A 115343-nucleotide genomic window follows, 5' to 3' on the forward strand; every position below is an offset into this window, starting at 1 on the left:
CCTGAGCCTGCGCCAGAAAATGGAAGCGCAGACGGCCTGATTGAGCGTTATACACAAGTTCTGTAGGAGCGGGCTTGCTCGCGAAGAGGCCGGTACAGCCTTGACTATCGTGCGACGCTCCGCGTCGTCATGCCGTTCTGGACGCTCTGCGTCCTCTCGCGACCCAGAGCATCGAGACCTGCATCCCCACGCTGGAGCGTGCGCAACGATAACTGACTATCGTGCGACGCTCCGCGTCGTCATGCCGGTCTGCGCAACGATAACTGACTATCGTGCGACGCTCCGCGTCGTCATGCCGTTCTGGACGCTCCGCGTCCTCTTTGCGACGCAGAGCGTCGAGACCTGCCGGAGCGTGAGCAACAATAACCTCACCCCTTGCCAGCCAGCACCCCGATAACTCCCTGAATATCCCCCTGCAACTCCGTCAGCGGATCAGCGCCATCAATCCCCAATACCAGCAACTTGCTGTCTGCCGCTTCAATTGCAGCCTTTACCGGCTCTGGCGGCTGACGATGATCAAGCACCAGCGCCACGTCGTTATCCTTGAGGGTCGCGCTCAGTTTGCTCAATGCCTCGGGCGTCCACTGTTCGTCGGTCAACACCTGAGTGTCGATCAGCTCCAGATTCAGCCCGCTGATCAGGTAGCCGAAGCGGTCTGACAAACTCACCACACTCAAATTGTCTGCACCGGCCAGTGCCGCTTCGCTGCTGGCACTCAGCTTGAGCAACTGCTGCTTGAACGCCGCCAGATTGGCCTCGATCTTCGGCTTCGCACTCGGTGCCAGGCGCACCAGGTCCGCCGCCAGCACATCGGCCATGCGCCCCATATTATTGCTCGCCAGCCACGGCTGACTGTTCAGCCCGTCAGTGCCTTGGCCCGGCTGTACGGCGATGCCTGGCAAGCTGCCGTCCACCGGACGTGCGGCGTCGATCTCGACGATACGAATATTGCTGCGCCGTGCATTGGGGTAGAGCGGGTCATCGGCCCAGATTGAGCGCAAGCCGATCACCGCGTCGGCGTTGGTGGCCAGCCCGCGCAACGCATCGGCACCACGCCCGGTGAAATACGCCGTCTGACGCGAGCCCGGCAGATTGGCCGCAGCAGCGCGTTCCAGCATCACACCACTGTCCTTGAGCAGTATTTCGCCCAGGCCATAGGTGATCGGCAGGCTGGCCAGCACCCGTACCGGTTTTGCGTTGTCGGTTTTGGCGTCGGCGGCATACAGGCTGTTGCTGAACAGGCCGGTCATGGCCAGCGCCAGGGTCAAGGTACGTAATGTAAGCATTTATCCAATATTCCCTTTCAGGCTCGGCAGCGTGCCGCGCGCGATGGCGGCGAGGGCGAAAGCCATGCCCGCCACCAGAATGATTGCCGCGCCGGACGGCACGGGCAGGTCGAAGACGATGGGCAGCAGGATGCCGCACAGGGTGCTGAATGTTGCAATGGCGACCGAAATCCAGAAAAAACCCTTGAGCGACTGACTCAACAGGCGTGCCGCCGCCGCTGGAATCACCAGCAACGCACCGACCAGAATTGCACCAATGACTTTCACCGCAGCGACCGTGATCAGCGTCACCAGAATCACGAACAGGTAATCCAGCGTCTTCACTGCCACACCGCGCACCGCAGCCAGTTGTGGATTAAAACTGGCCAGCATGATGCGGTTGTACAGCGGCAGGCTCAGGCCCATCACCAGCGAACCGACGATGAGCAGCACCAGCAGGTCATTGCCGTTGACGGTCAGCACCGAGCCGAACAGCACGTTTTCCAGGATGTGCACGTTGATCTTGCCGGCCAGCACCAGCAGCAGGCTTGCGCCGAGCGCCAGCGACACCGAGAGGAACACACCGATCAGCGTGTCCGGTGCCAGCCCGGTGCGGTTGCGCAGGTAGTTGAGGACGATACCGAACAGCAGGCAATAGCCGAACAGCGCGCCATAAGGCCCGGTGTACGGTTCGCCGAGCAGAATGCCGATCGCTACTCCGGTCAGTGCCGCATGGCCCACGGCTTCGGAGAAAAACGCGAAGCGCTTGACCACCACCAGTGTTCCCAGCCCGCCCAGCACCGGGCCGATCAACAGGCCGGCGAGCAGGGCGTTGACCACGAAACCGTAGGCCAGCGCCTCGGGCAGATAACCGGAAGAGGCGAGGCCCTGAATGAACAGGCGAAAGGTTTCGTAATCCATCACACGGCGCTCCCGTTAACAGCATCAGCAGTGCGCGGATGAGCAGAAAACAACGTCAGCAGGCGTTCCGGCGTCAGTGCCGTGGCGGCAGACTCGTCGAACAATACGCGGCGATTGAGCCCGGTCACCTGATCCGCCAGACGCCGCACCGCATCCAGATCGTGCTCGATCCATAGCACCGTTATACCGCTTCGGCGCCAGTCACCAAGCAGGCGCTCGAAGACTTGAATCCCTGCTTCATCCAGCGCCGACATCGGCTCATCCAGCACCAGCAATTGCGGGGCAGGAATCAGCCCCTGCGCCAGCAATACGCGCTGCCGTTCGCCACCGGAAAGCGCGCCCATGCGCCGTTTGCGCTTGTCCTGCATCCCGACCCGTTCCAGTGCCTCGCCAATCGCTGCCGCGTAGTGCTTCGACAAGCCCAAAAACGCCGGGCGTCGCTGACACATCGCAGCCATGAAATCGTCGACGGTCATCGGCAGGCCACGGTCGAACTCCAGCGCCTGCGGTACATAGCCAATCAGTCCTGGAGCAGCAGGCCACAGCAGGCTCAATTGGCCCTGATGCGGTGTCTGCCCAAGCAGGGTCTTGATCAGCGAGCTTTTGCCACCGCCGTTCGGGCCGACCAGTGCGTGTACGCTGCCGGCGCGCACATTGAAGTGAACCTGATCGAGAATCGTGGTGCGCCCGAGGGTCAGGCTGACCTGATTGAATTCGATGCCCGGCCCCTGGCTGGCGATGTCGAGGTGCTGTGCAGCCGTCATGCGCCCGACTCCTGAATGGCCCGTACCACTGTGTCCAGGTTGCCGGCCATCTCCTTTTCGTATTTGTCGGCGGTGTATTCGCCATAGGAAATATGCGACAGCGGGTACAGCTTGACCCCGGATTCACGCTGAATGGTCTCGACGTAGGTGGACGGGAAATCCATCTCCGAGAAGATCACCTTCACGTCCAGTTCGCGCAGTTGGTCGATGGTTTTTTTCAACTGGCTCGGGCTGGGCTCGATGCCATGCGCCGGTTCAACCACGGCGGTGACTTCCAGGCCGAATTCGCGCAGCAGGTAGTCGTAGGCGGCATGTACCGTGGCCACGCGCAGGTCGGCGTTGGGTGCCTTGGTCAGTTTGGCGAGCGCATCGGCGCGCATCTGACGCAGGCGCTTGCCGTAGGCGCGGGCGTGGGCGGTGTAGGTTTTGGCATTGTCCGGGTCCAGCTTGCCCAACTCGCGGGCGATAGTGTTGACCTGCGCAATGGACGCACTGATCGACAGGAAGGTGTGCGGGTTGACCACTTTGCCGGCACCTCGCGCCGCCACCCCGGTGGCCGCCAGCAACGGCACATCGGCATTGGCCTCGATGGTCTTGATGTTCGGCGTTTCACTGGCGGCGATCATGCGGTCGGCAAAGTCGTCGTGGCCGACACCGTTGAGCACGATCACGTCCAGTGAGCCGATGCGCTTGATGTCCTCGGCGCGCGGCTCATAGGCATGCGGATTGAAGCCCGCCGGGATCAGCGGCACAACGTCGGCCTTGTCGCCGACAATATTGCTCACGTAGCTGTAGTAAGGGTGCAGGGTAATGCCGATGCGCAGGCGTTTGGCCGGTTCGGCGGCAAAGCTGGACGGCGCCAGCAGGGCGACCATCAGCCCCGTCAGCAGGACGCGCAGCAAGGGACGGCGTTTGAATGAAATAGGCATGGGCAAGCGGTCTTCTTTCAAAGGAATGCGGAGTTTCAGTGCGGGTGCTGACGGGTCACGCCAGCATCGAATTGCGCGACGACCTGTTTCCAGCCTGAATCGATCAAGGCCCGGTCACTGAGGTCGCTGACCGCCGCCGGCGAGGCGTTGCGGTTGATCCAGATGTCCGGCTGCTCGCCGGAATCGACACGCATCAGAAACGAACCGGCCACGCTCGGCGTCCGGCTCAGTCCCAGGTAGGACTGCTCGATCATCTGCCAGGCATGGTCGCCACGGCTCACCGAACTGGCATCCGTGGCGAACGGCGCAAAGCCTTCGTCGCCCAGTTGCTGCGGGGTGATCGGTGTCTGCTGCTCGCTGGCCAGCAGGCGGATTTCGTCGAGGGTCACGCGCAGGTCGGCGTAAATGCCTTGTTCCGCAGCGCTCAGGTCGCGTCGTGCGTCCAGTTGGTAGATGGCAATGCTGTGCGTTTCCCGGGTATCACGATGCAGGCTGATCACGCCTGCAGCGCAGCCAAGGATCAACAGGCACAGCACCAGCACATACAGGGTTTCATGCCCGGCGCCTGCCGGACGGACGATGTGTCGGGTTGGTGTGCTCATGGGGCCTGGATATCCGCCTGATCGATTTCCACCACGTGACCGGGACCGGCGTCGAACAGCACGTAGAACTCGGAGGCGGGGCGTTTGAAGGTCACCGTCGAGTCTTCGCCGAGCTTGCCGGGCACCAGGATGGTTTCGTCGTAGCCGATCACGTCCAGGGTCACACCCGGCGCACCACTGCCGTCGGAAAAACCGCCAGTGCAGCGGATCTGCTCGGTGTCGATCTGTTTGCATTCGCACATCGGGTTATGCGCCAGGGCGTTGCCGCTCAGGCCAAGCAGGCACAGGGCACTGGCCGTCAGCCAGCGCAGGGAAGGGCGGGCACTCATGGTTGGGCTCCTTGTTTTTTCAGCCACGCCACGGTGCTGGGCGAAGCCTGTTGCAGGGGAATGGAAGTCTGATGCACGGCGCCGTCCCAGCCTTCCATGGTGATCCACAGCTCGGCGTCGGGATCGGTGTTTTGCGCGATCTGCATGAAGGCGCTCATGCGGTAGCCGCCACCGAAGAAAATCACCCCGGCGGTGCGCAGGCTGCGCGGTTTGCCGATGCGCAGATAAGTGGCCTTGACCCGGTCGATGCAGGCGTTGCACAGCGCTGCGTTGAAACTTTTCATGTAGCCCGAAGGGCCGGACAGTCGCGGCGCTTCGTGGCGGTCCTCTGCCAGACGCAGGCTCCACGGGCCGACCTGAATTTCGCCGACCTCGCGCTGGCCGAGGCCCTGATCACCGCGGTCCAGCGCGTTGTCGGAGAAGTACTTGGGCATGAAACCCAGCGGGATCAGCACCAGCAGCACGTTGATGTGGAAGCGCCACTTATGCCAGAAACGGCTCAGTGACGATGCAGGTTGTGCAACAGCGGCGGCCTTGCTCACAGACTGTTCTCCGGGGTGCGGGTCGCCAGCGGCGAGGGCGTGGTGTTTCGTGGGGGTGCAGCGGCCGTTGCCGGGCGGGTTCGGGCTTCACGCTTGAGGGCGTTGAGCGTCGCCAGGGCAGTACGTTTGCTCCAGATCAACAGGCCGCTGAGCACCATCATGCTCAGCAGCAGGCCGAAGAATGCCCAGATCAGCTTGATCCAGATGCCGCCGAAATCGCCGGTGTGCAGGGGGCGCATGGACTCGGTGACGAACTCCAGCTTGTTGCGGTCCGACAGCAGGTGTGACGCGGCAATCTCGCCGCTGTACGGGTTGATTTCGGCGGTCTGGAACATCAATGGATACCAGCTGCGTCCACCCACCTGCATGTTGCTGTAGGCATTGAACGGCGGCGTGATGAAGCTGGCTTCCAGGCCCGGAATCCGCTCCTTGGCGATTTCCACGGCGCGCTCCAGGCTGATGGTTGGCGCAGGACTGCCGTCTGCAGTCAGCGGCACGGCGCTGTGCGGAATGATCGACGCGACCTGGGATTTGCTGGAAATACTGATCTGGTTGTCGCCCAGAATCGCCTGGATCAGAAACCATGTGCCGGTAATGGAAATCACCGCAATGAACCAGATCGACCAGACGCCGCTGAGGCGATGCAGGTCGCCCCAGAAAATCCGTGGACCCTGGCTGAAACGTACGGGTTTGAAAAAGCCGCGCCAGAATTTCTTGTAGACCACCAGACCGGTCACCAGCGACGCCAGCAATGGCAGGCCGAGAATCGACACCAGATACCAGCCCCACGAATAACCGTTGGTAAACGGCACCAGCCACCAGCCGTGCAGCGCGCGGGTGAAGCGGCGGAAGTCGAACGACGGGGTAATGCCCTGAATCACCCCGGTGTAAGGGTTGACGTAAGCCGGGACCGAACGCCCGTCGGGGTAGGTGATGAACACGCTCAAGGCGAAGTAGTCGCCGTCCGGCTGCATGATGGTGCCGACGATCAGGTCCGGTTCGTTGCGTTCGATGGTGGCGCGAATCTGTTCGAAGTTCAGGCGCGGGGCATCGTCGGAAGGGCGGTTGTCACGCATCTCCGGGTTGGCCAGCCACATGATTTCCTTGCTGACCACGGCCAGCGTGCCGGTTACACAGACGATCAGCACGAAGAACCAGATCGGCAGGGCCAGCCAGCTGTGGACGAGAAACCAGATTTTTGAACGGGACTTCTTCGACATGGATAAACAATCTCGATTCGCGATGTGGCGCGGACGTCAGGTGAGCGCTCTTTTTAGTACGCGCGGGCGTATAAGGCCTCGCATTCAGTTAAAGACGAATGAGGGCCAGATTCCTGTAAGAGCTTTTTGCGTTTTAAATGCAAAAAAATGTTTCAGCGCGGGCGAACGCCTTCGCATGCCCCGTGAATGGGGTGGTACGGCTAATTTTTCAGCGGCGCAGTACGTTCAATCTGGACATTGGTGTTGCGCCAGGCCACAGGGGCTCGGGCGCTTTTGCCATCAAGGGAGAGACATCATGAGTCATGCGTTGAGTTTGGATATCCGGCCGCTGCTGGCAGGGGCGGGCAGCTTGCCGATGCTGGTACAGGCACCCGAGCCCGGTCTGGACTTGATGGAAGCGCTGGGCGAACTCAAGCCTCTGGTCGCCGGGCACTTGTACAGCGCTGGCGGGATTCTGTTTCGCGGCTTCGAGGTGGGCGGCGCAGAGGCATTTCGCGAGTTCGCCGCCGGTTTCGGCGATCCGCTGCTCAATTACGAGTTCGGCTCTACGCCGCGCAGCAACGTCACCAAAGGCGTGTACACCTCGACCGAGTACCCGGCGCACCAGAGCATACCGCTGCACAACGAGCAGGCCTACACGCTGGAATGGCCGATGAAGATCTGGTTCTACAGCATGATCGCGGCGCAGACAGGTGGCGAAACACCGATCGCCGACAGCCGCGAAATCTACCGACGCATTCCGGCGCGCATTCGCGAGCGCTTTGTCGAAAAGAAACTGATGTACGTGCGTAACTACGGCAACGGGCTCGATGTGGAATGGAGTCAGGTATTCAATACCGAAGATGAGTCCGTGGTCGAAGCCTACTGCCGGGCGCACAACATCGAGTGCGAATGGAAAGACGACGGCGAACTGCGCACCCGCCAGATCTGCCAGGCAATATCGCGCCACCCGGTGACCCACGACACCGTCTGGTTCAACCAGGCGCACCTGTTCCACATCTCCAACCTGCAGCCGGAAGTGCGCGAAACCCTGCTCGACGTAGTGGACGAAGAAGACCTGCCGCGCAACGTCTACTACGGCGACGGCTCGCCCCTCGAAGAAACCCTGCTGGACGAAATTCGCGGCGTACTTGATGAATGCACCGTCAGCTTCCCATGGCTGGAAAACGACGTACTGATGCTCGACAACATGCTCACCGCCCATTCCCGCGCACCCTTCACCGGCAAACGCAAAGTGGTGGTGGCCATGGCACAGGGGCATTCGGATAAGTAAACGCCTTTGCCTGCTTTGGCCCCATCAAAGTAGGTCGCCGAGGGGCGAAAAGGTGACCTGAGTCGAACCTCAGTCTACCTGAGGTCACAGAGCCGCTGTGTGATGCAGAGCGTGGGGACGATAGTCACAGAGTGCGCAATGGCCTCTTCGCGAGCCAGCTCGCTCCCACAACATGGCATGTGGCATTACCACGCGTGAGCGTGCATAACGATGGTTGTCCGGCTTGTGATTATCATGCCTGCGCTCCGCGTAGGCATGCAGTTCTGGACGCTCTGCGTCCTCTCTTCAGTGCGCGGTGCAATGCAGAGCCTCACCCCCGAGAAACCTTTCTAAATATTTCCTCGCCAATTCGTTCTTGTTGATACGACCCCGCCCGACGGTCAGCCCCACTCAGCAAGGATCGACCCATGAACCCCGAACACGCCCAGAAACTCGCTCGCCGCTTTGTCGAGTTACCCCTTGAAAAACGCCGCCTGTTCCTCGATGGCATGCGCAAGGAGAACATGGATTTCTCGCTGTTCCCGATCCCTTCCTGTGCCGGGCTGGCCGAGCGTGACGGTCTGTCCTATGCCCAGCAACGTATGTGGTTTCTCTGGCAACTGGACCCGCACAGCGCGGCCTACAACCTGCCGATGTCGGTATGCCTGAACGGTCCTTTGGAGCTGCCTTTGCTGGAGCGGGCCTTCAGTGCGCTGGTCGAGCGACATGAAAGCCTGCGCACCACCTTCGGCCAGGAGGGCGACCGGGCGTTTCAGCGTGTCGCGCCGCCAGCGCCAGTGAGCATTCGCCTGACCGACCTGAGCGCTTTGCCGCCCGGGCAGGGCTGGGCCAGTGCGCGTCAGGCCAGCGCCGAACAGGCCGCGCAAACCTTCGATCTGCAGCGCGGGCCGCTGTTCACCGTGCAGGTGCTGCGTCTGGCCGAACAGGAGCACCTGCTGCTGCTCAACCTGCACCACATGATCACCGATGGCTGGTCGATGAACGTGCTGATCGACGAATGGCTGCGCGGCTACGACGCGCTGCTGGCCGGTAAACCGCTGCCTTTTCAGCCGCTGCTTGTGCAGTACCGCGATTACGCGGTCTGGCAACGCAGCTGGCTGGAAGCCGGTGAGCAGGAGCGTCAGCTGGACTACTGGCGCAGCCACCTGGGCGACGAGCATCCGCTGCTGGAGCTGCCCACCGACCGTCCCTATCCGGCCTTGCCCAGCCACGACGGCGCTCGCCTGGAGCTGGCACTGGAGCCCGAGCTGCTGCGCAACCTGAAAAGCCTCGCGCAACGCCAGGGCGTGACCCTGTTCGTGGTGCTGCTGGCGACCTTCAAAAGCCTGCTGCATCGCTACAGCGGGCAGACCGATATCCGTGTCGGCGGCCTGATCGCCAACCGCACCCGTAGCGAAACCGAAGGGCTGGTCGGCTGCTTCATCAATACTCAGGTACTGCGCAGTGCAGTGACGGCGCAGACCCGCTTCGTCGACCTGTTGAATATCGTCCGCGATGCCTCGACCGGTGCCCAGGCGCATCAGGAGTTGCCATTCGACGCCATCATCGACGCCCTGCAGCCGGAGCGCAGTCAGAGCCATAACCCTTTATTTCAGGTGATGTTCAATCACCAGCCGGTGGTGGCTGACCTGCTCGACAAGCAGTTGAGCGGCGGCCTGCGCGTGGCCAATCTGCCTGCCGAACAACAGGCACTGGCGCAACGCTCGCACGCCGCCGCCAGCGACCTGATGCTGGCCACCAGCGGTGAAGGCGAGCAACTGCATGCCGCCTTCACCTACGCCACCGACATTTTTGACGAGTCGACCATCGCTCGTCTGGCCGGGCACTGGCGCAACCTGTTGGCCTCGGTGTGTGCTGACCCGCTGCAGACCATCGCCGAACTGTCGATGCTCTCGGCCGACGAGTGCACGCAACTGCTGGATGTCGACAGCGCCACCAAAGCCGACACCACAACCCCCGCGCATCGCCAGTTCGAAGCGCAAGTGCAGCGCACACCGGACGCCCCGGCATTGATCCTCGCCGGTGAAGGCCAAGCGCCCAGCCTGAGTTACACCGAACTGAATGAGCGCAGCAACCGTCTGGCCTGGCAACTGCGTGAGCAAGGTGTCGGCGCAGACGTGCTGGTCGGCGTGGCGCTGGGTCGTTCGCTGGACATGCCCGTGGCGCTGCTCGCCGTGCTCAAGGCTGGCGGCGCTTATGTACCGCTGGACCTGAATGCGCCGAGCGAACGCTTGCGTCATGTGTTGGCGGACAGTGGCGTGAAACTGCTGCTGACCCACAGCGATCAGCTGACCAGGCTGCCTGAGCCGGCTGACATTCAATGCCTGTGCATCGATCGGATGAGCAGCGAAGCCGCCAGCGTGCAAAACCTCGACGGCCCGATCGATCCGGCCAGTCTGGCCTACGTGATTTACACCTCGGGGTCGACCGGGCGGCCCAAAGGCGTGGCGATCAGTCATGCGGCGCTGGCCGAGTTCGTCACCCTGGGGGCGGACTACAGTGACCTGCGCGAAAGCGACCGGGTCCTGCAATTCGCCACCCACAGCTTCGATGGCTTCGTCGAGCAGTTCTACCCACCGTTGTGTCGCGGTGCGGCCGTTGTCCTGCGTGACGAACGCCTGTGGGACAGTGCCACCTTCCATCAGACCATCGTCGAGCACGGCGTGACCCTCGCCGACTTGCCAGCGGCCTACTGGCTGACGCTGGTTCAGGACTTCGCCGCCAGCCCGCCCGCACATTACGGCGCGCTACGCCAGGTGCATGTCGGCGGCGAAGCCATGGCCGTGGAAGGTCTGCACCTGTGGCGCAAGGCAGGGCTGGGGCATGTACGCCTGCTCAATACCTACGGCCCGACCGAAGCCACCGTGGTGTCGAGCATTCATGATTGCAGCACGCTGACCCCGCCGCAGGTGTCCTGGCGCGGCGTGCCGATCGGTCAGGCGCTGGCAGGACGACGCCTGTACGTTCTCGACGATCAAATGAACCTGCTGCCGCAAGGTGCGGTGGGCGAGCTGTACATCGGCGGTCCTGGCCTGGCGCGGGGTTATCACGCCCAGCCCGGCCTGAGCGCCGAACGTTTCGTCGCCGATCCGTTTGTCAGCGGTGAGCGCCTGTACCGTACCGGCGACCGCGCCCGACTGCGCGCCGATGGCGCTGTCGAGTACATTGGCCGGGTCGATCATCAAGTGAAAGTTCGCGGTTTCCGTATCGAGCTGGGCGAGGTCGAATCGCGCCTGCAGCAATGCACGGGCGTGCGCGAGGCTGTGGTGCTGGCCGTCGAACTGGCGGGCGGCACGCAGCTGGTCGCCTACGCCGTGCCGGACGTTGCCGCCACCACAGAGGCCAAACAGTCGGCCCTGCGCCAAAGCATCCGCATCCAGCTGCAAGCCTGCCTGCCGGATTACATGGTGCCGACGCACATGCTGCTGTTGCCCGAATTGCCCCTGACGCCCAGCGGCAAGCTGGACCGCAAGGCATTGCCAGCCCCCGACGCAAGCCAGTTGCAGGCGCGTTATCGGGCGCCGCGCAGCGAGGTGGAAATCTGCCTGGCGGCCATCTGGCAGGACGTCCTGCATGCGCCTCAGGTGGGTCTGGACGATCACTTTTTCGAACTGGGCGGGCATTCGCTGCTCGCCGCGCAAGTCATCGCCCGGATCAAGACGCAGTTGGGCATCAGCCTGCCGCTGCGCACTCTGTTTGAAAAACCGCTGCTCAGTGAGCTCGCCGGCGAAGTGGCAGCGCTGACCGACAACAGCACGGACAACGACTGGAGCGACATGGACCAGTTCATGGATTCACTGGAGGAATTCGGCGCATGACCGGGACCACTGCTGCACGCATCGCGAAACGTTTTGTCGGCCTGTCGCTGGAGCAACGCCAGCAGTTCCTTGCCCGGTTGCGCCAGGAAGGCAAGGATTTCAGCCTGTTGCCGGTTCCGGTCAGTCGGCATGATGTCAGCGCCATTCCGCTGTCCTTCGCTCAGCAACGCCTGCTGTTCCTCTGGCAGCTCGATCCCTCGAGCGACGCCTACAAGATGACCACCGGCCTGCGTCTGCACGGCACGTTGAATGAGTCGGCGTTGCGTCGTGCGTTCGATCACCTGATCGAGCGCCACGAGGTGCTGCGCACGGTGTTTCACACTGATAGCGATCAGGCGCAGCAAGTACTGTTGCACGACCAGACAATCGCGTTGGAGTGTATCGATCTGGCCGGTTTGACCGATGTCGAACTGCGCGATGCCGAGCTGGCGCTGCGAGTGGCCACCGTCACGGGCCAACCGTTTGATCTGCGCACGGGGCCGCTGTTGCGCGCGCACCTGTTTCGCCTCGCGGACGATGAACATGTGCTGGTCGTGAGCATGCACCACATCGTCTCCGACGGCTGGTCGATGGACGTGATGATTCAGGAGTTCGTGCACTGCTATCAGGCGTACTGCGAAGGCCGTGAGCCCGCGCTGCCCGAACTACCGCTGCAATACGCCGATTATGCGATCTGGCAGCGCAGCTGGCTGGAGGCGGGCGAGGGTGCACGTCAGCTGGACTACTGGCGTAACCAATTGGGCGAAGAGCAACCGCTGCTGGACGCCGCACCGGATTTCCCGCGTCCGGCCACGCAGAGCTACCAGGGTGAGCACCTGCGCTTCGATTTCGGTGCTGACCTGTCGCAGCGGCTCAACGCCTTTGCGCGCACGCAGGGCATGACCCTGTTCATGCTGGTGCTGGCCGGCTTTTCGCTGTTTCTGTCGCGCAAGGCCGGGCAGCGCGATATCCGCATCGGCGTGCCGAATGCCAACCGCGGTCGCGCGGAAACCGAAGGGTTGATCGGCTTCTTCATCAATACTCAGGTTTTGCGCTGCCAAGTGGACGAACGCCTGAGCTACCTTGACCTGCTGGCGCAGATTCGCGACACCTCGTTCGGTGCGCAGGCGCATCAGGACGTGCCCTTTGAGCAACTGGTCGATCAACTGGCGCCCGAGCGCAGCCTGGGTCACAACCCGCTGTTCCAGGCCAAGTTCAACCAGAACGTGGTCCTCAAGCAGAAAACTGCGCTGAGGCTGGCCGGGCTTGAGGTCAGCGAGTATGCCTTCGACAAACAGGGCGCGCATTTCGATTTGGCGCTGGACATCACTGACGACGGCACACTGATCCACGGCGACATGGCCTACGCCAGCGACCTGTATAGACGCTCGACCGTCGAAGGCTTTATTCCTGAACTGCTCGCGCTGTTCGAAACCCTGCTCGACGCGCCGCAGGCACCGCTGTTCAGCCTGGGAGCACTCGCGGTCGAGCCAAGGCGCGACGCTCGCGAACCCGCACCGCACATGCTGCAACTCTGGGACCGACAGGTCGAACGGCAACCTCATGCCCAGGCAGCCCGCTGCCTGGAGCGCACGCTGACCACGCTGCAACTGGAGCAGGCCGCCAATCAGCTGGCTCATCATCTGATCCGCATGGGCATCAGCGAGGGCAAGCCGGTCGCAGTATTGATGGAGCGTTCGCTGGACTGGCTGACGGCCGTGCTGGCGATTTTCAAGGCCGGCGGCGTGTACATGCCGCTGGACGTCAAAGCCCCCGATGCGCGACTGCAACAGATGCTGGTCAATGCGCAGGCCGGGGTGCTGCTGTGTGCCGAGGGTGATGTGCGGCAGACGTCGCTGGGTGTTGCCGGTTGTCAGGGCCTGACCTGGACGCCTGCGCTGTGGCAGGACCTGCCTGTCAGTCGCCCTGACACCCGGCCTTCAGCCGATTCGGCGGCCTACGTGATTCATACCTCCGGCTCGACCGGCCAGCCAAAAGGGGTGCTGGTCAGCCAGGGTGCGCTGGCCAGTTACCTGCGCGGCTTGCTGGAACAGCTGCAACTGGCACCCGAGGCAAGCATGGCGCTGGTCTCGACCATCGCCGCCGACCTCGGCCATACCGTGCTGTTCGGCGCGCTGTGTTCGGGACGCACGCTGCACGTGCTGACCGAGGCGCTGGGTTTCGATCCGGATGCCTTCGCGGCCTACATGGCCGAGCATCAGGTGGGCGTGCTGAAAATCGTCCCCGGTCATTTGGCCGCGCTGTTGCAGGCCGGCCAGCCAGCCGACGTACTGCCGCAGCATGCGCTGATTGTCGGCGGCGAAGCCTGCTCGCCCGTGCTGATCGAGCAGGTGCGTCAGCTCAAGCCGGGTTGCCGGGTGATCAACCACTACGGGCCGAGCGAAACCACCGTTGGTGTGCTGACTTATGAGGTGCTGATGTCGCTCCCACAGGATGCATGTGTATCCACTGGGGTGAACGTTGGCGACCCTCTGCGCAGCGTGCCAGTCGGCACATCGTTGCCAGGGGCCAGTGCTTATGTGCTGGACGACGTGTTGAACCCTGTGGGCACTCAGGTTGCCGGCGAGCTGTACATCGGCGGCGACAGCGTGGCGCTGGGCTATATCGGCCAGCCCGCGCTGACCGCCGAGCGCTTCGTGCCGGACCCGTTCGCGAAGGATGGCACGCGCGTCTACCGCAGCGGCGACCGCATGCGCCGCACTCATCAGGGCCTGCTGGAATTCATCGGCCGGGCTGACGATCAGGTCAAAGTGCGCGGCTATCGCGTCGAGCCGGCAGAGGTCGCGCGGGTATTGCTGGGCCTGGCTTCGGTGGCGCAGGTCAGCGTACTGGCGTTGCCCATCGATGACGATGATACCCGGCTGCAATTGGTGGCCTACTGCGTGGCGGCAGGCGGGGCTGACCTGAGTGTCGACAGCTTGCGCGAGCAACTGGCTGCGCGCTTGCCGGACTACATGGTGCCCGCGCAGATCATGCTGCTGGACAGTCTGCCACTGACCGCCAACGGCAAGCTCGACAAGCGCGCCTTGCCCAAGCCTGGCATGGTCAAACAGCGCTACACCGCGCCAGTCGGCGAGATCGAGGAAAAGCTCGCCGCCGTGTGGGCGGATGTCCTCAAGCTGGAACAGGTCGGCAGCACCGACAACTTCTTCGAGCTGGGCGGCGATTCGATCCTCAGTTTGCAGATCATCGCCCGCGCCAAGCGTCAGGGCATCAAGCTCAGCCCCAAGCAGCTGTTCGAAAAGCAGACCATCGGCCAACTGGCCTCGGTGGCGAAACTGATTCAAAAGAAGCCCGCCTCCGTGGCGGAGCAGATCAGCGGTTCGTTGCCGTTGCTGCCGATTCAGGCGCGTTTCTTCGAGCTGGACATCCCCGAGCGTCAGCACTGGAATCAGGCGCTGATGCTCAAGCCGTTGCAAGCGCTGGAGGCCACTTATCTTCAGACTGCATTGACTGCGCTGGTCGAACAGCACGACGCACTGCGCTTGGGTTTCACCCAGCAGAGCGGCCAATGGCAGGCCACCTTCGGCGCGCTGAACACTCGTGAGCTGGTCTGGACCCATGAGCTGGACAGCATCGAGCGCTTGTCCGAACTGGCCGACGAAGCGCAGCGCAGCCTGGACCTGAAAAACGGCCCGCTGCTGCGTGCCGTGCTGATCAACCTGCCACAAGGCGAACAGCGCCTGTTGCTGGTGATTCACCATCTTGTGGTGGACGGCGTGTCATGGCGGGTGTTGCTGGAAGATCTGCAACAGGCGTATCGCGCCCTGGCGCAAGGCCAGCCGGTAGCACTCGCGGCAAAGACCACGTCGCTCCAGCGTTGGGCCGAGCAATTGCAACAGTATGCGACCGGCCAGAAGCTGAACACCGAGCGCGATTACTGGCTGCAGGCCTTGCAGGGCGCAGACCAGCCGCTGCCTCGCGACAAGCCCGAAGGCACGATGCGCAATCGCGACGCGGCGCATGCCTCTTCCTGGCTGAGCCGGGACCTGACCCACAAGCTGCTGAAAGTCGCGCCCGCCGCGTACCGCACGCAAGTCAACGATCTGCTGCTGACGGCGCTGGCCCAGGTCCTCTGCGAATGGAGCCAGCAGCCCTCGGTGCTGATCCAGCTGGAAGGGCATGGCCGTGAAGACCTGTTCGACGATACCGATCTGAGCCGCACCGCAGGCTGGTTCAGCAGCCTGTTTCCGGTGCGCCTCACGCCGCAGATCGCGCCGGGTGCAAGCCTGTGCGGCATCAAGGAGCAATTGCGTGCGGTGCCCGACAAGGGCATTGGTTACGGCGTGTTGCGCTATATGGGCGAGGCGTCTTTCGCGCAGCAGTTGGCTGCCTTGCCGCAGGCGCGGGTCACGTTCAATTACCTGGGCCAGTTCGACGGCAGCTTCAACGAACACCAAGGCGCGCTGTTCGTACCGAGTGCCGACAGTTCAGGCACTGCGCTGTGCGAGGACGGGCCGCTGGGCAACTGGCTGAGCCTCAACGGTCAGGTGTTCGACGGCCAGTTGCAACTGGACTGGAGCTTCAGCTGCGAGGTGTATCACGCCTCGACCATCGACACCCTGGCGCGTCGCTACGAGCAGGCGCTGACCACCCTGATCGAACATTGCACGGCCGGGCATCAAGGCGTCACGCCTTCGGACTTCCCGCTGGCGCGCCTCACCCAGACGCAGCTTGACGAGCTGCCGATTGCTGTGGGCCAGATCGAGGATATCTACCCGCTGTCGCCGATGCAGCAGGGCATGCTGTTTCATTCGCTGTTCGATGAAGGCGCGGGCAACTACATCAACCAGTTGCGGGTGGACATTCGCGGGCTGGATGTGCCGCGTTTCCGCGATGCATGGCAGGCCGCGGTGGACAAGCACGACGTGCTGCGCAGCGGTTTTGTCAGCCAGCGCGAGCAGTCGCTGCAAGTGGTGCAGCGTCAGGTCGAGGTGCCTTTTGTCGAGCTGGATGCGCGCGGTCAGCCGGAAAGCTGGCTCGACGACTGGGCGCAGGCCGACCGTCAGCAAGGCTTCGATCTGGCGCAAGGGCCATTGTTACGCCTGGCCGTGTTGCGCACCGCCAAAGACGCGTGGCATCTGGTGTATACCAGCCACCATATCCTCATGGATGGCTGGAGCAGCTCGCGCCTGCTCGGTGAAGTGCTGCAACGCTACAGCGGGCAGATGCCAGCGAAACAGGCAGGCCGCTATCGTGATTACATTCAGTGGCTACAGCATCAGGATGCCGCCCTCAGCGAGCATTTCTGGACTGCGGAGCTGGCGGAACTGGACGAGCCGACCCGTTTGCTGCAAGCGTTCAAGTCTTCGGCCGAGGGGCAGGGCTACGGCGACTACATCCAGCTGATCGACAACGACGGCACCCGACGCCTGAACGCGTTTGCCCGCGAGCAGCGCGTCACCCTCAATACGCTGCTGCAATCGGCCTGGCTGTTGCTGCTGCAACGCTATACCGGCCAGTCCAGCGTGACCTTTGGCGCGACCGTGGCCGGGCGTCCGGCCGAGTTGCCGGGTGTCGAAGAACAGCTGGGGCTGTTCATCAACACCCTGCCGGTCATCGCCAGCCCGCGTGCCGAGCAGACGGTGGCCGACTGGGTGCAGCAGGTACAGACGAAGAACCTTGCCCTGCGCGAGCATGAGCACACGCCGCTGTATGACATCCAGCGCTGGGCGCGCAACAGTGGCGAGGCGTTGTTCGACACCATTCTGGTGTTCGAAAACTACCCGGTGTCCGAAGCCCTGCAACGTGCGCCGGACGGTCTGGCCTTCAACGACCTGCGCAATCAGGAGCAGGCGCATTACCCGCTGACCCTGGTGGTCGAGGCCAATGAGGTGCTGTCGGTGCGTTTCAGCTACGACCGCCAGCACTTCAGCGCCGAAGGCATTCTGCAACTGGCGGCGCATTTCGATCACCTGCTGCAGAGTCTCTGCGCATCGGCAACCACGCGACTTGGCGAACTGGCATTGCCAACCGCCTGGACGCAAAGCGTGCAGCGCTACCCGAGCGAGCACTGCGCCCATCAACGCATTGAAACCCAGGCCGAGCGCACACCGTTGGCCATCGCTCTGAGCTTCGGTGACGAGCAACTGAGCTATCAACAGCTCAACTGCCGCGCCAACCAGTTGGCCCATAAACTGCGTGAGCAGGGCGTCGGTCCGGATGTTCGCGTCGGGCTGGTCGTTGAACGTAGTCTGGAAATGATCGTGGGAATGCTGGCGATCCTCAAGGCCGGTGGCGCTTACGTGCCGCTGGACCCGGATTATCCGCAGGATCGCCTGAGCTTTCTGATGCAGGACAGCGGTATCGAACTGCTACTGACCCAGGCGCCGCTGCTTGGCAAACTGCCAATCCCCGAACAGGTACAGACGCTCGACCTGGCTGATGCGCTGAACGGTTACAGCACGGAAAATCCGCTCAACCAGACCGCGCCGGACAACCTGGCCTACGTGATCTACACCTCGGGCTCGACCGGTAAGCCAAAAGGCACCTTGCTCGCCCATCACAACCTGATGCGCTTGTTCGCGGCCACAGATGACTGGTTCACATTCAGCGAAAAGGACGTGTGGACGCTGTTCCATTCCTTTGCCTTCGACTTCTCGGTCTGGGAGATCTTTGGCGCACTGCTGCATGGCGGCCGACTGGTCATCGTGCCCCGCGAAGTGACCCGCTCGCCGGAAGATTTCCATGCACTTCTGGTCGAACAGCAGGTCACGGTGCTCAACCAGACACCGTCGGCGTTCAAGCAGTTGATGCGTGTGGCGTGTGATTCGCCTGTACCGATGTCACTGGAAAAAGTCATCTTCGGCGGCGAAGCGCTGGACGTCGCCAGCCTGAAGCCGTGGTTCGACCGTTTTGGTGATCAGGCAGCGCAGTTGATCAACATGTACGGCATCACCGAAACCACGGTTCACGTGACCTACAGGCCAATAACCGAGGCCGACACGCAAAACCCGGCCAGCCCGATTGGCGAGGCGATTCCCGACCTGTCGTGGTATGTGCTGGACGCGGATTTCAATCCGGTCGCCCAGGGTTGCAGCGGCGAACTGCACATCGGTCATGCCGGTCTGGCGCGGGGTTATCACAACCGCGCGGCGCTGACCGCCGAACGCTTTGTGCCGGACCCGTTTTCCAACGACGGCGGCCGCCTTTACCGCACCGGCGACCTGGCGCGTTATCGGGCTGGTGGGATGATCGACTACGCCGGGCGCATCGACCATCAAGTGAAAATTCGCGGCTTCCGTATCGAGCTGGGCGAAATCGAAGCGCGGCTGCATGCGCACCCGGCCGTGCGCGAAGTGAGCGTGCTGGCGCTGGAAGGGCAATTGGCGGCGTACCTGGTGCCTACCGAGCCTGATCAGGATCAGCCAACGCTGCGTGAAACGCTGAAAAGCCAACTCAGGGCGCACTTGCCCGATTACATGGTGCCTACCCATTTCATCGTTCTCGACAGCATGCCGTTGACCGCCAACGGCAAGCTTGACCGCAAGGCGCTGCCTGCGCCGGACGCCAGTCAGTTGCAGGCCACCTACAGCGCCCCGCAAGGCGAGCTGGAGCAGCAACTGGCAGCGATCTGGGCCGATGTATTGAAGATCGAGCGGGTCGGTCGCAGTGACAACTTCTTCGAGTCGGGCGGGCATTCGCTGCTGGCGGTGCAAATGCTCGTGCGGGTGCGCGAACAGTTGCAGCACGAGGTCAGCCTCAAGGATGTCTTCGAGCAACCGGTGCTGGCGGACTTCAGCGCCACGCTGCAGGAAAAAAATGGCGAAAGTGGCCACGCGCAGGACGAATTGACTAAATCACTGGAGGCACTCAAACGTTTATCAGCGGAGGAAATTGATAATTTGATTGCTTAGCAGGAGAGACCCCAGTGCAACAGTTGCTTGACTCCGTTAAATCGCTGTCCGCCCGTGAACGCAAGGCGCTGGCGGTGCTGCTCAAGCGTCAAGGGGTGAATCTCTACGGGGTCACGCCGATCGCAGTGCGGGAGACGCAGGTGCCGTCCGCGCTCTCCTACGCGCAGCAGCGGCAATGGATCATCTGGCAACTGGAACCGCACAGCGCGGCTTATAACATTCCGCTGGCGTTGCGCCTGCACGGCGCGCTGAATGTCGAGGCATTGCGGCGCAGTGTGGAGCAACTGATCGAGCGTCACGAAACGCTGCGCACCACGTTTGAACAGCAGGGCGATGAAGCGCTGCAGGTGGTGCATCCGGTATCGCCTTTTGCGCTCGGTGTCGAGCAACTGGCGGCTGGCGAGTCCGTTGAAGCCTGGGTGGATCGCCACGTGCAGCAGCCTTTCGATCTGCTGCAAGGGCCGCTGCTGCGGGTCAACGTGCTCAGGCTGAGCGGGCAGGAGCATGTACTGGTGTTGACCCAGCACCACATCGTCTCCGATGGCTGGTCGATGCCGATCATGGTCGAGGAGTTGATGCAGTTCTACCAGGCCGCCAGCCTCGGTCGCGAGGTCAAGCTGGCGCCTTTGCCGATCCAGTACGCCGACTACGCCCTCTGGCAGCGCAACTGGCTGGAAATGGGTGAACAGGAACGCCAGCTGGCGTACTGGAAGCAGCAACTGGGCGAGCAACAGCCGATTCTGGAATTGCCCACTGATCGGCCGCGTCCTGCGCTGCGCAGTTACCAAGGTGCGCGGCTTAACGTCGAGCTGGACGCTGCGCTGCTTGACGGCCTCAAGGTGCTGGCGCGGCAACAGGGCATCACCCTGTTCATGCTGTTGCTGGCCTCGTTGCAGACCCTGCTGCATCGCTACAGCGGTCAGGCTGATATACGCGTCGGCGTGCCGGTCGCCAACCGTACCCGCAGCGAAACCCAGGGGCTGATCGGCTTCTTCGTCAACACCCAGGTGCTCAAGGCTGAATTCACCACGCAGACATCCGTGGCCGAGCTATTGCAGCAGGTCAAACACACCGCCGTACAGGCGCAGGCGCATCAGGACCTGCCGTTCGAGCAACTGGTCGAAGCCTTGCAGCCGCAGCGCGACCTGAGCCGCAGCCCGCTGTTCCAGGTGGCCTACAACCACCAGAGCGAAGGCCACAACCAGACCCGTGAGCTGGCAGGGCTGCGTCTGGAATATCAGGTGTCCGACAAGCACACCGCGCAGTTCGACCTGACCCTCGACACTTGCGAACGCCCGGACGGCCTGACAGCCGCATTGACCTACGCCACCGACCTGTTCGACGCATCGACCATCGAGCGCATGGCCGGGCACTGGCGCAACCTGCTGAGCGGCATGTGCCGCGACGTCAACCAACGCATCGCCGACCTGCCGCTGTTGAGCGTCGATGAACGGCAAGACACCCTGCGCGACTGGAACCGCGACATTGCGGTTTACCCAAGCGATTATTGTGCCCATCAACGTATTGAAATCCAGGCCGAGCGCACGCCGCTGGCCATCGCTCTGAGCTTTGGTGCCGAGCAGATGAGCTATCAACAGCTCAACCGCCGCGCCAACCAGCTCGCCCATAAACTGCGTGAACAGGGCGTTGGCCCGGACATGCGCGTCGGGCTGGCCGCCGAGCGCAGTCTGGAGATGATTGTGGGGATGCTGGCTATCCTCAAGGCCGGTGGCGCTTACGTGCCGCTGGACCCGGATTACCCGCAGGATCGCCTGAGCTTTCTGATGCAGGACAGCGGTATCGAATTGTTGCTGACTCAAGCGCATTTGCTGGGTCAGTTGCCGATTCCTGCACACGTTCAAACCCTGGATCTGGCTGATGCGCTGAACGACTACAGCACCGATAACCCGATCAGCCAGACCGCGCCGGACAACCTGGCCTACGTGATCTACACCTCGGGCTCGACCGGTAAGCCAAAAGGCACCTTGCTCGCCCATCACAACCTGATGCGCCTGTTCGCGGCGACGGATGACTGGTTCACATTCAGCGAAAAGGACGTGTGGACGCTGTTCCATTCCTTTGCCTTCGACTTCTCGGTCTGGGAGATTTTCGGCGCGCTGCTGCATGGCGGCCGACTGGTCATCGTGCCGCGCGAAGTAACCCGCTCGCCGGAAGATTTCCACGCGCTGCTGGTCGAACAGCAGGTCACGGTGCTCAACCAGACACCGTCGGCGTTCAAGCAACTGATGCGTGTGGCCTGCGATTCGTCGCTACCGCTGTCGTTGCAGAAAGTCATCTTTGGCGGCGAGGCACTGGACGTCGCCAGCCTGAAGCCGTGGTTCGAGCGCTTTGGCGATCAAGCGCCACAACTGATCAACATGTACGGCATCACTGAAACCACGGTGCACGTGAGCTATCGACCAATCACGCTGGCCGACACGCAGAACCCGGCCAGCCCGATTGGCGAGGCGATTCCCGACCTGTCGTGGTATGTGCTGGATGCTGATTTCAACCCGGTTGCCCTGGGTTGCAGCGGCGAACTGCACATCGGCCATGCCGGTCTGGCGCGGGGCTACCATCACCGCGCCGCGCTGACCGCCGAACGCTTTGTGCCGGACCCGTTCTCCAATGATGGTGGCCGCCTCTACCGCACCGGCGACCTGGCGCGTTATCGCGCTGCCGGAACCATCGAATACGCCGGGCGTATCGACCACCAGGTGAAGATTCGCGGCTTTCGTATCGAACTGGGCGAAATCGAAGCGCGGCTGCATGCGCTCCCGGCGGTGCGTGAAGTGAGCGTGCTGGCGCTGGAAGGGCAGTTGGCGGCGTACCTGGTGCCTACCGAGCCTGATCAGGATCAGCCAACCCTGCGTGAAACGCTGAAAAGCCAACTCAGAGCGCACTTGCCCGATTACATGGTGCCTACCCATTTCATCGTTCTCGACAGCATGCCGTTGACCGCCAATGGCAAGCTGGACCGCAAGGCGTTGCCTGCGCCGGACGCCAGTCAGTTGCAGGCCACCTACAGCGCCCCGCAAGGCGAGCTGGAGCAGCAACTGGCAGCGATCTGGGCCGACGTGTTGAAACTCGAGCGGGTCGGACGCAGTGACAACTTTTTCGAGCTGGGTGGGCATTCGTTGCTGGCCACTCAGGTGATTTCGCGTATTCGTCAGCAACTGGACGTCGAGTTGTCGTTACGCGACTTGTTCGAAGCGCGTGATCTGGCGGCCTTCGCGCTGGCAGCCGGCGCAGGGCAGGGCAACGACGCGCCGCGCTTCATCAAGGCCGACCGCACGCAGCCGCTGGGGCTGTCTTACGCGCAGCAGCGTCAGTGGTTCCTCTGGCAGCTTGATCCGCAGAACACCGCGTACATTATTCCCGCAGCCCTGCGCCTGCGCGGTTCGCTGGACATCGCTGCGCTGGAGCACAGTTTCAGCGCGCTGATTGCCCGTCACGAAACCCTGCGTACGACCTTCCGCCAGCAGGGCGAGCAGGCGCTGCAGATCATCCACCCGCCACGTGCCTTGATCCTGTCTGTCGAGTCGCTGCCCAGCGGCCAGACTCTTGAAGCTTGCGTGCAGCAGGAAATGCAGCGCCCGTTCGATCTGGAGCAGGGACCGCTGTTGCGGGTCCGCTTGCTGAACCTCAACACCGATGAGCATGTGCTGATTCTGACTCAGCATCACATCGTCTCCGATGGCTGGTCGATGCCGATCATGGTCGATGAACTGGTGCGCCTTTACGAGGGCTACAGTCAGGGCCGTGAGGTGAGCCTGACCGCGCTGGACCTGCAATACGCCGACTACGCACTGTGGCAGCGGACCTGGATGGAGGCTGGCGAGCAGGCCCGGCAGCTGGATTACTGGAAGCAGCAATTGGGCGATCAGCAGCCGATTCTGGAGCTGCCCGCCGATTATCCGAGGCCAGTGGTGCAAAGCCATGCCGGTGCGCGTCTGGCAGTCGAGCTTGAGCCTGCGCTGATCGATGGCTTGAAGCAGGTTGCGCGGCAACAGGGCGTGACTCTGTTTATGCTGTTGCTGGCCTCATTCCAGAGCCTGCTGCACCGTCACAGTGGCCAGTCGGATATTCGCGTCGGCGTGCCGATTGCCAACCGCAACCGCGCTGAAACCGAAGGCCTGATCGGCTTCTTCGTCAACACACAGGTGCTGCGCGCCGAGTTTGACGTGCATACGACGTTCAATGAGTTGCTGCAGCAGGTCAAATACACCGCCCTGCAAGCCCAGGCGCATCAGGAGCTGCCATTCGAGCAACTGGTCGAAGCCCTGCAGCCACAGCGCAGCCTTAGCCACAGCCCGCTGTTTCAGGTGATGTTCAATCACCAGAGCCAGGCCAGCGCCGACGTCCGCGCGCTGCCCGGTCTGCAGGTCGAAGCGCTGCTGCCGGACAGTTACCCGGCGCAGTTCGACCTGACCCTCAACACTGCCGAACATGACGGTGGCCTGAGCGCTGGCCTGACCTATGCGACAGCGTTGTTCGACCCGCGCACCATCGAGCGCATGGCCGGGCACTGGCTGGCCTTGTTGCAGGCCATCTGCGCCAATGCCGCACAGCGCATTGCCGAAGTGCCGATGCTCGACGTGGCTGAACGGCAGCAGATTCTTCACGACTGGAACGCTACCGCTGCAGACTTCCCCAACGAAGCCTGCCTGCACAGCCTGATCGAAGCCCAGGTGCGCGCCACGCCGGACGCATCGGCGCTGGTTTTCGCCACTGAACAACTGAGCTACGTACAGCTCAACGCCCGCGCCAATCAGCTTGCGCATCGCCTGCGTGAGTCGGGCGTTGGCCCGGACGTATTGGTGGGCATCTGCGTCGAGCGCAGCCTGGAACTGGTGATCGGTCTGCTGGCGATCATCAAGGCCGGTGGCGCCTACGTGCCGCTGGACCCGGACTACCCCGAGGATCGTCTGGCCTACATGATGCAGGACAGCGGCATCGGTTTGCTGTTGACCCAGACGGCGCTATTGGCGCGTTTGCCGGTTCAGGTACAGAGCCTGTGCCTGGATCAGGACGGCGACTGGCTGGAGGGCTACAGCACCGCCAACCCGGTCAACCTCAGCCATCCATTGAACCTGGCTTATGTGATTTACACCTCCGGCTCAACCGGCAAACCCAAGGGCGCGGGCAACAGTCATCGTGCGCTGGTCAACCGTCTGCACTGGATGCAGAAAGCTTACAAAATTGATGGCAGCGATACCGTTCTACAGAAGACGCCGTTCAGTTTCGACGTGTCGGTCTGGGAATTCTTCTGGCCGCTGATGACCGGCGCGCGTCTGGCCGTGGCGCTGCCGGGTGATCACCGCGACCCCGAGCGGCTGGTGCAGACCATCCGCGAGCATCAGGTCACGACGCTGCACTTTGTGCCGTCGATGCTGCAGGCGTTCATGACTCATCCCCAGGTGGAAAGCTGTGACACGCTGCGCCGAGTGGTATGCAGCGGTGAAGCACTGCCTGCCGAGCTGGCCGCTCAGGTGATTAAGCGTTTGCCGCAGGCCGGTTTGTACAACCTGTACGGTCCGACCGAAGCAGCCATCGACGTGACCCACTGGACTTGTAGCGCCGACGATATCCTCAGCGTGCCGATCGGGCAGCCGATCGACAACCTGAAAACCCATATCCTCGACGACGGTCTGCTGCCAGCTGCACAGGGCGTGGCGGCGGAGTTGTACCTGGGGGGCGTCGGTCTGGCGCGTGGTTATCACAACCGTGCAGCACTGACGGCCGAGCGTTTCGTGCCGGACCCGTTCGACGAGCAGGGCGGCGGCAGGCTGTACCGCACCGGCGATCTGGCGCGTTATCGCGACGCAGGTGTTATCGACTACGCCGGGCGTATCGACCATCAGGTGAAGATTCGCGGCTTGCGCATCGAACTGGGCGAAATCGAAGCCAGCCTGCTGGAGCACGACAGCGTTCATGAGGCGGTGGTGATCGACGTTGAAGGCCCGTCCGGCAAACAGCTGGCGGCGTATCTGGTGGTCGGGCACCACGACGATCAGTTGCGTGATGCGCTCAAGGTCTGTCTCAAGGAATCGCTGCCGGATTACATGGTGCCCACGCATTTCATCGTGCTGGACAGAATGCCGCTGAGCGCCAACGGCAAGCTCGATCGCAAGGCACTGCCTAAGCCGGACGCCAGCCAGTTGCAGCGCCAGTACGTCGCACCCTGTACCGAGCAGGAACAGCAGATGGCGGCGATCTGGGCCGATGTGCTGAAAGTCGAGCGTGTCGGGCTGAGCGATGATTTCTTCGAGCTGGGTGGTCACTCGCTGTTGGCGACGCAGCTGATTTCCAGAATCCACACCGGCCTGGGAATCGACACTCCGCTGCGCCTGATCTTCGAGAAACCGCAACTGAACGAATTTATTCAGGCCTTCGCCGGCAGTGGCCTGTCGCTGACCGAGGACGGCTTGTCCGATATTGAAAAAATGATGAATGAAATGGCGGGTATCTGACATGGACAAGTCTGCAGCAGAGCGTATTGCCCAGCGTTTCGTCGGCCTGCCCGTCGAACAGCGGCGCCAGATCCTCGCCAAAATGCATGAGACCGGACAGAGCTTCAAACTGCTGCCCATCGCCGTGACCCGGCATGCCGCAGCGCGTATTCCGCTGTCTTACGCGCAGCAGCGCATGCTGTTCCTCTGGCAGATGGAGCCGGGCAACGCAGCCTACAACGTGCCTTTGGCGGTGCGTTTGAAAGGCGCACTGGACCGGCAGGCGCTGAGCGCAGCGCTGGAGCGGCTGGTGCAACGCCATGAAACCCTGCGCACCCGCTTCGTTTCAGAGGATGGCGTGTTCTATCAGGAGATTCTCGAACAGGCTACAGTCGCTCTCGAGTTCGCGTCGGTGGCGCCCGCAGACATCGAGCAGCAGGTGCGCGCCGAGTTGCAAAAGCCCTTCGACCTGCTGAGCGGCACGCTGCTGCGGGTCAAGCTGTTCCAACTGAGTGAAAGCGAACACGTACTGACCGTGTGCATGCATCACGTGGTGTCCGATGGCTGGTCCGGCGAAGTGCTGATTCGCGAGTTCGTGCAGTTGTATCAGGCTCAGGTATCCGGACAGCCGATTTCGTTACCCGAGCTGGCGATTCAGTACGCAGATTACGCGATCTGGCAACGCGCCTGGCTGGAGGCCGGGGAGGGCGAGCGGCAGCTGGACTACTGGAAACAGCAACTGGGCAGCGAACATCCGTTACTGAGCCTGCCACTGGATCATCCGCGTCCGCTGCAACCGAGCCATCGCGGTGCGATGGTGCGCGTCGACCTGCCGCAGCAATTGTCCACGCAACTGAAAAGCCTGGCGCGCAACAATGGCCAGACCCTGTTCATGGTGACGCTGGCGGCGCTGTCGGTGGTGCTGTCGCGCTTCAGCGGGCAGTCCGACATCCGCATCGGCGCACCCAATGCCGGGCGCACACGCAGCGAGCTGGAAGGGCTGATCGGCTTTTTCATCAACACTCAGGTGCTGCGCGTGCAGGTGGATGAGCGGCAGAGCTTTGCCGAGCTGCTGGATCAGGTCAAGCAGGTGGTGACGGGCGCGCAGTCGCATCAGGAACTGCCGTTCGAGCATCTGGTGGATGCCTTGGCACCGGAGCGCAATCCGGACCACAACCCGCTGTTCCAGTTCAAGATCAATCAGCACGTGCTGGCGGCCGATGGCAGCGGGCAGCGCGTGTCGGGCCTGACGGTCGATGAGTTCCCGATGGGCAGCAGCGATGCGCGTTTCGATCTGGCCTTCGACTTCACCGACACGCCCGAAGGGATACGCGGTTATTTCACCTACGCCACCGACCTGTTCGAAGCGCAGAGCATCGAGCGTATCGCCGAAGCGTTGCGCAGCGTGCTGCAAGCACTGGTCTCGGACACCGACCGGCGTCTGGCCGATCATCCACACGCCTTATCGTCGCCGGTCGCCGAGCAAACCCAGGACGTTGCCTGCCCCGATTTCCTCAGCCTCTGGCAACAGGGCCTGCGTGCCGGGCGTGGCAACACCGCGTTGCGTGTGGGTCAGCAGGTGTTGAGCTTTGACGAGCTTGAGACACGCAGTAACCAATTCGCCCGCTACCTGCACGCCCAGGACATCAAGCCGGGCATGACCGTCGCGCTGTGTCTGGACCGCTCCGTGGAATGGGTGGTCAGCCTGCTGGCGGTGCTGAAACTGGGCGCGGTGTACTTGCCGCTGGACAGCGCGCAACCGTTCGAGCGCTTGCAGCAACTGGCCCGTGACAGCGGCGCGGTGCTGCTGGTGCATGCCCCCGATGATGACAAGGCCGCGCGGTTGGGCGTGTGCCCGGTGCTGGCGTTCGATGCTGCGCTGTGGGCCGCTGTCGATAGCGGGGCGCTGGATGTTCGGGTGCTGTCTGGGCAAGCGGCGTACATCATCTACACCTCCGGCTCCACCGGGCAGCCCAAGGGGGTGGTGGTCAGCCACGGCGCGCTGGCCAACTATGTGCAGGGCGTGCTTGAGCGTCTGGCGTTGAATGAAGGGGCGAGCATGGCGATGGTGTCGACGGTCGCTGCCGACCTGGGGCATACGCTGTTGTTCGGTGCGCTGGCGTCCGGCCGACCGCTGCACCTGCTGTCGCACGAGCAGGCGTTCGACCCTGACGGTTTTGCGCGTTACATGGCCGAGCATCAGGTTGAAGTGCTGAAAATCGTGCCCAGCCATTTGCAGGGCCTGCTGCAGGCCGCCAACCCGGCGGACGTGCTGCCTGGGCAAGTGCTCATTCTGGGTGGCGAGGCCAGCGCCTGGGCGTTGATCGAGCAGGTGCGTGCGCTCAAGCCGGGCTGCCGGATCATCAACCACTACGGCCCGACCGAAACCACGGTCGGTATCCTGACCCACGAAGTGGCCGGGCACCTCAGTGCCTGCCGTAGTGTGCCGGTCGGTCAGCCGCTGGCCAACGGCAAGGCGCGGGTGCTGGACGCTTACCTCAATCCGGTGGCCGAACGGGTGGCCGGTGAACTGTATCTGGGCGGTCGCGGGCTGGCGCAGGGCTATCTGGGCCGTGCGGCAATGACCGCCGAACGCTTTGTGCCGGACCCGGACGCCAACGGTCAGCGTTTGTACCGTGCAGGCGACCGCGCGCGGTGGGTGGATGGCGTGCTGGAATACCTCGGCCGTGCTGACGATCAGGTGAAAATCCGCGGTTACCGGGTCGAACCGGGCGAGGTCGGCCGGCTTCTGCAAACCCTGGAAAACGTGGCCGACGCCGTGGTGCTGGCGCAGCCGCTGGAAAGCGATGAAACACGTCTGCAACTGGTGGCCTATTGCGTCGCGGCAGCCGGCACGAGCCTCAACGTCGACAAACTGCGTGAGCAACTGGCGGCGCGCTTGCCCGAGTATCTGATGCCCGCGCAGATCATGCTGCTGGACAGTCTGCCACTGACCGCCAACGGCAAGCTCGACAAGCGCGCCTTGCCCAAGCCTGGCGTGGTCAAACAGCGCTACACCGCGCCAGTCGGCGAGATCGAGGAAAAGCTCGCCGCCGTGTGGGCGGATGTCCTCAAGCTGGAACAGGTGGGCAGCACCGACAACTTCTTCGAGCTGGGCGGCGATTCGATCCTCAGTCTGCAGATCATCGCCCGCGCCAAGCGTCAGGGCATCAAGCTCAGCCCCAAGCAATTGTTCGAAAGACAGACCATCGGCCAACTGGCTTCGGTGGCGAAACTGATTCAGAAAAAGCCCGCCTCCGTGGCGGAGCAGATCAGCGGTTCGTTGCCGTTGCTGCCGATTCAGGCGCGTTTCTTCGAGCTGGACATCCCCGAGCGTCAGCACTGGAATCAGGCGCTGATGCTCAAGCCTCTGCAAACGCTGGAGGCCTCTTGTCTTCAGTCGGCATTGACGGCGTTGGTCGAACAGCACGACGCGTTGCGTTTGGGTTTCTCCCAACAGGACGGCCAATGGCTGGCCACCTTCGGCACGCAGAACACTCGTGAGCTGCTCTGGACCCATGAGCTGGACAGCATCGAGCGTTTGTCTGAGCTGGCCGATGAAGCGCAACGTAGCCTGGACCTGAAAAACGGGCCGCTGCTGCGTGCCGTGCTGATCGACCTGCCACAAGGCGAACAGCGCCTGCTGCTGGTGATTCATCATCTGCTGGTGGACGGTGTGTCATGGCGGGTGTTGCTGGAAGACCTGCAACAGGCGTACATCGCCCTGGCAGCAGGTCAGCCAGCGCTGCTGCCGGCGAAAACCAGTTCGCTGAAAAGCTGGGCCGAGCACTTGCAGGCCTACGCGCAAAGCCCGGCGCTGGAGCAGGAGTTGGGCTACTGGCAGGCGCAATTGCAGGACGTCAGCGACGCCTTGCCGTTTGATCATCCGCATGGCGGCCAGCAACAGCAGCACGCGCTGTCGGTGGTCACGCAACTCAATGGCGAGCTGACCCGGCAACTGCTGCAGGACGCCCCGGCGGCCTACCGCACGCAGATCAATGACCTGCTGCTGACCGCGCTGGCGCGGGTGGTCAGTCGCTGGACCGCGCAGCCCCATGCACTGATTCGTCTCGAAGGCCATGGTCGCGAAGACCTGTTCGACGCACTGGACCTGAGCCGCACGGTGGGTTGGTTCAGCAATGTGTACCCGGTCAGGCTCACCCCACAGGCCTCGCTGGCCGATTCGATCATGACCATCAAAGAGCAACTGCGCGCAGTGCCCGACAAGGGCATCGGTTACGGCGCGTTGCGTTACCTGGGCCGCGAATCGGCGCGGCAGACCCTGCAAGCCTTGCCGCTGGGCAGCATCGTGTTCAATTACCTGGGGCAGTTCGACGGCAGCTTCGACGCACCGCAGGCACTGTTCACACCCTCCGCCGACAGCAGCGGTGCCTCACAGAGTGCCGCTGCGCCGCTGGCTGCGCCGATCAGCATCAACGGTCAGGTCTATGCCGGTGAGCTGCGGCTGAGCTGGACCTTCAGTGGCGCGGTGTTCGAGCGCGACACCATGCAGCGCCTGGCCGATGAGTACACCGCCGAATTGCAACAGCTGATTGCCCATTGCACCACCGAAGGCGTGGCGGGGGTGACCCCGTCGGACTTCCCGCTGGCGTGCCTCAGTCAGTCGCAGTTAAGCCGTTTGCCGATACCTGCCGGGCAGATCGAAGACCTCTACCCGCTGGCACCGATGCAGCAGGGCATGCTGTTCCACACCTTGTTCGAGCAGGAGGCGGGCAATTACATCAATCAGATGCGCATTGAGGTCAGTGGCCTGGACGTGCCGCGTTTCCGCGCCGCCTGGCAGGCCACGCTGGATGCCCATGAGGTGCTGCGCAGTGCTTTCATCAGCCATCTGCAGCCAGCGCTGCAAGTGGTCTTGCGTGATGTGCGCATGCCTTTTGTCGAGCTGGATGCCCGGACGCAGTCGTCCGGCTGGATCGACCAATGGGCCGATGCCGACCGCCGGCAGGGTTTCGAGCTGGCCCACGGGCCGTTGCTGCGCCTGGCCGTATTGCGCACCGGCGAGCAGAGCCATCAGCTGATTTACACCAGCCATCACATCCTCATGGATGGCTGGAGCAGCTCGCGCCTGCTCGGTGAAGTGCTGCAACGCTATAGCGGCCAGACACAGCCGAGGCAGGTCAGCCGCTATCGCGATTACATCGAATGGTTGCAGCGCCAGGATGCCGGGCTCAGCGAGCGTTTCTGGACCGATCAACTCGCCAGACTCGATGAGCCCACGCGGCTGGTTCAGGCCTTCAAGGCGCCTGAGAACGGCCAGGGGCACGGTGATTACCTGCACTTGATCGACGCCGAGAACACCCATCAACTGAGCGAGTTTGCCCGTGAGCAGCGCGTGACCCTCAATACGCTGGTGCAATCGGCCTGGCTGCTGGTGCTGCAACGCTATACGGGGCAGTCCAGCGTCACCTTCGGCGCAACCGTGGCCGGGCGTCCGGCTGATCTGCCGGGTGTCGAGGAGCAGCTCGGGCTGTTCATCAATACCCTGCCGGTGATCGCCAGCCCGCGTGCCGAGCAACGGGTAGCGGAGTGGGTGCAACAGGTCCAGGCGCAGAACATCGCCTTGCGCGAGCATGAACACACGCCGCTGTACGAGATTCAGCGTTTGGCCCGCAGCGCTGGCGAGGCACTGTTCGACACCATTCTGGTGTTCGAAAACTACCCGGTGTCCGAAGCCCTGCAACAGGCTGCGCCGCCCGGGCTGGTGTTCGGCGGCCTGCGTACGCAGGAGCAAACGCATTATCCGCTGACCCTGGTGGTCAATCTCGGCGAAACCCTGTCGCTGCGCTTCAGCTACGCCCGCGAGGCGTTCAGCGAGCAACACATGGCGCAGTTGTCGGCGCATTTCCAGCAGGTCCTGCAGGCGCTGACGCATGACGCACAGACGGCGCTTGGCGAACTGGCGCTGTTGAGCGACCGTGAGCAGCAGCATGTTCTGCGCGAGTGGAACGCCACAGCTGCAGACTTCCCCAGTGAAGCCTGCCTGCACAGCCTGATCGAAGCCCAGGTATGCGCCACGCCGGACGCTCCGGCGCTGATTTTCGCTACTGAACAACTGAGCTACGCGCAACTCAACGCCCGCGCCAATCAGCTTGCGCATCGCCTGCGTGAGTCGGGCGTTGGCCCGGACGTATTGGTGGGCATTTGCGTCGAGCGCAGCCTGGAACTGGTGATCGGTCTGCTGGCGATCATCAAGGCCGGTGGTGCCTACGTGCCGCTGGACCCGGACTACCCCGAGGATCGTCTGGCCTACATGATGCAGGACAGCGGTATCGGTTTGCTGTTGACCCAAGCGGCGCTATTGGAGCGTTTGCCTGTTCCGCCTCAGGTGCAGAGCCTGTGCCTGGATCAGGACGGCGACTGGCTTGCCGGTTACAGCACCGCCAACCCGGTCAACCTCAGCCATCCATTGAACCTGGCTTATGTGATTTACACCTCCGGCTCGACCGGCAAGCCCAAGGGCGCGGGCAACAGTCATCGTGCGCTGGTCAACCGTCTGCACTGGATGCAGAAAGCTTACAAAATTGATGGCAGCGATACCGTTCTGCAGAAGACACCGTTCAGTTTCGACGTATCGGTCTGGGAATTCTTCTGGCCGCTGATGACCGGCGCACGTCTGGCCATGGCGCTGCCGGGTGATCACCGCGACCCCGAGCGGCTGGTGCAGACCATCCGTGAGCATCAGGTCACGACGCTGCATTTCGTGCCGTCAATGCTGCAGGCGTTCATGACTCATCCCCAGGTGGAAAGCTGTAACACGCTGCGCCGAGTGGTATGCAGCGGCGAAGCACTGCCTGCCGAGCTGGCCGCTCAGGTGCTCAAGCGCTTGCCGCAGGCCGGTTTGTACAACCTGTATGGCCCGACCGAAGCGGCCATCGACGTGACCCATTGGACTTGTAGCACCGACGATATCCTCAGCGTGCCGATCGGGCAGCCGATCGACAACCTGAAAACCCATATTCTCGACGACGGCCTCCTGCCTGCTGCACAGGGCGTGGCGGCGGAGTTGTACCTGGGTGGCGTCGGTCTGGCGCGTGGTTATCACAACCGTGCAGCACTGACGGCCGAGCGCTTTGTGCCGGACCCGTTCGACGAACAGGGCGGCGGCAGGCTGTACCGCACCGGCGATCTGGCGCGTTATCGCGACGCAGGTGTCATCGACTACGCCGGGCGTATCGACCATCAGGTGAAGATTCGCGGCTTGCGCATCGAACTGGGCGAAATCGAAGCGCGTCTGCATGAGCATGCCGCCGTGCGCGAAGCCACGGTGATCGACATCGACGGGACGTCCGGCAAGCAATTGGTCGCTTATGTGGTGCCGACCGATGCCGCTGATGCGCCGGACGTTCTGCGCGAGCGTCTGCAGGTTCATCTCAAGGCTCATGTGCCGGATTACATGGTGCCGGGCTACTTCGTATTTATCGATTCGATGCCACTGACCGCCAATGGCAAGCTGGATCGCAGAGCACTGCCGAAGCCGGACGTGGCCCGCTCACAGCAGGGTTACGTGGCGCCGCGCACTGCATTCGAGCAGCGTCTTGCTGAGTTGTGGGAGCAGGTGTTGCACGTCGAACGGGTCGGGCTCAACGACAACTTTTTTGCCTTGGGCGGGCACTCGCTGCTGGCGGTTTCACTGGCGGGCAGGATTCGCGAGACGTTCGATATCTCCATCAAGCTGCATGACTTGCTGTTGCTGCAGACCCTGGGCGAGCTGGCTGATTTCATGCGTGCCGATGAAGCCAGGGTCAAATCGGCGGTCATCGCCATGAACGCCAATGGCTCGACGCATGCGCCACTGTTCTGCCTGCCGCCGGGCGGTGGTGGCACGTATTCGTATTACCCGCTGGCGGGCAAATTGGGCGACAGCCGACGGGTTTACGGGTTGGTCAACAAGGCCTATGTGGTGCCGGGCTGGTTCGATACGTCGTGGCCGGACATGGTCGATTACTACGTCGAGCTGATCCGCACGACCCAGCCACACGGGCCTTACAACCTGCTGGGTTGGTCGATGGGTGGCGCGCTGGCCATTGAGGTCGCGCATGTGCTGGAGCGCGCTGGCGAAGTGGTGAGCTTTCTCGGGCTGGTCGACACCCAGCTACCGACATCGGCTGGCATGGAATGGGTCGAAGAGGACCCGCACGTCACCACGCAGCAGCAGGGCGAAAACTACTACCGCGGCCTGATCAAGAGCCTGCAGGCCTTTGTGCCGGGCTTGCAGGAGCAAACCATTGTCGACCTGATCGAAACGGCCCGGCAGTCGGTGACCGGGGAGAGTGAAGTGATTGATCGAGTGATCGAGCAGATCGCGCTGCAACACGCAATGAACGTCGACAACCTGCGCAGCATGTTCCAGGACATTGCGGTGCAGGACGAAATCGAAACCGGTTACACATTGCTGGAAGCCAACGCGAAACTCAGCCAGGCGTTTACCTTGAAGACTCTCAATGTAAAGGCCGATTGCTGGTGGGCAGGGCAAAGCCGCAAACCGGGGCAGATTGCCAAGGCTGAAGCAGTGCTGCTGGAACAGTGCTCGGTCAACGGACTGCGCAGCTCGACGACGATTGATCAACGACACGACAACCTGGTGATCGCTGAAGCATTTCTGCAGGGGCTCGCCGAGCGGTTGGTGTGACGCAGAGCGTCACGAACGGCATTCCCACGCGGAGCGTGAGGAACGATAGGTGTCCGGGATGGAGTGCGAGGAGCGATGGGTGTCTTGGCTGGCGCGTACGGGACGATAGGGTCAGGGCTTGAGTGTGAGGGATGAGACGCGTTTTGAAGAGCACCATCGTGCCCATGCTCCAGCGTGGGCATGCCTTTCTGGACGCTCTGCGTCCTCTCTTGAGTGCGTGGCGAGGTATCGATTGTGACGCAGAGCTTCACGCACGGCATTCCCACGCGGAGCGTGAGGAACGATAGGTGTCCGGGCTGGAGTGCGAGGAGCGATGGGTGTCTTGGCTGGCGCGTACGGGACGATAGGGTCAGGGCTTGAGTGTGAGGGATGAGACGCGTCCTGAAGAGCACCATCGTGCCCATGCTCCAGCGTGGGCATGCCTTTCTGGACGCTCTGCGTCCTCTCTTGAGTGCGTGGCGCGGTATCGATTGTGACGCAGAGCTTCACGCGCGGCATTTCCACGCGGAGCGTGAGGAACGATAGGTGTCCGGGCTGGAGTAAGAGGAACGACAGGTGTCCGCTGTTGATCGCGAGGGGCAAGCGTCGCTTAAAAATCACCGCGCAGGGTCAGGACGTAGTTGCGCGGGTCGCCGTAATAGTTACCGCGGTCGATGTCGCCGGTGGCCTTGTAGTATTTGCGATCCAGCAGGTTGTTGCCGTTGAGCGCCACCGACCAGTGTTCGTCGATTTTCCACGCGACCCGGGCATCCCAGATGGCCCGGCCAGCGTTATCGATGGGTTGGGTCGACTCGTGTTCCGAGTAGCCGCTCTGCGCCGAAACCCCGCCGCCGACGCTCAACCGACGCCAGGCGCCGGGCAGGGTGTAGCTGCTGGTCAGGCGCAGCATATGCCGGGGTGTTTCTGCTGAAATGGACTGTCCGTCACTGCCGCGGGTGATGTTGAACGTGTACCCGGCAAGGGTCTGCAATCCCGGTAACGGCTCGCCACTGATTTCCATGTCGACGCCCTTGCTGCGCCGGATATCACCGTTCAGGTAGCAGGTCCCATAGGCATCATTACTCAGGCACTGGCCGGCGTTGGCGTCATCCTCGACGGCTACGTCCTTCTGCTTCACATAAAACAGCGCCAGTGACACGTTCAGACGTTTGTCGAACAGTTCGCCCTTGATTCCGGTTTCGTGGCTGGCACCGATGGCCGGATCAAGCAGCGTGCCTGATGCCGTTCGATAGGCGCTTTGCGGCAGGAAAATATCCGTGTAACTGGCATACCACGACCAGTCCCGGTTGAGGTCGTAGATGACCCCCGCAAACGGCGTGACCTGGTTGTCCTCCTGCGCGCGACGGGTTACGCCTGCGGATGTGGTCTGATAGTCATAGCTGCTGACCCGGCCGCCCATCACCAGGCTCAACGATTCCGTCAGGCTCAGACGCAGGTTGCTGTAGAGGCCATAACGTTTGTCGCTGTAGTCGGTACGGCGCCAGGCCGGGCGCACAGGTTCGGCAATCGCGTCGTGGTCGGGGTTGAAGATAGCCAGCGGCTGATTGGCGTTGACCGTGGCATAGCGCGACTCGCGTTTCTGTTCGGACCCATTACCGCCGACGGTCAACTGGTGACTCAGGCCAAAGGCGTCGAACCGGCCATCCAGGTGCGCGTCGACGCCATCGCTATGGATATCGTCCGAGCGAAACAGGGTTCTGACCAGTCGGGAACCGCTCTGCGTCGCCGGGTCGATGGCGCCCTGTGCGTAAGCCACCTTCTGATCGAAAGCACCCTCGGAGCGGGTTGCCGACAGTGTGCCGCTCCAGTTTTCGTCAAAGCGGGTTTCCAGCTCGCTGAACACTTCGTCAGTGCGGGTCTGGTGGCGGTTCCAGTCCTGGGCCAGCGACGTCGAGCGCGGCAGGTCGATGGCCTTGCCGTTGCTGTAGCGGGGCAGACCGAAGATCGAAAAGCCTTGGGTGTCGGCGCTCTGATGGCGCACGCCCAGGGTCAGGGTGGTGTCTTCGCTCAGGTCGGTTTCCAGGATGCCGTAGAACAACGGCGCGGTTTTCTGCAGACCATCGGTGAAATAGCCGCGGTCTTCATAGGACGTTACAAAACGCCCGCGGATGCTGCCGGAATCGTTGAGTTTGCTGCTGCCATCCAGGTCGACCCGGTAGTTGTCCCAGCTGCCTGCACGGGTGGTAATCGAGAACTGCGGCAGGGCGGTCGGGCGCTTGCGGACCAGATTGACCGCGCCACCGGGGTTGCCTGCGCCAATCAGCAGACCGGCCGCGCCGCGCAGCACTTCGACGCGGTCGTAGATTTCCATGTCCGGGGTCATCCAGCCGGTCACGCTGTAACCCTGACCAGCCACGCCATCTATGATGTAACTCTCGTCCTCCAGCGCAAAGCCTCGCGAACTGAAGACATGAGAGCCGAAATTGCGTTGGGAAAAGGTGATGCCGGGCGTTTGTGCCATCACCTCGTCGAGGCCGGTGAGGTTTTTGTCGTCCATCACCTGGCGGGTCATGACGGTGACCGACTGCGGCGTTTCGCGCAGCGACTGAGCGGTCTTGTTGATGCTCACGCCGGTGGCCGAATACGCGCCGCTGCCCTCGGTGGTGATGCCGAACGAATCGCCCTTGATCGCCACCGGCCCGAGGCTCATGGTTTGTGCGGAGGCAGCAGCGCCAAGGGTCAGGGTGTTGTCTTCAAGACTGTGCGCTACGTTGGCTTTTTTCAGCAGGTCGGCGACGGCCTGTTCGGGCGTCAGCCTGCCGTGCACCGGGCTGCTGAGCTTGCCGTTCAGGTCGTCGGGGTTGTAGAGGATTTGCAGATCGCACTGGCGGCCCAATTCCTTCAGGGCACTGCTCAGCGTCTGGGCCGGGATATCGAACTCGAACTCCTCCGCCAGCGCCTGTCCCTGGACACTCAACGCCAGCACCAGCCCCACACTGCCCAGACGCAGGCCGAGCGTTTTCACGCGGCCTGTGCGCAGACGGCTGGAGGATGTTTGCATGGGAGGGATGGCTCGTTGAGATCAATGGCGAAGGATAATGCATTTGCGGTGGAGTTGGTGGTATGCAGATGTTTGCGGAGTGTCCCGGCCCCCAGCGTTCCGCTCGCTCGAACGCTCATGGGCCAGTATGTTGTCCAAAAATGCATCGTCTGAACTACAGTCTTCGCGAACAAGTTCGCTCCCACGGCCTTCGGCCAGAATCAAAAGCGGGCTTGTATATAACGCTGAATGCAGAGCGTAGGCGCTAGAATCACGCCTATCGTTTACTTAGATCAGAAATCCCCCCGCAGTGTCAGGACGTAGCTGCGCGGTTCGCCGTAGACGTTGGAGCGATCGGTGGCGATCGAGGTGGTGTAGTACTTGCGGTCGAACAGGTTTTCGGCGTTGAGTGACACCTTCCAGTTTTCGTCCAGTTTCCACGACGCCCTGGCATCCCAGATGGCCCGACCGGCCACGCCAAGCTCTTTGTTGGACGGCACTTCGTAACCAGAATCCGCCGACACACCGGCGCCCAGGGTCAGGCGGTTCCAGGCACCCGGCAGGTTGTAGCTGGTGTTGAGGCGCAGCATGTGTTTCGGTGTTTCGTAAGCCACATCCGAATCACCGTTGTTGCGCAGCATGTTGTAGGTGTAACCGCCGAACACTTGCAGCCCCGGTAACACCTCACCGCTGGCCTCGACATCGACGCCCTTGCTGCGGCTGATGCCGTCCTGCAGGTAGCAGGAGCCGTCGGAGCTGGTAGGGCACAGTTCAGTGGTGTTCACATCAACGGCGGCTACATCTTTCTGCTTGATGTAGAACAGCGCCATCGACAGGTTCATGCGCTTGTCGAATAGCTCACCCTTGAAGCCGGTTTCGTAGTTGGAGCCGATGGCCGGGTCCAGTGGCGAGCCGCCAGCGGAGACGTAGTTGGCCTGTGGCGTGAAGATGTCGGCATAACTGGCGTACCACGACCAACTGTCGTTGATGTCATAGATGACGCCCGCGAACGGCGTGAATTCCTGAGTCTGCTTGGATTCGTAACTGTTTGCCGCACCGGTTTTGACGTCGTACTTGTAGTCATACCAGCTGAGGCGCGTGCCAAGCACCACGCTCAACGGTTCGCTCAGGTGAATGCGCGTGTTGGCGTACAGGCCCGCGCGTTCTTCGGTGGTGTCGATGTCGGTTTGCCAGGCTGGACGGGCTGGTTTGGCGAAAGCGCTCTGATCGACATCGAAGACGTTGACGGCGGTGCGCCTGGTCACGGTCGCCTGATGCGTGTTGGCGTTCTGCTTCGACCAGTCGGCACCCAGGGTCACCTGATGTTCGAGGCCGAACGCGTTGAAGTTGCCTTCCAGCTGGCTGTTCAGACCGACGCTGTCGACCTCGTCCTTGCGAAACAGCGTGCCCTGAAAGTTGGAGCCCGCCAGCGTCACGGGATTCACTGCGCCCCGTGCGTAGGCAATGTTCTGGTCGAAGCCACCCTGGGAATAGGTCAGCGAGGTCCGGCTGGTCCAGTCCTCATTGAAGCGATGCGCGACTTCGGTGAACACCTCGGTCATGTCGCTTTCATGGCGATTCCACTTCTGCGCCAGGTTGGTCGAGCGCGACAGGCCCAGCGACTGGCCGTTGCTGTAGCGTGGCAGGCCATAGATCGAGTAGCCGTTGATGACCTGTTCCTGACGTCGCAGGCTCATGGTGAGGGTGGTGTCATCGCTCAGGTCGGCTTCGACGATGCCGTACAGCAGCGGCGTGCGGCTGTCGCGACCATCCAGATAGGAGCCGCTGTCATCGTAGGCCGCGACCATGCGCCCGCGCAGGGTGCCTGAATCGTTGAGCTTGCCGCTGCCATCCAGGTCGACCCGGTACTGGTCCCAGGAACCGGCGCGGGTGGTGATCGAGAATTTGTTATCGGCAGTCGGGCGTTTGCGCACCAGATTGACCGCGCCGCCGGGCTGCCCGGCACCGACCAACAGCCCTGACGCGCCGCGCAGCACTTCCACACGGTCGTAGATGGCCATGTCCGGCTGCATCCAGCCGGTGATCTGATAGCCCTGACCGCCAATGCCGTCGACCAGGAAGCTTTCCGCCAGCAGCGAGAAGCCGCGCGAGGTGTACACGTGACCGCCGAAGTTGCGGTACTGGAAAGTGATACCCGGGGTGTCTTCCAGCACGTCGCTGAGGCTGGTGAGGTTGTTGTCATCCATGACTTGCCGAGTCACCACGCTCACCGATTGCGGTGTTTCGCGCAGCGATTGCGGTGCACCCTTGCCGATACTCACTGCGCCGGTGGTGTAGGAACCGGTGCCGTCGGTGGTGGTGCCCAGGTAATGCGAGTCGATTGCAGTCGGGGCCAGATTGACGGTGCTTGTGGTGTTCGAATCGTCTGCGACGGTTTCCTGTGCCTGACCGGCGACCGGCATGCACAGCGCAAGACCCATGGCCGCCATGGATGGCCGGGAGCGGAACATCTGACTGAGCATCAACGCTTTGCTGAGCGGGGTGAGTCGTGACGGGTTGTGCATGAATTGGCTCTTTCCAGTGAGTATCGGCAAGGAGATTGGGAGCGTCGTTCAGGCCTGCGCAGTCGGGTCCAGCCGTCGACCGGGCAGGCGTGAGCCACTTTTTTATGGGGCGTTGCGCGAGAGATGGCTGGGCGCGCAATTCGCTGTTAATGAGAACGAAAGCGAATAACGTTTATTTAATGTTTTTTTCACAATCCACGAAAAAAGATGGCGCTTGGCTAGCAATTGAGGGTGGCGCGGAGCGGCCAGGCAAAAAAAGCCCCGCTCGCGGACGGGCCGGGCGGGGCGTTTCAGGTGCGAGTGAATCACGCCGTAATGGTTTTATCGCGGGTTTCGTTGCGAACCTGTTCGACCTGAATCTGCCCGGCCTGCATCCGCACCAACTGGTCGGCGACGTAGAAATAGCGGTCGTCATGGGAGATCACGATGATGGTCTTGCCCTGCTGCTTCAGTTCCGGCAGCAGTTCGGTGTAGAACACGCGACGGAACGCCGGGTCCTGATCGGCGGCCCACTCGTCGAACACCAGCACCTGCCGCTCGTCCAGCCACGCATTGATCAGGGCCAGGCGCTTGCGCTGACCGGTCGACAGATCGGTGGTGGTGAAGGCACCGTTCTCGATCCTGACCTTGTGCGCGATGTCCAGGCGCTCCAGGTATTTGCCCGCGTCCTGCGGCAGCGCGGCCTGCCCCTGCAACGGCTCGTCGAACAGGTAGTAGTCGGCGAAAATCGTGGTGAACAGCTGGCGGTAGTCATCCAGGTTTTCCGCGCTGACGGGCTGGCCATTGAGGCGGATCTCACCCTGTTGCGGGGTGTACAGGCCCAGCAGCAGCTTGATCAGCGTGGTCTTGCCACAACCGTTCTCGCCGACGATGAACACAATGTCGCCCTGTTTGATGCTCAGGTCGACCGGGCCGAGGTGGAAGGCATCGCTGCCCTCGACGGGCGGGTAGTCATAGCGCAGGTTGTGCAGCTCCAGCGTGTGCATGCTGGGCAGCGACGTCGGGCGGTCACTGACCAGCAGGTGCGGTTCGGGGCTGGAGAATTTCCATGACAGCTCGGCAATGCGGCGCATGGCGATCTGCGCACGGCTGATGCCGGGCAGGGCAGTGATCAGGCGCTCCAGCGGGCCTTTCATGTACAGCATCACCAGCACGAAGCCGCCCAGTACGGTCTTTTCGGTCGTCGGCCAGAGCGCCTGAAAGGCGATGGCCATGCCGATCACCGCGAAGAACAGCATCGAGCCGAAGGTTTCCGCGCTGACGAAGATATTGGCAGCGCGAATGTTCGAGCGGCAGATGTGTTCGGTGGCCCCATGAATCTTCTCGTCGAGCATGTGCTGACGACGCTTGCGCTGGATGCGCAGTTCCTTGGCGCCTGCGGACAGCGCCTGGTAGTGCTTCTGCAATTCGTCTTCGCTGTTGCGCGCGGCTAGAATGCTGCGCATGCCAAACGCATGCGCCAGGTATTGCGCGCCGGTGCCGAGCACCACGGTGAGCGCCGTCAGCGCCAGAATCTGCCAGGACAGCACGGCCAGATAGGTCAGGCAGCCGAGGGTGACGGTAAACGAAATCACCATCGGCGCGACCGACAGGGCAAAGGTGCTGATGGTGTTGACGTCGTTGAGCAGCACCGGGATCAGGCGGTGCGCGCGATAGCGTTCCAGCTGCTCGATGGGCGCGACCAGCACCTTGGCTGCCAGCTCGCGGCGCAGGTTGGCGACGACCCGCTGGCCGACGTAATTGGTCGACAGGTTGGACAGGGTCGAGCACGCCAGGGTCAGCACACACAATCCGGCGAACAGCAGCGCGGTCTGCGTGTCCGGCCCGCCGGGCATGTTCATCGCGTTGTTGATGGTGGCCAGCAGCCCGGTGACGCTCAGGCCGCTGACAATCCCCAGCACGGTCGATAGCGCCACCAGCCACCAGAATGGCTTGAGGATTCTCAGGGTTTCCCGGGCGAGGCTTTCAGTTGTGCGGGTCATGGTGTGTCTCGTCATTGTCCGTGAGTGCGGCGTGGGCTATCGCCGGCCGAGGGTGCGCATGAAATCGGTCAAAGGTCGCGGGCGACCCGGAAACCCAGCCAGTCACCCCGTACATCCGGCTGGCGGCTGTTGCGGTTGCCGGAGCGCGAGAAGATCGGCGCTTCGGTCCAGTCATTGCCGCGAATCATCTTCCAGGTGCAATCACCGGCCAGCCATGCGCTGCCATCGGTGGGCGCGCCGTTGTAGTTGCTGGTCTCGCAATCGGCAGTCCATTCGTAGACATTGCCGTGGGCGTCGTAGATGCCGAAATCATTGGGGCTGTAACTGCCAGCGGGTGCCGTGTAGCTGAAGCCGTCTTCCGGGCCGTAAGTGTTGGCATGTTTGGCGATGCTGTAGGGCTTGCCTTCGTCCATCGGAAACGGGAACGAACCCTTGCTGCCGCCGCGTGCCGCGTATTCTCGCTGGGCTTCGCTGACCATGTGGTAGGACTTGCCGGTCTTTTTCGACAGCCATTCGACATACGCCTTGGCTTCGTTCCAGTCCATGCACACTGCAGGCTGACGCGGGCTCAGCGGGTAGCGCGGCTTGCCGGCCTTGCACTCGCGGCCTGGCCGGGTATCGCCATCCGGCATCGTGTAGCCGGAGCTCTTGATATAGGCATTCCACTCGCCGCTCAGCACCTGAAAACGGCTGATGGCGAAGGGTTTGGCGAAGGTCACGTCGTGCAGCGGGCCTTCGTCCGGCTGACGACCCAGTTCCTCTTCGGGCGCACCCATGGTGAAGGTGCCCGCAGGCAGCACGACCATTTCCGGGCAGTCCTTGCAGTCCTTGAACACTTTTCCGGGCGCGGGCGCTGCCGCTGGCGTGGCGGCGAGGGTGGTACCGCATAGCAACAGGCCGAACAGGGCGGACAGGGGCAGCAATGTTTTTTTCATGACGGGTCTCGATGGAAAACGGAAAACAGGTGAACGGTGCAGGCGTGTCAGGCGCGTCGGGCGAGCAGCGTCATGAAACGATCGATTTCGGCTTCGCTGTTCAGCAGCCCCGGCGCGGTGCGCACCACCGGGCCGACGTCGCGACTCACCGCGTCAACGACCATGCGCTGCTTCATCAGCCAGGCCGCCACGTCGTCGCACGATTGGCCCTTGAGCCGGAAGAAGCTGAAGCCCGCCGACAGCGCAGGATCCATGGGCGTCACCAGCTCGACATTGGGCTGGGCCTTGAGGCGCTGCTTGAGGTCACTGTTGAGCTGGTGAATACGTGCCTGCACATCGGCCTTGCCCAGTTGCAGGTGCAGTTTGAAGGCCTCGTTCAACGCCCAGCGGTGTTCGAACGAGTGGTAGCCGCCGGGCGTCATGATCGTGCTGAAACCGGTGGCTTCCGAGAACGTCGGGATCAGCGGCGTGAGGTCCTTGACCTGTTCCGAGCGGGCGCAGACGATGCCGGTACCGCGTGGACCGAACAGCCACTTGTGGGTGCCGGCGACATAGAAGTCGCACTTCATCTCCGGGAAGTCGAGGTTCTCGACGCCAAAGCCATGCACGCCGTCGACCACATAGAGGATGCGGTCCTGGTCGTCACGGTTGCGGTTGTGTTCCTCGACCAGATCGCCGATGGCCCCGATGGGCAGTTTCACGCCGCTGCCGGACTGCACCCAGGTCATGCCCAGCACGCGCGTCTTCGGCTGGATACTGCGCGCGATGGAGCCGATGATTTCGTCGACCGAGACGGTAGCCGGGTCCTTGAACAGGCGAATCTTGCGAACCTGCGTGCCGTCGCGCTGCTGGCGGAATTTCAGGATGTCGCGGACGCAGGAATGCTCGTGTTCGGTGGTCAGAATCTCCTGATCCGGGCGCACATGAATACCGCCGTAGATGATCGCCAGGCCTTCAGTGGTGCTGCCGGTCAGGGCGATCTGGCCGGGTTGGGCCTTCAGGTACTTGCCCGCCCAGACGCGAACCTCGTGTTCGCGGCGCTCGGTCTCTCCCAGATCCCAGTCCATGGCCAGACCGGGATTGCGGTCGATATGCGCGCGATGCTGTTCGATGGCCTGGCGAACCGGTGCGGGGTGCGAAGTGACCAGAAAATTCGAGAGGTGAACGTAGTCCGGGTCCTGATTGAACAATTGTTTCAGGCGCGTCCATTTATCCGTGGAGGCCGGCTGAGTGGCTGGCGTCATGGCCGCTGTTGCCAGGCCGGAGCCCAGTGGCAGGGCTGCGGCCAGCACTCCGGCCTGTTTGAGAAAGGTTCTGCGATCAGTCATGAGCGTCTGCGCCTGAGGGTCGGGTAGCGGCGTTTGAGAGATTCATGTGTTTCACATCCGGACGGGCAGCCGCCTGAACCTGCTCCCAGACGCGCAGAAAGTTGCCGCCCCAGAGCTTGGTGATATCCGCTTCGGCGTAGCCGCGCTCGATCAATTCGGCCGTCACGTTGCGGATTTCGCTGACATCGTTGAAGCCTTTCACACCACCGCCATCGTTGAAGTCGGAGCTGATGCCGACATGGTCGATGCCGATTTTGCGGACCGTGTAATCGATGGCGTCGACGAAATCCTTGACCGTGGCTTTGGGCTCCTCCTCGAGAATCGCGTACAGCTTGCTGGCATAGGCGCCGAAGCGTTGCTCCGGCCAGACGGTGATGATCGGGTCGCCGGGCATCAGCGCCATGGCCAGGTTCGGCAGCGGTGGCAGGTCGAAGTCCTTGCGTAGCGCATTGAGCTTGTTCTGGGTTTTCTGGGTCAGCGGCTTCAAATAGGCTGGGAACGCCACGATTTGCACCACACCGCCGCTGCGCTTGATGAGCTGCAGCTCCTCGTCGCTGAGGTTGCGCGGGATGTCCACCAGCGCACGCGGCGCCGAGTGCGAGGCGACCATCGGCGTGCGGCTCAGCTCGCTGACCTGTTGCAGCGCCTTGCTCGACATCTGCGACACGTCGATGATCACACCCAGGTCATTGAGGCGTTGCACGGCCTGCCTGCCGATCTCCGACAGGCCGCCCAGAGCGTCGGGCGTGTCATTGAGAAAGGGCAGGGGGCGTGAAGAATCGGCCCAGCTGTTATTGCCGACATAACTGAAACCGAACATGCGCATGCCGCGTGCGGCCCAGTGGTCCAGCAGGCTCAGGCCATTGCCCAGCGGGTAGGCGTTGAGCATGCTGATGAAGATCGCAAACTTGCCTTCGCCGTGCAGGCGGCGCATGTCGTCCGGGGTGTAGGCGATGCCGACCTGATTGGGGAAATCGCGCACCAGCCCGCTGATGATTCGGTAGCGCACTTCCTGCTGATGGCGTGCTTCGTCGACGAAACCGGGTGTCGGACGATGCGGGGCGTTGTCGCCGTTCCAGATCTCCGGCCAGCCGAATACCGTCAGCGCTGCACCGGACAGGCGTCCGCGCGCGGCTTTCACCAGGTCGAACTGCCCCGAGCCGTCCTTGTCGGCTTCGTTGCCCTCGCTGCCGAATTTCATCGGCACGGTGATGTGGCTGTCGAAGGAAATGATCCGCTCCTGCAGGTCGTCGGCCTGCTGCATGACCTTGACCGGGTAGCCTGCTGGAGACCAGTAATTCCAGGCCAGAAAGCCCGTACCTGCACTGATCGCCAGGGCCAGTGGCAGGCCGATGAAGAGAGCTTTTTTCCAACGCGGTCTTGTCATTTCCGTCTCGTGTGGTTAACCGTTGCGCAGCCTGCGACGGCTGTTGCTATCTGGTGGAGAACGAGCGGATCACCGAGAAATTTAGCGCGGGCTCATGGATGTGTGTGCAGCGCTAAATTTGTCTGCCGGGTTTACGTTCTAGCTTGGATAACGGCTGTCTCGGGGCTGGAACAGGTAGGGTAATGACGATTTCTCGACGAGGGTTCATAGCGGGTCTGGCGCTGACCGGTGCGGCAGTTCCGGCAGCGTATTACGCGCATCGGGAACTCACCCGGGTCGACCTGCCGGAAACGCCGGGCGAAGCGACGGCGGGGCCTGCCGATACCGCCACCCAGCGCCTGGCCGACAAGCTGCGCGGTGTGTGGACTCTGCGCTTCGAAGGGCGCGATGCCGGACTGAGCGGTGCGCCGCTCGAAGGCCTGGAAATGTTTCTCGACATCGCCCCGCGTGGTCGCGGCCTGCGCGGCTATATCGACACGGCCGGGCAATTGCGCGGCGATGCGCTGCCGCGTTTTCGGGTGATTGGCGATCTGCAACCGGCCAATGCCGCAAGACTCTACCTGCGGGTCATGGACGGCCATGCCGGCAATGATCCGCACAGCGACAACCCGGATTACGAATTCAGCCTGACCCTCGATGAAGTCTGGGGCGCGTTCGGTAACGGCGGCAGCGGCACCCTGAGCGGACGTATCGAACGTCTTGACCGACCGCTGGCCCTGCCGGAACTGGAAAACCGTCTGATCGCGATCAAACAGGTGTTTCCAGAAGCGCGGGAAAGGGTGGGCCTGAGTCCGCCGTTTCTGGCCTGGCTGGTTTCCAGGGAGCATCGTCTGTTCCATCAGCTCTGGCATGCCTCGCGAGACAAGTGGCACAAATTGCCCGAAGACAAGCGTAACGCCCTGCGCGGCATCGGCTGGCAGCCGGGGCCGCGTGACCATGAGCGCGATGCGCGTGGCCCGCACAAGGACCGCAACGGCTCGGGTGAAGACTTCTTTTATATGCACCGGCACATGCTGATCCAGGCACGCAGGATTCAGGACTTGCCGTCCTGGCCGCGTTTTCCGCTGCCGCAGCCTGAGCTGGAACGCGACCGCCTGGGCTTTGCCCGCTATTTCGACAATCACGACGGTTGTTCGCTGCCGCCCAACTGGCTGGCGCATGGTGACGAGGAATACACACAGCTGGTCAGCGATATCAAAAGCCACGAGACGTTTCATACGCATTTTCAGGTCTGGGAATCGCAGTATCGCGATCCGCGCTTTTTGTCGAAGCTGACCCTGGGCCAGTTTGGTTCGCAGGTCGAACTGGAACTGCACGACTGGCTGCACATGCGCTGGGCCTCGGTGGCCCGCGACCCGGCCAACGGGCAGCCGGTGCCGATGGCACGTCGTTCGGATGATTTTGCCGAGCGCTGGTTCGAGCCGGAAAACGACTTTCTTGCCGACCCGTTTTCATCGCACGTGAACCCGGTGTTCTGGATGTTCCATGGCTGGATTGACGACCGCATTGAGGACTGGTTCCGCGCCCATGAGCGCTTTCATCCGGGCGAAGTGAAGCGCCTGGAAGTCAACGGCGTGCCGTGGTTTGCGCCAGGCCGCTGGGTGAATGTCAGCGACCCGTGGCTGGGGCCTGAAACGCACGGTTGCAGCACAGTGCCCGGCCAGACTGCAGGCACGACCATGGAAATGGACCCGGAAGTCATGAAGCTGGCGCTGCGCATCACGTTCGCGGCCGATGACAAACTGAGCAACCTGCTACGTCGCGTGCCGCGCCGGCCCTGGTATGCACGGAATCTGCTGCCGGAGAGGTGGTTTTGAGCAGCGCTGGCTCCTAGGCTCTGTACGAAAAGTGGCTGCGCTCGGTGATGCTGCGTTAAAAACAGGCTCGGATGCGAGTCCAATCGGAATGCTCATTTACAACACGTAGAGTCGAACGCGACCCCGGCCGTTCCTCGCCTGTTTTTGCCTTGCCTGACCTTCGCTCGCCGACTTTTCGTACAGAGCCTGACGCACTCCGCTCTGTCGGATATTTCATGAATGCCCCCCTGATTCTCGAACAAAAGGCGTAGGGTGGCGCCAGGTCGCAAGCTGTCTGGATGTTCGGCCGTTTCTCATCCCTTCCTTGCTTGCGCCCTCGAGAACACCTTTCATGACACCCGGAATTTTTGACGCGAACAACATTCACTTTGATCTGGGCCCCGATGCCGGTGGCAACTGGTCTGAGGTCATGCTGAAGCATCACGGGCTTTACTGTGAGTTCGATAAAACCCTGTCAGGCAACTCCACAGCGCAAAGCTGGAGCCTGGGGGCTATTGGTGTCACGCAGGCTGATCTGAAATCTCTGGTATTGATCCCGGTTGGAGAAGAACAGGATTGCTGGCAGGGGGAATGGCTTTATCTGAAGCTTATGACCGGTGGGTATGTCGATATCGACGAAGCCGGAAAGCAACATCGCTTCATGGCTGGCAGCATGTTCTTCATCGATCCCGGGCAATCCTTTCAGGAGTCGTTTACCCAGCATGGGCAAATGACCGTATTGCGCATTCCCAAGTCCAGTTTGCGCGATCGGGGCCTGAGGCATTCGTTGCCGGGGCTGATGGTTGCCGACATGGAGTCGGCAGACATACGCGCAGCCCGTGACCTGATCCACTGCATCGCGCAGCAACAGGCGGCCCCTGGCTTGGTCATACGCGAGTTGATGGGCAGACAATTGCTGGAGCTGATTGACGCCATGCTGGGCGGCCCCGGCGACAAGGCAGTTTCGCGCAGCACTGATGTCGTGCTGTTGCGCGCCAGACGTTACATTTACACGCGTTTGAATGACACCGAACTCGACTGCGCGGCCATTGCCGGTGCCGTGCATGTTTCAGTCAAGCACTTGCAACGCTTGTTCCGGAGTCAGGAGACGACGGTGATGCGTGATGTCTGGAATATCCGCCTGCAACACGCACAGCAATTGCTCAGTTCGACCCGCACGCTTCGGCCAAGTGTTCAGGACGTTGCCTGGCAGTGCGGTTTCACCACGGCAGCGCATTTCAGTCGCGCCTACCGGGCACAGTTCGGTATTTGCCCCTCGCATGTTCGGGCTACTTTCAACTGAGCAACTTCTGCTCTCGCCTTATCAGTTGAAAGCGCCTTGTGGACATCCCTCACGCGCCTTGCAGGTAACGGTGATACGCCGTCTGCGCCCTAGAATCGATCCTGTCATTCAGTGACTGATTCATCTCAATGGCTGCTGCGCTGACGCATCGGTCACAGCCCACCGTTATTCATCTTTCGCGATTGGCCCCGGCAGTTTTGCGCCGTCAATTCATGGAAGTTTTACAAAGGCACTCTTATGGAAAGTTATACCGGCGCAACCGACACTGCAGACTTTGCACGTCGTGTTGAAGACAATCAGCGGCGACTGAAAGCCAGTCTGAAGGGCGCTTACGATTACATCGTGTGTGGCTCCGGCACCTCCGGGTCGGTCGTTGCGCGGCGTCTGGCAGAGAATCCCGACGTCAGTGTTCTGCTCCTGGAGGCAGGCGGCACCGATGATGTGCCCAGTGTTACCGATGCCAGTATCTGGTTCACCAACCTGGGCAGCGAGCGCGACTGGCAGTTTCAGGCACAACCCAACCCGCACCTCAATAACCGGGCCATTCCCTTGTCGATGGGCAAGGTGCTGGGCGGTGGATCCTCGATCAACGTGATGGTCTGGGCGCGCGGGCACAGCAGTGACTGGGACCACTTTGCCAGCGAATCAGGTGATCCGGCCTGGAATTATCAATCGACACTCGCCACCTATCGACGTATCGAGAACTGGCAGGGTACGCCAGACGCACTGCGCAGAGGCACGGGCGGTCTGGTCTTCGTGCAGCCTGCGCCTGATCCCAACCCGATTGCACCAGCCATGCTGGGAGCGGTGGCGGAGCTCGGAATGCCTGTTTTCGATGACCAGAACGGCGCGATGATGGAGGGCGCGGGTGGCGCGGCACTGGTTAATATGTGTCTGGAAAACGGTCGTCGCCGTTCGATTTTTCGCAGTTATGTGTACCCGCTGATGGCGCAGCCCAACCTGACGGTCCTGGCCCACACCCATGTATTGCGCGTGTTGCTGGAAGGCAAGCGAGCGGTCGGGGTCGAGGTCATTCATGAAGGCAGGATCATGAGTTTCAGAGCACGAGAGGAAGTCGTGCTGTCACTGGGTGCCATCAACACACCCAAGGTGTTGATGCTGTCCGGAATCGGCGATGCGCAGCAACTGGTTCGGCATGGTATCGCTCCGCTAGAGAATCTGCCGGGTGTCGGCCAGAATTATCAGGACCACATCATGGTCTCGGGGTGCATCTGGGAATACGAACAGGCTCATGCGGCGCGCAACAACGCCGGGGAATCGACGTTCTTCTGGAAGAGTGATCCGGCGCTCGATGTACCCGACATCCAGACCTTTCTCGCTGAAATGCCCATTGCCTCGTTTGAAGCGCAGGCGACGTTCAACCCTCCGGCCAGCGCATGGTCTTTGTTGCCGGGGCTGGTGCGGCCCAAAAGCCGTGGCTCGATCACGTTGTCTGGCGGCGGGCACCGGGACGCACTGAGAATCGACAGCGGTGCGCTTGCCGAACCCGAAGATCTGCAGGCGCTGGTGCGTGCAGTCGAATTTTGCCGAGAGATCGGCAACAGCTCGACCCTGCGCCCGTTTGTACGCCGTGAGGTGATGCCCGGAAAGATGAACCGCAAGGATCTGGAGTCGTTCGTGCGCAACACCGCATCGACCGTCTGGCACCAGTCCGGTACGGCCAGAATGGGTATTGATGAGTTATCGGTGGTGGACGCGCAATTGCGCGTCTATGGCATCGACAATTTGAGGGTCGCGGACGCCTCGATCATGCCGCGAGTAACCACCGGCAACACCATGGCCCCGTGCGTGATCATCGGGGAGCGCTTGGGCAGTCTGCTCACTGGCAAGTCCTGAATAATTTGATCCATGCCGTAGATCATGCAGCGAGTGCCCGGTGGGTACTCGCTGACTTTCACCTTTTCGAGAGCATCATCATGAGCAGGCTTCAAGGCAAAATTGCGATGATTACCGGCGGCAGCAGCGGCATCGGTCTTGCGACCGCCCAGCGTTTTGTGGAAGAGGGCGCCTATGTGTTTATCACGGTAGACGTCAGCCCGAGCTGGACGAGGCCGTTGCACGTATAGGTCGTAACGTGACAGCCGTACAAGGCTATGTGTCCAGTCTTGACGATCTGGACCGACTCTACGCAGTGGTCAGGCGCGAGAAAGGCTGCATTGACGTGCTCTTTGCCAACGCCGGCATTATGGAAATGCAATCCATCGATGGCGTCGATGCGGCGCACTACGACAAGGTTTTTGATACCAACGTCAAAGGCCTGTTGTTCAGCGTGCAAAAGGCACTGGTGTTGATGCACGACGGCGGCTCGATCATCTTGAATTCGTCCATTGCCGCCAACAGGGGCGTTTCGGGCTGCAGCACTTACAGCGCTACAAAGGCAGCCATACGCTCGTTTGCCCGAACCTGGACAGCTGAGCTGCAAAGTCGAGGTATTCGCGTCAATACACTGAGCCCGGGCCCGATCGACACGCCGATCATGGGCCTGGAAGGGCTTGCGCAAGAGCACGTCGCTCAAATGAAAGCAGCGCTGATCAGAGGTATTCCACTGGGCCGTCTTGGCCGCCCTGAAGAAGTGGCCGCGGCCGCGCTGTTTCTTGCCTGCGACGACAGCAGTTTCATTGCGGGTATCGAGATGTGTGTAGACGGGGGCAAAGCGCAAGTTTGAGGAATAGCGGGCCTGAAGCCCGCTCAGCGCACCTGCCAGCCACCGCCCAGCGCTTTGTACAGCGCGATGCTCGCCTGCACCCGTGCCAGCCGCAACTGCACGCTTACGTCCTGTGCCTGGTAAAGGGTGCGCTGGGTTTCCAGTACGGTGAGCAGGTCCTCGGCGCCTTCCTGGTAGCGGCTCTGGGCGATGCGGAAGGCGGTTTGCGCCTGTTTGAGTTCTTCTTCGTGCCAGTAGCGCTGTTGATCCAGGCCGCGAATGCTGTTCAGGGCTTTTTCCACGTCGGCGAAGCTGTCGATGATCGCGCCGCGATAGGTTTCCAGCAGTTCTTCCTGACGCGCTGTGGCCTTGTCGCGCTCGGCGGCCAGACGGCCATTGTTGAAGATCGGTCCGATCAGCCCGGCAGCGAGGCTGCTGAACGGTGCGCGCAGCCAGTCTTCGGCGCGGGTGTTTTCGGTGCCGAGCCGGGCGCTCAGGGTCAGTTTTGGCAGCATGGCGGCGCGGGCGACGGTGACATTGGCCTGTGCCGCCGCCAGGTCAGCCTCGGCCTTGGCCAGATCAGGGCGGCGGGTCAGCAGTTCGCTGGGCAGGCCGGGGCCGATGTCCGGCCAGTTCAGGGTGTCGAAGGGCTGATCCGCGAGGTGCAGATTCTGCACCGGCTGACCGAGCAAGGCTGCCAGGGTGATCAACTGCTCGTTGGCCAGTTGCTGAACGCGGGGCAGTTCACGCTGCTGGGCCGCAACCAGATTTTTTTGCTGCGCCAGCTCGAGGGCGGTAGCTGAGCCCGATTCATAGCGGGTTTGCACCAGGCGCAGTACGTCTTGGGCGTTGGCCAGATTCAGTTCGGCAATCCGCCCTTGCTCGCGCGCCGCCAGGGTTTGCGCATAGCGATCGGCGACGTTGGCCAGCAGGGTCAGCTCCACGGTCGCCTGATCGAACTGGCTGGCGCGCAGCCCTTGGAGTGCGCTGTCGCGTCCCGCTGCGATACCGCCCCAGAAATCCACCTCATAGCTGGCGGTCAGGTCGCTGGTGAAGTTGTTGGTGTTGTTGTCGTCGGAAGGGTTGGCCTTGCGGTCGCTGTTGCGCAGGAACCGGTTACGTTCGCCGCGCAGGTCAAAGGCCAGTTCCGGGAGCAAGGGCGCGCCGCCGATAATGGCGCTTGCCTGTGCCTGACGAACCCGTGCCATCGCTGCAGCGACTTCATGGCTGTCAAGGCTGGCCTGTTCGATCAGACGATTCAGCTGTGGGCTGCCGAACTGCTGCCACCAACGGATATCACTGCGCTGTGCGGCGGCGTTTGCGGCAAACGCCCAGCTTGCCGGTGGCTGGATGCCGCTGTCCGGCGGCGGAGCAGGCGTCTGGCAGGCGCTCAGCAACAGGCAGGCAGTCAAAACGCAAAGGCTAGGCTTCATTGATCGATCATTCACTGGTGAGGGCCGCGACCGGGTCGAGGCGGGCAGCTTTGCGGGCCGGCATGAAGCCGAAGATCACGCCGGTAATCAGGGCGCAGGCAAACGCCCCGGTCACAGCCGGCAGGGTAAACGCAACGGCCACCTTACTCAGCAACAGCGCTGCGCCCATGCCCAGCGCCAGCACGATACCGGCCAGCCCGCCGACCACGGAAAGCATCACAGCCTCGGTAAGAAACTGCCGCAGGATGTCGCTCTGTCGCGCACCGGTGGCCATGCGGATGCCGATTTCACGGGTGCGTTCGCGCACTGTCATCAGCATGATGTTCATCACGCCGATACCACCGACCAGCAACGAAATGGCGGCAATCGAGCCGAGCATCAGCGACAGGGTGTTCTGGGTGCGTGCTTCGGCCTGGATCATCGCGGCGTTGTTGGTCAGTTCGTAATCCTGTTTGCCGTGATGCAGTTGTTGCAGCAGCTCGCGGATCGCTGTTTCGGCCTGTTTGACGTTGTTGGCGTCATGGGTGGCGATGGTGATGTACTCGGGGTCCTGCGTGCCGAACAGGCGGATACTGGCCGACGAGTAGGGGATGGCGATGCGATTGTCGCTGTCCAGATCGCCGGACGTGGCGCCTTTTTCCTGCAGCACGCCGACCACCTGAAAAGGCACGTTTTCGATCAGGATGTACTGGCCGACAGGGTCGTTATGCTCGCCGAACAGTTTCTGGCGAACCTTGTAGCCAATCACTGCGACGGCGGCTGCGCTCTGCTCATCCGCTTCGCTGAAATAACTGCCTTCCACCACCGGCCAGTTGAAGATCGCCGGAAAATGCGTGTCATTGCCGCCGACGTAACTGGAGTGATCGACGTTGCCGTAGCGCACCCCGGCCTGGCCGCCGTTGACCGGCATGATCATTTTCACCTCGGGCAACTGGCCCAGCGCGGCGACTTCCTCCAGGGTGATGACGCCTTTCGGCGCGCGCGGATTGGGCGCCTTGCCGTTGAGGTAAATGATATTGGAACCGAACGAGGACATCTGCGCCATGACCTGACGCTTGCTGCCTTCGCCGACGGCCAGCATCACCACCACCGACGCCACGCCGATGACGATGCCCAGCAGGGTCAGCGCGGTTCGGAAGCGATTGATCCACATGACGCGCCACGCCGCCTGAACCGCCTCGAGCAGCTCGCCTTGCCAGGCGCCGTGGCTGCCGCTGCCCTCGCTCAGGCGCTTGCGCAGGTCGACCGCCTGCAGCGTGCCCGGATTGACTGAGCGCTGCACGTCAGAAGCATCTCGAGCCGTATCACTGATCACCAGCCCATCGCTGATCTCGATGACCCGTTTGGCGCGCGCCGCCACTTCCCGGTCATGGGTGATGAGGATCACCACATGGCCCTGGCTGGCCAGTTCGTCCAGCAGGGTCATCACCTCCGCGCCACTGTGGCTGTCCAGCGCACCGGTGGGCTCGTCGGCGAGGATGATGTGCCCGCCATTCATCAAGGCGCGGGCGATGGAAACCCGTTGCTGCTGGCCGCCGGACAACTGATGCGGTCGATTGCCGGTGCGCGACGCCAGGCCCAGTCGGTCAAGCAGGGCGGCGGCCCGCGCATGACGCTCTGCGGCGGGCGTCCCGGCGTAGATTGCCGGCATCTCGACGTTTTCCTGTGCCGAGCCGGACGGAATCAGGTGATAGCCCTGAAACACGAACCCGAACGCTTCACGGCGCAGCCAGGCGAGCTCGTCGCTGCCCAGTTCGGCGACGTTTTCCCCGGCGAACAGGTATTCGCCCGAGGTCGGGCGGTCCAGGCAGCCGAGGATGTTCATCAGCGTCGACTTGCCGGACCCGGAAGCGCCGACAATCGCCACGAACTCACCGGCATGAATCGACAGATCGATGCCGCGCAGCACGTTGACCCGTGGGCTGTCGCCTCCGCCGTAGGATTTACGGATGCCTCGCAGGTCGATCAGCGGCGTGCGCATTCAGCCTCCGCTGCCGACAGAGGCGGGCACCAGCAGGCGCTCACCTTCATTCAGCCCGTCGAGTACCTGCACGCGCAGGCGGTCGCTGATGCCGGTGCGCACCTCACGGTTCTGCACCTCACCATTGGCAGATAGCACCTGGGCGGTCTGCCGATCGGCCTGCGCCCCGTTTCGCAACGCCGCGAGTGGCGCGGTGAGGGTGTTCTCGGCTTTTTCGGCGACGAAGAATATCTGTGCGGTCATTTCTGCCATCAGCGCCTGATCGCTGTTATCCACGTCCAGCAGCACGGTGTACAGCACCACACGGCCACCGCCGTTCTTGCGCGAACTGCTCGGGCTGCCGCCGCCCTGATTGGCTTGATCCAGCGGCCTGGGCGGCACCGGCAGGATCTGCCGCACGGTGCTGCTCCAGCGCCGGTTGCCGCCGCTCAAGGTGGTGAAATAGGCAGTCATGCCGGGTTTGACATGGCCGATATCGGCTTCCGAGACCTCGGCCCAGACCGTCATCGGTGACAAGCGGGCGATGCGCAGAATCAGCGGGGTCTGTTGTTGCGCGTTCAGCGTCTGGCCTTCACGTGCATCGAGGGCGACCACTGTGCCGCTCATGGGCGCGAAAATACGGGTGTAGCCCAGCGCTGCTTCGTCGCTGCGCAGCGCGGCCTGAGCTTCGAGAATCTGCGCCTTGAACATGTCGACCCGTGCCTGGGTGGCGCGAAATTCCGATTCCGCAGCCTGAACGTCCTCGGCCCGTGTGGCGCCGCCTGCGGCGAGGCGCTTCTGGCGCTGCTGCTTCTGTTCTGCAAGTTCGTGCAGCGCACGCTGCTCCTGCAATTGCGCCTTGAGGTTATCGATGGCGTAGCGTGCGGCGTCGAGTCTGGCCTTTTGCGTCGAAGGGTCGATTTCGACCAGCAAGTCGCCTTCCTTGACCTGATCGCCGACCTGGGCATGGATTTTCATGATCTGCCCGCTGGCCTGCGAGCCCACATCCACGTAACTGCGCGGCTGCAGGGTACCGAGCGCCGTGACGCTGTTTTCGATCGTGCCGCGGGTCACCGTCACGGTCGCGGCGCTGCTTTTGCCGTCGGGCAGGATCTGCCAGGCGCATACGGCAATGACCGGGAACAGGCACAGCGCCACCAGGAGGGCGCTGCGAGGATGTAGAGAGCGTTTCATGCAGATTCCTGCGCTGGGAGATCAGTCGGTCGGTGAACGACGGCCACGAGAGCTGCCCTTTAAACGAGGCATGCCAGCAGGAATTTAGCGTTGATCACGGGTTACCCGCTTCGGCTAAACATCAGCGTCCGTGCTTCGTTTAACGGGAGCGGCTAATTCGGGTCGTCTTGTCGAGTTGGAGTCAGCGTGATTATGTCCAGACCCCTGTGCGGTTTTGTGTTTGCAGGTCTTTCGTTCGCTGTGATTTTCCCTGCGCAAGCCTTGGTTGAGCCTGGAAAACAGGCGGCCAGTGCCGAGATCCGGCGGACCGGTTTTGGCGTGCCGCATATCGTTGCCGCCAATGAGCGCGGTCTGGGTTACGGCATCGGTTATGCCTATGCGCAGGACAACCTGTGCCTGCTGGCCAATGAGATCGTCACCGTCAACGGCCAGCGCTCGCGCTATTTTGGCCCCGATAAGGCGACCCTTGAGCAGCGCAACAATATGGCCAGCGACCTGTTGTTCCAGTGGCTCAATACGCCGCAGGCACTGGCGGATTTCTGGAATGCGCAGCCGCTGGAGATTCGCCAGTTGATGCAGGGCTATGTCGCCGGTTACAACCGCTCGCTCGATGAGCAGAAGGCCAAGGGCCTGCCGCAGCCCTGTGCGGCCGAGTGGGTTCGGCCGATCAGTACCGATGATCTGGTGCGCTTGACCCGTCGCCTGCTGGTAGAGGGGGGCGTGGGGCAGTTCGCCGAAGCGCTGGCCGGTGCTACGCCGCCTGCGCTGCAAAAGCCACTGCAGGTAAATGCTCAGCAGGTTCAGGCGCTGCAACTGGCTGCTGCGCGCAACCAGCGGTTTGCTCTGGAGCGCGGCAGCAATGCCGTGGCAATAGGGCGCGAGCTATCGGCCAACGGGCGCGGCATGCTGCTGGCCAATCCGCATTTTCCATGGGCTGGCGGCCTGCGCTTCTATCAAATGCACCTGACCATTCCCGGCAAGCTCGACGTGATGGGCGCAGCCTTGCCGGGCCTGCCACTGATCAATATCGGCTTCAATCAGCATCTGGCCTGGAGCCATACCGTCGACACGTCGAAACACTTCACGCTGCATCGCCTGCAGCTCGACCCGAAGGATTCCACCCGTTACCTGCTGGATGGCAAATCGGTTGCCATGGACAAGCAGCAGGTGAGTGTCGACGTGAAGCAAGCCGATGGCAGCTTGAAGTCGGTGCCACGCATTGTCTATTCGTCCAGGTTCGGTCCGGTGGTGCAGTGGCCGGGCAAGCTGGACTGGGACGAAAAGTTTGCCTTCAGCCTGCGTGATGCCAATCTGCAAAACGACCGAGTGTTGCAGCAGTGGTATGCAATGGACAAGGCTGACAGCCTCAAGACGTTTCAGGATTCGGTGCGCAAGATCCAGGGCATCCCGTGGGTCAACACCCTGGCAGTCGATGCCCGGGGTCAGGCGCTGTACATGAACCTCTCGGTGGTGCCAAACGTCGACGCCGTCAGGCTTGCCCGATGCAGTGATCCGCGCATCGGCACGGAACTGATCGTGCTCGACGGCTCGCGCAGTGAATGCAACTGGGAGGTTTCCGCAGAGGCGGTACAGGCCGGTATTTATCCCTCTTCCCGTCAGCCGCAGTTATTGCGGACCGACTTCGTGCAGCACTCCAACGACTCGGCCTGGATGGTCAATCCCGCTGCGCCGTTGAAGGACTTTTCGCCGCTGATCAGCCAGGACAGCCAGCCGCTGGGGCAGCGAGCACGTTTTGCGCTGGATCGGCTGGGCAGCCTGAAGAAGGCGGGCAAGATCAGCGTTGAGAACCTGCAAGCGATGGTCATGGACAACGAGGTCTATCAGGCCGGGCAAGTGCTGCCGGATCTGCTCAGGTTCTGTGCCTCGGAGCTGGGTGATGATGCTGCGCGGCTGACGCCGCTGTGTACCGCACTGAAAGCCTGGGATGGACGCGCTGACCTGAACAGTGGCATCGGGTTCGTGTACTTCCAGAGAATCGTGACGTCCATGCAGGCTGTTGCCTCGCGCTGGCGTGTTGCGTTCGACCCGCGCGACCCGGTTCACACGCCGAGCGGGCTGGCGATTGAGAACCCGCAGGTCGCCACTGCATTGCGCGCCGCCATGCGGGCCGCAGTGGATGAAGTGGCCAAGGCAGGCCTCTCGGCAAGCAGTCAATGGGGCGACATTCAGGTTTCCAGCATCAGCGGCAAGCAGATCCCGGTTCACGGTGGTCCGGCCGGGCTTGGCATCTACAACGCCATGCAGACCGTGGCAGGCAAGGACGGCAAGCGCGAGGTAGTCAGTGGCACCAGTTATTTGCAGGTGGTGACGTTCGACGAGCACGGCCCAAGGGCGCAGGGTTTACTGGCGTTCTCTGAGTCGAGCAATCCACAGTCAGCCCATTCAAGCGACCAGACTGAAGCATTTTCAAAAAAACAATGGCAGGCGTTGCCGTTCACTGAACAGCAGATCAAGGCTGATCCTGCGTATGAGGTGCAGGTGATAAGCGAGGAGCCTGATCGCTGAAAGAGGCAAGAAAAGCGTTTGGGCCATGCGGCCCAAATGCGCTTATCGGTAATCAGCCGCCCGGTGTATCGATATCGGCGTCAACGCCAGTGGTGGGCTGATGATTGCGTAAATCCTCGGTTTTTTCTTCCGGCTCATGGTCAGGCACGTAGGCGCTGTCGCTGGTTGACTGGCCCTGCGACTGAGTCTGTGACTGACTTGGGGAAGGCGTCTGGCCCTGGCTCTGGCCATTGCCCTTTTCAGTCTCGGGTTTTACGTCCCCGACTTGCGGCTCGATTGCCGGATCGTTGCGGTCCGGGCCCGGACTGGCAGGTGCGTCCTGATTTGGCGTCGGTTCTTTCTGACGTTGCGGTTCGATAGACATGAGTACCTCGATATCGGTTTCAGAAAATGTTCTGACACAGTTTCGAGGGGTAGCAATGGGGATCGTTCGATTCAGTTGCCGAATGGTGATGCAGTGGGAAGTGCTGCGTGCAAGGCTGTTGGATAAGCGCTGTTCGCGAAAGGCCCGTACGTTGCATGAGATGCATCGACCGGAGAACAGCCTTCGCGAACAGGTTCGCTTCTACCAGTGCGCTTCAGCGCAGTCAGAGCACTTTTTTGATCGCGTCACACACCACGTCGATGTTCTTCTGATTCAGCGCGGCCACGCAGATACGCCCGGTGTCCAGCGCGTAGATACCGAACTCGCTGCGCAGGCGCTGGGCCTGTTCGGCGGTCAGACCGGAGTAGGAGAACATGCCGCACTGGCGCGCGACGAAGCTGAAGTCCTGACCGGCCGGGTTGTCAGCCAGGCGCTCGACCATCGCCTTGCGCATGCCCTGGATGCGCAGACGCATTTCGCCCAGTTCCTCTTCCCACATTGCACGCAACGCAGGGTCGTTAAGCACCGCAGCGGAGATGATCGCACCGTGGGTCGGCGGGTTGGAATAGTTGGTGCGGATCACGCGCTTGACCTGGGACAGGACGCGAGTGGTTTCTTCCTTCGATTCGGTAATGATCGACAGCGCGCCGACGCGTTCGCCATACAGCGACAGTGATTTGGAGAACGAGCTCGAGGCGAAGAAGGTCAGGCCCGACTCGGCGAACAGGCGCACTGCCAGGGCATCTTCCTGAATGCCCTGACCGAAGCCTTGATAGGCCATGTCCAGAAACGGTACGTGGCCCTTGGCCTTGACCACTTCCAGCACTTTTTTCCAGTCATCCAGGCTCAGGTCGACACCGGTCGGGTTGTGGCAGCAGGCGTGCAGCACGACTACCGAGTTGTTCGGCAGGTTGTGCAGGTCTTCGAGCATGCCGGCACGGTTCACGTCGTGGGTGGCAGCGTCGTAGTAGCGGTAGTTCTGCACCGCAAAGCCAGCGGTTTCGAACAGCGCGCGGTGGTTTTCCCAGCTCGGGTCGCTGATGGCGACGACGGCATCGGGCAGCAACTGCTTGAGGAAGTCGGCACCGATCTTCAGTGCGCCGGTGCCGCCGACCGATTGGGTGGTCAGCACACGGCCCGAGGCGATCAGCGGCGAATCAGCGCCCAGCAACAGTTTTTGCACGGCCTGGTCGTAAGCGGCAATACCGTCGATCGGCAGGTAGCCACGCGGCGCATGCTGGGCCACGCGGATCTTTTCGGCTTCGGCCACGGCGCGCAGCAGGGGAATGCGCCCGTCTTCATCACAGTAGACGCCTACGCCAAGGTTGACCTTGGTGCTGCGGGTGTCGGCGTTGAAGGCTTCGTTGATACCCAGGATCGGATCGCGGGGTGCCATTTCGACAGCGGAAAACAGGCTCATGGTGCGGCGGCTCTTGGTGAAGAGTGGGAAGGGGACACGCTGAGGCTCGATGCGCCAAAGCGGTGCGCAAACTGAGCGTAGTATAGAGAGCATCCCCTCGGTGATCGACAGTGCAGGGCGGGTTTTTTACAGGTTTTTGCGCATATTTGTAGAACGTTCGTTCGGTTAAAACCTCAATGCTTTAAGTGCGTGCCTTGAAAGGCTGATATATGACTCCATCTATTAGCCATCACTTCAAAACATCGCACGCCTGCTTCCCGGCGGGAACGGCTGTTTGCGATGATTTCGTCGTTGCGCGCCGTCATGCGCCGACGAATATTTCCAGTTGTGCCGTCGAGGCGGTCAGGTCGCGGAAGGTTTCACGCGAACCCCGTCACACGCGCACCATTCAAGAGGTCAGTTATGTCCGAGTTCCAGCTCGTTACCCGCTTTGAGCCAGCCGGCGATCAGCCCGAGGCCATTCGCCAACTGGTCGAAGGGATCGACGCCGGGCTCGCGCACCAGACCCTGCTCGGGGTGACCGGGTCGGGCAAGACGTTCAGCATCGCCAACGTGATTTCCCAGATCAAGCGTCCAACGCTGGTGCTGGCACCGAACAAGACCCTGGCGGCGCAGTTGTATGGCGAATTCAAGGCGTTTTTCCCGAACAACGCCGTGGAGTACTTCGTTTCCTACTACGACTACTACCAGCCGGAAGCCTACGTGCCGTCGTCCGACACCTTCATCGAGAAGGATGCCTCGATCAACGACCACATTGAACAGATGCGTCTGTCCGCGACCAAGGCGCTGCTGGAGCGCAAGGATGCGATCATCGTCACCACGGTGTCGTGCATCTACGGCCTGGGCAGTCCGGAAACCTATCTGCGCATGGTCATGCACATCGATCGTGGCGACAAACTCGATCAGCGTGCCTTGCTGCGCCGCCTCGCCGACTTGCAGTACACCCGTAACGACATGGACTTTGCCCGTGCGACGTTCAGGGTGCGCGGTGATGTGATCGATATCTACCCGGCCGAATCCGATCTGGAAGCGATCCGGGTCGAGCTGTTCGATGACGAGGTCGAGAGCCTGTCGGCGTTCGATCCGCTGACCGGGGAGGTGATTCGCAAGCTGCCGCGCTTCACCTTCTACCCGAAAAGCCACTACGTCACCCCGCGCGAGACGCTGATTGAGGCGATGGAGGGGATCAAGGTCGAGCTGCAGGAGCGTCTCGAATACCTGCGCAGCCAGAACAAACTGGTGGAAGCTCAGCGTCTGGAGCAGCGCACCCGTTTCGATCTGGAAATGATGCTGGAGCTGGGCTACTGCAACGGTATCGAAAACTACTCGCGCTACCTGTCGGGCCGTCCTTCCGGTGCGCCGCCGCCAACCCTTTTCGATTACCTGCCACCGGATGCCTTGCTGGTGATCGACGAGTCCCACGTCAGCGTGCCGCAGGTCGGCGCGATGTACAAAGGTGACCGTTCGCGCAAGGAAACCCTGGTCGAGTACGGCTTCCGTCTGCCATCGGCACTGGATAACCGCCCGATGCGTTTCGACGAGTGGGAGGCGATCAGCCCGCAGACCATTTTCGTCTCGGCGACCCCGGGTAACTACGAGGCCGAGCACGCCGGGCGTATCGTCGAGCAGGTGGTGCGTCCGACCGGCCTGGTGGACCCGCAGATCGAGATTCGTCCGGCGCTGACCCAGGTCGATGATCTGCTGTCGGAAATCCACAAGCGCACCGCGCTGGAAGAGCGGGTGCTGGTCACCACGCTGACCAAGCGCATGTCCGAGGATTTGACCGACTACCTGAGCGACCACGGGGTGCGCGTGCGTTACCTGCACTCGGACATCGATACGGTGGAACGTGTCGAAATCATCCGCGACCTGCGCCTGGGTACGTTCGATGTGCTGGTGGGCATCAACCTGCTGCGCGAAGGCCTGGACATGCCGGAAGTGTCGCTGGTGGCAATTCTCGATGCCGACAAGGAAGGCTTCCTGCGCTCCGACCGTTCGCTGATCCAGACCATTGGCCGGGCGGCACGTAACCTCAATGGTCGGGCGATTCTGTATGCCGACCGGATTACCGGCTCGATGGAGCGCGCCATCGGCGAGACCGAGCGGCGACGCGAGAAGCAATTGGCGTTCAACCTGGAACATGGCATCACCCCCAAAGGTGTGTTCAAGGACGTCGCCGATATCATGGAAGGCGCCACCGTCCCCGGCTCGCGCAGCAAAAAACGCAAAGGCATGGCCAAAGCCGCCGAAGAAAACGCCCGCTACGAAAACGAACTGCGCTCGCCGAGCGAGATCAACAAACGCATTCGCCAACTGGAAGAAAAAATGTACCAACTGGCCCGCGACCTGGAATTCGAAGCCGCCGCACAAATGCGCGACGAAATCGGCAAACTGCGCGAGCGGTTGCTGGCGGTTTGAAGCATTGGACACGCCACCTCTCATGCCGGTGCGGCGACCCCCGGATCAGTGTCAGGGCGAAGGAATCCGACGAAGTCGGGCCGAAAACGGAGGCGGGGGCTTTGGTCACTTTTGCCCCTTCGAAGTGACTCGCCGAGGGGCGAAAAGGTGACCTGAGTCGAACCCCCATTTACCTGACAAAGAAAAACCGCCGTGTGGCGCAGAGCGTCACGAACTGTATGCCCACGCGGAGCACTGGCACGATAATCAGCTGAATTTGTTTACAACTCCGGGCGCGGAGCTTGCGGAACGAGAGGCGTCCGGGCAATTGCCTTTGTTGCTGGAGCCTCATGCCCCCGGCCTGTTAACATTCCGAGCTTGATCGACCTAATTCGGGATTTTCCATGACCACCGTTCGTACCCGCATCGCGCCATCGCCCACTGGCGACCCCCACGTCGGCACGGCCTACATCGCGCTGTTCAACTACTGCTTTGCCAAACAGCACGGCGGCGAGTTCATCCTGCGCATTGAAGACACCGATCAACTGCGCTCTACCCGCGAGTCCGAACAGCAGATCTTCGACGCACTGCGCTGGCTGGGCATCGACTGGAGCGAAGGCCCCGACGTCGGTGGTCCGCATGGCCCATACCGCCAAAGCGAGCGCGGCGACATCTATAAGAAATACGTGCAGCAACTGGTCGACATGGGCCATGCCTTCCCGTGCTTCTGCACCGCCGAAGAGCTGGACCAGATGCGCGCCGAACAGCAGGCCAAGGGCGAAACCCCGCGCTATGACGGTCGCGCCTTGCTGCTCTCCAAGGAAGAAGTCCAGCGCCGCCTGGACGCCGGCGAGCCACACGTGATCCGCATGAAAGTGCCGACCGAAGGCGTCTGCGTCGTCCCTGACATGCTGCGTGGCGAAGTCGAAATCCCGTGGGACCGCATGGACATGCAGGTCCTGATGAAGACCGACGGCCTGCCGACCTACTTCCTCGCCAACGTCGTCGATGACCACCTGATGGGCATCACCCACGTACTGCGTGGCGAAGAATGGCTGCCATCGGCACCCAAACTGATCCTGCTGTACGAATACTTCGGCTGGGACAAGCCGCAGCTGTGCTATATGCCGCTGCTGCGTAACCCCGACAAGAGCAAGCTGTCCAAGCGCAAGAACCCCACGTCGGTGACCTTCTACGAGCGCATGGGCTTCATGCCCGAGGCGATGCTCAACTACCTGGGGCGTATGGGCTGGTCGATGCCTGACGAGCGCGAGAAGTTCTCCTTGCAGGAGATGGTCGACAACTTCGACCTGTCGCGTGTTTCGCTGGGCGGGCCGATCTTCGATATAGAAAAGCTGTCCTGGCTCAATGGCCAATGGCTGCGTGATCTGCCGGTCGAGGAGTTTGCCTCGCGTCTGAAGACCTGGGCGCTGAACCCTGACTACATGATGAAGATCGCACCGCACGTGCAGGGCAGGGTAGAGACCTTCAGTCAGGTTGCACCGCTGGCCGGCTTCTTCTTTGCAGGTGGCGTCACGCCTGATGTGAAGCTCTTCGAACACAAGAAGCTGTCTCCGGAGCAGGTGCGCCAGGTGATTCAGTTGATCCTGTGGAAGCTGGAATCGCTGCGTCAGTGGGAGAAGGACCGGATCATGGGCTGCATTCAGGCCGTGGTCGAGCATCTCGAGCTCAAGCTGCGAGACGCCATGCCATTGATGTTCGCTGCGATCACCGGTCAGGCCAACTCGGTCTCGGTGACCGATGCGATGGAAATCCTCGGCCCGGACCTGACTCGCTTCCGCCTGCGTCAGGCCCTCGATTTGCTGGGCGGCGTTTCCAAGAAAGAAAACAAGGAATGGGAAAAGCTGCTGGGCTCGATTGCCTGAGGCATTACCTGTTCCTGTGAATCGCCCCCGGTTTTCCGGGGGTTGAAAGGTAAGTGGTTGTATTACCGACAAAAAACTTTGCAAATTGTAGAAAATAAATTTGACAGCCCTGTCACTCACGCTTAATATGCGCCCCGTCCACTGATGTGGGGCTTTAGCTCAGCTGGGAGAGCGCCTGCATGGCATGCAGGAGGTCAGCGGTTCGATCCCGCTAAGCTCCACCAAATTTAGCATTTCAGAGTGCTGCTACACTGCTCTGAAATGATGTGAAACAAGCGGATCCAGCGACCGTTTGTTTTGCAAGAAGGTTTTGTCCCCTTCGTCTAGTGGCCTAGGACACCGCCCTTTCACGGCGGTAACAGGGGTTCGAGTCCCCTAGGGGACGCCAGTTTCACCGAGGGATGCCGGAAGGTTGATCTCCGCCGAGAGGCGTAAATCCGGGGCTTTAGCTCAGCTGGGTTCGATCCCGCTAAGCTCCACCAATTTTGCCAGGGTTCATCGTTCGATGAACCTGACTGAAGGTTTTGCGTCCCCTTCGTCTAGTGGCCTAGGACACCGCCCTTTCACGGCGGTAACAGGGGTTCGAGTCCCCTAGGGGACGCCACGATTTCCCGCTCTGCGGGACCAAGGGTCATTCGATTATTGAATGGCCCTTTTGTTTTTTCAGGGTTTGAAAAATCCTTCCTTTCTGTTTTTATCTATTGCCACACTCAACTGTAACCGACTCTCGTGCCGATACTGCGTTGGCATGCCGTTCAGGACACTCCGCGTCCTCTATGTGTTCGCAACGCAGTGCGCCGCGAACTACATCCTCGCGCTGTAGCCCTCTTGGTTATACACAAATCTTGTGGGAGCGAGCTTGCTCGCGAAGAGGCCGGTATAGCCCCCAGGAAATAGGGGTTGGATGCATCGTCTTCGTGAGCAAGCTCACTCCCACAGGTCTGTGTCCAGTCTGCACGTACGGTTTCAGGCCTTTTATCCGGGCTTATCCAGACTTGTGTATGACTCTGAGCGCTGTAGCGTGAAGAGCAAAAGGCGTTCGGAGGGGCGCTTTTCATGCCAACGCGTGTGAACGCGCGCCATGACCCGCTACACTCCCGCCAATTACATCCACTCAAGCAGGAGCACGCATGGTCTGGGACCGGGCAACGCCGTTTGTCATCGATCTGAACGTCGCCGCCGAAGACATCGACGGGCTGGGGCATGCCAATAACGCTGTTTATGTGTCCTGGCTGGAGCGCTGTGCCTGGCGTCATTCGCAGTTCCTCGGGCTGGACCTTACCGAATACCGGCGTCTGGATCGGGCGATGGCGGTGGTCAGGCATGAGATCGACTACCTTGCCAGCGCCTACGAGAACGACGAGCTGCAATTGGCGACCTGGATCGTCGACTGGGATCGCCGCCTGAAAATGACCCGCTGCTTTCAGCTCAAGCGTCCTGCCGACAACCTGACCTTGCTGCGCGCGCAAACCACCTTTGTCTGCATCGAACTGTCCACTGGTAAGCCCAAGCGTATGCCTGCCGAGTTCATCGAGGGCTACGGCGCAGCCATCTCTGACAGCGCCGTTCCCAATCCGCACGCCGGGCAGTAAACTGCCGGACTTTTTTTCGAGTGTGACCCATGCAAATTGCTCTGGCGCCCATGGAGGGGTTGGTCGACGACATCCTGCGTAATGTGCTGACGAAAGTCGGCGGCATCGACTGGTGCGTGACCGAATTCATCCGGGTGTCCGAGCGTTTGATGCCAGCGCATTACTTCTACAAGTACGCATCGGAATTTCACCAGGGCGCGAAAACTGACGCAGGCACGCCGTTGCGCCTTCAGTTGCTGGGCTCTGACCCGGTGTGCCTGGCCGAAAACGCCGCGTTCGCCTGCGAGTTGGGTGCACCCGTGCTGGACCTCAACTTCGGCTGCCCGGCCAAGACCGTCAACCGCTCGCGGGGCGGCGCAATCCTGCTCAAGGAGCCGGAACTGCTGCACTCGATCGTCAGCCAGGTGCGCCGTGCCGTGCCCAGACCTATCCCCGTTACCGCCAAGATGCGCCTGGGGTACGAAAACACCGATGGCGCGCTGGACTGCGCCAGAGCGCTGGCTGACGGCGGGGCAGAGCAAATCGTCGTTCATGCGCGCACCAAGGTCGACGGCTACAAGCCTCCCGCGCACTGGGAGTGGATTGCGCGCATCCAGGAAGTGGTCAATGTCCCGGTGGTCGCCAACGGGGAAATCTGGACCGTTGAGGATTGGCGCCGTTGCCGTGAAATCTGCGGTGCGCGGGACATCATGATCGGTCGCGGTCTGGTGGCGCGTCCTGATCTGGCCCGGCAGATCGCTGCAGCGCAGAAGGGCGAAGAGGTCGTGCCCATGACCTGGGACGAGTTGCAGCCGATGCTGCGGGTCTTCTGGCAGGACTGTCTGGCGAAGATGACACTGATTCAGGCGCCGGGCCGGCTCAAGCAGTGGCTGGTGCTGCTGACCAAAAGCTACCCCGAGGCGACTCTCATGTTCAATACATTGCGCCGCGAAACCGACTGCAATCGCATCAGCGTATTGCTGGGTTGCGCGCCCGGTTGCTTACCCAGAAGCTGATCCCGACGAACGGCCAAAAAAATCCTGAAAAAAGTCTCTTGAAAAGCGAATGGCTGTCCCTACTTTGGTGATCAAGCGATGCCGAACACGGGTCGCGTAAACCACTCGCTGATAAACAGGAGAATTGTTATGGCTACTGCATTTTCTCTGGCTCCACTGTTTCGCAACTCAGTGGGATTCGACCGCTTCAACGACCTCTTCGAGTCGGCGGCGCGAAATGAGACAACCAGCGGCTATCCGCCCTACAACGTCGAGCGGCACACCGATGACCATTATCGAATCGTGATTGCTGCAGCAGGCATGCAAGAGCAGGATCTCGAGTTGCAGGTTGAAAAAGGTGTGCTGACCGTGATCGGCAACAAGCGCGAGCAAGAAGCCGAAAACGTGACGTATCTGCATCAGGGTATTGCCCGGCGTGAATTCAAGCTGTCATTCAGGCTGGCGGACAATATCGAAGTCAAAGGGGCCGATCTGTCTCACGGTCTGCTGAATATTGACCTGGTGCGCAACGTGCCGGAAGAAGCGAAACCAAAACGCATTCCGCTCAATAGCCAGAAAGCGCTGGAAAACTGATCCGACAGGTGATGTTGAGTCAGCGGCATGTAACGGGGAAGGCGCCTGCGGGGCGCCTTCCTTTTTTCAGTCCTGATGTGCGGTTTGCTGCGCAGGCCCCCTGAGCTCCAGCAGGGACTCGAACTGCGGGCCTGGCAGCGGTTCGCTGAACAGATAGCCTTGATAGGTGTAGCAGCCGACTTTTTCCAGAAACGCCAACTGCTCTGAGGTTTCAACGCCTTCAGCGATCACGTTCAGGTTGAGACTCTGCGCCATGGCGACGATGGCACGGATGATTTCTGCGTCGTTGGGATCACTGGTAGCGTCCTGGACGAAGGACTGGTCGATCTTCAGCGTATCCACCGGTAAGCGCTTGAGATAGGTCAGGGACGAGTAGCCGGTGCCGAAGTCGTCCATCGCAAAGCTGACGCCCAGTGCCTTGAGGCTGAGCATCTTGAGGATGGTGTCGTCCAGGTTCTGGATGACGATACCTTCGGTGATTTCCAGCTTGAGCATGGATGCAGGCAACTGATGCAGGGTCAGGCTGCGTTCCACGCGCTCGATGAAATCGTGCTGCAGAAACTGTCGCGGGCTGATATTGACGCCCATCAGGAATCTGTTTTCCGGGATCAGCCCTTGCTTTAACAGCAGGCCACCGGTTTTACAGGCCTCGTTCAGAATATGGCTGCCGACCTCCAGAATCATCCCGCTTTCTTCAAGTATCTGCACGAACTGATCGGGCGCCAGCAGGCCGTATTCGGGGTGTTGCCAGCGCAGCAGGGCCTCGGCCCCGGTGATGTATTCGTTACGACAGTCGACCTGGGCCTGGAAGTGCAGGTGAAATTCGTTGCGGGTCAGCGCCAGGCGCAAGTCATTTTCCAGGCGCAGGCGCTGGCTGACGGCCTGTTGCATGGATACATGGAAAAACTGTGAAGCGTTACGCCCGCAATCCTTGGCCCGATACAGGGCAATATCGGCGCGCTTGAGCAGATCGGCCGGGGTCAGGCCATCATCCGGAATCAGCACCACGCCGATGCTCGGCGTGACCTGCAGACGATGGCCGTCGAGAAACATCGGCTCGGCCAGCAGGTTGCGCAGGTTGTCGGCCAGCTCCCGGACTTGCCGGGTGACCTCGTCCTGCGAGCCTTCCAGGCCGCAGATCAATACCACGAATTCGTCGCCGCCGAGGCGTGCCACGGTGTCTTCCTGGCGCACGCTGGCTTCCAGGCGCGCGGCGATGATGCTTAAAACGCTGTCGCCTACCGGATGGCCGAGCGAGTCATTGATGTGCTTGAAATGGTCCAGATCGAGAAACAACAGGGCGCCGCGCAGATTCTGGTGCTGGAGCAGCGACACTTGCTGGCTGAGGCGGTCGAGCAGCAGCGCGCGATTGGGCAGCCCGGTCAGTGGATCGTGATAAGCCAGGTGCTGGATCTGCGCCTGGGCATTTTTGAGTTCGCCGATGTCGCGGGCATTCATCAGCAGGCAGGCGGTGTTGTTCAGGGTGATGAACTCGACCGATATATCCAGCACCAGAGGCGCACCGTGCTTGTCTCGCCCGTTCATTTCACGATGATGCACGCGGCCTTTCTGGCGCAGTTCTTCAAGCATGTGTTCGCGCTGCAAGGTGTCGGTCCAGATGCCGACTTCATGCGCTGTACGGCCGAGCACTTCCTGGGCGCTGAAACCGGTCAGGCGGCTGAAGCCATCGTTGACCTCGACATAGCGGCCCGAGTCGATTTCAGTGATGGTGATCGAGTCGGGACTTGAATGAAACGCCTTGGCAAATTTCTCCTCGCTGGCCTCCAGTGCGACCTGAGCACACTGCTGGGTAATGTCCAGCAGTGTGCCGGACAGCCTGACGGGCTGGCCCTGTTCATCCCGGTAAATCCGCGCGCGGCTCTCAAGCAGGCGTGACGTGCCGTTTTTCAGCCGGAACCGGTAAGTGACTTGCAGGCAGTCCTGCCCGGTTTCGAGCGCCGCGGCATAGAGCGCGCGCATTCGGCGGCGTTCTTCGCCGGGCAGGCTGCCGAAGAACTGCCCGCCAGACTCATTGAAGGGCAGTGCCGGCATGCCGTGCAGCAGCGCCGCGCGTGCCGAGGCTTGCAGCCGGTTGCGGACGATATCCAGATCCCAGGTACCCATTTGCGCCAGTTCCAGTGCCAGCTCCAGGCGATCACGGGTTTCCTGCAGGATCCGCTCTGCGTCTGTCAGCGGCAGCCTGGCAGAGACCGACTGTGCGGCAACATTCGGCACGGCGTTATCCGGTGGGTTGGGCATGTTATCCGAGCCTTTGATCGATAGGGCGGCCAGAGCGATCTGCCTGCGGCCTGCTGCAGCCTCTGTTCACTGTGTCTGCGCATCGAGCAGTTTCATGAATGCCCGTGCCGCATTTGAGAGCGTGCGTTCGGTGTGCAGGATGTAGCCTAGCTGGCGATTGAGCTGTACGCCCGGCAGCGGGATGCGCGCCACCTGCTCGTCGAGCATGGTGCGCGGCAGAACGCTCCAGGCCAGGCCGATGGAAACCATCATTTTGATGGTCTCCATATAGTTGGTGCTCATCGCGATGTTGGGCTTGAGGCCCTGAGCCTCGCACAATCCGCTGACAATATGATGGGTAAACGTGTTACCGCCGGGAAATACCGCCGGATAGCGCACAATATCCTCCAGCTTCATCGGGCCGCTGTTGGCCAGCGGGTGCTCGGGGGCCGCGACGAAATCCAGCGGATCGTCCCAGACGGGCACGGCGCGGATCAGCGTATGCGGCTCGGGCGCCAGTGTAATGACTGCCAACTCGGCGCGCCCGTGAAGAATTTCTTCATAAGCAATTTCCGAATCCAGGAACTGGATGTCCAGTGCAACCTTCGGATAAGTGCGGGTAAAGGCGCGCAATATCGGCGGCAAACGGTGCAGGCCGATGTGGTGGCTGGTCGCCAGAGTCAGCCGCCCGGTGACTTCCCCGGTCAGGTTGGTCAGGGCCCGGCGTGTGTCATCCAGCACGTTGAGAATCTGGTAGGCGCGCGGCAGCAGGGCGCGTCCGGCCTCGGTCAGACTGACTTCGCGGCCCAGGCGATCGAACAGGCGTACGTTGAGTTGCTGCTCCAGACCGGCAATGCGTTTGCTGATGGCCGGCTGGGTCAGGTAAAGGCGTTCGCCTGCCCCGGAGAAACTGCCCGTTTCAGCGATGGCGATAAAGGCATTGAGGTTGGCCAGGTCCATGGTCGGATTCCAGTTGGTTATCCAAAGTATGAAAATTATGAATTTGAGTTATTTAAGCATATTCCATAGGATGACCGCACAAGCCAAGGGGTCATCGCAACGATTGCCCAAGGCATAGAAACAAGCTGATGAGGAAGTACGTCCGATGGCCGGGAAAACGCTCTACGACAAGCTCTGGGATTCGCATTTGGTCAAACAGCGCGACGACGGTTCGGCGCTGATCTACATTGACCGCCATATCATCCATGAAGTGACCTCGCCGCAGGCGTTCGAAGGTCTGCGGCTGGCGAAGCGCAAGCCGTGGCGGATCGACTCGATCATCGCCACGCCTGACCACAACGTGCCGACCACGGCCGAACGCAAGGGTGGCATCGGTGCCATCGAGGATCAGGTGTCGCGCTTGCAGGTGCAGACCCTCGACGATAATTGCGACGAGTACGGCATCACCGAATTCAAGATGAATGATCCGCGCCAGGGCATCGTCCACGTGATCGGCCCGGAGCAGGGTGCAACCCTGCCAGGCATGAGCGTGGTCTGCGGCGACTCGCACACCTCTACCCACGGCGCCTTCGGTGCGCTGGCCCACGGCATAGGCACTTCCGAGGTCGAGCACGTGCTCGCCACCCAGTGCCTGGTCGCCAAGAAAATGAAGAACATGCTGGTGTCGGTCGAAGGGCAATTGCCCTTCGGCGTGACGGCCAAGGACATCGTTCTGGCGGTGATCGGCAAGATCGGCACGGCAGGCGGTAACGGTTACGCCATCGAGTTCGCCGGCAGCGCGATTCGCGACCTGTCGATCGAAGGCCGTATGACCATCTGCAACATGTCCATCGAAGCGGGTGCCCGGGTCGGCATGGTGGCCACCGACGAGAAGACCGTCGAGTACGTCAAAGGCCGTCCGTTCGCACCCAAGGGCGCGGAGTGGGACCTTGCTGTCGAAGCCTGGAAGGACCTGGTGTCCGACCCGGACGCTGTGTTCGATACCGTGGTCAGGCTGGATGCCGCACAGATCAAGCCGCAGGTCAGCTGGGGCACTTCGCCGGAAATGGTCCTGGCGGTCGATCAGAACGTGCCGGACCCTGCGCAGGAGCCGGATCTGGTCAAGCGTGGCTCCATCGAGCGTGCGCTCAAGTACATGGGCCTGAAAGCCAATCAGCCGATTACCGATATCCAGCTGGACCGGGTATTCATCGGTTCCTGCACCAACTCGCGTATCGAAGACCTGCGTGCTGCGGCCGATGTTGCCAAGGGCCGCAAGGTGGCCGCGACCATCAAGCAGGCCATCGTGGTGCCGGGCTCGGGGCTGATCAAGGAGCAGGCCGAGAAGGAAGGGCTGGATAAGGTGTTCATCGATGCTGGCTTTGAATGGCGCGAACCGGGCTGCTCCATGTGCCTGGCGATGAATCCGGACCGCCTGGGGTCCGGCGAACACTGCGCGTCGACTTCCAACCGTAACTTCGAAGGTCGTCAGGGGGCCGGTGGCCGGACGCATCTGGTGAGCCCGGCAATGGCCGCTGCCGCTGCGGTCAATGGCCGTTTCATCGATGTTCGCGACCTGATCCAGCACTGAGGAGTCCCGTATGAAAGCCTTTACCCAGCATCGTGGCCTGGTCGCTCCTCTGGATCGTGCCAATGTCGACACCGACCAGATCATTCCCAAGCAGTTTCTCAAGTCGATCAAGCGCACCGGCTTCGGCCCGAACCTGTTCGATGAATGGCGTTATATGGACGTGGGGCAGCCTTACCAGGATAACTCCAAGCGTCCGTTGAACCCTGACTTCGTCCTCAACCACGAGCGTTACCAGGGTGCCAGCGTGCTGCTGGCCCGGGAAAACTTCGGCTGCGGCTCCAGCCGCGAACACGCCCCGTGGGCACTGGAAGAGTACGGTTTCTGCGCAATCATCGCGCCGAGCTACGCGGACATCTTCTTCAACAACAGCTTCAAGAACGGCTTGTTGCCGATCATCCTGTCCGAAGAAGACGTCGATCAACTGTTCAAGCAGGTGGAAGCCACGCCCGGCTATCAGTTGAATATCGATCTGCAGGCGCAGACCGTGACCCGTCCGGATGGCAAGGTCCTGAGCTTCGAAATCGATGCGTTCCGCAAGCATTGCCTGCTCAATGGCCTGGATGACATTGGCCTGACGCTGATGGACGCTGAGGCAATCGCCGGTTTCGAGAGCAGGCACCGCGCCAGCCAGCCATGGCTGTTCCGCGACTGATCGATCAACAGCGGATGCTGCATGTTTGCCAGTAAGGTGCAATTGCGCCTTGCTGGCAAAAGTGTTTTGGCCGGACGCTAAATTTTCTGTGGTATTGAGCGTTTCAAGCAGGCGTTGTCAAAGACGCCGATGCACAAAATCGAGGATGTTATGAGCAAGCAGATTCTGATTCTCCCAGGTGATGGTATTGGTCCGGAAATCATGACCGAAGCGGTCAAGGTGCTGGAGCTGGCCAACGAAAAGTATCAACTGGGGTTTGAATTGACCCACGACGTGATCGGTGGCGCGGCCATCGACAAGCACGGCGTGCCGCTGGCCGATGAAACCCTGGATCGTGCCCGTGCGGCCGACGCCGTGCTGCTCGGTGCAGTCGGCGGCCCGAAATGGGACACCATCGAGCGCGACATCCGTCCTGAGCGCGGTCTGCTGAAAATCCGTTCCCAACTGGGCCTGTTCGGCAACCTGCGTCCGGCGATCCTGTATCCGCAACTGGCCGACGCGTCGAGCCTGAAGCCGGAAATCGTCGCCGGCCTGGATATCCTGATCGTTCGCGAGCTGACCGGTGGTATCTACTTCGGCGCGCCACGCGGTACGCGGGTGCTGGATAATGGCGAGCGTCAGGCCTACGACACGCTGCCGTACAGCGAAAGCGAGATCCGCCGCATTGCCAGGGTCGGTTTCGATATGGCCATGGTGCGTGGCAAGAAGCTCTGCTCGGTGGACAAGGCCAACGTACTCGCGTCCAGCCAGCTGTGGCGTGAAATCGTCGAGCAGGTCGCCAAGGATTACCCTGAAGTCGAACTGAGCCACATGTACGTCGACAATGCCGCCATGCAACTGGTGCGTGCACCCAAGCAGTTCGATGTGATCGTGACCGACAACCTGTTCGGCGACATCCTCTCCGATCAGGCGTCGATGCTCACCGGCTCCATCGGCATGCTGCCGTCGGCCTCGCTGGACACGGCCAACAAGGGCATGTACGAGCCATGTCACGGCTCGGCGCCGGACATCGCCGGCAAAGGCATTGCCAACCCGTTGGCGACCATTCTGTCGGTGTCGATGATGCTGCGTTACAGCTTCAATCTGACCGATGCGGCCGACGCCATCGAAAAGGCTGTCAGCCTGGTTCTGGATCAGGGTATCCGCACCGGCGACATCTGGTCGGAAGGCAAAGTCAAAGTCGGTACGCAGGAAATGGGCGATGCGGTAGTCGCCGCGCTGCGGAATCTGTAATCTCTCTGGCCCGCCGCCTGCTGTGTACGCGCAGAGCGGCGGTCCCACTTTTATTCAAGGTGTAGTTGCGATGAAACGTGTAGGTCTGATCGGTTGGCGTGGCATGGTCGGTTCCGTGCTCATGCAGCGGATGCGGGAAGAGCAGGACTTCGATCTCATTGAGCCGGTGTTCTTCACTACTTCCAATGTCGGTGGCCAGGCGCCTTCGGTGGGCAAGGATGTTGCGCCCCTGAAAGACGCCTACAGCATCGACGAGCTGAAAACCCTGGACGTGGTGCTGACCTGCCAGGGTGGCGACTACACCAATGAGGTGTTCCCCAAGCTGCGCGAAGCGGGCTGGCAGGGTTACTGGATCGATGCGGCGTCCAGCCTGCGCATGCAGGATGACGCGGTCATCGTGCTGGATCCGGTCAACCGCAAGGTTATCGACCAGCAACTGGACGCGGGCACCAAGAACTATATCGGTGGCAACTGCACCGTCAGCCTGATGCTGATGGGGCTGGGCGGCCTGTTCGATGCCGGTCTGGTCGAGTGGATGAATGTCATGACCTATCAGGCAGCCTCCGGCGCCGGCGCGCAGAACATGCGTGAGCTGATCAGGCAGATGGGTGCGGTGCATGCCTCGGTGGCCGATGATCTGGCCAACCCGGCCAGCGCCATTCTGGATATCGACCGCAAGGTGGCTGAAGCCATGCGCGGCGAGTCGTTCCCTACCGAGAACTTCGGTGTGCCACTGGCGGGCAGCCTGATCCCGTGGATCGACAAGGCGCTGCCAAACGGCCAGAGCCGCGAAGAGTGGAAAGGCCAGGCCGAGACCAACAAGATCCTCGGTCGCTTCAAGAGCCCGATCCCGGTGGACGGCATCTGCGTGCGCATCGGCGCCATGCGCTGCCACAGTCAGGCGCTGACCATCAAGCTCAACAAGGATGTGCCGATTGCGGACATCGAAGGGTTGATCAGCCAGCACAACCCGTGGGTCAAGCTGGTGCCGAACAATCGCGAAGCCAGCATGCATGAGCTGAGCCCGACGGCGGTGACCGGGACCATGAGCATTCCCGTGGGGCGTTTGCGCAAACTGAACATGGGTTCGCAGTACCTGGGCGCTTTTACCGTGGGTGACCAGCTGTTGTGGGGCGCTGCGGAGCCGCTGCGTCGCATGCTGAGAATCCTGCTGGAGCGTTGAGGCTCGGTTTTACAGCAAACCCGCTTTCCGAAAGGAAGGCGGGTTTTTTAATGCCTGATACTTTTGATTGATCGACTTTCATCCCTATATATGGGATTGAAATTTACATATTGAGATAAGTGTAACAACAGGTTTATAGTCGTCCTGCACTCACTTCCAAAAAAACAACAGGTGACGCAATGCAGGCGCAATTGATCGCGCTCGATTGGGGGACAACCTCACTTCGTGCTTATCGACTTGGCGAACACGGCCGGGTACTGGAACAGCGCGCATTGAGCGCGGGCATCATGCAGTTGCCGACCACGCCGCGGCTGATCGCGGGGCAGTTCTGCAGTGACGGTTTCGAGTTGGCCTTTGACCAGGCGTGCGGCGACTGGCTCGATGCCCAGCCGGACCTGCAGGTGATTGCCTGTGGCATGGTCGGCAGCGCACAGGGCTGGCGTGAGGCGGCCTACCGGGAAACGCCGGCCAGCGTCAATGAGCTGAGCGCAGCGTTGCAGACGGTGCGCAGCGTGCGCGGCGTGACGGTGCACATCATCCCCGGCGTCCTGCAGCGCTCGACCCTGCCCAACGTCATGCGTGGCGAAGAAACCCAGGTGCTGGGTGTGCTGGCAGGGTGCGAAGACGGGCAGGGCAGCCAGCCTCTGCTGATCGGTCTGCCCGGCAGCCACTCCAAATGGGTGCAGGTAGAACGGGGTCGCATCGTTCACTTCGATACCTTCATGACCGGGGAGGTCTACGCCGCGCTCTGCGCGCACACCATTCTGGGACGCACCATGCAGCCTTCGGAGGCGTTCGACGAGCAGGCGTTTGACCGCGGCTTGTCGATTGCCCTGTCCGACGCGGGCTCTGCGGGGCCGCTGTCGACGATTTTCAGCACACGAACGCTCGGCCTGACCGGGCAATTGGCTGCCAGTGCGCAACCTGACTATCTTTCCGGCCTGTTGATTGGCCATGAACTGGGCGCCATCGCCAGGCTGCATCTGCACAACCACGAACAATTGCCTGCGGTGATCCTCATCGGCAGCGATTCGCTGTGCACGCGCTATGCGCGCGGGCTGGCCGTTTGTGGCTTTCCCGGGGTGACATTGGCCGAGCAGGCGACCGAGCGCGGCCTCTGGCAGGTCGCCGTTCAGGCCGGCCTGATCGCGCGCCGCTCGTCCCAACACATTCGAGAGGTTTGACATGCTCAAGCAAGCATTGAAAGAAAATGGTCTGGTCGCGATTCTGCGCGGCCTGCGCCCCGAAGAAGCGCCTGCCATGGGCGATGTGCTGTACGAGGCGGGGTTTCGGGTCATCGAAGTGCCGCTCAACTCCCCGCAACCGTTCGACAGCATCCGCCTGTTGCGTCAGCAGTTGCCTGCCGATTGCCTGATCGGTGCTGGCACCGTGCTCACCGCTGAACAGGTGACTCAGGTCAAGGACGCCGGCGGGCAGGTGATTGTCATGCCGCACAGCGATGCCAAGGTGCTGCGTGCGGCCAAGGCGGCCGGGCTGTTCCTGTCGCCAGGGGTCGCGACGCCGACCGAAGCCTTTGCCGCGCTGGCCGAAGGCGCTGATGTGCTCAAGCTGTTTCCTGCCGAGCAGATGTCGCCGGCGGTGGTCAAGGCGTGGCTGGCTGTTCTGCCCAAGGGCACGATTCTGCTGCCGGTCGGGGGTATTTCACCGGACAACATGAAGGTATTTCTCGACGCCGGCGTGAAGGGTTTTGGCCTGGGCTCCGGGCTGTTCAAACCCGGCATGAGCGTCGCAGACGTCACAGAGCGTGCCCAGGCTTATGTGGCGGCCTGGAAGCAGCACAGCGCAGCGCTTGCAGACTGAGTGGCGCAGCAGACGCCGCCGTGCAGCAGCCGCTATCCAACAAGAGAATCAACAAGAGAAACCGCACCCATGAAAATCACCAAACTCACCACGTTCATCGTTCCGCCGCGCTGGTGCTTCCTCAAGGTCGAGACCGACGAGGGCGTTGTCGGCTGGGGCGAGCCAGTGGTCGAAGGCCGCGCGCACACGGTTGCTGCCGCGGTGGAAGAGCTTTCCGACTACCTGATCGGCAAGGACCCGCGCAACATCGAGGACATCTGGACCGTGCTGTACCGCGGCGGCTTCTACCGCGGCGGCGCGATCCACATGAGTGCGCTGGCCGGCATCGATCAGGCGTTGTGGGACATCAAGGGCAAGGCGCTGGGGGTGTCGGTCAGTGACCTGCTCGGCGGTCAGGTACGTGACAAGATTCGCGTCTATTCGTGGATCGGCGGTGATCGGCCCGCCGATACGGCACGCGCCGCGAAGGAGGCGGTAGAGCGCGGTTTTACTGCGGTGAAAATGAATGGCACCGAAGAGCTGCAGTTTCTCGACACCTTCGACAAGGTCGACCTGGCGCTGGCCAACGTGGCCGCTGTGCGTGATGCCGTTGGGCCGAATGTCGGCATTGGTGTGGACTTCCATGGCCGGGTTCACAAGCCGATGGCCAAGGTGCTGATGAAGGAGCTGGACCCTTACAAGCTGATGTTCATCGAAGAACCGGTGCTCAGCGAGAACTATGAAGCACTGAAGGAGTTGGCACCGCTGACCAGTACGCCGATTGCGCTGGGCGAACGGCTGTTCTCGCGCTGGGACTTCAAGCGCGTGTTGAGCGAAGGCTACGTCGACATCATCCAGCCCGATGCCTCGCACGCCGGTGGCATTACCGAAACCCGCAAGATCGCCAACATGGCCGAAGCCTACGACGTCGCGCTGGCGCTGCATTGCCCGCTGGGGCCTATCGCGCTGGCAGCGTGCCTGCAACTGGATGCGGTTTGCTACAACGCCTTCATCCAGGAGCAGAGCCTGGGTATCCACTACAACGAAAGCAACGACCTGCTCGATTACGTCAAGCACCCGGAAGTCTTCGACTACGACCAAGGCATGGTCAAGATTCCCAACGGCCCCGGCCTGGGCATCGAGATCAACGAAGAGTACGTCATCGAACGCGCCGCCATCGGCCACCGCTGGCGCAACCCGATCTGGCGGCATGCGGATGGCAGTTTTGCGGAGTGGTAGAGCAACAACTCCGCTAACCATCGTTTCGGCGCCCTGCGCTCATCGCCATACATAAGCCCTGAAGAGCCCGGAAAATGGGCGTTCAGGCTTCTGCCCGCAGGGCGTAGGAGCGAACGTATTCGCGAAAAGGCCGACGTGTTCTCTGAAAATGTTTCGTTTGAACAATGTCTTCGCGAACACGTTCGCTCCCACGGCCTTTGGCCAGAATCAAAAGCGCACTGGTGCATAACGATGAGCGCTCTGCGCGGGAACGAGAACCGGCGTGCCTTCAGCTCAGTTATATCGAAACACAGACCTCAATAAATCCAACAAGAGGCTACATTCCATGCGCACTCGAAATCTGGAGGGTGCGGCATCCCTGGTGACGCCGTCCCGCAAACGTTTCTTTATCATGGTGCTGCTGTTCATCACGGTGGTGATCAACTACCTGGACCGCAGCAACCTGTCGATTGCCGCACCAGCGCTGACCTCCGAACTGGGCCTTGACCCGGTGCATGTCGGGCTGATCTTTTCTGCGTTCGGCTGGACCTACGCCGCCATGCAACTGCCCGGTGGCTGGCTGGTGGACCGCGTGCCGCCACGCATTCTCTACACCGCAGCCCTGCTGCTGTGGTCCATCGCGACCATCATGCTCGGCTTCGCGGCCAGCTTTATCGCTCTGTTCGTACTGCGCATGGCGGTCGGCGCGCTGGAAGCACCTGCCTATCCGATCAACAGCCGTGTAGTCACCACCTGGTTTCCCGAGCGCGAGCGGGCCACTGCCATCGGCGTCTATACCTCCGGGCAGTTCGTCGGCCTGGCGTTTCTGACCCCGGTGCTGGCCTGGTTGCAGGCGCACTACGGCTGGCACATGGTGTTTGTCGCCACAGGAGGAGTCGGCGTGCTGTGGGCGTTGATCTGGTACACGGTGTATCGCGAGCCACGTGATTTCAAAGGCGTCAATCAGCAGGAAATCGAGCTGATCCAGGAGGGCGGCGGGCTGGTGGACATCCAGAAGGATGTCGAAAAACAGAAGCAGGCGTTCAGTTGGCTGGACCTGGGCATTGTGTTGAGCAAACGCAAGCTGTGGGGCATCTACCTGGGGCAGTTCTGCCTGAACTCCACGCTGTGGTTTTTCCTGACCTGGTTCCCGACCTACCTGGTGAAATACCGGGGCATGGACTTCATCAAGTCCGGCCTGCTGGCGTCGTTGCCGTTCCTCGCCGCGTTTGTCGGTGTGTTGTGCTCGGGCTTCTTCTCCGACTGGCTGATCCGCCGCGGGCATAGCGTAGGCTTTGCGCGCAAGCTGCCAATCATTGCCGGGCTGCTGATCTCGACCTCGATCATCGGTGCCAACTTCGTCGACTCGACGCCGCTGGTGATCACCTTTCTGGCGCTGGCGTTCTTCGGCAACGGCCTGGCGTCGATCACCTGGTCGCTGGTCTCGACCCTGGCACCGGCGCGCCTGCTGGGCCTGACCGGTGGCACGTTCAACTTCATCGGCAACCTCTCAGCCATCGCCACCCCGATCGTGATCGGCTTTCTGGCATCGGGAGACTCGTTCGCGCCTGCCATCACCTACATTTCGGTCCTGGCACTGTTGGGCGCGCTGTCGTACATCCTGCTGGTAGGGAAAGTGGAGCGTATCGAGCTCTGATGTCGACGCCTCTGGACTCAGGCGGCGATAATGCCGCCGGTTTTCGATCCGAACCCTTTTTGATCCGAGCAAGGCCTCTCATGCACAACGATTCGATCACCCCTGAAAAAATCACCGGCAAGGATTCCGTACCCACCGGGACTCAGACCTTGCTGCGCGGGCTGGGGGTGGTGCAGGCGGTTGCCGGTGGCGCACGGGACCTCAAGGAGATCGCCCGGCTGATCGGCACCACGCGCAGTACCACGCACCGCCTGGCCAGTTGCCTGGTCGAGGAGCGTTACCTGCGGGTCGTTCCTCAGGTGGGCTATCTGCTCGGCCCGAAATTGATCGAGCTGGGGTTTCAGGCGCGTGAAGAGGTGCCCTTGGCGATGCTCGCCCGGCCGTATCTGGATCGCTTGTCGGAGCTGACCGGCGATACCGTGCATCTGGCAGTACGGGAAGGGGACGACGTGCTCTATCTGCACAAGAATCCCGGTCGCAATGGTCCGGAAATGCGTTCGCGGGTCGGGCATCGGATGCCGCTGGTGCGCACCGGTATCGGCAAGGCGCTGCTGCTGGACAGTGCTCAGTCCGAGTGGCAACGGCTGTATGAAATCAGCATGCCGAGCACAGGTAGAAATCCGCTATGGCCTGCTCATGAGCAGCAAACCTGGGAGCAGTTGAAGGCGCGGCGCGAGGAGTATGTACAAGGGGGGTATGCATTCGATCTGGAGGACAACGAACCGTCGATCCGTTGTGTCGCAGCGCCGGTACGTGATGCCAGCAAACAGATCGTTGCCGGCATCAGTGTCGCCAGTACCGTGCCCTACATGCCGCTGGAGAAGATGGCCGAGCTGGTTCCGCTGATCAAAACCATCGCAGCGGAACTCTCGGCCGATCTCGGCGGCTGATCGGCAGTCGATCAGGCCTTCAGCGTGGCCATGTCGATCACGAAGCGGTACTTCACGTCACCGGCCAGCATGCGCTCGTAGGCTTCGTTGATGTTGCGAATATCGAGCATCTCGATGTCGCAGGTGATGTCGTTCTCGGCACAGAAATCCAGTACTTCCTGAGTTTCCGCGATACCGCCGATCAACGAACCGGCCAGCACGCGACGGCTCATCACCAGATTGGCTGCATGTACCGGCGGCTCGACCGGCTCGATCAGGCCGACGAGGATATGTACGCCATCGAAACGCAGGGTTTCCAGGTAGGGGTTCAGGTCATGCTGGACCGGAATGGTGTCGAGCAGGAAGTCGAAGTGCCCGGCAGCAGCCTTCATCTGTTCAGCGTCGGTGGATACGATCACATGATCGGCGCCCTGGCGACGCGCTTCCTGCGCCTTGGCGGCGGAACGAGTGAACAGGGTCACTTCAGCGCCCATGGCTTTGGCGAACTTGATGCCCATATGGCCCAGGCCGCCCATGCCCAGAATGCCGACCTTGTCGCCAGCCTTGACGCCGTAGTGCTTGAGCGGCGAATAAGTGGTGATACCTGCGCAGAGAATCGGTGCAGCGGCGGCCGGATCGAGTTTTTCCGGGACGCGCACGACAAAGTGCTCGGCGACCACGATGCTGTTCGAGTAACCGCCCATGGTGTTGCTGCCGTCCACGCGGTCTGGCGTGGCGTAAGTCATGGTCGGGCCTTCCAGGCAATACTGCTCGAGGTCTGATTTGCAAGCCGAGCATTCGCGGCACGAATCGACCATGCAGCCGACACCGACCATGTCACCGACCTGGTACTGGGTTGCACTGCTGCCGGTGGCAGTGACACGACCGACGATTTCATGGCCCGGCATCAGCGGGTAGACGGCGATGCCCCATTCGTTGCGTGCCTGGTGAATATCGGAGTGGCAGACGCCGCAATAAAGGATTTCGATGGCAACGTCGTCGGCACGCAGAGCGCGACGTTCGAAGGTCATCGGGGCGAGGGGTGCGGTAGCTGACTGTGCGGCGTAACCGATAGCTGTGTACATGTTTGACCTCGCAAGGTGTGAAGGAAGAGAGGCGAACCATTGTCCTGATACGGGCCCTTCGCGGCTATGGTGAATCCTCCGTGTTTCATGCCTATTCCTCCGGTCTGATAGTTCGGGGTCGGCGCTGAGGCGCAAATCTGCGATGATATGACTGTCTGTTTCTCTGTCAGGCGGTGCTCATGAACTTACCTGTTGTGCTGGATGGCAATGCCACCCTTGTGTCCCTGATCCAGCCGCTGGCGGTGCGCCCGGGGTTTGTCGCGACGCCGTTGCCGGAGGTACGTGTGCTTTCGGCGTTTGGTTATGTCGCCAGCAGCCCGCAGATCTACGAGCCAAGCCTGATGATCGTGGTACAGGGCAGCAAGGTCGCGTGCCTGGGGCCGCGCACATTCGAATACGGCACCGGGCATTACCTGATTCAGGCGCTCTCTGTGCCGTTCAAGTGTGAAACCTTCGCTACTCTGGAAAAGCCGCTTTACGGCGTTTCAGTGGCCATCGACCGGGTATTGCTCGGTGAGCTGGTGCAGGCGATGGGCCCGGTCACCGGCCAGGAGAGTCAGGTGCAGACGCCGGAATCGATGACCTCGGTGCGTATCGACAACAGCATGCGCGACAGTGTCGAGCGTCTGCTGCGTTGTCTGCATGATCCGCTGGAGTGTCAGGCCATGGGCCAGGCACGGATTCGCGAGGTGCTGTATAGCGCGCTGCGCGGACCGCAGTCAGGGGTTTTGCGTGCGCTGGTCGAGCAGCAGGGGCAGTTCGCACGAATTGCTTCTGCGGTGACTTACCTGCATGAGCATTATGATCACGCACTGAACGTCGACACGCTGGCCAGTTGCGCGAACATGAGCACGTCGACCTTTCATGAGCATTTCAAGCGCAGCACGCTGTTGTCGCCGGTGCAATACCTCAAGCGTCTGCGCCTGCTCAAGGCTCAGCAATTGCTGGTGGCCGAGGGCCTGGGGGTGGCGCAGGTCGCGCTCAAGGTCGGCTATCAAAGCGCGTCGCAGTTCAGTCGTGAATACAAGCGCTACTTCGAGCGCAGCCCGGGGGAGGAGAGCAGCAATCTGCGTGTCCCTGCCTGAATAAAAAAAGCCCCGAAAGGGGCTTTCTCTATTGAGGCTTGCTGCGGCTCATTACATATTCGGGTAAGTAGGTCCGCCAGCGCCTTCCGGTGCTACCCAGGTGATGTTCTGCGACGGGTCCTTGATGTCGCAGGTCTTGCAGTGCACGCAGTTCTGCGCGTTGATCTGGAAGCGCTTCTCGCCGTCTTCCTTGGTGATGACTTCATACACGCCAGCCGGGCAGTAACGCTGAGCCGGCTCGTCGTACAGCGGCAGGTTCTTGCTGATCGGGATGCTCGGATCGGTCAGCTTCAGGTGGCAGGGTTGTTCCTCTTCATGATTGGTGCTGGAGAGGAACACCGAACTGAGCTTGTCGAAGCTGAGCTTGCCGTCGGGTTTCGGGTAATCGATCTTCTTCGAGTCGGCTGCCAGCTTGAGGCAGGCGTAATCCGGCTTGGTGTCGTGCAGCGTGAACGGCAGCTTGCCGCCGAAAATGTTCTGATCGATGAAGTTGAATGCGCCACCCTTGATCGCGCCATATTTATGGATCGCCACGCCAAAGTTGCGGCTGGCGAACAGCTCTTCATGTAGCCAGCTGGCCTTGAAGGCATCCACGTAGGAGGTCAGCACGTCGCCACCTTCCTTACCGGCCAGCAGCGCGTCGGCCACCGAATCGGCGGCCAGCATGCCCGACTTCATGGCCGTATGGCTGCCCTTGATCTTGGCGAAGTTCAGCGTGCCCAGATCGCAGCCGATCAGCGCGCCGCCGGGGAAGACCATTTTCGGCAGGGAGTTCAAGCCACCCTTGGCAATCGCGCGGGCACCGTAGCTGATGCGCTTGCCGCCTTCCAGGTATTGCTTGACGACCGGGTGGTGCTTGTAGCGCTGGAACTCGTCGAACGGCGACAGGTACGGGTTGCTGTAGGACAGGTCGACGATCAGGCCGACCACTACCTGATTGTTCTCCAGGTGGTACAGGAACGAGCCGCCCGGATTGGCATCGTCCAGCGGCCAGCCTGCGGTGTGCACCACCAGCCCTTGTTCATGTTTGGCCGGGTCGACTTCCCAGATTTCCTTGAGGCCGATAGCGTAATGCTGCACGTCGGCTTCGTCGTCGAGGTTGAAGCGCTTGAGCAGCTGCTTGCCGATGTGACCACGGCAGCCTTCGGCGAACAGCGTGTACTTGGCGCGCAGTTCCATGCCGGGGGTGTACAGGCCTTCCTTCGGATTGCCTTCGCGGTCGACACCCAGATCCCCGGTGACGATGCCGCGCACTACACCGTTTTCGTCGAACAGCGCTTCCTGAGCGGCAAAGCCAGGATAGATTTCGACACCGAGGTTTTCAGCCTGCTGAGCCAGCCAGCGGCACAGGTTGCCCAGCGAGATGATGTAGTTGCCATGGTTGTGCATGGTCTTGGGGACGAAAAAGTCCGGTATTTTCTGAGCTTTTTCAGCATCGCGCAGCACATAGATGTCGTCGCGCTTGACCGGCGTGTTGAGCGGAGCGCCCAGTTCCTGCCAGTTGGGGAACAGTTCATTCAGCGCGCGGGGCTCGAATACGGCACCGGAGAGGATGTGCGCGCCGACTTCGGAGCCTTTTTCCACCACGCAGACGCTGATTTCCTGGCCAGCTTCAGCGGCCTTCTGTTTAAGGCGGCAAGCGGCAGAAAGCCCGGACGGGCCGGCTCCGACGATAACGACGTCGAATTCCATGTATTCGCGTTCCACAGGCTATCTCCTACTCTCAAGGCTCACGGTGTTTTTATGGGCACTGCTTTTTTGGTCGCTGCAGGCCGACGCATGGAGGTATTGAACCGTCCCGTCTTTTAATGGTTCGCATTATATCTACACCACTGCGCGGGTCCAATACAAACGTTTGTTTGAATCGGCCGCAGGCCAGATAAATCAAAGACACCAGACTCGGAACTGGCCGATTTGGCGTATTGACCGGAAAAGGCGTTGCGGTCAATATACGGGCGGTTTTGCGTTTGCCGTAGGCTGAAACGAGGTTTCCGGATTGCGGGCAATCTCTCAAAAGGCATCAGGCAGACGCGCTGCAGGCAACAGGTCAACGTCGCACGGCGCATTTTACACACCCAGCCGCTGCTTGACGGGTGACTCCCGGCTTTTATATGGCTTTTTAAAGTCGTCCGGGTGGCCTGCACGCATTGCGATTGCTTGTTGAGGACACATATCGATCGCCTGGTGCCGCCGGGCGACTTCTTTTCACCGGAGAGTGAGGAATCCATGAAGGTTCTTGTAGCTGTCAAACGAGTGGTCGACTACAACGTCAAGGTTCGCGTCAAGGCGGACAACTCCGGCGTCGATCTTGCCAACGTCAAAATGTCCATGAACCCGTTTTGCGAAATCGCCGTTGAAGAGGCTGTTCGCCTTAAAGAGAAGGGTGTAGCCACCGAAATCGTCGTCGTCACCATCGGTCCGACCACGGCTCAGGAGCAACTGCGTACCGCCCTGGCGCTGGGTGCTGACCGCGCCGTGCTGGTCGAGTCCGCCGAGGAGCTGACTTCTCTGGCCGTGGCCAAGCTGCTCAAGGCCGTGGTCGACAAGGAGCAGCCACAGCTGGTGATCCTTGGCAAACAGGCCATCGACAGTGATAACAACCAGACCGGCCAGATGCTGGCTGCGTTGAGCGGCTACCCGCAGGGTACGTTCGCATCCAAGGTTGAAGTGACCGGTGACAAGGTTGCCGTGACCCGCGAAATCGACGGCGGCCTTCAGACCGTTTCCCTGAGCCTGCCAGCCATCGTGACCACGGACCTGCGTCTGAACGAGCCACGCTACGCTTCACTGCCCAACATCATGAAGGCCAAGAAAAAGCCGCTCGAAGTGCTGACCCCGGAGGCGCTGGGCGTTTCCACGGCGTCGACCAACAAGACCCTCAAGGTTGAAGCGCCGGCTGCACGCAGCGCCGGCATCAAGGTCAAGTCGGTGGCCGAACTGGTCGAGAAACTGAAAAACGAAGCGAAGGTAATCTAAATGACGATCCTGGTTATCGCTGAACACGACAACGCGACCGTAGCCCCGGCTACGCTCAACACCCTTGCTGCTGCCCAGAAGATCGGCGGTGACATCCATTTGCTGGTGGCCGGGTCCGGCGTGAGCGCCGTTGCCGACGCCGCCGCCAAAATTGCCGGTGTGACGAAAGTGCTGGTGGCCGACCACGAAGCCTACGCGCACCAACTGCCTGAAAACATCGCACCGCTGGTCGTGGAGCTGGCTGCAGGGCATAGCCATGTTCTGGCTGCGGCAACGTCCAATGGCAAGAACATCCTGCCGCGCGTCGCTGCTCAGTTGGATGTCGATCAGATCTCCGAGATCGTTTCGGTGGTTTCCGCTGACACCTTCACTCGTCCGATCTATGCCGGTAATGCCATCGCCACCGTACAGTCGACTGCTGCGGTCAAGGTCATTACCGTACGTGCCACCGGCTTCGACCCGGTGGCTGCAGAGGGTGGCTCGGCCGCTGTCGAGGCGGTGTCGGCTGCTCACGATGCCGGCAAGTCCAGCTTCGTCGGTGAAGAACTGGCCAAATCCGATCGTCCGGAACTGACCGCGGCCAAGATCGTCGTTTCCGGTGGTCGCGGCATGCAGAACGGCGACAACTTCAGGCACCTGTACACGCTGGCCGACAAGCTCGGTGCGGCAGTGGGCGCTTCCCGAGCTGCGGTCGATGCCGGTTTCGTACCCAACGACATGCAGGTCGGTCAGACCGGCAAGATCGTTGCTCCTCAGCTGTACATCGCAGTCGGTATTTCCGGCGCCATTCAGCATCTGGCCGGTATGAAGGATTCCAAGGTGATCGTTGCGATCAACAAGGATGAAGAGGCGCCGATCTTCCAGGTCGCCGATTACGGTCTGGTGGCTGACTTGTTCGAAGCCATCCCCGAGCTGGAGAAGCTGGTTTAAGCCCCGCGCTTCCACTATAAAGAGAACCCGTTCCATTCGGGGTTTGCGCACCAGCGGTTTACGGTGCGCCTGCCTGGATGAAGCGGGTTTTTTATTGCGTATCGAAAGGACTTTTCATGGTGCATTCCCGGCTGCTGTCTTCGCTTCTCCTCGGGCTGATCACACTGCCGACGCTGGCATCCGCCGCAGGCAAGTGCGAGCGTCTGATCGTGACCGGCAGCCCGGACGCGCCGCCGTATCTGTGGCGTGATCCCCAGGATCCGCGCCACCTGATGGGGGCCAATGCCGATCTGCTCACCCAGGCGGCAGGCGAGCTGGGTATCAAGGTCGAATTTCTGTATGGCGGCAAGCGCAGTCAGGCGCTCGAAGAGGTGCGCACCGGGCGCATGGACCTGCTGGCTGACGCGCCATTGAATGCCGCACAACTCGAAGCGCTGGATTACATTCATCCGCCGATCGTGCAGAACGAGATCATGGTCTGGACGCGTCACGATCACAGCGTGCCGTTCAATGCCGTGAGCGAGCTGCAGGGCCATCCCGGCGCCATGTCGGAAAAGACCCGCCTGACGCCTTCCTTCGAGGTGCTGGCCAGGCAGAATCTGACCCTGGAGCGCCTGCCCGCACTCACACCTGCCTTTCAGAAGCTGGCATTGGGTGAGGTGGATTACGTGCTTGCCGGGCGTTATGCCGGTATGGTCATGGTGCAGACGCTGGGTCTTTCCAAAGACCTGACGGCACAGCCTCTACCGGTCGATACGCCGGGTTTCTATCTGGCCTTGTCGTTCAACTCGGCCTGCAATGAACCATGGTTGCGCGGACAGCTGGCGAAAAAGATGACAGAATCGGCCGCCTCTGGCCTTGCGGGCGATGTCATCAGGCACAACCTGGAGTTGTGGAGAGCCCAACTGTTGCAACCCGCCAGCGCCAGCGCACCCAACAAGTAGGGATGTTTTTGTGAGTATTCGTTTTTCAATTGCCGTCATGGCAGTCGCCACGCTGGCCGGTTGCGCCAGTGATCCGGTACCAACCGAGCAGTTCAAGCTGACCGAGCAGGCGCTGGAGCAGGCCAAGGCGGTCGGCGCGAGTGATGATCAACCCGAGATGGAAGTCGCTCAGGCAGGGTTTGCCGAAGCCCGCGCTTCCATGGCAAGCCATGCCTACAAGGACGCGCGTATGAAAGCCGAGCAGGCCGAGCTTGATGCGCGCCTGGCTGAAGCGCGAGTGTTGACCCTCAAGAGCCAGGAGCAGGTCAATCAGTTGAATACCCGCCTCAATCGCTTGCGCAAGCAGCTGGGGGAGGCGCAATGAAGCGTATTCCGCGTGTCCTGAGTGTGTGTCTGTTGCTGGGTGCGGCTGGCCTTTATGGTTGTGCCGGTCATCAGGACAGCGGCCAGGCGTTGCAGCAGGCCAGTGCCGACTTCCAGAAGGTCAAGGAAGATACCGATGTGCTGCGCAGTGCACCCAAGGATGTCATTCGTGCGGGTGAATCGCTGGCTCGCGCCGAGCGTCTGTCCAGTTACCTGGGGAGTGGCGCCGATGTCGCTCACTACGCCTACCTCAGCAGCCGCTACAGCGAGATCGCGCGTGAGCACAGCAACCTGATGCTGAGTCAGGAGCGTCTGGCGAAAATGGACATGGAACGTCAGCGTATGCAGTTGGCACTGCGCGAAGCCAAGTTGGCCAGCGCCCAGCAACAGGGCCGTTGGCTGGAGGATCAGATCCTCAGCCTGGCCACCACCGAAACCGACCGCGGGCTGGTCATGACCCTGGGCGATGTGCTGTTCGACGCCGGACATGCCGAGCTGAAAAACTCGGCCAGCCGTACCATTCTCAAGGTTGTGCAGTTTCTGCAGATCAATCCACGCCGAGTGGTCCGCATCGAAGGCTATACCGACAGCACGGGCGATCGTCAGGAAAACCTGAAGCTCTCGAAAGACCGGGCGCAAGCAGTCGCTGATGTGCTGATGGACCTGGGCATCGACGAAAAACGCATTCAGGTCGAAGGCTATGGCCAGGAGTTTCCTGTGAATGCCAATACCTCCGAGCGGGGCCGCGCGCAAAACAGGCGTGTCGAGATCGTTTTCTCGGACGAAAAAGGTCAGCTGGGCGCAGCTCGCTGATAAATAGACGATAAAAAGCCCGATGCCGGAAACGGCCTCGGGCTTTTTTGTCTTTAATCACATTGATTATGGCGTTTCTGCCCGCGTTTATTTTCACTCAGCAGCCATCAATGCTGGCCTGTCTTCAAACTGTTCCCGTACACTTCCGATCTGTGCCGGTTATTACGCATCTGTATTTTCAAAAATAATAAATCACCGGTCTTTTCGAGGCTGTGTCATGACCAATCTCTTGCTCTACCAGCGTATCGCTCAGCAGTTGGCCGAAGACATCCGCCGTGGTGTGTATCAGCCCGGCGAGCGTGTGCCGTCCGTTCGCAAAATGAGTTCGCAGCTCAACGTCAGCCATGCGACTGTATTGCAGGCTTACGCGAACCTTGAAGACCAGGGGCTGATCCGGGCGCGTCCTCAATCCGGCTACTACGTCCATCAAACGCCCGCGCTGACAGCGTCCACCCCGGATATCGCGCGGGTCGAGCGGCCCGGCCTGGTCACACGCAGCAGCATTATCCAGCAAGTGCTCGAAGAGTCGCGCCGCGAAGGAGTCTTCGCCCTCGGGGCCGCCGTGCCTCATGTGGATTACCTGCCGGTGCGCGCGCTGCATCAGCAACTGGCCAAGGTCACGCGTTTTCACAGCCCACGGGCCTTCAGTTACATGTTCAGCCCTGGCTTCGAACCCTTGCGCAGGCAGGTCGCGATCCGCATGCGCGACGCCGGTGTAGTGGTCGACCCGTCAGAAGTGGTCATCACTCACGGCTGCGTGGATGCGCTGCAGATGGCCCTGCGGGTGCTGACCCGGCCCGGCGATCTGATAGCCGCCGAATCACCAGCTTATTACGGGTTGCTGCAACTTGCCGACCTGCTGGGTTTGAAAGTCATCGAAATCCCCAGTGATCCGGCCACCGGCATCAGTCTTGAAGCCTTGCAACTGGCGGCCAATCAATGGTCCATCAAGGCCCTGGTGCTGACCTCACGGCTGAGCAATCCACTGGGCGGCACCATGCCCGAGGAGCGGCAGAAAAACCTGCTGCGGCTGACCTCGGATTTCGATATCCAGGTGGTTGAAGACGACGTCTACGGCGAGTTGATGTTCGAAGTAGGGCGGACCAAGGCGCTCAAGGCCTTCGACCGGCTGGGGAGGGTGATTTACTGCTCAAGCTTCTCCAAGACCTTGTCACCGGGTGTGCGCATCGGCTGGATGATAGCCGGCAAATACCAGGCGGAAATTCAGCGCCTGCAGACCTTCAGTACTCACTCGGCGTGCAGTGTCACGCAAATGGCCGTCGCCGCGTACCTCGAAAACGGCGGCTATGATCGGCACCTGCGCTTCATTCGGCTCGAATACCGCAAGAACCTCAGTGCGTATCAGCTGGCGGTGCAGCAGTTCTTTCCCGAAGGCACGCAGATGAGCCGTCCCGCAGGGGGCTTTATCCTCTGGGTCAGTCTGCCGGGCAGGGTCAATACCCAGGAATTGCACGTGCGTGCGCTCGAGCAGGGCATCAGCATTGCACCCGGGCTGATTTTCAGTAATACCGAGCAGTTCAACCACTGTATTCGTTTGAATTGCGGCATGAAATGGAACAAGGAAGCCGAGCGGGCATTGATGACATTGGGGATTCTGGCCAAGCAGTTATGTCAGGAAGCTGTCCAGGCTTATTGATTGGCAAAGATATTTGTCAATTCTTCGGAACTCTTGTCTTGTCAGGTTGGCCTCAAAAGGACAGCATGTGTTTCTTTCCGGCTTTTTGCCACTGTCTTGCCTGACTTTTTGCCTATGAATGTTTTTCGCTGTCTCGGATTGCTTGTCGTCGTACTTCTGAGTGGTTGTGACGCTCCGGATACCTCTGTGCCCAAACCCAAGACCGAGGCGGTCATCACAGCGCCGGTATCGCCCGAGGTGCATCTGAAGACTGAGGTACCTGCGGAGGCGGCCGCCACCGATGCCAGGCAAATCAAGGCGCCGGACACCATGCATCAGCTGATGCCGGGGGTGCCAGTCGTGCCTGTGGTGGTCGGAAAGGAAAAGTCAGAACCTGCAGCACCCCAAAGCGCCAAATCGGCGGCGTCCGAAAAAGCTTCTTCCAAGGTCGCGGCAGCCAAGGCGCCTGCGAGCAAGCGCAAGAACGCCAAGGATGCCAAGACGGCCAGCGTCAAGGATGTGCGAATCAAATCGCCCAAGCTGGACCTGAGCCTGCCTCCCGAACTGGTCAAGGAACTCGACCCGCCTGCCAAGGTGATTACCAGCAAGCGCAAGCCGATATTGCCGCAGATGTTCAGCGACAAGGGCGACTCTGCGAACCCTGGTCCGTTCGAGCTCGAAGGGCGATTGCTGACCAACGAAATGCAATTGCAGATGCGCAACGAAAACCGTCGCGACGTGGAAGGCGCTGCGCTGGACTTCAAATTCAAGCAGTAAGCCCTGCCTGTCGTCCGATACGGCGTTTTCAAACAGACGTTTTGACGGTTAATATCCTTCCTCTTTTTCAATTTTCACAAAAGGGTGTCTGGTCATGGACTGCCGTTCCGGTTGTGGAGCGTGCTGCATAGCGCCTTCCATAACGTCTCCCATACCCGGTATGCCCGACGGAAAGCCTGCAGGCGAGCGTTGTCTGCACCTGTCGGTCGAGTTTTTGTGCGCCTTGTTTGGCAGGGCTGAGCGGCCCGCCGTATGCAGTCAGTTCAAGGCGGCAGAGGATGTCTGCGGTGTCGACCAGGCGGATGCCATTCGCCTGATCGGTTGGTGGGAAAAAGCCACTGCGGTGGCCTGAAAAAGTGTTTTCGAGCACAAATGCTTCTTCGGAACTTCAAAACAAGGAATAAAACAATGGGTCCGCTGTATCGCATGGCTGTTGCTTGTGGTTTGACTGTAATGCTTGCCGGAACGGCGCAGGCTGAAGAGTGGAAAGAGGTCAAGAATCAGGAGGGCATCAAGGTTTCGTTGAGCGACGTGCCCGGGTCTGATTACAAGGCTTATCAGGGCATTGCGCTGATCAATGCCAGCGTGAGCAAGTTGCGCGCGCTTCAGGAGGATGTCACGGGCGCCTGCGCCTGGATTCATGAGTGCAAGTTGCAGAAAGTGCTCAAGCACGAAGGCAACAAGACCTGGACCTACAGCCAGTTCAACACTCCCTGGCCAGTGACGCCTCGCGATTCTGTGCTGTTGATCACCACTCAGGAAGGCCCTGACGGGAGTGTTACCCGTAATCTTGAAGAGCAGCCTTCGTACATCCCCGAAGAAAAGGGCTATGTGCGCGTAACCGAGGTCAAGGGCTTCTGGAAAATGGTGCCCAAAGGGCCGAACCAGACTGAAGTGACCTATCAGGTTCACACCGAGCCGGGTGGCAGTGTGCCTTCTATGCTGGCCAACAAGTTCGTTGTCGATGCGCCGTTCAACACCTTGAAAGCCCTCAGGGAGCGTGCTGCGCAAACCCCATGATGTGCATCGGATAGCGCGCACAAAAAAGGGCTGCCAATGGCAGCCCTTTTTTTGCGTGTGGCGCTTACTTGCGGTCTTGCAGGGCGACGATGTCGCGTTGCACGTTGCCGGTGTACAGCTGGCGAGGGCGACCGATCTTGTAGGGGCTGGAGAGCATTTCCTTCCAGTGCGAGATCCAGCCGACAGTCCGCGCCAGGGCGAAGATCACGGTGAACATGCTGGTCGGAATGCCGATGGCCTTGAGGATAATGCCCGAGTAGAAGTCGACGTTCGGGTACAGCGAGCGCTCGATGAAGTACGGGTCGGTCAGGGCGATCTCTTCGAGGCGCATGGCCAGTTCGAGTTGAGGATCGTTGGTGATGCCCAGTTCTTTCAATACTTCGTCGCAGGTCTGCTTCATTACGGTGGCGCGCGGGTCACGGTTCTTGTACACGCGGTGACCGAAGCCCATGAGCTTGAACGGATCGTTCTTGTCCTTGGCCTTGGCAATGAACGTGTCGATGTTCGACACGTCGCCGATTTCATCGAGCATGGTCAGTACCGCTTCGTTGGCGCCGCCGTGGGCAGGGCCCCAGAGCGCTGCGATACCGGCTGCGATACAGGCGAACGGGTTGGCACCCGAAGAGCCCGCCATGCGTACGGTGGAGGTCGACGCGTTCTGCTCGTGATCGGCGTGGAGGATGAAGATCTTGTCCATCGCCTTGGCCAGCACCGGGCTGATCGGTTTGATCTCGCACGGGGTGTTGAACATCATGTGCAGGAAGTTTTCCGCGTAGCTGAGGTCGTTGCGCGGGTACATCATGGGTTGACCCATGGAGTACTTGTAGACCATCGCTGCCAAGGTCGGCATCTTGGCGACCAGACGGACTGCGGAAATCTCGCGGTGCTGCGGGTTATTGATGTCCAGCGAGTCGTGGTAGAACGCCGACAGGGCGCCGACTACGCCACACATGACGGCCATCGGGTGGGCGTCACGGCGGAAACCGTTGAAGAAGGTCTTGAGTTGTTCGTGAACCATCGTGTGGTTCTTGACCACGGCCACGAACTGGGCTTTCTGCTCGGCGGTGGGCAGTTCACCGTTGAGCAGCAGGTAGCAGGTCTCGAGGTAGTCGGACTGCTCGGCCAGTTGTTCGATCGGGTAGCCGCGGTGTAGCAGAATGCCATTATCACCATCGATGTAGGTGATCTTCGAATCGCAAGAGGCCGTGGACATGAAACCAGGGTCAAATGTGAAGCGGCCGGTGGCGGTCAGGCCGCGTACGTCGATCACGTCCGGACCCACTGTACCGGTCAGAATTGGCAGCTCGACGGGGGCAGCGCCCTCGATGATCAACTGCGCTTTTTTGTCAGCCATGTGGCCTCCTATTTATGCTTCAAATCATCAGACAGGCCCCCCACGCAGGGCCCGCATCACTATAGTGAGATAAATTCTAAAGTCAATTTGCCTAAAGTCGTGTTCCGCAAGGGCTCGGCCGTGGATTTTTCAGACGGTTTACTGCCATTTACGCCTTTTGTCGCGGCAACGCAATCCGCTATTGGCGGTACGTCTGCGCGTTGTCATTAGTAACCTAACTGTCTATACTCGGCGTCCGACCGCCAGAGGCTTTTGGCCTGTTTCAAGGGGGTCGTCACTTCCTGGGTGGTGGGTACCTGACCAGTGCACTTCCCAACAACTTGCCCTGATTGTTAGGGGCTCTTCAGTGTGAAAAAAAGCCGTGAATAGCCAACGACCTGTAAATCTAGACCTAAGGACCATCAAGCTCCCAGTCACCGCTTACACGTCCATCCTTCACCGCATCTCCGGTGTCATCCTCTTTGTCGGTATTGCAATCATGCTGTATGCAATGGACAAGTCGCTGGCCTCCGAAGAGGGATTTGGTGAAGTCAAGGCGTATATGACCAGTCCGCTGGCCAAGCTGATCATCTGGGGACTTCTGTCTGCCCTGCTGTACCACCTGGTGGCCGGTATTCGTCACCTCATCATGGACTCGGGGGTAGGCGAGACGCTTGAAGGCGGAAAGCTGGGCTCCAAAATCGTTATCGCGGTTTCCGTGATTCTGATTCTTCTGGCGGGAGTATGGATATGGTAACCAACGTCACCAACCTGTCGCGTTCGGGCCTCTATGACTGGATGGCTCAGCGTGTCTCCGCAGTCGTGCTCGCGGCTTATTTCATTTTTCTGATCGGTTACATGGTCTTTCACCCGGGTCTGAGCTACGCCCAATGGCATGGTCTGTTCGCTCACAACGGAATGCGTATCTTCAGTCTCCTGGCCCTCGTTGCCCTTGGCGCCCACGCCTGGGTCGGCATGTGGACCATCGCGACCGACTACCTGACGCCGATGGCGCTGGGCAAGTCCGCAACTGCAGTACGTTTCCTGTTCCAGGCGGTATGCGGCGTTCTGATGTTCGCCTACTTCGTCTGGGGCGTGCAGATTCTTTGGGGTATCTGATCCATGGCTAACATTAATGCGCTTTCTTTCGACGCCATCATCATTGGTGGTGGCGGTGCCGGCATGCGCGCTGCGCTGCAGCTCGCCCAGGGCGGTCACAAGACTGCCGTGGTCACCAAGGTTTTCCCGACCCGCTCGCACACCGTATCCGCGCAGGGCGGCATCACCTGTGCAATCGCCTCCGCCGATCCGAACGATGACTGGCGCTGGCACATGTACGATACCGTCAAGGGCTCCGACTACATCGGTGACCAGGACGCTATCGAATACATGTGTTCCGTAGGTCCGGAAGCGGTCTTCGAGCTCGAGCACATGGGCCTGCCGTTCTCCCGTACCGAGCAGGGCCGTATATACCAGCGTCCGTTCGGTGGCCAGTCCAAGGACTTCGGCAAGGGCGGGCAGGCTGCCCGTACCTGCGCTGCCGCCGACCGTACCGGTCACGCACTGCTGCACACCCTGTATCAGGCCAACCTGAAGGCAGGCACTGTATTCCTCAACGAATACTATGCAGTGGATCTGGTAAAGAACAACGACGGCGCCTTTGTCGGCATCATCGCAATCTGCATCGAGACAGGCGAAACCTCGTACATCCGCGCCAATGCAACCGTGCTGGCGACTGGCGGTGCAGGCCGTATCTACTCGTCGACCACCAATGCCCTGATCAATACCGGTGACGGTATCGGCATGGCGCTGCGTGCCGGTGTACCTGTTCAGGACATCGAAATGTGGCAGTTCCACCCGACCGGTATTGCCGGTGCAGGTGTACTGGTCACCGAAGGTTGCCGCGGTGAAGGCGGTTACCTGATCAACAAGCACGGTGAGCGTTTCATGGAGCGTTATGCTCCGAACGCCAAGGACCTTGCCGGTCGTGACGTTGTGGCACGTTCCATGGTCAAGGAAATCATTGCCGGTAACGGCTGTGGTCCCGATGGCGATCACGTGATGCTCAAGCTCGATCACCTTGGCGAAGAAGTGCTGCACAGCCGTCTGCCAGGGATCATGGAGCTGTCCAAGACCTTTGCTCACGTCGATCCTGCGACCGCTCCGATCCCTGTCGTACCAACCTGCCACTATATGATGGGCGGCGTTGCCACCAACATTCATGGTCAGGCGATCACTCAGGATGCGGCGGGCGTCGATCAGATCATTCCAGGTCTGTTCGCGGTAGGTGAAGTGGCTTGCGTATCGGTTCACGGCGCAAACCGTCTGGGCGGCAACTCGCTGCTCGATCTGGTGGTGTTCGGCCGCGCTGCGGGTATCCACCTCGAGCAGGCGCTGCGTGAAGGCGTCGATTATGCGCGCGCTTCCGAGTCCGACATCGATGCTGCCCTCGCGCGCCTTGCCGGCCTGAACGAACGCACCACTGGTGAAGACGTTGCGTCGCTGCGTAAAGAACTGCAGAGCTGCATGCAGAACTACTTCGGTGTATTCCGTACTGGCGAATACATGCAGAAGGGTATTGCCCAGCTGGCTGATCTGCGCGTGCGTATCGCCAACGTCAAGATCAACGACAAGAGCCAGGCGTTCAACACCGCCCGTATCGAAGCGCTTGAACTGCAAAACCTGCTGGAAGTTGCCGAAGCCACGGCGATTGCTGCGGAGCATCGTAAAGAGTCCCGCGGCGCTCACGCTCGCGAAGACTTCGAAGATCGCGACGACGAGAACTGGTTGTGCCACACCCTGTATTTCCCGGGTGACAAGCGCGTGACCAAGCGTGCCGTGAACTTCTCGCCGAAGACTGTTCCGACTTTTGAACCCAAGATTCGGACTTATTAAGGGGTGGCCGATATGTTGCAAGTCAGTGTTTATCGTTACAACCCTGAGCAGGACGCCGCGCCGTTCATGCAGGAGTTTCAGGTCGATACCGGTGGCAAGGACCTGATGGTGCTGGACGTGCTCGCCCTGGTCAAAGAACAGGATCAAGGGTTCTCTTATCGTCGCTCATGCCGTGAAGGCGTTTGCGGTTCCGACGGCATGAATATCAACGGCAAGAACGGCCTGGCCTGCATCACGCCGCTGTCGGCTGTCGTTGCCAAGAACAAGCTGATCGTACGTCCGCTGCCTGGTTTGCCGGTTATTCGTGACCTGGTCGTCGATATGAGCATCTTCTACAAGCAGTACGAGAAGGTGAAGCCGTTCCTGCAGAACGACACGCCGGCTCCGGCCATCGAACGTCTGCAAACACCGGAAGAGCGCGAAAAGCTCGATGGTCTGTACGAGTGCATCCTGTGCGCTTGCTGCTCGACTTCATGCCCGTCCTTCTGGTGGAACCCCGACAAGTTCCTGGGTCCTGCTGCGCTGCTGCAAGCCTACCGTTTCCTGGCTGACAGCCGTGATACCCGCACCAGTGAGCGTCTGGCTTCGCTTGATGATCCGTTCAGCGTATTCCGCTGCCGCGGCATCATGAACTGCGTCAACGTCTGTCCGAAGGGCCTTAACCCAACCAAGGCTATCGGTCACGTACGCAACATGCTGTTGCAGAACGGTGTCTGATTCATCGCTTTATCTGTTACACCGTTGTACTGAAGTGGCTACGGCGCAGGCTTCAACCGGCGCCGTAGTTTTAACCTGAGCAGTAGCTCGCAAAGCTGCGGCTCTTATTTTGAAGAAATGAGACCAGCAGGGGCATCCGGGCTGGTACCCGGACTATCTGCGTGATCCCTGGTGACTTGATACAGTCGCTGCACACGACTATTTCAGGATTGCTCTGGTGTCTTCGCCGGTGGTGTCCCCTTACCGAGGGTGACCAAGCATGCAAGAAAGCGTGATGCAGCGCATGTGGAACAGTGCCCACCTATCCGGTGGTAACGCTGCCTATGTGGAAGAGCTCTATGAGCTTTACCTGCACGACCCTAACGCTGTGCCAGAAGAATGGCGCACCTACTTTCAGAAGTTGCCAGCAGACGGCAGCTCTGCCACTGATGTATCGCACTCGACCATTCGCGATCATTTCGTGTTGCTGGCTAAAAACCAGCGCCGCGCTCAACCGGTGTCCGCCGGCAGTGTGAGCAGCGAACACGAGAAGAAGCAGGTTGAAGTGCTGCGACTGATCCAGGCATATCGGATGCGTGGCCACCAGGCTGCCCAACTCGATCCGCTGGGCCTGTGGCAGCGCCCTGCGCCTGCGGATCTGTCCATCAATCATTACGGCTTGACCAATGCCGATCTTGATACGACCTTCCGTGCCGGCGACCTGTTCATCGGCAAAGAGGAAGCGAGCCTACGCGAAATTCATGAAGCGTTGCAGCAGACATATTGTCGCACCATCGGCTCCGAGTTCACTCACATCGTGGATTCCGAGCAGCGCAACTGGTTCATGCAGCGTCTCGAGAGTGTTCGTGGCCGTCCGGTGTTCTCGGCTGACATTCAGAGCCACCTGCTCGAGCGTGTTACCGCAGCTGAAGGCCTCGAGAAATACCTGGGTACCAAATACCCGGGCACCAAGCGTTTCGGTCTGGAAGGCGGCGAAAGCCTGATTCCAATGCTGGACGAGCTGATTCAGCGTTCCGGGTCCTATGGCACCAAGGAAGTCGTGATCGGCATGGCCCACCGTGGCCGCCTCAACGTACTGGTGAACACCTTCGGCAAGAATCCTCGCGACCTGTTCGACGAGTTCGAAGGCAAGAAGAAAGTGGAACTGGGTTCCGGTGACGTCAAATACCACCAGGGCTTCTCTTCCAACGTCATGACCGCAGGCGGTGAGGTTCACCTCGCCATGGCCTTCAACCCGTCTCACCTGGAGATCGTGTCTCCGGTGGTCGAGGGGTCCGTGCGTGCGCGTCAGGATCGTCGCAACGATCCAAACGGCGACAAGGTTCTGCCGATTTCCCTCCACGGCGACGCGGCCTTTGCCGGCCAGGGCGTGGTCATGGAAACCTTCCAGATGTCGCAGACTCGCGGCTTCAAGACGGGCGGTACGATCCACATCGTCATCAACAACCAAGTGGGCTTCACCATCAGCAACCCGCTGGACTCGCGTTCTACCGAGTACGCCACCGACGTCGCCAAGATGATCCAGGCACCGATCCTCCATGTGAATGGTGATGATCCGGAAGCCGTGATGTTCGTGACCCAGCTGGCCATCGATTACCGCATGCAGTTCAAGCGCGACATCGTGATCGATCTGGTCTGCTACCGTCGCCGTGGTCACAACGAAGCTGACGAGCCGAGCGGCACCCAGCCTTTGATGTATCAGCAGATCACCAAGCAGCGCACCACGCGCGAGCTGTATGCCGAGCATCTGATCAAGACCGGCGTTCTCGACGATGCCCGCGTTCAGGCCAAGGTCGACGACTACCGCAGCGCGCTGGACAACGGTCTGCACGTGGTGAAAAGTCTGGTCAAGGAGCCGAACAAGGAATTGTTCGTCGACTGGCGTCCATACCTGGGCCATGCCTGGACTGCGCGTCACGACACCCGCTTCGATCTCAAGACCCTGCAGGAACTGTCCGCCAAGCTCATGGAGCTGCCGGAAGGCTTCGTCGTGCAGCGTCAGGTTCAGAAAATCTACGAAGACCGCCAGAAGATGCAGGCCGGTGGCTTGCCGATTAACTGGGGTTACGCCGAAACCATGGCGTACGCCACACTGGCATTCGAAGGTCACCCGATCCGCATGACGGGGCAGGACATCGGTCGCGGTACGTTCTCGCACCGTCACGCCGTGCTGCACAACCAGAAAGACGCCGGGACCTATATCCCGCTGCAGAATCTGTACTCCGGTCAGCCACGTTTCGACCTGTACGACTCCTTCCTTTCGGAAGAGGCCGTACTGGCATTCGAATACGGTTATTCGACTACCCAGCCTGATGCGCTGGTTATCTGGGAAGCCCAGTTCGGCGACTTCGCCAACGGCGCTCAGGTGGTTGTCGACCAGTTCATCACCAGCGGCGAGCACAAGTGGGGCCGTCTGTGCGGTCTGACCATGCTGTTGCCTCATGGCTATGAAGGGCAGGGGCCAGAGCACTCGTCGGCCCGTCTGGAGCGTTACCTGCAATTGTGCGCCGAGCACAACATTCAGGTGTGCGTACCGACGACTCCGGCGCAGATCTATCACTTGTTGCGTCGTCAGGTCATCCGTCCGCTGCGCAAGCCGCTGATCGTGCTGACACCGAAGTCGCTGTTGCGTCACAAGCTGGCTGTTTCGACTCTGGAAGACTTGGCCGAAGGCTCGTTCCAGACCGTCATTCCGGAAATCGATACCCTCGATCCGGCCAAGGTCACGCGTCTGGTGCTGTGCAGCGGCAAGGTTTACTACGATCTCCTGGAAAAACGCCGTGCCGAAGGGCGTGAAGACATCGCCATCGTTCGCCTCGAGCAGCTGTATCCGTTCCCTGAAGATGATTTGATGGAAACCATCGCGCCTTATACCAACCTGCAGCATGTGGTCTGGTGTCAGGAAGAGCCGATGAACCAGGGTGCCTGGTACAGCAGCCAACACCATCTGCGTCGCAGCATGGGCAACCACAAACGTGAACTCGTTCTCGAGTACGCCGGTCGTGATGCTTCTGCCGCTCCAGCATGTGGTTACGCTTCGATGCACGCCGAGCAGCAGGAAAAACTGCTGCAAGATGCCTTCACTGTTTAACGCCTTCGAGCATTAGAAACCGAATTAAGGAATTACAGATAATGGCTATCGAGATCAAAGCCCCCTCTTTCCCGGAATCCGTTGCCGACGGCACCATTTCCACCTGGCACAAGCAGCCGGGCGATGCGGTAAAACGTGACGAGCTGCTGGTCGACATCGAGACCGACAAGGTCGTTCTCGAAGTACTGGCCGAAGCCGACGGCGTGCTGGTATCGATCGTGAAAGGCGAGGGCAGCACTGTCCTGTCCAACGAAGTGATTGCAACGCTGGACGCTGGTGCTACTGCTTCTGCTGCGCCAGCTGCCGCTGCGGCCGCGCCTGCCTCGGCTCCTGCTGCGGCTCCCGCTGCACCTGCCGGCGCTGGCGAAGAAGACCCGATTGCTGCGCCTGCTGCGCGTCAACTGGCTGAAGAAAACGGCATCAACCTGGCCAGCGTCAAGGGCACCGGTAAAGACGGCCGTATCACCAAGGAAGACGTGGTTGCTGCAGTTGAAGCGAAGAAATCCGCTCCGGCCGCTGCGCCTGCCGCCAAGCCTGCTGCCGCCGCGGCTCCTGTGGTCGCTGCTGGCGATCGCACCGAGAAGCGTGTGCCGATGACCCGCGTGCGTGCAACCGTTGCCAAGCGTCTGGTCGAAGCCCAGTCGAACATGGCGATGCTGACCACTTTCAACGAAGTCGACATGACCGAAGTCATGGCACTGCGTTCGAAGTACAAGGACCTGTTCGAGAAGTCGCACAATGGCGTACGCCTGGGCTTCATGTCGTTCTTCGTCAAGGCTGCCACTGAAGCGCTGAAGCGCTTCCCGGCCGTCAACGCGTCGATCGACGGTTCCGATATCGTTTACCACGGCTATGCTGACGTCGGTGTCGCGGTTTCCAGCGATCGCGGTCTGGTCGTACCGGTTCTGCGTAACGCAGAGCACATGAGCCTGGCTGAAATCGAAGGCGGCATCGCCACCTTCGGCAAGAAAGCCCGTGACGGTAAACTGTCCATCGACGAGATGACCGGCGGTACGTTCACTATCACCAATGGTGGTACTTTCGGTTCGATGATGTCGACGCCGATCGTCAACCCGCCACAGGCTGCAATTCTGGGCATGCACAACATTCTGCAGCGTCCGATGGCGGTCAATGGTCAGGTTGTGATTCGCCCGATGATGTATCTGGCGTTGTCGTATGATCACCGTTTGATCGACGGCAAGGAAGCGGTAACCTTCCTCGTGACCATCAAGAACCTGCTGGAAGATCCGGCTCGTCTGCTGCTGGATATTTGATGACGCAGCCCCGGGCTGCACACGACAGGCTGCGCAAGAGCGCAGTCTGTCGCACAGCCCGGGTCTTGCAGATTACATCTAATGAACAGGTTGCAACGCTCGTCTGTAAAGCATCACAGACCTGCCTGCAGCTTGCAGGTTAAAGCTCGCAGCTATAGAGGAATTCTTTTTTATGTCCCAGAAATTCGACGTGGTAGTGATTGGCGCAGGCCCTGGCGGTTATGTTGCCGCCATCAAGGCTGCGCAACTTGGTCTCAAGACTGCCTGCATCGAGAAGTATCAGGACAAGGAGGGCAAACTGGCCCTCGGCGGTACCTGCCTGAACGTGGGTTGCATTCCTTCCAAGGCACTGCTCGACAGCTCCTGGAAATTCTATGAAGCCAAGAACGGCTTCAGCGTGCATGGCATCTCGACCTCTGAACTGAACATCGACGTCCCAGCGATGATCGGCCGCAAGTCGACCATCGTCAAAGGCCTGACCGGCGGCGTTGCCAGCCTGTTCAAAGCCAACGGCGTGACCACGTTGCAGGGCCACGGCAAACTGCTGGCCGGCAAGAAAGTTGAACTGACCGCAGCCGATGGCACTGTCGAAATCATTGAAGCGGATCATGTGATCCTGGCTTCGGGTTCGCGTCCTATCGACATTCCGCCAGCGCCTGTTGACCAGAAAGTCATCGTCGATTCGACTGGTGCTCTTGAATTCCAACAGGTTCCACAGCGTCTGGGCGTGATCGGCGCTGGCGTGATCGGTCTGGAACTGGGTTCTGTCTGGGCTCGCCTGGGTGCCCAGGTTACCGTTCTGGAAGCGCTGGAGAAGTTCATCCCGGCAGCCGACGAAGCGGTTTCCAAGGAAGCGCTGAAAACCTTCAACAAGCAGGGCCTGGACATCAAGCTGGGCGCTCGCGTGACCGGTTCCAAGGTCGAAGGCGAGCAGGTTGTGGTCAGCTACACCGACGCTGCCGGCGAACAGTCGATCACCTTCGACCGTCTGATCGTTGCCGTGGGCCGTCGTCCGGTTACCACTGATCTGCTGGCTTCGGACAGCGGCGTCGATCTGGACGAGCGCGGTTTCATCTACGTTGATGACTACTGCACCACCAGCGTTCCGGGCGTATACGCCATTGGTGACGTGGTTCGCGGCCTGATGCTGGCGCACAAGGCCTCGGAAGAGGGCATCATGGTTGTCGAGCGCATCAAGGGCCACAAGGCCCAGATGAACTACAACCTGATCCCGTCGGTTATCTATACCCACCCGGAAATCGCCTGGGTCGGCAAGACCGAGCAGACGCTCAAGGCCGAAGGCGTTGAAGTCAACGTCGGTACGTTCCCGTTCGCAGCCAGCGGCCGTGCCATGGCAGCCAATGACACCGGCGGTTTCGTCAAGATCATTGCCGACGCCAAGACCGATCGCGTACTGGGTGTTCACGTTATTGGCCCGAGCGCTGCAGAACTGGTACAGCAGGGCGCAATCGCGATGGAATTCGGCAGCAGCGCAGAGGACATCGGCATGATGGTCTTCTCGCACCCGACCCTGTCCGAAGCGCTGCATGAAGCTGCACTGGCTGTGAATGGCGGCGCCATCCATATCCAGAATCGCAAGAAACGCTAAGACAACAAGAGAAACCACGGCGCAGTGCCCGTCGTTGGCCTTGCAAGCAGGGCTTACCGCGGAATCTGCGCCGGACTCGACCTCTCAGGCGGCTTCATGAGTGTCCCACGGCACTTGCGGAGTCCACCCGGAGTAGCGGTCACAGGTGGTGCGGCACGCCGACGTGCAGCACCGAATGCGCAGTACCTAAACGAAGACGGTAATAAGCATGAATCTTCACGAGTATCAGGGTAAGCAGCTGTTCGCTGAGTACGGCCTGCCAGTATCCAAGGGTTACGCGGTAGACACCCCGGAAGCAGCAGCAGAAGCCTGCGACAAGATCGGCGGGACCGAGTGGGTCGTCAAAGCCCAGGTTCACGCAGGTGGTCGCGGTAAAGCGGGCGGCGTAAAGCTGGTTCGCAGCAAGGAAGACGCTGCAGCGTTCGCTCAACAGTGGTTGGGCAAGCGCCTGGTGACTTACCAGACTGACGCCAACGGTCAGCCAGTGACCAAGATCCTGGTCGAGTCCTGCACCGACATCGCCAAAGAGCTGTATCTGGGCGCTGTGGTCGATCGTTCCAGCCGTCGTATCGTGTTCATGGCTTCCACCGAAGGTGGCGTGGACATCGAGAAGATCGCGCACGACACTCCTGAAAAGATTCTCAAGGCCACCATCGATCCACTGGTTGGCGCTCAGCCGTTCCAGGGCCGCGATCTGGCATTCCAGCTGGGTCTGGAAGGCAAGCAGGTCACTCAGTTCGCCAAGATCTTCACCGGTCTGGCCAAGCTGTTCCAGGACCATGACCTGGCACTGCTGGAAGTGAACCCGCTGGTGATCAAGGCTGATGGCGATCTGCACTGCCTGGACGCCAAGATCAACATCGACGCCAACGCCATGTACCGTCAGCCAAAGCTGAAGGGCTTCCACGATCCTTCGCAGGACGATCCTCGCGAAGCTCACGCCGCCAAGTTCGAACTGAACTACGTTGCGCTGGAAGGCAACATCGGCTGCATGGTCAACGGTGCCGGTCTGGCCATGGGTACCATGGACATCGTCAACCTGCATGGCGGCAAGCCTGCAAACTTCCTTGACGTTGGCGGCGGTGCCACCAAGGAACGCGTTACCGAAGCGTTCAAGATCATTCTGTCCGACGCCAACGTCGCTGCAGTTCTGGTCAACATCTTCGGCGGTATCGTTCGTTGCGACATGATTGCCGAAGGCATCATCGGCGCAGTGAAAGAAGTCGGCGTTAAAATCCCGGTTGTTGTTCGCCTTGAAGGCAACAACGCTGAGCTGGGCGCTAAAGTACTGGCAGAAAGCGGTTTGAACATCATCGCGGCTACCAGCCTGACCGACGCTGCTCAACAAGTTGTCAAAGCCGCGGAGGGCAAGTAATGAGCGTCCTGATCAATAAAGACACCAAGGTTATCTGCCAGGGTTTCACTGGTTCGCAAGGTACCTTCCACTCCGAGCAAGCCATTGCCTACGGCACCAAGATGGTTGGCGGCGTGACACCAGGCAAGGGCGGCACCACGCACCTGAACCTGCCAGTGTTCAACACTGTGAAAGAAGCGGTAGACACCACTGGCGCAACCGCCAGCGTCATCTACGTTCCGGCTCCTTTCTGCAAGGATTCCATCCTTGAAGCAGCGTTCGGCGGCATCAAGCTGATCGTGTGCATCACCGAAGGCATCCCGACCATCGACATGCTGGAAGCCAAGGTCAAGTGCGACGAGCTGGGTGTGGTCCTGATCGGCCCTAACTGCCCAGGCGTCATCACTCCGGGCGAGTGCAAGATCGGTATCATGCCAGGTCATATTCACTTGCCAGGCAAGGTAGGCATCGTGTCGCGTTCCGGCACCCTGACTTACGAAGCTGTGAAGCAGACCACTGACGCCGGTTTCGGCCAGTCCACCTGCGTCGGTATCGGCGGTGACCCGATCCCGGGTTCGAACTTCATCGACATCCTGAAGCTGTTCCAGGAAGACCCGAAGACCGAAGCGATCGTCATGATCGGCGAGATCGGCGGTTCGGCTGAAGAAGAAGCCGCTGCCTACATCAAGGCGCACGTGACCAAGCCGGTTGTTTCCTACATCGCTGGTGTGACTGCTCCTCCGGGCAAGCGCATGGGCCATGCCGGTGCAATCATCTCGGGTGGTAAAGGTACTGCAGACGAGAAGTTCGCTGCACTGCAGGACGCTGGCGTGAAAACCGTGCGCTCCCTGGCAGACATCGGCAAGGCCCTGGCCGAGCTGACCGGTTGGCCGACCAAGTAAGCCTCGCTTGCTTTTCGGGTAATCGACAAAAGCCACCTTCGGGTGGCTTTTGTTTGGGCCGCTGAAAAACGCAGCGGTGCGTCCTTGTGCTGCTTGCGTCTATCGATTGTTATTCATCTGCCATTCCTGACAGGTCAATTCCCATATCTGTTCCTGAGTGGTCCCGCAAACAAACTGTGCTTCCTGAACGGTCACAAGGCGCATGCCTTCGCGCCGCGACAGGCGGCACGACGCTTCATTAAGGGGCGCAGGACCAGGCGTGGCGAATACAGGGTCGGCGTGGGTATCGCACTCGGATGGGTGATGTCAGGCATGGAAATAAGCTGCCGGGTATAGAGAGGAGGCCCAATCTATCTGTCAGGAAACGGTTGGTCTGTCAGGCATTTCTCGTTTTACAGCGGCTTTTGCAGCTGCCAGTTCAGGGTGCGTTGTCGGGTGACTCGCCCTGAGACAGTGCATTTTCGAGCGAAGTTGGCTACCCTGTCCGCCGTTTTTGCGTTGCCCTCACGAGGGGCGTTTCGCAAGGTACTGCCACGTCTTACGCCGACGGGCTGCGTCTGCCCCATTCATGGGTGACGTCCCATCCCTTTTTCGATTCCGTGTGGTCCCTCGTAATGAAAGTGTTGAAAGGCCAGGACATCCTGGCACTCGGTTTTATGACATTTGCCCTGTTCGTCGGGGCTGGCAACATCATCTTTCCCCCTATAGTTGGCCTGCAAGCCGGGCCGCATGTGTGGATGGCAGCGCTGGGCTTTCTGGTCACTGCGGTTGGCTTGCCGGTCATTACCGTGATTGCTCTGGCCAGGGTCGGCGGCGCGATGGATGCCCTGAGCAGTCCGATTGGCAAGATCGCTGGCGGGGCGCTCGCTGCCGTCTGCTATCTGGCGGTCGGTCCGCTGTTCGCCACGCCACGTACCGCCACGGTATCGTTCGAAGTCGGCCTGGCACCTCTGACCGGCGACACCCCGATGGCATTGTTTCTCTACAGCCTGGTGTATTTTCTGGTGGTGTTCTGGGTTTCGCTGTACCCGGGGCGCTTGCTCGATACCGTCGGACGCTTTCTGGCGCCGCTGAAGATCATTGCGCTGGCGGTTCTGGGCATTGCGGCATTCGCCTTGCCGGCGGGCGGAATAGGGGAGGCGGAGCCCGCGTACGCCGCAGCACCGTTTTCCCAGGGGTTCATCAATGGTTACCTGACCATGGATACGCTGGGGGCGCTGGTCTTCGGTATCGTTATCGTCAATGCGATCCGCTCTCGCGGTGTCGAATCGCCCCGTCTGATCACTCGCTACGCGATCATTGCCGGGCTGATCGCCGGGGTGGGGTTGGCGCTGGTGTATGTCAGTCTGTTTCGCCTTGGTTCCGGCAGCCACGCCGTGGCGGCCGGTGCGAGCAATGGCGCAGCGGTTCTGCATGCCTACGTGCAACACACCTTCGGTTCGCTGGGCAGCGGGTTCCTTGCCGTGCTGATTTCCCTGGCGTGTCTGGTCACTGCAGTAGGCCTGACCTGTGCCTGCGCCGAATACTTTGCCAAGGTGCTGCCGCTGTCCTACAGAACGCTGGTGATTATCCTCGCCGTGTTCTCGCTGCTGGTGTCCAATCTCGGGTTGACCAAACTGATCCAGTTTTCGATTCCGGTGCTCACGGCGATTTATCCGCCGTGCATCGTTCTGGTCGCGCTGAGCTTCTGCAAGGAACTCTGGCAGAGCCAGGGACGCGTAGTGGCACCTGTGATGCTGGTTTCGCTGGTGTTTGGCCTGATCGATGCGCTGAAGGGCGCCGGTTTCGCCGACGCGCTGCCCGATGTTCTGAGCCATCTGCCGCTGGGTGATCAGGGGCTCGCGTGGCTGGTGCCTGCTGTTGTCACGCTGGTGGTCGCGGTGGTGGTCGACAGGGCCATGGGCAAGCGTAGCGAGGCGCTGGCTTGAAGGCCGTGCGTTAGACGATTGCGCAGGAAAAACCGTGTTGCATGAAAAGGCCCGCTATAAGCGGGCCTTTTTAGTTCTGCGAGCGTATCAGCCTTACTTGGTGGCTGGTGCTGCTTCTGGCGCCTTGTCGGCGTTTTCATTGGCGCGCTGCTGAGCGGCTTCAGCGTTCTTCTGAGCGGCTTCCTGGCTTTCCTTGGCCGCGTCATTCACTTTTTCCTGAGCCTTTTCCATCGACTCCTGGGACTGCTGAGCTGCCTTGTTGGCATCTTGCTGAGTGTTTTCGGACTTTTTGTCACAGGCGGCAAGGCCCAGGGTGGCAGAAAGCATCAAGGCATAGGCTAAAGATTTACGCATGGGGTGTTTCTCCTTATTAAGTATTCACGAGCCTAAGAGCCTGCCCCCGCGAGTTAAGTTCCACCCGTGACGACAATAATGGGGAGCGCTGTTGCACGGCCGTTACACACTCATGAAACCGGGCCGATCATGAGCCTTTCCGGTGAGCGCCGAGCAAGCCGGTTCGCCTTGTGACCGGTGCACGAAACATGCTCCACGCATCATTGGCTCTTGAAATCCCCGACCCAGCCCCCACCTTGATGACTACCCGCTGTCACACAGGCTGCTGCCTGACCGTGACGGCTTATACCATCCAGATCGGAGTTTGATGATTATGAGTGTGGAAACTCAAAAGGAAACCCTGGGCTTCCAGACCGAGGTAAAGCAACTGCTGCACCTCATGATCCATTCGCTGTATTCCAACAAGGAAATTTTCCTTCGCGAATTGATCTCGAACGCGTCTGACGCGGTCGACAAATTGCGTTTTGAAGCGTTGTCCACGCCCGAGTTGCTGGAAGGCGGCGCGGAGCTGAAAATTCGTGTGAGCTTCGACAAGGACGCGAAGACCGTTACGCTTGAAGACAACGGCATCGGTATGAGCCGTGAAGACGTGATCACCCACCTGGGCACGATCGCCAAGTCCGGCACCGCTGATTTCATGAAAAACCTGTCGGGCGACCAGAAGAAGGACTCACACCTGATCGGTCAGTTCGGCGTGGGCTTCTACTCGGCGTTCATCGTAGCCGATCAGGTCGAAGTGTTCAGCCGCCGTGCCGGCACGCCAGCGAGCGAAGGCGTGCACTGGTCCTCCAAGGGCGAAGGCGAGTTCGAAGTTGCCACCGTCGACAAGGCTGATCGTGGCACCCGCATTGTTCTGCACCTGAAAAACGGTGAAGAGGAATTCGCTGACGGCTACCGCCTGCGTAACATCATCAAGAAATACTCCGACCATATCGCCTTGCCGATCGAACTGCCCAAAGAGCAGGCTCCGGCAGCCGAAGGCGAGGAGGCGCCGGCGCTGGAGTGGGAAACCGTCAACCGCGCCAGCGCACTCTGGACCCGTCCGCGCACCGAGGTGAAGGACGAGGAGTATCAGGAGTTCTACAAGCATGTCGCGCACGACTACGAGAACCCGCTGAGCTGGAGCCATAACAAGGTCGAAGGCAAGCTGGAATACACCTCGCTGCTGTACGTGCCTGCGCGTGCGCCGTTCGATCTGTATCAGCGTGAAGCCCCGCGTGGCCTCAAGCTTTACGTCCAGCGCGTGTTCGTGATGGATCAGGCAGAGTCGTTCCTGCCGCTGTACATGCGCTTCGTCAAGGGCGTGGTCGACTCCAATGACCTGTCGCTGAACGTTTCCCGCGAAATCCTGCAGAAAGACCCTATCATCGACTCGATGAAGTCGGCGTTGACCAAGCGCGTGCTGGACATGCTGGAGAAGCTGGCGAAAAACGAGCCCGAGAAGTACAAGGGTTTCTGGAAAAACTTTGGTCAGGTCCTCAAGGAAGGTCCTGCAGAAGACTTCGCCAACAAGGAAAAAATTGCCGGTCTGCTGCGTTTCGCATCGACGTCCGACGACAGTGGCGAACAGAGCGTTTCTCTGGCCGAGTACCTGGCGCGTGCCAAGGAAGGTCAGGACAAGATTTATTACCTCACTGGCGAATCCTACGCACAGGTCAAGAACAGCCCGCACCTTGAGGTCTTCCGCAAGAAGGGCATCGAAGTGCTGCTGCTCACCGATCGTATCGACGAGTGGCTGATGAGCTACCTGAGCGACTTCGATGGCAAGGGCTTTGTGGATGTGGCGCGTGGTGACCTGGATCTGGGCAATCTTGACTCCGAAGAGGACAAGAAGGCTCAGGAAGAGATCGCCAAGGACAAGGAAGGTCTGATCGAGCGCCTGAAAGCCGCGCTGGGTGAGTCGGTGAGCGAAGTGCGGGTTTCCCATCGTCTGACCGATTCGCCTGCGATTCTGGCCATTGGCGAGCAGGATATGGGGCTGCAAATGCGTCAGATTCTGGAGGCCAGCGGGCAGAAGGTGCCAGACTCCAAGCCTATCTTCGAATTCAACCCGGCTCACCCGTTGATCGGCAAGCTTGATGCCGAACAGAGCGAAGACCGCTTCGGCGATCTGTCGCACATCCTGTTCGATCAGGCCGCGCTGGCCGCCGGTGACAGCCTCAAGGATCCGGCCGCTTACGTGCGCCGTCTGAACAAGTTGCTGGTAGAACTGTCGGTTTGATAGCCGGTTGACAAGAAACCCGCCTCGGCGGGTTTTTTGTTTCAGTTCCCGCGACACGTCTTTCATCTCTCCAACGATCAGGAGTCAGTAATGAGCAGCAATATCGAAATTCGTTCTGTGGTCTATCAGATTGATGGTCAGCCCTATGAAAGCCGTCTGGTGTACGACACCCATGCTACTGCTGCACAGCCAGGTCTGTTGATGGCGCCCAACTGGATGGGCGTCAGCAAGGGCGCCGAAGACATCGCCAAAGCGGTAGCAGCCGAGGGCTATGTCGTGTTGCTGGCTGACCTGTATGGTCAGCAGATTCGCCCCGGTAACAATGACGAGGCGGGCGCTGCCATGACGCCGCTCAAGAACGATCGCAGCCTGCTGCGCAAGCGTATGCAGGCAGGACTCGACCAGTTGTTGAGCCAGGGGGATGTGGCTCTGGACTCAAGCAGAATCGCAACCTTCGGCTTCTGCTTCGGCGGCTGCTGCTCTCTGGAGCTTGCGCGTACCGGTGCTGAACTGAAAGCCGCGATTTCCTTCCACGGCACGCTGGATACGCCTAACCCGGCTGACGCCAAAAACATCAAGGGCTCGGTGCTGGTCCTGCACGGTGCTTCTGACCCGTTGGTGCCGAAAGAGCAACTGCCGGCTTTCGAAGACGAGATGAATGCCGCAGGCGTGGACTGGCAGCTGTACAGCTACGGTGGTGCATTCCACTCCTTCACAGATCCGCACGCCAACGTGCCGGGCATGATGATGTACGACGCCAAAGTGTCGAACCGCGCGTTCAAGTCGATGCATGATTTGCTGAAAGAAGTGTTCGGCTGAATGAATACCTATCGCGCCTAGGGCGTGCCGGAGAACACTATCGTGCCCATGCTCCGCGTGGGCATACCGGAGAACACCAGCCACTTTTCCCCATTCACAAAAAAGGCGCCTCGAAAGGCGCCTTCTTTGTTTGTCGCAAAAGCGGTATTACTTGCCCGCCCAGCGCTTCAAGACCAGCGTGGCGTTGGTGCCGCCGAAGCCGAAGCTGTTGCTCATGACCAGATCGATCTTCGCATCTTCCTGGGTCTTGAGCAGGATAGGCATGTCGGCAACCACCGGGTCCAGCTCGTCGATGTTGGCCGAACCTGCGATGAAGTTGTTTTCCATCATCAACAGGCAGTAGATCGCTTCGTGGACACCTGCGGCGCCCAGCGAGTGGCCCGACAGGCTCTTGGTGGAGCTGATCGCCGGAGCGTTGGCGCCGAATACTTCGCGCACGCCTTCCATCTCCTTGGCGTCGCCGACCGGAGTCGAGGTGCCGTGGGTGTTGATGTAGTCAATGGCACCCGAATCGATGTCGCCCAGCGCCATCTTCATGCAACGAATGGCGCCTTCACCGCTTGGTGCGACCATGTCGTAGCCATCGGAGGTCGCGCCGTAGCCGACGATCTCTGCGTAGATCTTCGCGCCACGCGCCAGAGCGTGTTCGAGTTCTTCGACAACGACCATGCCGCCGCCACCGGCAATGACGAAACCGTCACGCTTGGCGTCGTAGGCACGCGAGGCTTTTTCCGGCGTTTCGTTGTACTGGGTGGACAGTGCACCCATCGCGTCGAACAGGAACGACTGGCTCCAGTGCTCTTCTTCGCCGCCACCGGCAAAGACGATGTCCTGCTTGCCCAGCTGGATCTGCTCGACAGCGTTGCCGATGCAGTGTGCGCTGGTGGCGCAGGCGGACGAGATGGAGTAGTTCACACCCTTGATCTTGAACGGCGTGGCCAGGCAGGCCGAAACGGTGCTGCCCATGGTCCGCGTGACGCGGTACGGGCCGACGCGCTTGACGCCTTTCTCGCGCAGGGTGTCCAGCGCTTCCATCTGGTTCAGGGTCGAGGCGCCGCCGCTGCCGGCGATCAGGCCGGTACGCACGTTGGAAACCTGCTCGTCGGTCAGGCCCGAATCGGTGATGGCGTCTTTCATCGCCAGGTAGGCATAGGCTGCCGCATGGCCGACGAAACGGAAGATCTTGCGATCGATCAGCTCTTCCAGGTTCAGGTCGATGGAGCCGGAAACCTGGCTGCGCAGACCCATTTCGGCATATTCCGGGTTGAAGCGGATGCCAGGGCGGTTAGCACGCAGGTTAGCGGTGACGGTGTCTTTGTCATTGCCCAAGCAGGAAACAATACCCAGACCAGTGATAACGACGCGGCGCATGCGAGTACCCTTAGAAATTTTCAGTGGAAGTGAACACGCCGACCCGGAGGCCTTCGGCGGTATAGATTTCGCGACCGTCGACACTGACCGAACCGTCGGCGATGGCCAGGTTCAGTTTGCCCTTCAGGACGCGCTTGATGTGGATGTTGTAAGTGACCTTCTTGGCGGTAGGCAGCACCTGACCGAAAAACTTCACTTCGCCTGAACCCAGGGCACGACCACGGCCGGGGTTGCCCTGCCAGCCAAGATAGAAACCGACCAACTGCCACATGGCGTCGAGGCCCAGGCATCCAGGCATGACCGGATCACCTTCGAAGTGGCAGGCAAAGAACCACAGGTCCGGATTGATATCCAGTTCGGCGACCAACTCACCCTTGCCGAACTTGCCGCCCTCATCACTGATGTGCGTGATGCGATCAACCATCAGCATGTTGGGGGCGGGCAGTTGCGCATTACCTGGGCCGAACAGCTCGCCACGACTGCAGCGCAGCAGGTCTTCCCGGGTAAAGGCGTGTTGTTTGGTCATGCGAGCTCCTCAATAATCTTGTGCGGCAGGTTGTGGCGCCACTGGCCCGAACGCCAGTTCTGGCGTGTTATTTTCGCCAGGACCCTGTCCGGCAGCCTACTCATAGACTGTTGCGTTGTAATGAAAGTCACAGCGCAGGTGAAATCAAGGTACACCTGTACACTGAATTTTGTCATTCAGCCGATTTTGCTGGCCGATCTGGATGCCAAGACTGCCGCAATTTAACATTTATCGCCAGTCACAGGTGCTTCAAAGGACAGCCAGCGCTGTAAAACCTGCTGTAAATCAGCATGTTTGAAGGGTTTGGGCAGGTAATCATCCATTCCTGCCTGCAAGCAGGCGTCCCGATCACCCTGTAACGCGTTGGCCGTCAGGGCAATGATTGGGATTCGCTCCAGCCCGGAAAGTTGCCTGATTCGACGGGTGGCCTCATAGCCATCCATGACCGGCAGTCGGCAATCCATGAGAATCAGCGCGTGGTTGCCTGCGCTTGCCTTCGCCACCGCTTCGGCACCGTCGACAGCGATGTCGACCTCGCACCCCAGATTACGCAACATGGCCTGCACCACCGTGCGGTTCACGGGGTTGTCTTCGACCAGCAGAATGCTGCGCTCCCGGCCATGTGCATCGAGTATCGACAGCGGCTTGGCAATATCCACCGAAGCGTCGCGCGAGACGGGCAGGGGGATCTGCAGTGTGAACAGCGAGCCCGAACCTTCCGCGCTTTCGGCGTGCAAGGTGCCGCCCATGCGTTCGGCCAGGGTCCGCGCAATCGGCAGCCCCAGCCCCGTGCCGCCGTAACGTCTGGAAATCGAGCTGTCGGCCTGCTTGAACGCATCGAACATCGACTCCAGTCGCTCGGCGTCGATACCGATGCCGCTGTCCTGAACCGCGCAGGTAAAGTGCAGCCGCTCATCGTCGAGCATTGCCCACCTGGCGTCGACACAGACCTTGCCTTGCTCGGTGAATTTAAGCGCGTTGCCGATCAGGTTCACCAGAATCTGGCGAATGCGGGTCGGATCGCCTATGACGTTTATCGCCTCAAGACCTGGCTGAATGTGCAGTTCCAACAGCAGCTTGCGTTGCGCGGCGCTGTGGTTGAAGGCGTGGGTCGAGGCGCTGACCAGTTCAGCCAGGTTGAACGGTATGCCTTCCATTTGCAGGGCATCGCGCTCGATGCGGGAAAAATCGAGGATGTCGTTGATGACCCGCAGCAGATGCTCGGTGGATTCGGTCGCCAGCGTTGCGTACTCGCTCTGCTCGTGGGTCATCTGCGTGGTTTCCAGCAACTGCAACATGCCCAGTACACCGTTCATGGGCGTACGCAGTTCGTGACTCATCATGGCCAGAAAATCCGATTTGGCTCGGTTGGCCTGTTCGGCTTCTTCCCGGGTCTGGATCAGTTGTGCCACCGAGCGTTGCTGCTCGAGGCTGGCGCGGTGCAGGTTCTCCGCCAGGTTGTTGATGTGCCGCGCCAGCGCACCCAGCTCGGCATCATCGCTGACCGGCATGGGTGTGTGGTAATCGCCCTGTTGAATCGCTTTGAGGGCTTCGCCCATAGCGCTGATGGGTCTGGACAGGCTCAAGGCCAGGCTGCGCGCCAGCAGAAAGGCGAACAGCAAGGCCACCATCGCCAGGACGCCAGCCTTGAGCAGGATCTCTTGCTGACGTCGGCTGAATGCTTCGCTGGACATACCTACCAGCACCCGGCCCAGATAACTCTGTGAAGCGCCCTGCGCGGGTTGGCTTTTCCCTGCGGCGCGGGTGCCTGGATTGCCATGAATGGTGGTGCGCTGCGGCTGAACGGGGGCCAGAAACACTTCCATCTGCCGGGTCTGCTGCTCGTTTTCGCGCGGCTGGTCTATGTAGATTACGGCGGTGTTGGAGCTGTCCTGAATTTCCACATAGCGAACGCTGGGCATGGACAAGGTGGCGCGCATCAACGCCTTGAGCCCTTCGATATCGCCCGAGGTCACGCCTGGCTCGACCGCAGTCGCCAGCTGATTGGCGATCAGTTGCCCGGTGTGATTGAGCTCCTGACGCAGGTCCTGAATACGCACGAACGTAAAAAAGCT

74 protein-coding genes, 3 tRNA genes and 2 pseudogenes (2 of these 79 running past the window's edge) are annotated in these 115343 nt (G+C 60.8%); 50 read left to right on the top strand and 29 right to left on the bottom strand.

Going from position 1 to position 115343, the window contains the following annotated elements:
• Nucleotides 1-40 carry the end of an MbtH family protein gene (locus PI739_RS04775; protein WP_003304661.1) on the top strand. Its footprint begins 179 nt before the window's first position, so 40 of the gene's 219 nt are visible here — the last part of the coding sequence; its start codon lies off the left edge, out of view; the stop codon is at nucleotides 38-40.
• Between the two features lie 328 nt (nucleotides 41-368).
• Here the strand turns inward: PI739_RS04775 and PI739_RS04780 are convergent, their stop codons facing one another.
• The 8 genes from PI739_RS04780 to PI739_RS04815 are packed head-to-tail and all read right to left on the bottom strand — an operon-like array spanning nucleotide 369 to nucleotide 6572.
• Nucleotides 369-1286, bottom strand: a complete 918-nt coding sequence (locus tag PI739_RS04780) for a metal ABC transporter substrate-binding protein (RefSeq protein ID WP_074808067.1) — start codon at nucleotides 1284-1286, stop codon at nucleotides 369-371.
• Nucleotides 1287-2186: a metal ABC transporter permease gene (locus PI739_RS04785; RefSeq protein WP_003348835.1), complete on the bottom strand. Its 900-nt coding sequence runs from the start codon at nucleotides 2184-2186 to the stop codon at nucleotides 1287-1289.
• The gene (locus PI739_RS04790) at nucleotides 2186-2950 is read right to left on the bottom strand and encodes a metal ABC transporter ATP-binding protein (protein WP_248680664.1); all 765 of its coding nucleotides are present in this window, start codon (nucleotides 2948-2950) and stop codon (nucleotides 2186-2188) included. The genes PI739_RS04785 and PI739_RS04790 overlap by 1 nt, the downstream gene beginning before the upstream one ends.
• On the bottom strand, nucleotides 2947-3879 hold the full coding sequence (locus PI739_RS04795) for a metal ABC transporter substrate-binding protein (RefSeq protein WP_271351524.1): 933 nt from the start codon (nucleotides 3877-3879) through the stop codon (nucleotides 2947-2949). Before PI739_RS04795 ends, PI739_RS04790 begins: the two co-directional genes overlap by 4 nt.
• A 35-nt stretch (nucleotides 3880-3914) precedes the next feature.
• Complete coding sequence (locus PI739_RS04800; protein ID WP_003371677.1) at nucleotides 3915-4481, bottom strand: DUF6162 family protein; 567 nt, start codon at nucleotides 4479-4481, stop codon at nucleotides 3915-3917.
• The gene (locus PI739_RS04805; RefSeq protein ID WP_003318855.1) at nucleotides 4478-4810 is read right to left on the bottom strand and encodes a hypothetical protein; all 333 of its coding nucleotides are present in this window, start codon (nucleotides 4808-4810) and stop codon (nucleotides 4478-4480) included. The genes PI739_RS04800 and PI739_RS04805 overlap by 4 nt, the downstream gene beginning before the upstream one ends.
• On the bottom strand, nucleotides 4807-5352 hold the full coding sequence (locus PI739_RS04810; protein ID WP_072364606.1) for a PA2404 family protein: 546 nt from the start codon (nucleotides 5350-5352) through the stop codon (nucleotides 4807-4809). Before PI739_RS04810 ends, PI739_RS04805 begins: the two co-directional genes overlap by 4 nt.
• Nucleotides 5349-6572, bottom strand: a complete 1224-nt coding sequence (locus PI739_RS04815) for a PepSY-associated TM helix domain-containing protein (RefSeq protein WP_003436572.1) — start codon at nucleotides 6570-6572, stop codon at nucleotides 5349-5351. The genes PI739_RS04810 and PI739_RS04815 overlap by 4 nt, the downstream gene beginning before the upstream one ends.
• A gap of 295 nt (nucleotides 6573-6867) precedes the next feature.
• Between PI739_RS04815 and PI739_RS04820 the strand changes: the two genes are divergently transcribed.
• The 5 genes from PI739_RS04820 (at nucleotide 6868) to PI739_RS04840 (ending at nucleotide 34624) form a co-directional block, all read left to right on the top strand.
• The gene (locus PI739_RS04820; RefSeq protein ID WP_003371683.1) at nucleotides 6868-7845 is read left to right on the top strand and encodes a TauD/TfdA family dioxygenase; all 978 of its coding nucleotides are present in this window, start codon (nucleotides 6868-6870) and stop codon (nucleotides 7843-7845) included.
• A 407-nt stretch (nucleotides 7846-8252) separates the two neighbouring features.
• The gene (locus PI739_RS04825) at nucleotides 8253-11663 is read left to right on the top strand and encodes a non-ribosomal peptide synthetase (protein WP_074808076.1); all 3411 of its coding nucleotides are present in this window, start codon (nucleotides 8253-8255) and stop codon (nucleotides 11661-11663) included.
• On the top strand, nucleotides 11660-19519 hold the full coding sequence (locus PI739_RS04830) for a non-ribosomal peptide synthetase (RefSeq protein WP_271351525.1): 7860 nt from the start codon (nucleotides 11660-11662) through the stop codon (nucleotides 19517-19519). The genes PI739_RS04825 and PI739_RS04830 overlap by 4 nt, the downstream gene beginning before the upstream one ends.
• Before the next feature lie 14 nt (nucleotides 19520-19533).
• Nucleotides 19534-25992 carry a non-ribosomal peptide synthetase gene (locus PI739_RS04835; protein ID WP_271351526.1) on the top strand — a complete coding sequence of 2153 codons (6459 nt, stop codon included), beginning with the start codon at nucleotides 19534-19536 and terminating at the stop codon, nucleotides 25990-25992.
• A gap of 1 nt (nucleotide 25993) precedes the next feature.
• Nucleotides 25994-34624: a non-ribosomal peptide synthetase gene (locus PI739_RS04840; RefSeq protein ID WP_271351527.1), complete on the top strand. Its 8631-nt coding sequence runs from the start codon at nucleotides 25994-25996 to the stop codon at nucleotides 34622-34624.
• 589 nt (nucleotides 34625-35213) lie between these two features.
• Here the strand turns inward: PI739_RS04840 and PI739_RS04845 are convergent.
• From PI739_RS04845 to pvdM, 6 genes are all read right to left on the bottom strand, one after another.
• Entirely contained in the window at nucleotides 35214-37625 is a 2412-nt protein-coding gene (locus PI739_RS04845) for a TonB-dependent siderophore receptor (RefSeq protein ID WP_271351528.1), read from the bottom strand.
• A 272-nt stretch (nucleotides 37626-37897) separates the two neighbouring features.
• A complete protein-coding gene (locus PI739_RS04850; protein WP_003433158.1) occupies nucleotides 37898-40129 on the bottom strand; it encodes a TonB-dependent siderophore receptor in 2232 nt (743 codons plus the stop codon).
• 305 nt (nucleotides 40130-40434) lie between these two features.
• Nucleotides 40435-42111: a cyclic peptide export ABC transporter gene (locus PI739_RS04855; protein ID WP_187809641.1), complete on the bottom strand. Its 1677-nt coding sequence runs from the start codon at nucleotides 42109-42111 to the stop codon at nucleotides 40435-40437.
• Nucleotides 42112-42179: 68 nt separating this feature from the next.
• Complete coding sequence (gene pvdO, locus PI739_RS04860; RefSeq protein WP_054081911.1) at nucleotides 42180-43046, bottom strand: dihydropyoverdine dehydrogenase; 867 nt, start codon at nucleotides 43044-43046, stop codon at nucleotides 42180-42182.
• Between the two features lie 47 nt (nucleotides 43047-43093).
• The gene (gene pvdN / locus PI739_RS04865) at nucleotides 43094-44374 is read right to left on the bottom strand and encodes a pyoverdine-tailoring periplasmic protein PvdN (protein WP_065350141.1); all 1281 of its coding nucleotides are present in this window, start codon (nucleotides 44372-44374) and stop codon (nucleotides 43094-43096) included.
• Nucleotides 44367-45761 (bottom strand): pyoverdine-tailoring dipeptidase-like protein PvdM, encoded by a 1395-nt coding sequence (pvdM, locus tag PI739_RS04870; protein ID WP_058415966.1) that lies wholly within the window; start codon nucleotides 45759-45761, stop codon nucleotides 44367-44369. Before pvdM ends, pvdN begins: the two co-directional genes overlap by 8 nt.
• A 182-nt stretch (nucleotides 45762-45943) precedes the next feature.
• Here pvdM and pvdP point away from each other — a divergent pair, with 182 nt between their 5' ends.
• The 4 genes and pseudogenes from pvdP to PI739_RS04890 all read left to right on the top strand — a co-directional run bounded on the left by pvdP (nucleotide 45944) and on the right by PI739_RS04890 (nucleotide 51546).
• Nucleotides 45944-47578 (top strand): pyoverdine maturation tyrosinase PvdP, encoded by a 1635-nt coding sequence (pvdP, locus tag PI739_RS04875; RefSeq protein WP_003433153.1) that lies wholly within the window; start codon nucleotides 45944-45946, stop codon nucleotides 47576-47578.
• Between the two features lie 331 nt (nucleotides 47579-47909).
• Nucleotides 47910-48860 (top strand): AraC family transcriptional regulator, encoded by a 951-nt coding sequence (locus PI739_RS04880; RefSeq protein WP_072364619.1) that lies wholly within the window; start codon nucleotides 47910-47912, stop codon nucleotides 48858-48860.
• A 237-nt stretch (nucleotides 48861-49097) separates the two neighbouring features.
• Nucleotides 49098-50717, top strand: coding sequence for a GMC family oxidoreductase (locus PI739_RS04885; protein WP_003366627.1), 1620 nt, complete (start codon nucleotides 49098-49100; stop codon nucleotides 50715-50717).
• An 80-nt stretch (nucleotides 50718-50797) separates the two neighbouring features.
• Nucleotides 50798-51546 (top strand): annotated as a pseudogene (locus tag PI739_RS04890) (SDR family oxidoreductase).
• Between the two features lie 23 nt (nucleotides 51547-51569).
• Here PI739_RS04890 and PI739_RS04895 read toward each other — a convergent pair.
• The 3 genes from PI739_RS04895 to PI739_RS04905 are packed head-to-tail and all read right to left on the bottom strand — an operon-like array spanning nucleotide 51570 to nucleotide 56112.
• Nucleotides 51570-52958, bottom strand: coding sequence for an efflux transporter outer membrane subunit (locus PI739_RS04895; protein WP_054081907.1), 1389 nt, complete (start codon nucleotides 52956-52958; stop codon nucleotides 51570-51572).
• 7 nt (nucleotides 52959-52965) lie between these two features.
• The gene (locus PI739_RS04900) at nucleotides 52966-54939 is read right to left on the bottom strand and encodes a MacB family efflux pump subunit (RefSeq protein ID WP_271351529.1); all 1974 of its coding nucleotides are present in this window, start codon (nucleotides 54937-54939) and stop codon (nucleotides 52966-52968) included.
• Nucleotides 54940-56112 (bottom strand): efflux RND transporter periplasmic adaptor subunit, encoded by a 1173-nt coding sequence (locus PI739_RS04905; protein ID WP_271351530.1) that lies wholly within the window; start codon nucleotides 56110-56112, stop codon nucleotides 54940-54942.
• A gap of 192 nt (nucleotides 56113-56304) precedes the next feature.
• Here PI739_RS04905 and pvdQ point away from each other — a divergent pair, with 192 nt between their 5' ends.
• Complete coding sequence (gene pvdQ, locus PI739_RS04910) at nucleotides 56305-58638, top strand: bifunctional acylase PvdQ (protein ID WP_271351531.1); 2334 nt, start codon at nucleotides 56305-56307, stop codon at nucleotides 58636-58638.
• A 52-nt stretch (nucleotides 58639-58690) separates the two neighbouring features.
• On the opposite strand, the gene PI739_RS04915 is transcribed toward pvdQ, so the two are convergent.
• Nucleotides 58691-59002 carry a hypothetical protein gene (locus tag PI739_RS04915; RefSeq protein ID WP_003366637.1) on the bottom strand — a complete coding sequence of 104 codons (312 nt, stop codon included), beginning with the start codon at nucleotides 59000-59002 and terminating at the stop codon, nucleotides 58691-58693.
• A 223-nt stretch (nucleotides 59003-59225) separates the two neighbouring features.
• Nucleotides 59226-60422, bottom strand: coding sequence for an amino acid aminotransferase (locus tag PI739_RS04920; protein ID WP_003366639.1), 1197 nt, complete (start codon nucleotides 60420-60422; stop codon nucleotides 59226-59228).
• Between the two features lie 402 nt (nucleotides 60423-60824).
• On the opposite strand from PI739_RS04920, the gene uvrB reads away from it, so the two are divergent.
• From uvrB to PI739_RS04960, 8 genes are all read left to right on the top strand, one after another.
• Nucleotides 60825-62840: an excinuclease ABC subunit UvrB gene (uvrB, locus tag PI739_RS04925; protein ID WP_003366641.1), complete on the top strand. Its 2016-nt coding sequence runs from the start codon at nucleotides 60825-60827 to the stop codon at nucleotides 62838-62840.
• Nucleotides 62841-63223: 383 nt separating this feature from the next.
• Entirely contained in the window at nucleotides 63224-64705 is a 1482-nt protein-coding gene (gene gltX, locus PI739_RS04930; RefSeq protein WP_103735580.1) for a glutamate--tRNA ligase, read from the top strand.
• A gap of 148 nt (nucleotides 64706-64853) precedes the next feature.
• Nucleotides 64854-64929 (top strand) — tRNA-Ala (locus tag PI739_RS04935).
• Nucleotides 64930-65017: 88 nt separating this feature from the next.
• Nucleotides 65018-65093, top strand: a tRNA-Glu gene (locus PI739_RS04940).
• Nucleotides 65094-65233: 140 nt separating this feature from the next.
• Nucleotides 65234-65309: transfer RNA gene (locus PI739_RS04945), tRNA-Glu, on the top strand.
• Nucleotides 65310-65835: 526 nt separating this feature from the next.
• Nucleotides 65836-66297 carry an acyl-CoA thioesterase gene (locus PI739_RS04950; protein WP_054081903.1) on the top strand — a complete coding sequence of 154 codons (462 nt, stop codon included), beginning with the start codon at nucleotides 65836-65838 and terminating at the stop codon, nucleotides 66295-66297.
• 29 nt (nucleotides 66298-66326) lie between these two features.
• Nucleotides 66327-67292: a tRNA dihydrouridine synthase gene (locus tag PI739_RS04955; RefSeq protein ID WP_054081902.1), complete on the top strand. Its 966-nt coding sequence runs from the start codon at nucleotides 66327-66329 to the stop codon at nucleotides 67290-67292.
• Between the two features lie 129 nt (nucleotides 67293-67421).
• Nucleotides 67422-67865, top strand: a complete 444-nt coding sequence (locus PI739_RS04960) for an Hsp20 family protein (RefSeq protein ID WP_003316521.1) — start codon at nucleotides 67422-67424, stop codon at nucleotides 67863-67865.
• Between the two features lie 66 nt (nucleotides 67866-67931).
• Here the strand turns inward: PI739_RS04960 and PI739_RS04965 are convergent, their stop codons facing one another.
• Both PI739_RS04965 and PI739_RS04970 read right to left on the bottom strand, forming a co-directional pair.
• A complete protein-coding gene (locus PI739_RS04965) occupies nucleotides 67932-70124 on the bottom strand; it encodes a putative bifunctional diguanylate cyclase/phosphodiesterase (protein ID WP_003433133.1) in 2193 nt (730 codons plus the stop codon).
• A 66-nt stretch (nucleotides 70125-70190) separates the two neighbouring features.
• Complete coding sequence (locus PI739_RS04970; protein ID WP_003433130.1) at nucleotides 70191-71063, bottom strand: LysR family transcriptional regulator; 873 nt, start codon at nucleotides 71061-71063, stop codon at nucleotides 70191-70193.
• A gap of 145 nt (nucleotides 71064-71208) precedes the next feature.
• Between PI739_RS04970 and leuC the strand changes: the two genes are divergently transcribed.
• The 9 genes from leuC (at nucleotide 71209) to PI739_RS05015 (ending at nucleotide 81266) form a co-directional block, all read left to right on the top strand.
• Nucleotides 71209-72633 (top strand): 3-isopropylmalate dehydratase large subunit, encoded by a 1425-nt coding sequence (gene leuC, locus PI739_RS04975; protein WP_003433129.1) that lies wholly within the window; start codon nucleotides 71209-71211, stop codon nucleotides 72631-72633.
• Nucleotides 72634-72643: 10 nt separating this feature from the next.
• Nucleotides 72644-73285, top strand: a complete 642-nt coding sequence (gene leuD, locus PI739_RS04980; RefSeq protein WP_058396477.1) for a 3-isopropylmalate dehydratase small subunit — start codon at nucleotides 72644-72646, stop codon at nucleotides 73283-73285.
• A gap of 150 nt (nucleotides 73286-73435) precedes the next feature.
• Nucleotides 73436-74518 (top strand): 3-isopropylmalate dehydrogenase, encoded by a 1083-nt coding sequence (leuB, locus tag PI739_RS04985; RefSeq protein ID WP_003366657.1) that lies wholly within the window; start codon nucleotides 73436-73438, stop codon nucleotides 74516-74518.
• Between the two features lie 70 nt (nucleotides 74519-74588).
• Nucleotides 74589-75701, top strand: a complete 1113-nt coding sequence (gene asd / locus PI739_RS04990) for an aspartate-semialdehyde dehydrogenase (protein WP_003433126.1) — start codon at nucleotides 74589-74591, stop codon at nucleotides 75699-75701.
• Between the two features lie 179 nt (nucleotides 75702-75880).
• Nucleotides 75881-76885, top strand: coding sequence for a 2-dehydro-3-deoxygalactonokinase (locus PI739_RS04995; RefSeq protein WP_248685235.1), 1005 nt, complete (start codon nucleotides 75881-75883; stop codon nucleotides 76883-76885).
• A gap of 1 nt (nucleotide 76886) precedes the next feature.
• Nucleotides 76887-77522, top strand: coding sequence for a 2-dehydro-3-deoxy-6-phosphogalactonate aldolase (locus PI739_RS05000; RefSeq protein WP_072364638.1), 636 nt, complete (start codon nucleotides 76887-76889; stop codon nucleotides 77520-77522).
• A 69-nt stretch (nucleotides 77523-77591) separates the two neighbouring features.
• Complete coding sequence (dgoD, locus tag PI739_RS05005; protein WP_003366667.1) at nucleotides 77592-78740, top strand: galactonate dehydratase; 1149 nt, start codon at nucleotides 77592-77594, stop codon at nucleotides 78738-78740.
• Between the two features lie 325 nt (nucleotides 78741-79065).
• Entirely contained in the window at nucleotides 79066-80376 is a 1311-nt protein-coding gene (locus PI739_RS05010; RefSeq protein WP_096105301.1) for an MFS transporter, read from the top strand.
• Nucleotides 80377-80456: 80 nt separating this feature from the next.
• A complete protein-coding gene (locus PI739_RS05015) occupies nucleotides 80457-81266 on the top strand; it encodes an IclR family transcriptional regulator (RefSeq protein WP_003433120.1) in 810 nt (269 codons plus the stop codon).
• 11 nt (nucleotides 81267-81277) lie between these two features.
• Here the strand turns inward: PI739_RS05015 and PI739_RS05020 are convergent, their stop codons facing one another.
• Complete coding sequence (locus PI739_RS05020) at nucleotides 81278-82330, bottom strand: NAD(P)-dependent alcohol dehydrogenase (protein ID WP_003366675.1); 1053 nt, start codon at nucleotides 82328-82330, stop codon at nucleotides 81278-81280.
• A gap of 179 nt (nucleotides 82331-82509) precedes the next feature.
• Here PI739_RS05020 and PI739_RS05025 point away from each other — a divergent pair, with 179 nt between their 5' ends.
• Nucleotides 82510-83415, top strand: a complete 906-nt coding sequence (locus PI739_RS05025; protein ID WP_054081899.1) for an AraC family transcriptional regulator — start codon at nucleotides 82510-82512, stop codon at nucleotides 83413-83415.
• Between the two features lie 51 nt (nucleotides 83416-83466).
• On the opposite strand, the gene PI739_RS05030 is transcribed toward PI739_RS05025, so the two are convergent.
• Nucleotides 83467-85122, bottom strand: coding sequence for an electron transfer flavoprotein-ubiquinone oxidoreductase (locus PI739_RS05030; protein ID WP_003366679.1), 1656 nt, complete (start codon nucleotides 85120-85122; stop codon nucleotides 83467-83469).
• A 519-nt stretch (nucleotides 85123-85641) separates the two neighbouring features.
• On the opposite strand from PI739_RS05030, the gene PI739_RS05035 reads away from it, so the two are divergent.
• From PI739_RS05035 to PI739_RS05075, 9 genes are all read left to right on the top strand, one after another.
• On the top strand, nucleotides 85642-86391 hold the full coding sequence (locus PI739_RS05035; protein WP_003366681.1) for an electron transfer flavoprotein subunit beta/FixA family protein: 750 nt from the start codon (nucleotides 85642-85644) through the stop codon (nucleotides 86389-86391).
• Nucleotides 86392-87321, top strand: a complete 930-nt coding sequence (locus PI739_RS05040; protein WP_003366683.1) for an electron transfer flavoprotein subunit alpha/FixB family protein — start codon at nucleotides 86392-86394, stop codon at nucleotides 87319-87321.
• 116 nt (nucleotides 87322-87437) lie between these two features.
• The gene (locus PI739_RS05045) at nucleotides 87438-88265 is read left to right on the top strand and encodes a substrate-binding periplasmic protein (RefSeq protein WP_003433113.1); all 828 of its coding nucleotides are present in this window, start codon (nucleotides 87438-87440) and stop codon (nucleotides 88263-88265) included.
• Nucleotides 88266-88275: 10 nt separating this feature from the next.
• On the top strand, nucleotides 88276-88629 hold the full coding sequence (locus PI739_RS05050) for a DUF4398 domain-containing protein (protein ID WP_003433112.1): 354 nt from the start codon (nucleotides 88276-88278) through the stop codon (nucleotides 88627-88629).
• Nucleotides 88626-89441, top strand: coding sequence for an OmpA family protein (locus PI739_RS05055; RefSeq protein WP_044308403.1), 816 nt, complete (start codon nucleotides 88626-88628; stop codon nucleotides 89439-89441). Before PI739_RS05050 ends, PI739_RS05055 begins: the two co-directional genes overlap by 4 nt.
• A 217-nt stretch (nucleotides 89442-89658) precedes the next feature.
• Nucleotides 89659-91098: an aminotransferase-like domain-containing protein gene (locus PI739_RS05060; protein WP_003366691.1), complete on the top strand. Its 1440-nt coding sequence runs from the start codon at nucleotides 89659-89661 to the stop codon at nucleotides 91096-91098.
• Nucleotides 91099-91212: 114 nt separating this feature from the next.
• Nucleotides 91213-91854, top strand: coding sequence for a translation initiation factor 2 (locus tag PI739_RS05065; protein ID WP_080377402.1), 642 nt, complete (start codon nucleotides 91213-91215; stop codon nucleotides 91852-91854).
• 94 nt (nucleotides 91855-91948) lie between these two features.
• Nucleotides 91949-92206, top strand: coding sequence for a YkgJ family cysteine cluster protein (locus PI739_RS05070; protein ID WP_003366694.1), 258 nt, complete (start codon nucleotides 91949-91951; stop codon nucleotides 92204-92206).
• Between the two features lie 56 nt (nucleotides 92207-92262).
• Nucleotides 92263-92874: an START domain-containing protein gene (locus tag PI739_RS05075; protein WP_003366696.1), complete on the top strand. Its 612-nt coding sequence runs from the start codon at nucleotides 92263-92265 to the stop codon at nucleotides 92872-92874.
• A gap of 64 nt (nucleotides 92875-92938) precedes the next feature.
• On the opposite strand, the gene gltA is transcribed toward PI739_RS05075, so the two are convergent.
• The gene (gltA, locus tag PI739_RS05080) at nucleotides 92939-94228 is read right to left on the bottom strand and encodes a citrate synthase (RefSeq protein WP_003366698.1); all 1290 of its coding nucleotides are present in this window, start codon (nucleotides 94226-94228) and stop codon (nucleotides 92939-92941) included.
• Between the two features lie 361 nt (nucleotides 94229-94589).
• Here gltA and sdhC point away from each other — a divergent pair, with 361 nt between their 5' ends.
• The 9 genes from sdhC (at nucleotide 94590) to sucD (ending at nucleotide 106049) form a co-directional block, all read left to right on the top strand.
• Nucleotides 94590-94964, top strand: coding sequence for a succinate dehydrogenase, cytochrome b556 subunit (gene sdhC, locus PI739_RS05085; protein WP_003423585.1), 375 nt, complete (start codon nucleotides 94590-94592; stop codon nucleotides 94962-94964).
• Nucleotides 94958-95326: a succinate dehydrogenase, hydrophobic membrane anchor protein gene (gene sdhD / locus PI739_RS05090; RefSeq protein ID WP_003316551.1), complete on the top strand. Its 369-nt coding sequence runs from the start codon at nucleotides 94958-94960 to the stop codon at nucleotides 95324-95326. The genes sdhC and sdhD overlap by 7 nt, the downstream gene beginning before the upstream one ends.
• 3 nt (nucleotides 95327-95329) lie before the next feature.
• Complete coding sequence (gene sdhA, locus PI739_RS05095; RefSeq protein WP_003419913.1) at nucleotides 95330-97102, top strand: succinate dehydrogenase flavoprotein subunit; 1773 nt, start codon at nucleotides 95330-95332, stop codon at nucleotides 97100-97102.
• A 12-nt stretch (nucleotides 97103-97114) separates the two neighbouring features.
• Complete coding sequence (locus PI739_RS05100; RefSeq protein WP_003343563.1) at nucleotides 97115-97819, top strand: succinate dehydrogenase iron-sulfur subunit; 705 nt, start codon at nucleotides 97115-97117, stop codon at nucleotides 97817-97819.
• 259 nt (nucleotides 97820-98078) lie between these two features.
• Nucleotides 98079-100910 carry a 2-oxoglutarate dehydrogenase E1 component gene (locus tag PI739_RS05105; RefSeq protein WP_003366703.1) on the top strand — a complete coding sequence of 944 codons (2832 nt, stop codon included), beginning with the start codon at nucleotides 98079-98081 and terminating at the stop codon, nucleotides 100908-100910.
• Nucleotides 100911-100951: 41 nt separating this feature from the next.
• Nucleotides 100952-102184, top strand: coding sequence for a 2-oxoglutarate dehydrogenase complex dihydrolipoyllysine-residue succinyltransferase (gene odhB / locus PI739_RS05110; RefSeq protein WP_003433108.1), 1233 nt, complete (start codon nucleotides 100952-100954; stop codon nucleotides 102182-102184).
• A 172-nt stretch (nucleotides 102185-102356) separates the two neighbouring features.
• Entirely contained in the window at nucleotides 102357-103793 is a 1437-nt protein-coding gene (gene lpdA, locus PI739_RS05115; RefSeq protein WP_003409846.1) for a dihydrolipoyl dehydrogenase, read from the top strand.
• Between the two features lie 208 nt (nucleotides 103794-104001).
• Nucleotides 104002-105168 (top strand): ADP-forming succinate--CoA ligase subunit beta, encoded by a 1167-nt coding sequence (sucC, locus tag PI739_RS05120; protein WP_003316561.1) that lies wholly within the window; start codon nucleotides 104002-104004, stop codon nucleotides 105166-105168.
• Nucleotides 105168-106049, top strand: coding sequence for a succinate--CoA ligase subunit alpha (gene sucD, locus PI739_RS05125; RefSeq protein WP_003316562.1), 882 nt, complete (start codon nucleotides 105168-105170; stop codon nucleotides 106047-106049). Before sucC ends, sucD begins: the two co-directional genes overlap by 1 nt.
• A 99-nt stretch (nucleotides 106050-106148) precedes the next feature.
• On the opposite strand, the pseudogene PI739_RS05130 reads toward sucD, so the two are convergent.
• Nucleotides 106149-106292, bottom strand: a pseudogene (locus tag PI739_RS05130) (GNAT family N-acetyltransferase); the annotation flags it as partial.
• Between the two features lie 371 nt (nucleotides 106293-106663).
• Between PI739_RS05130 and brnQ the strand changes: the two are divergent.
• Complete coding sequence (gene brnQ, locus PI739_RS05135; RefSeq protein WP_003433107.1) at nucleotides 106664-107977, top strand: branched-chain amino acid transport system II carrier protein; 1314 nt, start codon at nucleotides 106664-106666, stop codon at nucleotides 107975-107977.
• A 93-nt stretch (nucleotides 107978-108070) separates the two neighbouring features.
• On the opposite strand, the gene PI739_RS05140 is transcribed toward brnQ, so the two are convergent.
• Nucleotides 108071-108331 carry a hypothetical protein gene (locus PI739_RS05140; protein WP_003366710.1) on the bottom strand — a complete coding sequence of 87 codons (261 nt, stop codon included), beginning with the start codon at nucleotides 108329-108331 and terminating at the stop codon, nucleotides 108071-108073.
• Between the two features lie 313 nt (nucleotides 108332-108644).
• Between PI739_RS05140 and htpG the strand changes: the two genes are divergently transcribed.
• Together htpG and PI739_RS05150 are read left to right on the top strand one after the other, a co-directional pair.
• Nucleotides 108645-110552 carry a molecular chaperone HtpG gene (gene htpG / locus PI739_RS05145; protein ID WP_003366712.1) on the top strand — a complete coding sequence of 636 codons (1908 nt, stop codon included), beginning with the start codon at nucleotides 108645-108647 and terminating at the stop codon, nucleotides 110550-110552.
• Nucleotides 110553-110642: 90 nt separating this feature from the next.
• Complete coding sequence (locus PI739_RS05150) at nucleotides 110643-111371, top strand: dienelactone hydrolase family protein (protein ID WP_003366714.1); 729 nt, start codon at nucleotides 110643-110645, stop codon at nucleotides 111369-111371.
• Nucleotides 111372-111518: 147 nt separating this feature from the next.
• Here the strand turns inward: PI739_RS05150 and fabB are convergent, their stop codons facing one another.
• The 3 genes from fabB to PI739_RS05165 all read right to left on the bottom strand — a co-directional run.
• The gene (fabB, locus tag PI739_RS05155; RefSeq protein WP_054081897.1) at nucleotides 111519-112742 is read right to left on the bottom strand and encodes a beta-ketoacyl-ACP synthase I; all 1224 of its coding nucleotides are present in this window, start codon (nucleotides 112740-112742) and stop codon (nucleotides 111519-111521) included.
• Between the two features lie 10 nt (nucleotides 112743-112752).
• Nucleotides 112753-113268 (bottom strand): 3-hydroxyacyl-[acyl-carrier-protein] dehydratase FabA, encoded by a 516-nt coding sequence (gene fabA, locus PI739_RS05160; protein ID WP_003316569.1) that lies wholly within the window; start codon nucleotides 113266-113268, stop codon nucleotides 112753-112755.
• 221 nt (nucleotides 113269-113489) lie between these two features.
• Nucleotides 113490-115343: the 3' portion of an ATP-binding protein gene (locus tag PI739_RS05165; RefSeq protein ID WP_054081896.1), read on the bottom strand. The gene runs 84 nt beyond the window's last position; only the last 1854 of its 1938 coding nucleotides appear in the window; the start codon falls outside the window, past its right edge; the stop codon is at nucleotides 113490-113492.

Origin of the sequence: Pseudomonas cerasi, assembly GCF_027983475.1 — a bacterium.
GTDB lineage: Bacteria > Pseudomonadota > Gammaproteobacteria > Pseudomonadales > Pseudomonadaceae > Aquipseudomonas > Aquipseudomonas cerasi.

What these genes read in the sequence shown, in the direction of transcription:
- PI739_RS04780 (WP_074808067.1), bottom strand. Translation starts at nt 1,286, where the DNA reads ATGCTTACATTACGTACCTTGACCCTGGCGCTGGCCATGACCGGCCTG.
- PI739_RS04785 (WP_003348835.1), bottom strand. Translation starts at nt 2,186, where the DNA reads ATGGATTACGAAACCTTTCGCCTGTTCATTCAGGGCCTCGCCTCTTCC.
- PI739_RS04790 (WP_248680664.1), bottom strand. Translation starts at nt 2,950, where the DNA reads ATGACGGCTGCACAGCACCTCGACATCGCCAGCCAGGGGCCGGGCATC.
- PI739_RS04795 (WP_271351524.1), bottom strand. Translation starts at nt 3,879, where the DNA reads ATGCCTATTTCATTCAAACGCCGTCCCTTGCTGCGCGTCCTGCTGACG.
- PI739_RS04800 (WP_003371677.1), bottom strand. Translation starts at nt 4,481, where the DNA reads ATGAGCACACCAACCCGACACATCGTCCGTCCGGCAGGCGCCGGGCAT.
- PI739_RS04805 (WP_003318855.1), bottom strand. Translation starts at nt 4,810, where the DNA reads ATGAGTGCCCGCCCTTCCCTGCGCTGGCTGACGGCCAGTGCCCTGTGC.
- PI739_RS04815 (WP_003436572.1), bottom strand. Translation starts at nt 6,572, where the DNA reads ATGTCGAAGAAGTCCCGTTCAAAAATCTGGTTTCTCGTCCACAGCTGG.
- PI739_RS04820 (WP_003371683.1), top strand. Translation starts at nt 6,868, where the DNA reads ATGAGTCATGCGTTGAGTTTGGATATCCGGCCGCTGCTGGCAGGGGCG.
- PI739_RS04825 (WP_074808076.1), top strand. Translation starts at nt 8,253, where the DNA reads ATGAACCCCGAACACGCCCAGAAACTCGCTCGCCGCTTTGTCGAGTTA.
- PI739_RS04830 (WP_271351525.1), top strand. Translation starts at nt 11,660, where the DNA reads ATGACCGGGACCACTGCTGCACGCATCGCGAAACGTTTTGTCGGCCTG.
- PI739_RS04840 (WP_271351527.1), top strand. Translation starts at nt 25,994, where the DNA reads ATGGACAAGTCTGCAGCAGAGCGTATTGCCCAGCGTTTCGTCGGCCTG.
- PI739_RS04845 (WP_271351528.1), bottom strand. Translation starts at nt 37,625, where the DNA reads ATGCAAACATCCTCCAGCCGTCTGCGCACAGGCCGCGTGAAAACGCTC.
- PI739_RS04850 (WP_003433158.1), bottom strand. Translation starts at nt 40,129, where the DNA reads ATGCACAACCCGTCACGACTCACCCCGCTCAGCAAAGCGTTGATGCTC.
- PI739_RS04855 (WP_187809641.1), bottom strand. Translation starts at nt 42,111, where the DNA reads ATGACCCGCACAACTGAAAGCCTCGCCCGGGAAACCCTGAGAATCCTC.
- pvdO (WP_054081911.1), bottom strand. Translation starts at nt 43,046, where the DNA reads ATGAAAAAAACATTGCTGCCCCTGTCCGCCCTGTTCGGCCTGTTGCTA.
- pvdN (WP_065350141.1), bottom strand. Translation starts at nt 44,374, where the DNA reads ATGACTGATCGCAGAACCTTTCTCAAACAGGCCGGAGTGCTGGCCGCA.
- pvdM (WP_058415966.1), bottom strand. Translation starts at nt 45,761, where the DNA reads ATGACAAGACCGCGTTGGAAAAAAGCTCTCTTCATCGGCCTGCCACTG.
- pvdP (WP_003433153.1), top strand. Translation starts at nt 45,944, where the DNA reads ATGACGATTTCTCGACGAGGGTTCATAGCGGGTCTGGCGCTGACCGGT.
- PI739_RS04880 (WP_072364619.1), top strand. Translation starts at nt 47,910, where the DNA reads ATGACACCCGGAATTTTTGACGCGAACAACATTCACTTTGATCTGGGC.
- PI739_RS04885 (WP_003366627.1), top strand. Translation starts at nt 49,098, where the DNA reads ATGGAAAGTTATACCGGCGCAACCGACACTGCAGACTTTGCACGTCGT.
- PI739_RS04895 (WP_054081907.1), bottom strand. Translation starts at nt 52,958, where the DNA reads ATGAAGCCTAGCCTTTGCGTTTTGACTGCCTGCCTGTTGCTGAGCGCC.
- PI739_RS04900 (WP_271351529.1), bottom strand. Translation starts at nt 54,939, where the DNA reads ATGCGCACGCCGCTGATCGACCTGCGAGGCATCCGTAAATCCTACGGC.
- PI739_RS04905 (WP_271351530.1), bottom strand. Translation starts at nt 56,112, where the DNA reads ATGAAACGCTCTCTACATCCTCGCAGCGCCCTCCTGGTGGCGCTGTGC.
- pvdQ (WP_271351531.1), top strand. Translation starts at nt 56,305, where the DNA reads ATGTCCAGACCCCTGTGCGGTTTTGTGTTTGCAGGTCTTTCGTTCGCT.
- PI739_RS04915 (WP_003366637.1), bottom strand. Translation starts at nt 59,002, where the DNA reads ATGTCTATCGAACCGCAACGTCAGAAAGAACCGACGCCAAATCAGGAC.
- PI739_RS04920 (WP_003366639.1), bottom strand. Translation starts at nt 60,422, where the DNA reads ATGAGCCTGTTTTCCGCTGTCGAAATGGCACCCCGCGATCCGATCCTG.
- uvrB (WP_003366641.1), top strand. Translation starts at nt 60,825, where the DNA reads ATGTCCGAGTTCCAGCTCGTTACCCGCTTTGAGCCAGCCGGCGATCAG.
- gltX (WP_103735580.1), top strand. Translation starts at nt 63,224, where the DNA reads ATGACCACCGTTCGTACCCGCATCGCGCCATCGCCCACTGGCGACCCC.
- PI739_RS04950 (WP_054081903.1), top strand. Translation starts at nt 65,836, where the DNA reads ATGGTCTGGGACCGGGCAACGCCGTTTGTCATCGATCTGAACGTCGCC.
- PI739_RS04955 (WP_054081902.1), top strand. Translation starts at nt 66,327, where the DNA reads ATGCAAATTGCTCTGGCGCCCATGGAGGGGTTGGTCGACGACATCCTG.
- PI739_RS04960 (WP_003316521.1), top strand. Translation starts at nt 67,422, where the DNA reads ATGGCTACTGCATTTTCTCTGGCTCCACTGTTTCGCAACTCAGTGGGA.
- PI739_RS04965 (WP_003433133.1), bottom strand. Translation starts at nt 70,124, where the DNA reads ATGCCCAACCCACCGGATAACGCCGTGCCGAATGTTGCCGCACAGTCG.
- PI739_RS04970 (WP_003433130.1), bottom strand. Translation starts at nt 71,063, where the DNA reads ATGGACCTGGCCAACCTCAATGCCTTTATCGCCATCGCTGAAACGGGC.
- leuC (WP_003433129.1), top strand. Translation starts at nt 71,209, where the DNA reads ATGGCCGGGAAAACGCTCTACGACAAGCTCTGGGATTCGCATTTGGTC.
- leuD (WP_058396477.1), top strand. Translation starts at nt 72,644, where the DNA reads ATGAAAGCCTTTACCCAGCATCGTGGCCTGGTCGCTCCTCTGGATCGT.
- leuB (WP_003366657.1), top strand. Translation starts at nt 73,436, where the DNA reads ATGAGCAAGCAGATTCTGATTCTCCCAGGTGATGGTATTGGTCCGGAA.
- asd (WP_003433126.1), top strand. Translation starts at nt 74,589, where the DNA reads ATGAAACGTGTAGGTCTGATCGGTTGGCGTGGCATGGTCGGTTCCGTG.
- PI739_RS04995 (WP_248685235.1), top strand. Translation starts at nt 75,881, where the DNA reads ATGCAGGCGCAATTGATCGCGCTCGATTGGGGGACAACCTCACTTCGT.
- PI739_RS05000 (WP_072364638.1), top strand. Translation starts at nt 76,887, where the DNA reads ATGCTCAAGCAAGCATTGAAAGAAAATGGTCTGGTCGCGATTCTGCGC.
- dgoD (WP_003366667.1), top strand. Translation starts at nt 77,592, where the DNA reads ATGAAAATCACCAAACTCACCACGTTCATCGTTCCGCCGCGCTGGTGC.
- PI739_RS05010 (WP_096105301.1), top strand. Translation starts at nt 79,066, where the DNA reads ATGCGCACTCGAAATCTGGAGGGTGCGGCATCCCTGGTGACGCCGTCC.
- PI739_RS05015 (WP_003433120.1), top strand. Translation starts at nt 80,457, where the DNA reads ATGCACAACGATTCGATCACCCCTGAAAAAATCACCGGCAAGGATTCC.
- PI739_RS05020 (WP_003366675.1), bottom strand. Translation starts at nt 82,330, where the DNA reads ATGTACACAGCTATCGGTTACGCCGCACAGTCAGCTACCGCACCCCTC.
- PI739_RS05025 (WP_054081899.1), top strand. Translation starts at nt 82,510, where the DNA reads ATGAACTTACCTGTTGTGCTGGATGGCAATGCCACCCTTGTGTCCCTG.
- PI739_RS05035 (WP_003366681.1), top strand. Translation starts at nt 85,642, where the DNA reads ATGAAGGTTCTTGTAGCTGTCAAACGAGTGGTCGACTACAACGTCAAG.
- PI739_RS05040 (WP_003366683.1), top strand. Translation starts at nt 86,392, where the DNA reads ATGACGATCCTGGTTATCGCTGAACACGACAACGCGACCGTAGCCCCG.
- PI739_RS05045 (WP_003433113.1), top strand. Translation starts at nt 87,438, where the DNA reads ATGGTGCATTCCCGGCTGCTGTCTTCGCTTCTCCTCGGGCTGATCACA.
- PI739_RS05055 (WP_044308403.1), top strand. Translation starts at nt 88,626, where the DNA reads ATGAAGCGTATTCCGCGTGTCCTGAGTGTGTGTCTGTTGCTGGGTGCG.
- PI739_RS05060 (WP_003366691.1), top strand. Translation starts at nt 89,659, where the DNA reads ATGACCAATCTCTTGCTCTACCAGCGTATCGCTCAGCAGTTGGCCGAA.
- PI739_RS05065 (WP_080377402.1), top strand. Translation starts at nt 91,213, where the DNA reads ATGAATGTTTTTCGCTGTCTCGGATTGCTTGTCGTCGTACTTCTGAGT.
- PI739_RS05070 (WP_003366694.1), top strand. Translation starts at nt 91,949, where the DNA reads ATGGACTGCCGTTCCGGTTGTGGAGCGTGCTGCATAGCGCCTTCCATA.
- PI739_RS05075 (WP_003366696.1), top strand. Translation starts at nt 92,263, where the DNA reads ATGGGTCCGCTGTATCGCATGGCTGTTGCTTGTGGTTTGACTGTAATG.
- gltA (WP_003366698.1), bottom strand. Translation starts at nt 94,228, where the DNA reads ATGGCTGACAAAAAAGCGCAGTTGATCATCGAGGGCGCTGCCCCCGTC.
- sdhD (WP_003316551.1), top strand. Translation starts at nt 94,958, where the DNA reads ATGGTAACCAACGTCACCAACCTGTCGCGTTCGGGCCTCTATGACTGG.
- sdhA (WP_003419913.1), top strand. Translation starts at nt 95,330, where the DNA reads ATGGCTAACATTAATGCGCTTTCTTTCGACGCCATCATCATTGGTGGT.
- PI739_RS05100 (WP_003343563.1), top strand. Translation starts at nt 97,115, where the DNA reads ATGTTGCAAGTCAGTGTTTATCGTTACAACCCTGAGCAGGACGCCGCG.
- PI739_RS05105 (WP_003366703.1), top strand. Translation starts at nt 98,079, where the DNA reads ATGCAAGAAAGCGTGATGCAGCGCATGTGGAACAGTGCCCACCTATCC.
- odhB (WP_003433108.1), top strand. Translation starts at nt 100,952, where the DNA reads ATGGCTATCGAGATCAAAGCCCCCTCTTTCCCGGAATCCGTTGCCGAC.
- lpdA (WP_003409846.1), top strand. Translation starts at nt 102,357, where the DNA reads ATGTCCCAGAAATTCGACGTGGTAGTGATTGGCGCAGGCCCTGGCGGT.
- sucC (WP_003316561.1), top strand. Translation starts at nt 104,002, where the DNA reads ATGAATCTTCACGAGTATCAGGGTAAGCAGCTGTTCGCTGAGTACGGC.
- sucD (WP_003316562.1), top strand. Translation starts at nt 105,168, where the DNA reads ATGAGCGTCCTGATCAATAAAGACACCAAGGTTATCTGCCAGGGTTTC.
- brnQ (WP_003433107.1), top strand. Translation starts at nt 106,664, where the DNA reads ATGAAAGTGTTGAAAGGCCAGGACATCCTGGCACTCGGTTTTATGACA.
- PI739_RS05140 (WP_003366710.1), bottom strand. Translation starts at nt 108,331, where the DNA reads ATGCGTAAATCTTTAGCCTATGCCTTGATGCTTTCTGCCACCCTGGGC.
- htpG (WP_003366712.1), top strand. Translation starts at nt 108,645, where the DNA reads ATGAGTGTGGAAACTCAAAAGGAAACCCTGGGCTTCCAGACCGAGGTA.
- PI739_RS05150 (WP_003366714.1), top strand. Translation starts at nt 110,643, where the DNA reads ATGAGCAGCAATATCGAAATTCGTTCTGTGGTCTATCAGATTGATGGT.
- fabB (WP_054081897.1), bottom strand. Translation starts at nt 112,742, where the DNA reads ATGCGCCGCGTCGTTATCACTGGTCTGGGTATTGTTTCCTGCTTGGGC.
- fabA (WP_003316569.1), bottom strand. Translation starts at nt 113,268, where the DNA reads ATGACCAAACAACACGCCTTTACCCGGGAAGACCTGCTGCGCTGCAGT.